This window comes from Pseudomonas sp. No.117 (genome assembly GCF_054558395.1).
The window spans coordinates 112,832-222,922 of sequence record NZ_BAAJNP010000001.1 but is presented as its reverse complement, the minus strand read 5'-3'; the positions used below and the strand labels follow the sequence as shown (position 1 = coordinate 222,922).

The 110,091-nt window shown below is 66.7% G+C and carries 106 protein-coding genes and 1 tRNA gene (2 of these 107 only partly in view); 45 read left to right on the top strand and 62 right to left on the bottom strand.

Features of this window, described 5'->3' with window-relative positions; all coding sequences use genetic code 11:
* From ACYJP6_RS01035 to ACYJP6_RS00965, 15 genes are all read right to left on the bottom strand, one after another.
* On the bottom strand, positions 1 to 1,070 hold the 5' portion of the coding sequence (locus tag ACYJP6_RS01035) for a PelD GGDEF domain-containing protein (protein WP_459472652.1). 304 nt of this gene lie to the left of the window's left edge; 1,070 of the gene's 1,374 nt are visible here — the first part of the coding sequence; its start codon is at positions 1,068 to 1,070; its stop codon lies beyond the left edge, outside the window.
* Positions 1,070 to 1,585 (bottom strand): penicillin-binding protein activator LpoB, encoded by a 516-nt coding sequence (locus ACYJP6_RS01030; protein ID WP_459472651.1) that lies wholly within the window; start codon positions 1,583 to 1,585, stop codon positions 1,070 to 1,072. Before ACYJP6_RS01030 ends, ACYJP6_RS01035 begins: the two co-directional genes overlap by 1 nt.
* Before the next feature lie 22 nt (positions 1,586 to 1,607).
* Positions 1,608 to 5,204, bottom strand: coding sequence for a tetratricopeptide repeat protein (locus ACYJP6_RS01025; RefSeq protein ID WP_459472649.1), 3,597 nt, complete (start codon positions 5,202 to 5,204; stop codon positions 1,608 to 1,610).
* Positions 5,185 to 7,908 carry an endo alpha-1,4 polygalactosaminidase gene (locus tag ACYJP6_RS01020; RefSeq protein ID WP_459472647.1) on the bottom strand — a complete coding sequence of 908 codons (2,724 nt, stop codon included), beginning with the start codon at positions 7,906 to 7,908 and terminating at the stop codon, positions 5,185 to 5,187. Before ACYJP6_RS01020 ends, ACYJP6_RS01025 begins: the two co-directional genes overlap by 20 nt.
* Positions 7,909 to 8,271: 363 nt before the next feature.
* Entirely contained in the window at positions 8,272 to 9,384 is a 1,113-nt protein-coding gene (locus ACYJP6_RS01015) for a polysaccharide biosynthesis/export family protein (RefSeq protein ID WP_241808247.1), read from the bottom strand.
* 285 nt (positions 9,385 to 9,669) lie between these two features.
* A complete protein-coding gene (locus ACYJP6_RS01010; RefSeq protein ID WP_459473397.1) occupies positions 9,670 to 10,704 on the bottom strand; it encodes a glycoside hydrolase family 5 protein in 1,035 nt (344 codons plus the stop codon).
* 30 nt (positions 10,705 to 10,734) lie between these two features.
* Complete coding sequence (locus tag ACYJP6_RS01005) at positions 10,735 to 12,006, bottom strand: flippase (RefSeq protein ID WP_459472645.1); 1,272 nt, start codon at positions 12,004 to 12,006, stop codon at positions 10,735 to 10,737.
* 63 nt (positions 12,007 to 12,069) lie between these two features.
* A complete protein-coding gene (locus ACYJP6_RS01000) occupies positions 12,070 to 13,347 on the bottom strand; it encodes a hypothetical protein (RefSeq protein WP_459472643.1) in 1,278 nt (425 codons plus the stop codon).
* 83 nt (positions 13,348 to 13,430) lie between these two features.
* Positions 13,431 to 14,171: a WecB/TagA/CpsF family glycosyltransferase gene (locus ACYJP6_RS00995; RefSeq protein WP_459472641.1), complete on the bottom strand. Its 741-nt coding sequence runs from the start codon at positions 14,169 to 14,171 to the stop codon at positions 13,431 to 13,433.
* A complete protein-coding gene (locus ACYJP6_RS00990; RefSeq protein WP_145008498.1) occupies positions 14,164 to 15,039 on the bottom strand; it encodes a glycosyltransferase family 2 protein in 876 nt (291 codons plus the stop codon). The genes ACYJP6_RS00995 and ACYJP6_RS00990 overlap by 8 nt, the downstream gene beginning before the upstream one ends.
* A gap of 204 nt (positions 15,040 to 15,243) precedes the next feature.
* Entirely contained in the window at positions 15,244 to 17,460 is a 2,217-nt protein-coding gene (locus ACYJP6_RS00985) for a polysaccharide biosynthesis tyrosine autokinase (RefSeq protein WP_459472639.1), read from the bottom strand.
* 15 nt (positions 17,461 to 17,475) lie between these two features.
* Positions 17,476 to 17,913, bottom strand: a complete 438-nt coding sequence (locus ACYJP6_RS00980; protein ID WP_459472637.1) for a low molecular weight protein-tyrosine-phosphatase — start codon at positions 17,911 to 17,913, stop codon at positions 17,476 to 17,478.
* 159 nt (positions 17,914 to 18,072) lie between these two features.
* A complete protein-coding gene (locus ACYJP6_RS00975) occupies positions 18,073 to 19,482 on the bottom strand; it encodes an undecaprenyl-phosphate glucose phosphotransferase (protein ID WP_459472635.1) in 1,410 nt (469 codons plus the stop codon).
* Between the two features lie 469 nt (positions 19,483 to 19,951).
* Positions 19,952 to 20,164: a hypothetical protein gene (locus ACYJP6_RS00970; protein WP_459472634.1), complete on the bottom strand. Its 213-nt coding sequence runs from the start codon at positions 20,162 to 20,164 to the stop codon at positions 19,952 to 19,954.
* A 132-nt stretch (positions 20,165 to 20,296) separates the two neighbouring features.
* Positions 20,297 to 21,505 carry a methyltransferase gene (locus tag ACYJP6_RS00965; RefSeq protein WP_459472633.1) on the bottom strand — a complete coding sequence of 403 codons (1,209 nt, stop codon included), beginning with the start codon at positions 21,503 to 21,505 and terminating at the stop codon, positions 20,297 to 20,299.
* Positions 21,506 to 21,794: 289 nt separating this feature from the next.
* On the opposite strand from ACYJP6_RS00965, the gene ACYJP6_RS00960 reads away from it, so the two are divergent.
* Positions 21,795 to 22,658: an isocitrate lyase/PEP mutase family protein gene (locus tag ACYJP6_RS00960; RefSeq protein ID WP_459472631.1), complete on the top strand. Its 864-nt coding sequence runs from the start codon at positions 21,795 to 21,797 to the stop codon at positions 22,656 to 22,658.
* 3 nt (positions 22,659 to 22,661) lie between these two features.
* Here the strand turns inward: ACYJP6_RS00960 and ACYJP6_RS00955 are convergent, their stop codons facing one another.
* The 16 genes from ACYJP6_RS00955 to lptM form a co-directional block, all read right to left on the bottom strand.
* Positions 22,662 to 23,861 carry a glycosyltransferase family 4 protein gene (locus tag ACYJP6_RS00955; protein ID WP_145008505.1) on the bottom strand — a complete coding sequence of 400 codons (1,200 nt, stop codon included), beginning with the start codon at positions 23,859 to 23,861 and terminating at the stop codon, positions 22,662 to 22,664.
* A gap of 426 nt (positions 23,862 to 24,287) precedes the next feature.
* Complete coding sequence (locus tag ACYJP6_RS00950; protein ID WP_459472628.1) at positions 24,288 to 25,376, bottom strand: glycosyltransferase family 4 protein; 1,089 nt, start codon at positions 25,374 to 25,376, stop codon at positions 24,288 to 24,290.
* A gap of 30 nt (positions 25,377 to 25,406) precedes the next feature.
* Positions 25,407 to 26,654 carry a glycosyltransferase family 4 protein gene (locus ACYJP6_RS00945; protein ID WP_459472626.1) on the bottom strand — a complete coding sequence of 416 codons (1,248 nt, stop codon included), beginning with the start codon at positions 26,652 to 26,654 and terminating at the stop codon, positions 25,407 to 25,409.
* Positions 26,651 to 27,649 (bottom strand): glycosyltransferase, encoded by a 999-nt coding sequence (locus ACYJP6_RS00940; protein WP_459472624.1) that lies wholly within the window; start codon positions 27,647 to 27,649, stop codon positions 26,651 to 26,653. Before ACYJP6_RS00940 ends, ACYJP6_RS00945 begins: the two co-directional genes overlap by 4 nt.
* A gap of 34 nt (positions 27,650 to 27,683) precedes the next feature.
* Positions 27,684 to 28,214, bottom strand: a complete 531-nt coding sequence (rfaH, locus tag ACYJP6_RS00935) for a transcription/translation regulatory transformer protein RfaH (RefSeq protein WP_459472622.1) — start codon at positions 28,212 to 28,214, stop codon at positions 27,684 to 27,686.
* 48 nt (positions 28,215 to 28,262) lie between these two features.
* The gene (locus ACYJP6_RS00930; RefSeq protein ID WP_459472620.1) at positions 28,263 to 30,476 is read right to left on the bottom strand and encodes a polysaccharide biosynthesis tyrosine autokinase; all 2,214 of its coding nucleotides are present in this window, start codon (positions 30,474 to 30,476) and stop codon (positions 28,263 to 28,265) included.
* A 58-nt stretch (positions 30,477 to 30,534) separates the two neighbouring features.
* Positions 30,535 to 31,470 (bottom strand): glycosyltransferase family 2 protein, encoded by a 936-nt coding sequence (locus tag ACYJP6_RS00925; protein WP_459472619.1) that lies wholly within the window; start codon positions 31,468 to 31,470, stop codon positions 30,535 to 30,537.
* Position 31,471: 1 nt separating this feature from the next.
* A complete protein-coding gene (locus ACYJP6_RS00920; RefSeq protein ID WP_459472617.1) occupies positions 31,472 to 33,007 on the bottom strand; it encodes a lipopolysaccharide biosynthesis protein in 1,536 nt (511 codons plus the stop codon).
* A 19-nt stretch (positions 33,008 to 33,026) separates the two neighbouring features.
* A complete protein-coding gene (locus tag ACYJP6_RS00915) occupies positions 33,027 to 34,199 on the bottom strand; it encodes a DegT/DnrJ/EryC1/StrS family aminotransferase (protein WP_459472615.1) in 1,173 nt (390 codons plus the stop codon).
* Positions 34,200 to 34,243: 44 nt separating this feature from the next.
* Complete coding sequence (locus tag ACYJP6_RS00910) at positions 34,244 to 35,623, bottom strand: pyridine nucleotide-disulfide oxidoreductase (RefSeq protein ID WP_459472613.1); 1,380 nt, start codon at positions 35,621 to 35,623, stop codon at positions 34,244 to 34,246.
* A gap of 984 nt (positions 35,624 to 36,607) precedes the next feature.
* The gene (locus ACYJP6_RS00905) at positions 36,608 to 37,318 is read right to left on the bottom strand and encodes an HAD family hydrolase (RefSeq protein WP_459472611.1); all 711 of its coding nucleotides are present in this window, start codon (positions 37,316 to 37,318) and stop codon (positions 36,608 to 36,610) included.
* Positions 37,315 to 38,208 (bottom strand): tyrosine recombinase XerC, encoded by an 894-nt coding sequence (xerC, locus tag ACYJP6_RS00900; protein ID WP_459472610.1) that lies wholly within the window; start codon positions 38,206 to 38,208, stop codon positions 37,315 to 37,317. Before xerC ends, ACYJP6_RS00905 begins: the two co-directional genes overlap by 4 nt.
* Positions 38,209 to 38,223: 15 nt before the next feature.
* A complete protein-coding gene (locus ACYJP6_RS00895) occupies positions 38,224 to 38,910 on the bottom strand; it encodes a DUF484 family protein (protein ID WP_459472608.1) in 687 nt (228 codons plus the stop codon).
* Positions 38,907 to 39,737, bottom strand: a complete 831-nt coding sequence (dapF, locus tag ACYJP6_RS00890) for a diaminopimelate epimerase (RefSeq protein WP_459472606.1) — start codon at positions 39,735 to 39,737, stop codon at positions 38,907 to 38,909. The genes ACYJP6_RS00895 and dapF overlap by 4 nt, the downstream gene beginning before the upstream one ends.
* 10 nt (positions 39,738 to 39,747) lie before the next feature.
* Entirely contained in the window at positions 39,748 to 40,995 is a 1,248-nt protein-coding gene (gene lysA / locus ACYJP6_RS00885; protein WP_459472605.1) for a diaminopimelate decarboxylase, read from the bottom strand.
* Positions 40,996 to 41,004: 9 nt separating this feature from the next.
* Complete coding sequence (lptM, locus tag ACYJP6_RS00880; protein WP_007161378.1) at positions 41,005 to 41,130, bottom strand: LPS translocon maturation chaperone LptM; 126 nt, start codon at positions 41,128 to 41,130, stop codon at positions 41,005 to 41,007.
* 171 nt (positions 41,131 to 41,301) lie between these two features.
* Between lptM and cyaY the strand changes: the two genes are divergently transcribed.
* Together cyaY and rnk are read left to right on the top strand one after the other, a co-directional pair.
* Positions 41,302 to 41,631 carry an iron donor protein CyaY gene (gene cyaY / locus ACYJP6_RS00875; protein ID WP_459472601.1) on the top strand — a complete coding sequence of 110 codons (330 nt, stop codon included), beginning with the start codon at positions 41,302 to 41,304 and terminating at the stop codon, positions 41,629 to 41,631.
* Positions 41,632 to 41,821: 190 nt separating this feature from the next.
* On the top strand, positions 41,822 to 42,205 hold the full coding sequence (gene rnk / locus ACYJP6_RS00870; RefSeq protein WP_459472599.1) for a nucleoside diphosphate kinase regulator: 384 nt from the start codon (positions 41,822 to 41,824) through the stop codon (positions 42,203 to 42,205).
* Here rnk and ACYJP6_RS00865 read toward each other — a convergent pair.
* On the bottom strand, positions 42,202 to 42,480 hold the full coding sequence (locus ACYJP6_RS00865) for a hypothetical protein (protein ID WP_459472596.1): 279 nt from the start codon (positions 42,478 to 42,480) through the stop codon (positions 42,202 to 42,204). The genes rnk and ACYJP6_RS00865 overlap by 4 nt on opposite strands.
* 55 nt (positions 42,481 to 42,535) lie before the next feature.
* Between ACYJP6_RS00865 and ACYJP6_RS00860 the strand changes: the two genes are divergently transcribed.
* Positions 42,536 to 43,522, top strand: coding sequence for a magnesium transporter CorA family protein (locus ACYJP6_RS00860; RefSeq protein WP_459472594.1), 987 nt, complete (start codon positions 42,536 to 42,538; stop codon positions 43,520 to 43,522).
* A gap of 36 nt (positions 43,523 to 43,558) precedes the next feature.
* Positions 43,559 to 44,434: an NAD(P)-dependent oxidoreductase gene (locus ACYJP6_RS00855; protein ID WP_459472592.1), complete on the top strand. Its 876-nt coding sequence runs from the start codon at positions 43,559 to 43,561 to the stop codon at positions 44,432 to 44,434.
* Positions 44,435 to 44,625: 191 nt separating this feature from the next.
* Here the strand turns inward: ACYJP6_RS00855 and ACYJP6_RS00850 are convergent, their stop codons facing one another.
* From ACYJP6_RS00850 to argH, 3 genes are all read right to left on the bottom strand, one after another.
* Positions 44,626 to 45,390: an endo alpha-1,4 polygalactosaminidase gene (locus ACYJP6_RS00850; RefSeq protein WP_459472590.1), complete on the bottom strand. Its 765-nt coding sequence runs from the start codon at positions 45,388 to 45,390 to the stop codon at positions 44,626 to 44,628.
* Between the two features lie 101 nt (positions 45,391 to 45,491).
* Entirely contained in the window at positions 45,492 to 46,043 is a 552-nt protein-coding gene (locus ACYJP6_RS00845; RefSeq protein ID WP_459472588.1) for a P-loop NTPase family protein, read from the bottom strand.
* Between the two features lies 1 nt (position 46,044).
* Positions 46,045 to 47,439 carry an argininosuccinate lyase gene (gene argH / locus ACYJP6_RS00840; RefSeq protein ID WP_459472586.1) on the bottom strand — a complete coding sequence of 465 codons (1,395 nt, stop codon included), beginning with the start codon at positions 47,437 to 47,439 and terminating at the stop codon, positions 46,045 to 46,047.
* Positions 47,440 to 47,567: 128 nt separating this feature from the next.
* Between argH and ACYJP6_RS00835 the strand changes: the two genes are divergently transcribed.
* The 8 genes from ACYJP6_RS00835 to rsd all read left to right on the top strand — a co-directional run bounded on the left by ACYJP6_RS00835 (position 47,568) and on the right by rsd (position 54,729).
* Positions 47,568 to 48,644, top strand: coding sequence for a sensor histidine kinase (locus ACYJP6_RS00835; protein ID WP_459472584.1), 1,077 nt, complete (start codon positions 47,568 to 47,570; stop codon positions 48,642 to 48,644).
* 4 nt (positions 48,645 to 48,648) lie between these two features.
* Positions 48,649 to 49,395 (top strand): LytR/AlgR family response regulator transcription factor, encoded by a 747-nt coding sequence (locus tag ACYJP6_RS00830; RefSeq protein WP_007161369.1) that lies wholly within the window; start codon positions 48,649 to 48,651, stop codon positions 49,393 to 49,395.
* 93 nt (positions 49,396 to 49,488) lie between these two features.
* Entirely contained in the window at positions 49,489 to 50,427 is a 939-nt protein-coding gene (hemC, locus tag ACYJP6_RS00825) for a hydroxymethylbilane synthase (protein ID WP_459472582.1), read from the top strand.
* Positions 50,424 to 51,182 carry a uroporphyrinogen-III synthase gene (locus tag ACYJP6_RS00820; protein WP_459472581.1) on the top strand — a complete coding sequence of 253 codons (759 nt, stop codon included), beginning with the start codon at positions 50,424 to 50,426 and terminating at the stop codon, positions 51,180 to 51,182. Before hemC ends, ACYJP6_RS00820 begins: the two co-directional genes overlap by 4 nt.
* Positions 51,183 to 51,200: 18 nt before the next feature.
* Complete coding sequence (locus ACYJP6_RS00815) at positions 51,201 to 52,364, top strand: uroporphyrinogen-III C-methyltransferase (RefSeq protein ID WP_459472579.1); 1,164 nt, start codon at positions 51,201 to 51,203, stop codon at positions 52,362 to 52,364.
* Positions 52,361 to 53,569, top strand: a complete 1,209-nt coding sequence (locus ACYJP6_RS00810; RefSeq protein ID WP_459472578.1) for a heme biosynthesis HemY N-terminal domain-containing protein — start codon at positions 52,361 to 52,363, stop codon at positions 53,567 to 53,569. The genes ACYJP6_RS00815 and ACYJP6_RS00810 overlap by 4 nt, the downstream gene beginning before the upstream one ends.
* An 88-nt stretch (positions 53,570 to 53,657) precedes the next feature.
* Positions 53,658 to 54,143 (top strand): disulfide bond formation protein B, encoded by a 486-nt coding sequence (locus tag ACYJP6_RS00805; protein WP_459472576.1) that lies wholly within the window; start codon positions 53,658 to 53,660, stop codon positions 54,141 to 54,143.
* 109 nt (positions 54,144 to 54,252) lie between these two features.
* The gene (rsd, locus tag ACYJP6_RS00800; RefSeq protein ID WP_145008534.1) at positions 54,253 to 54,729 is read left to right on the top strand and encodes a sigma D regulator; all 477 of its coding nucleotides are present in this window, start codon (positions 54,253 to 54,255) and stop codon (positions 54,727 to 54,729) included.
* Here the strand turns inward: rsd and ACYJP6_RS00795 are convergent.
* Positions 54,726 to 55,190 carry a TIGR02444 family protein gene (locus ACYJP6_RS00795; RefSeq protein WP_459472574.1) on the bottom strand — a complete coding sequence of 155 codons (465 nt, stop codon included), beginning with the start codon at positions 55,188 to 55,190 and terminating at the stop codon, positions 54,726 to 54,728. The two genes, rsd and ACYJP6_RS00795, sit on opposite strands and share 4 nt — an antisense overlap.
* A 47-nt stretch (positions 55,191 to 55,237) precedes the next feature.
* On the opposite strand from ACYJP6_RS00795, the gene ACYJP6_RS00790 reads away from it, so the two are divergent.
* From ACYJP6_RS00790 to ACYJP6_RS00780, 3 genes are read left to right on the top strand one after another with little or no spacing between them, the layout of a single operon-like run.
* On the top strand, positions 55,238 to 57,151 hold the full coding sequence (locus ACYJP6_RS00790; protein ID WP_459472572.1) for an ATP-binding cassette domain-containing protein: 1,914 nt from the start codon (positions 55,238 to 55,240) through the stop codon (positions 57,149 to 57,151).
* Positions 57,151 to 57,729 (top strand): mechanosensitive ion channel domain-containing protein, encoded by a 579-nt coding sequence (locus ACYJP6_RS00785; protein WP_459472571.1) that lies wholly within the window; start codon positions 57,151 to 57,153, stop codon positions 57,727 to 57,729. The genes ACYJP6_RS00790 and ACYJP6_RS00785 overlap by 1 nt, the downstream gene beginning before the upstream one ends.
* Positions 57,730 to 57,733: 4 nt before the next feature.
* Positions 57,734 to 58,369, top strand: a complete 636-nt coding sequence (locus tag ACYJP6_RS00780) for a LysE family transporter (RefSeq protein ID WP_459472569.1) — start codon at positions 57,734 to 57,736, stop codon at positions 58,367 to 58,369.
* A 12-nt stretch (positions 58,370 to 58,381) separates the two neighbouring features.
* Here ACYJP6_RS00780 and ACYJP6_RS00775 read toward each other — a convergent pair whose 3' ends face one another.
* On the bottom strand, positions 58,382 to 59,146 hold the full coding sequence (locus tag ACYJP6_RS00775) for an SDR family NAD(P)-dependent oxidoreductase (protein WP_459472567.1): 765 nt from the start codon (positions 59,144 to 59,146) through the stop codon (positions 58,382 to 58,384).
* Between the two features lie 100 nt (positions 59,147 to 59,246).
* Here ACYJP6_RS00775 and ACYJP6_RS00770 point away from each other — a divergent pair, with 100 nt between their 5' ends.
* Positions 59,247 to 59,708 (top strand): YaiI/YqxD family protein, encoded by a 462-nt coding sequence (locus ACYJP6_RS00770; RefSeq protein ID WP_459472565.1) that lies wholly within the window; start codon positions 59,247 to 59,249, stop codon positions 59,706 to 59,708.
* Here ACYJP6_RS00770 and ACYJP6_RS00765 read toward each other — a convergent pair.
* Both ACYJP6_RS00765 and ACYJP6_RS00760 read right to left on the bottom strand, forming a co-directional pair.
* A complete protein-coding gene (locus ACYJP6_RS00765) occupies positions 59,705 to 61,831 on the bottom strand; it encodes a putative bifunctional diguanylate cyclase/phosphodiesterase (protein ID WP_459472563.1) in 2,127 nt (708 codons plus the stop codon). The two genes, ACYJP6_RS00770 and ACYJP6_RS00765, sit on opposite strands and share 4 nt — an antisense overlap.
* 105 nt (positions 61,832 to 61,936) lie before the next feature.
* Positions 61,937 to 62,491, bottom strand: a complete 555-nt coding sequence (locus tag ACYJP6_RS00760; protein ID WP_459472561.1) for a DedA family protein — start codon at positions 62,489 to 62,491, stop codon at positions 61,937 to 61,939.
* Positions 62,492 to 62,754: 263 nt separating this feature from the next.
* Here ACYJP6_RS00760 and hemB point away from each other — a divergent pair, with 263 nt between their 5' ends.
* Both hemB and ppk1 read left to right on the top strand, forming a co-directional pair.
* Positions 62,755 to 63,777: a porphobilinogen synthase gene (gene hemB, locus ACYJP6_RS00755; RefSeq protein WP_459472560.1), complete on the top strand. Its 1,023-nt coding sequence runs from the start codon at positions 62,755 to 62,757 to the stop codon at positions 63,775 to 63,777.
* Between the two features lie 9 nt (positions 63,778 to 63,786).
* Entirely contained in the window at positions 63,787 to 66,015 is a 2,229-nt protein-coding gene (gene ppk1, locus ACYJP6_RS00750) for a polyphosphate kinase 1 (protein WP_459472558.1), read from the top strand.
* Positions 66,016 to 66,870: 855 nt separating this feature from the next.
* Here the strand turns inward: ppk1 and ppx are convergent.
* The 5 genes from ppx to ACYJP6_RS00725 all read right to left on the bottom strand — a co-directional run bounded on the left by ppx (position 66,871) and on the right by ACYJP6_RS00725 (position 71,299).
* Positions 66,871 to 68,370, bottom strand: a complete 1,500-nt coding sequence (ppx, locus tag ACYJP6_RS00745) for an exopolyphosphatase (RefSeq protein ID WP_459472557.1) — start codon at positions 68,368 to 68,370, stop codon at positions 66,871 to 66,873.
* A 112-nt stretch (positions 68,371 to 68,482) separates the two neighbouring features.
* On the bottom strand, positions 68,483 to 69,214 hold the full coding sequence (locus ACYJP6_RS00740) for an amino acid ABC transporter ATP-binding protein (RefSeq protein ID WP_059230506.1): 732 nt from the start codon (positions 69,212 to 69,214) through the stop codon (positions 68,483 to 68,485).
* Complete coding sequence (locus ACYJP6_RS00735) at positions 69,201 to 69,851, bottom strand: amino acid ABC transporter permease (protein WP_186309242.1); 651 nt, start codon at positions 69,849 to 69,851, stop codon at positions 69,201 to 69,203. Before ACYJP6_RS00735 ends, ACYJP6_RS00740 begins: the two co-directional genes overlap by 14 nt.
* Positions 69,848 to 70,513 carry an amino acid ABC transporter permease gene (locus ACYJP6_RS00730; protein ID WP_459472555.1) on the bottom strand — a complete coding sequence of 222 codons (666 nt, stop codon included), beginning with the start codon at positions 70,511 to 70,513 and terminating at the stop codon, positions 69,848 to 69,850. The genes ACYJP6_RS00735 and ACYJP6_RS00730 overlap by 4 nt, the downstream gene beginning before the upstream one ends.
* A 3-nt stretch (positions 70,514 to 70,516) precedes the next feature.
* A complete protein-coding gene (locus ACYJP6_RS00725) occupies positions 70,517 to 71,299 on the bottom strand; it encodes a transporter substrate-binding domain-containing protein (RefSeq protein ID WP_459472554.1) in 783 nt (260 codons plus the stop codon).
* Positions 71,300 to 71,566: 267 nt separating this feature from the next.
* Between ACYJP6_RS00725 and ACYJP6_RS00720 the strand changes: the two genes are divergently transcribed.
* The 5 genes from ACYJP6_RS00720 to ACYJP6_RS00700 all read left to right on the top strand — a co-directional run bounded on the left by ACYJP6_RS00720 (position 71,567) and on the right by ACYJP6_RS00700 (position 76,751).
* A complete protein-coding gene (locus ACYJP6_RS00720; protein WP_459472552.1) occupies positions 71,567 to 72,262 on the top strand; it encodes a FadR/GntR family transcriptional regulator in 696 nt (231 codons plus the stop codon).
* Between the two features lie 107 nt (positions 72,263 to 72,369).
* On the top strand, positions 72,370 to 72,696 hold the full coding sequence (trxA, locus tag ACYJP6_RS00715; RefSeq protein ID WP_017639417.1) for a thioredoxin TrxA: 327 nt from the start codon (positions 72,370 to 72,372) through the stop codon (positions 72,694 to 72,696).
* 227 nt (positions 72,697 to 72,923) lie between these two features.
* A complete protein-coding gene (rho, locus tag ACYJP6_RS00710) occupies positions 72,924 to 74,186 on the top strand; it encodes a transcription termination factor Rho (protein ID WP_145008551.1) in 1,263 nt (420 codons plus the stop codon).
* Positions 74,187 to 74,304: 118 nt separating this feature from the next.
* A complete protein-coding gene (gene ubiD, locus ACYJP6_RS00705) occupies positions 74,305 to 75,771 on the top strand; it encodes a 4-hydroxy-3-polyprenylbenzoate decarboxylase (protein ID WP_459472550.1) in 1,467 nt (488 codons plus the stop codon).
* A gap of 11 nt (positions 75,772 to 75,782) precedes the next feature.
* On the top strand, positions 75,783 to 76,751 hold the full coding sequence (locus ACYJP6_RS00700; protein WP_459472548.1) for a CDP-6-deoxy-delta-3,4-glucoseen reductase: 969 nt from the start codon (positions 75,783 to 75,785) through the stop codon (positions 76,749 to 76,751).
* 777 nt (positions 76,752 to 77,528) lie between these two features.
* On the opposite strand, the gene ACYJP6_RS00695 is transcribed toward ACYJP6_RS00700, so the two are convergent.
* Positions 77,529 to 77,813, bottom strand: a complete 285-nt coding sequence (locus ACYJP6_RS00695; RefSeq protein ID WP_459472546.1) for a hypothetical protein — start codon at positions 77,811 to 77,813, stop codon at positions 77,529 to 77,531.
* A 298-nt stretch (positions 77,814 to 78,111) separates the two neighbouring features.
* Between ACYJP6_RS00695 and ACYJP6_RS00690 the strand changes: the two genes are divergently transcribed.
* The gene (locus ACYJP6_RS00690) at positions 78,112 to 79,431 is read left to right on the top strand and encodes a Na+/H+ antiporter family protein (RefSeq protein ID WP_459472544.1); all 1,320 of its coding nucleotides are present in this window, start codon (positions 78,112 to 78,114) and stop codon (positions 79,429 to 79,431) included.
* Positions 79,432 to 79,500: 69 nt separating this feature from the next.
* Positions 79,501 to 80,442 carry a GNAT family N-acetyltransferase gene (locus ACYJP6_RS00685; protein ID WP_459472542.1) on the top strand — a complete coding sequence of 314 codons (942 nt, stop codon included), beginning with the start codon at positions 79,501 to 79,503 and terminating at the stop codon, positions 80,440 to 80,442.
* On the opposite strand, the gene ACYJP6_RS00680 is transcribed toward ACYJP6_RS00685, so the two are convergent.
* The 5 genes from ACYJP6_RS00680 to ACYJP6_RS00660 form a co-directional block, all read right to left on the bottom strand.
* Positions 80,439 to 80,663: a DUF2934 domain-containing protein gene (locus tag ACYJP6_RS00680; RefSeq protein ID WP_145008557.1), complete on the bottom strand. Its 225-nt coding sequence runs from the start codon at positions 80,661 to 80,663 to the stop codon at positions 80,439 to 80,441. The genes ACYJP6_RS00685 and ACYJP6_RS00680 overlap by 4 nt on opposite strands.
* Positions 80,664 to 80,840: 177 nt before the next feature.
* Positions 80,841 to 81,668, bottom strand: a complete 828-nt coding sequence (locus ACYJP6_RS00675) for an AraC family transcriptional regulator (RefSeq protein WP_459472540.1) — start codon at positions 81,666 to 81,668, stop codon at positions 80,841 to 80,843.
* Positions 81,669 to 81,714: 46 nt separating this feature from the next.
* Positions 81,715 to 82,026 carry an AzlD domain-containing protein gene (locus tag ACYJP6_RS00670; protein ID WP_459472538.1) on the bottom strand — a complete coding sequence of 104 codons (312 nt, stop codon included), beginning with the start codon at positions 82,024 to 82,026 and terminating at the stop codon, positions 81,715 to 81,717.
* Positions 82,023 to 82,715 (bottom strand): AzlC family ABC transporter permease, encoded by a 693-nt coding sequence (locus ACYJP6_RS00665; RefSeq protein ID WP_459472536.1) that lies wholly within the window; start codon positions 82,713 to 82,715, stop codon positions 82,023 to 82,025. The genes ACYJP6_RS00670 and ACYJP6_RS00665 overlap by 4 nt, the downstream gene beginning before the upstream one ends.
* Before the next feature lie 76 nt (positions 82,716 to 82,791).
* On the bottom strand, positions 82,792 to 83,550 hold the full coding sequence (locus ACYJP6_RS00660; RefSeq protein WP_459473395.1) for a ParA family protein: 759 nt from the start codon (positions 83,548 to 83,550) through the stop codon (positions 82,792 to 82,794).
* A gap of 230 nt (positions 83,551 to 83,780) precedes the next feature.
* On the opposite strand from ACYJP6_RS00660, the gene ACYJP6_RS00655 reads away from it, so the two are divergent.
* Positions 83,781 to 84,575, top strand: coding sequence for an OBAP family protein (locus tag ACYJP6_RS00655; RefSeq protein WP_459472535.1), 795 nt, complete (start codon positions 83,781 to 83,783; stop codon positions 84,573 to 84,575).
* A gap of 15 nt (positions 84,576 to 84,590) precedes the next feature.
* Here ACYJP6_RS00655 and ACYJP6_RS00650 read toward each other — a convergent pair whose 3' ends face one another.
* On the bottom strand, positions 84,591 to 85,436 hold the full coding sequence (locus tag ACYJP6_RS00650; RefSeq protein WP_459472534.1) for an EamA family transporter: 846 nt from the start codon (positions 85,434 to 85,436) through the stop codon (positions 84,591 to 84,593).
* Between the two features lie 127 nt (positions 85,437 to 85,563).
* Here ACYJP6_RS00650 and ACYJP6_RS00645 point away from each other — a divergent pair, with 127 nt between their 5' ends.
* Positions 85,564 to 86,259, top strand: coding sequence for a YoaK family protein (locus ACYJP6_RS00645; RefSeq protein ID WP_459472532.1), 696 nt, complete (start codon positions 85,564 to 85,566; stop codon positions 86,257 to 86,259).
* Positions 86,256 to 87,887, top strand: a complete 1,632-nt coding sequence (locus tag ACYJP6_RS00640; protein ID WP_459472530.1) for an ATP-binding response regulator — start codon at positions 86,256 to 86,258, stop codon at positions 87,885 to 87,887. Before ACYJP6_RS00645 ends, ACYJP6_RS00640 begins: the two co-directional genes overlap by 4 nt.
* On the opposite strand, the gene ACYJP6_RS00635 is transcribed toward ACYJP6_RS00640, so the two are convergent.
* Together ACYJP6_RS00635 and ACYJP6_RS00630 are read right to left on the bottom strand one after the other, a co-directional pair.
* The gene (locus ACYJP6_RS00635; protein WP_459472528.1) at positions 87,880 to 88,521 is read right to left on the bottom strand and encodes a LuxR C-terminal-related transcriptional regulator; all 642 of its coding nucleotides are present in this window, start codon (positions 88,519 to 88,521) and stop codon (positions 87,880 to 87,882) included. The genes ACYJP6_RS00640 and ACYJP6_RS00635 overlap by 8 nt on opposite strands.
* A gap of 117 nt (positions 88,522 to 88,638) precedes the next feature.
* On the bottom strand, positions 88,639 to 90,042 hold the full coding sequence (locus tag ACYJP6_RS00630) for a NorM family multidrug efflux MATE transporter (protein ID WP_459472526.1): 1,404 nt from the start codon (positions 90,040 to 90,042) through the stop codon (positions 88,639 to 88,641).
* A gap of 103 nt (positions 90,043 to 90,145) precedes the next feature.
* Between ACYJP6_RS00630 and ACYJP6_RS00625 the strand changes: the two genes are divergently transcribed.
* From ACYJP6_RS00625 to ACYJP6_RS00615, 3 genes are all read left to right on the top strand, one after another.
* Positions 90,146 to 91,075, top strand: coding sequence for a LysR substrate-binding domain-containing protein (locus ACYJP6_RS00625; RefSeq protein ID WP_459472524.1), 930 nt, complete (start codon positions 90,146 to 90,148; stop codon positions 91,073 to 91,075).
* Positions 91,076 to 91,218: 143 nt separating this feature from the next.
* Positions 91,219 to 93,189, top strand: coding sequence for a methyl-accepting chemotaxis protein (locus ACYJP6_RS00620; protein ID WP_459472522.1), 1,971 nt, complete (start codon positions 91,219 to 91,221; stop codon positions 93,187 to 93,189).
* A 127-nt stretch (positions 93,190 to 93,316) separates the two neighbouring features.
* Positions 93,317 to 93,508 carry a hypothetical protein gene (locus ACYJP6_RS00615; protein WP_459472520.1) on the top strand — a complete coding sequence of 64 codons (192 nt, stop codon included), beginning with the start codon at positions 93,317 to 93,319 and terminating at the stop codon, positions 93,506 to 93,508.
* On the opposite strand, the gene ACYJP6_RS00610 is transcribed toward ACYJP6_RS00615, so the two are convergent.
* Together ACYJP6_RS00610 and ACYJP6_RS00605 are read right to left on the bottom strand one after the other, a co-directional pair.
* Positions 93,505 to 94,995 (bottom strand): YifB family Mg chelatase-like AAA ATPase, encoded by a 1,491-nt coding sequence (locus ACYJP6_RS00610; protein ID WP_459472518.1) that lies wholly within the window; start codon positions 94,993 to 94,995, stop codon positions 93,505 to 93,507. The genes ACYJP6_RS00615 and ACYJP6_RS00610 overlap by 4 nt on opposite strands.
* Before the next feature lie 65 nt (positions 94,996 to 95,060).
* Positions 95,061 to 95,360 (bottom strand): accessory factor UbiK family protein, encoded by a 300-nt coding sequence (locus tag ACYJP6_RS00605; protein ID WP_459472516.1) that lies wholly within the window; start codon positions 95,358 to 95,360, stop codon positions 95,061 to 95,063.
* Positions 95,361 to 95,751: 391 nt separating this feature from the next.
* Here ACYJP6_RS00605 and glnK point away from each other — a divergent pair, with 391 nt between their 5' ends.
* From glnK to sutA, 4 genes are all read left to right on the top strand, one after another.
* Positions 95,752 to 96,090 (top strand): P-II family nitrogen regulator, encoded by a 339-nt coding sequence (gene glnK, locus ACYJP6_RS00600; RefSeq protein ID WP_003096476.1) that lies wholly within the window; start codon positions 95,752 to 95,754, stop codon positions 96,088 to 96,090.
* Between the two features lie 48 nt (positions 96,091 to 96,138).
* Entirely contained in the window at positions 96,139 to 97,479 is a 1,341-nt protein-coding gene (locus ACYJP6_RS00595) for an ammonium transporter (RefSeq protein WP_459472455.1), read from the top strand.
* A 172-nt stretch (positions 97,480 to 97,651) separates the two neighbouring features.
* Positions 97,652 to 98,071, top strand: a complete 420-nt coding sequence (locus ACYJP6_RS00590) for a secondary thiamine-phosphate synthase enzyme YjbQ (protein WP_459472454.1) — start codon at positions 97,652 to 97,654, stop codon at positions 98,069 to 98,071.
* 71 nt (positions 98,072 to 98,142) lie between these two features.
* Positions 98,143 to 98,475, top strand: a complete 333-nt coding sequence (sutA, locus tag ACYJP6_RS00585; protein WP_459472452.1) for a transcriptional regulator SutA — start codon at positions 98,143 to 98,145, stop codon at positions 98,473 to 98,475.
* 264 nt (positions 98,476 to 98,739) lie between these two features.
* Here sutA and ACYJP6_RS00580 read toward each other — a convergent pair whose 3' ends face one another.
* On the bottom strand, positions 98,740 to 99,081 hold the full coding sequence (locus ACYJP6_RS00580) for a hypothetical protein (RefSeq protein ID WP_459472450.1): 342 nt from the start codon (positions 99,079 to 99,081) through the stop codon (positions 98,740 to 98,742).
* A 206-nt stretch (positions 99,082 to 99,287) separates the two neighbouring features.
* Positions 99,288 to 99,497 carry a hypothetical protein gene (locus ACYJP6_RS00575; protein ID WP_459472449.1) on the bottom strand — a complete coding sequence of 70 codons (210 nt, stop codon included), beginning with the start codon at positions 99,495 to 99,497 and terminating at the stop codon, positions 99,288 to 99,290.
* Positions 99,498 to 99,512: 15 nt separating this feature from the next.
* Here ACYJP6_RS00575 and ACYJP6_RS00570 point away from each other — a divergent pair, with 15 nt between their 5' ends.
* Positions 99,513 to 99,650 (top strand): hypothetical protein, encoded by a 138-nt coding sequence (locus ACYJP6_RS00570; protein WP_459472447.1) that lies wholly within the window; start codon positions 99,513 to 99,515, stop codon positions 99,648 to 99,650.
* Between the two features lie 167 nt (positions 99,651 to 99,817).
* Positions 99,818 to 100,162, top strand: a complete 345-nt coding sequence (locus tag ACYJP6_RS00565) for a cupin domain-containing protein (protein ID WP_459472445.1) — start codon at positions 99,818 to 99,820, stop codon at positions 100,160 to 100,162.
* Positions 100,163 to 100,217: 55 nt separating this feature from the next.
* Here the strand turns inward: ACYJP6_RS00565 and ACYJP6_RS00560 are convergent, their stop codons facing one another.
* The 5 genes from ACYJP6_RS00560 to ACYJP6_RS00540 form a co-directional block, all read right to left on the bottom strand.
* Complete coding sequence (locus tag ACYJP6_RS00560) at positions 100,218 to 100,571, bottom strand: hypothetical protein (protein WP_459472443.1); 354 nt, start codon at positions 100,569 to 100,571, stop codon at positions 100,218 to 100,220.
* Between the two features lie 289 nt (positions 100,572 to 100,860).
* A tRNA-Phe gene (locus ACYJP6_RS00555) sits at positions 100,861 to 100,936 on the bottom strand.
* An 86-nt stretch (positions 100,937 to 101,022) separates the two neighbouring features.
* A complete protein-coding gene (locus ACYJP6_RS00550; RefSeq protein ID WP_058768518.1) occupies positions 101,023 to 101,295 on the bottom strand; it encodes an oxidative damage protection protein in 273 nt (90 codons plus the stop codon).
* Positions 101,292 to 102,356: an A/G-specific adenine glycosylase gene (gene mutY / locus ACYJP6_RS00545; RefSeq protein WP_459472441.1), complete on the bottom strand. Its 1,065-nt coding sequence runs from the start codon at positions 102,354 to 102,356 to the stop codon at positions 101,292 to 101,294. The genes ACYJP6_RS00550 and mutY overlap by 4 nt, the downstream gene beginning before the upstream one ends.
* Entirely contained in the window at positions 102,353 to 104,575 is a 2,223-nt protein-coding gene (locus ACYJP6_RS00540; RefSeq protein ID WP_459472439.1) for an AsmA family protein, read from the bottom strand. The genes mutY and ACYJP6_RS00540 overlap by 4 nt, the downstream gene beginning before the upstream one ends.
* A 297-nt stretch (positions 104,576 to 104,872) precedes the next feature.
* Here ACYJP6_RS00540 and ACYJP6_RS00535 point away from each other — a divergent pair, with 297 nt between their 5' ends.
* The 7 genes from ACYJP6_RS00535 to ACYJP6_RS00505 form a co-directional block, all read left to right on the top strand.
* Positions 104,873 to 106,537, top strand: coding sequence for an OFA family MFS transporter (locus tag ACYJP6_RS00535; RefSeq protein WP_459472437.1), 1,665 nt, complete (start codon positions 104,873 to 104,875; stop codon positions 106,535 to 106,537).
* 144 nt (positions 106,538 to 106,681) lie between these two features.
* Positions 106,682 to 107,275: an imidazoleglycerol-phosphate dehydratase HisB gene (gene hisB / locus ACYJP6_RS00530; protein WP_459472435.1), complete on the top strand. Its 594-nt coding sequence runs from the start codon at positions 106,682 to 106,684 to the stop codon at positions 107,273 to 107,275.
* Positions 107,275 to 107,913, top strand: a complete 639-nt coding sequence (gene hisH / locus ACYJP6_RS00525; protein ID WP_459472433.1) for an imidazole glycerol phosphate synthase subunit HisH — start codon at positions 107,275 to 107,277, stop codon at positions 107,911 to 107,913. The genes hisB and hisH overlap by 1 nt, the downstream gene beginning before the upstream one ends.
* On the top strand, positions 107,913 to 108,170 hold the full coding sequence (locus ACYJP6_RS00520) for a DUF2164 domain-containing protein (protein WP_058768512.1): 258 nt from the start codon (positions 107,913 to 107,915) through the stop codon (positions 108,168 to 108,170). Before hisH ends, ACYJP6_RS00520 begins: the two co-directional genes overlap by 1 nt.
* Before the next feature lie 32 nt (positions 108,171 to 108,202).
* Positions 108,203 to 108,940: a 1-(5-phosphoribosyl)-5-[(5-phosphoribosylamino)methylideneamino]imidazole-4-carboxamide isomerase gene (hisA, locus tag ACYJP6_RS00515; RefSeq protein WP_058768511.1), complete on the top strand. Its 738-nt coding sequence runs from the start codon at positions 108,203 to 108,205 to the stop codon at positions 108,938 to 108,940.
* 10 nt (positions 108,941 to 108,950) lie between these two features.
* Entirely contained in the window at positions 108,951 to 109,733 is a 783-nt protein-coding gene (hisF, locus tag ACYJP6_RS00510; protein WP_183632603.1) for an imidazole glycerol phosphate synthase subunit HisF, read from the top strand.
* Between the two features lie 30 nt (positions 109,734 to 109,763).
* Positions 109,764 to 110,091: the start of a substrate-binding periplasmic protein gene (locus tag ACYJP6_RS00505; RefSeq protein WP_459472430.1), read on the top strand. Its footprint extends 431 nt past the window's final position; 328 of the gene's 759 nt are visible here — the first part of the coding sequence; it begins with the start codon at positions 109,764 to 109,766; the stop codon falls past the right edge of the window.

Below are 110,091 nucleotides of genomic sequence, written 5' to 3'. Positions count from 1 at the left end.
GCGCCCGCGGCCTCGGTCATCTCGAAGCAGAACAGGCAGGCGGGCAGGGCATGTTGCTGGGCGTCGCGCAGGGAACGCTTGAGGTGCTGGGAGAATTGCTGGGCGTCGTCGTCGGCCAGGGTCAGGGCCTGGGGATCGCTGCCCAGCAGGTCGGCGATGTGGCCGGCGAGGATGGTCAGCAGGTTGAGGGTGCGCTCGTTGAAGGAGAAGAAGGGCATCTGCTCGACGGCCAGCACCGCCAGCAGCCGCTCCTCGGTATCCAGCAGCGGTACGCAGGCCTGCAGCGCCGAGTGCTGGGTCTCGCCGCGTTCCAGCAGCGCCTGGCGGATGCTCAGGGTCTCGCCACGCTCCAGGGTCAGGCGCACCAGCAGGTCGTCCGGATCTATGCCGGGCATCTCCCCCTGGCTGGCCAGGGCACGGCGGTCCACCCGGCTATTGGCGTCGACGCGGTACAATCCCGCTACCCGCAGCGAACCGTACTGGGTCAGCAGGCCGACGATGGGCTCGGCCAGGGCCTGCAGCGCATCCTGCTCGCGGGGTACCTCGCGCAGTTGGCGACGCAGGTCCAGCAGGGAGCTGCGCAGGCTGAGGTCGTTGCCGGCGACGCGCTGCTCCAGGCGGTCGTGGGAGATGCGCAGCAGATGGTGCGCGCGGGTGAATTCGTCCAGGCGCAGCTGGCGATAGTCGTTGGCCAGGTCCAGGCGCTCCAGGCGCCGGTCCCAGATATCGCGGAATTCGCCCACCAGCATGGCGCTGAGCAGCACGCCGACGATGAAGGAGGGCGGGATCTCCTCATAGGCCGGATAGCCCTGGCGATGCAGATAGAGCAGGGCCGCCACCAGCAGGGCGGCACTCACCAGCCCGCGCATGAAGCCATAGCGCACCCCCATGAGGATGGGCGCGAAGACCACCCAGGGAAAGGCCAGGCCGACCATCAGCGGGTCTTCCGGCACCAGCCAGAAGCCCAGGCCCAGGGCGGCCGCCGTGACCAGCAGGGTTTCCAGCCAGGACAGGCGGCCACTGGCGCGCGGCGCCAGGGTGAAGTCCTTGTGGACGGATTGCAGGGCCATCAGCGCAACTGCAGCTCTTGCGCGGTGCCGCGCAGGACCTTCTGCGCGGTGGCCGCCAGGCTCTCGCGCGACCAGCCGGACCGGGCGCCGCTGTTGCTCCAGATGACCTTGCCGCTGGCGGGGTCGATCACCTGGAGGGTCACGCCCACCGCCGGTTCGCCGTCCAGGCCGTTCTTGTACTGCCACTCGTCGACGCTGCCGGTGAGCACGTATTGCAGATTCTGCTGGCGGGCCCAGTCCAGGGCCGCGCGCTGGCGGGCCTTCTCGTCGTCGGTGGGATTGCCGCCCTGGCTGTCGTCGTAGACCTGCGGACGGATGCCGCGCTCACCGAGCACGCTGACCAGGATCTGCGCCGCGCGATCACCGGCCATGGGCGCCTGGGCGTAGTTGGCCAGGGGCACCAGGCCCCAGCGGGCATCCTTGGGCAGGGCCTCGCCACTGGGCCGGGTAAAGCTCGAGCAGCCGGCCAGGAGCACGGTGGCGACACTGGCGACGAGCAGACGCGTGATGTTCATGAGGTCTCTCCCTTGAAGCGGCCTAGCGGCCGATTCGATTGCTGTATTGAATGCCCAGGGTGCTGCCGGCCTGCCCGCCGCTGCCCTGGGGCGCGGACTGGTAGCCGGCGATGAACGCCAGTTCGTCGTCGCCGAGCACTGCCATGCCCAGGCCGACATTCAAACCGTAGTTGAATTCGCGCTCGGTCCACTGCCAGCCGACCAGGGCGTCCACCAGCCAGGTGTACTGGGGACGGGTGCGGTTGAGCGAACCGGGGATACCGCGCCGCCAGCTGCTGCCGACATAGAGCTGACCGTAGCGATCCTGCAGCAGCTGGGTACCGCCCAGCGCCTCGAGGTCGCTGGCGGTGATCTCGCCGTTCTCGCCGCTGCCGACAATGGGCTGCAGGTAGCGGGTGACGCTGTCGGGCAGGGTGCTGCGCGCCTTGTTCTGCTGGTAGGTCACCCCGCTGCGCACCTGCCAGGTGGGGCCCTCGAAGAAGATCAGGTGGCTCAGCTCCAGGTTGAAGGCGAAGCCGCTGCCCAGGTCATCGCCATCGCGGCTGGAATAGCGGTTATGCGCCGCCCGCCAGCTCAGTTGGTCGCGCGGGGTCAGGTTATGGCGTCCGGCCAGGCTGACGCTGTCACGCCGGCCCAGGGCGCGCAGGTAGCCGCTCTCGTCCGGTTGCCGATGCCAGTCCAGCGCTGCCTCGATCTCGGTGTTGCCGTCCAGTCGCCAGGTGCGGGCGATGCCCAGGCCGACGCGATTGCTGTCCGCGCGCTGGCTGGCGTCCACGGTGGTCTCCAGGCCGCCATCGGAGAGGTCCTTGAGCACCTTGAGCAGCATCTGGTGTTCGTTGCCCAGGGCGTCGGATTTCAAGCCGTTGCCCTCCAGGCGGTTCTGCTTGAGCTGGACATCGGCATAGATGTCGTCGGCGAGGCGCCGCGCGGCGCGGACCTCGGCGCCCTGTTCGACCAGGCCGCCATAGTCGCGGCGCTCCCAGCCGGCGTGGACGCCGTTGGGGGTGCGCTCGGCCTGCTCGGTGGCCTGGCGCAGCAACTGGCGCTGGATCACCTCCGGCGGCTCGTCGCCGACCGCGGTCAGCGCCGCCGCCTGGGCGTCGCCGGCGTGGCCGAGGCGCTGCAACACCTCGACACGCTGCGCCGGATCCAGGTCGCCGGCCGCCAGCAGTTTCTCCAGCTCGCCGCGATTCTGTTTGCGCAGGACCTCCTGCAACTGCTCGTACTGGCGGATCTTCAGCCCGCGGCTCTTGGCCCAGGCCAGCCACTCGCCCTTGAGGCCGTCGTCGTTGTTCTGGCTGAGGGCCTCCAGCCACTGGTCGAACCACAGCTGCAGCATGCTCGGCGAGCCATCCTGCCAGGCGCGTGCCTGGGCCAGGGCCGCCTGGGGCCCGCGCAGGCTGGCGAGCAGCCGCAGGTAGGTGGCATAGCGCTCGGGGGTGGCCGGCACCTCGTCGTTGGCCAGGTGCGGCGTCACCAGCTTGCGCAGGCGCAGGGCGGCATCCTGGTGGCCGGCGGCGTCCAGGGCGTCGGCATAGGCGGCCTGGATCAGCCAGTCCTGGGGATGGGCGTCCAGGTAGCGGCGATACCAGCCGAGGGCTTCCTCGGCCTGGCCCAGCAGCACCAGGCCACCGCCGAAGGGCAGCCAGAGCACGTCGCTGTCCCGCGCGCGGCCCTTCCAGTCGCGCAGCAGGGCGGCCAGCTCGACCTGGCGATTCTGGTCGATGAGCAGCCACAGCAGCCGCTCACGGAAGCGGTCGTCGTCCGGGAAGCGTTCCAGGGCCTGCCGATAGCCGGCTTCGGCCTGGGCGATGCGCCCGCGCTGGAAGTCGAGACCCGCCCGGGCCAGCCAGACCGCGGCATTGCCAGCCGAGGCCGGTTGCCGGTCGGCACTGGCCAGCAGGCGCTCCAGGGCCGCGCTGTCCTTGAGTTGCTCGGCCCATTGCAGGGCCTGGGTCAGGCGATTCTGGTCCTTGCCCTTCTCCCAGCTCTTTTCCAGCAGGGCCAGCGCCTTGCGTGGCGCGGTGCGCTGGTAGAGCTCCAGCAGCCGGTCCTCGTCGCTGGCGGAGAGCCCCTTGTCGCTCGCCGCCAGGCGTTCGAGCGCCTGCTGCGAATCGGCGTCGCGCTCCAGCTCCCAGGCCAGCTCGGCGCGCAGCCGCCAGTAGTCGTCGCCCTGGCGCTGCTTGGCCGGCATGCGTTCGAGCACGCTCCAGGCCTCTTCCGGCTTGAACAGCGTCCACAGGGCACCGGCCCAGGCCAGGTATTCCTCGGTGGTGAGGGGAAAGCGCTGGCCGAAGGCGTCCCAGCCGTCGGCTTGGGCTTGTCCTTGTTCGGTGCGGGCCAGCAGTTGCTGCAGGCGCTCCCAGGCCAGGCGCTGTTTCGGCTGGCGCTTGAGATAGCCGCGCAACCAGAGTTCCTCGGCCGCGGGGTCGCCGAGGGACTCATAGGCGAAGATCAGCGCGTCCAGTTCGGTCTTGTCCAGCTGGCGCCCCTGGGCGGCGCCACCCAGCAGCTCCACCACCGCATCGAAGCGAAAGGCGCGGGCCGCCAGCTTCCAGGCGTGGTCGCGGCGGGCGGGATCGTCCTGCCGGGCGAGCAGGCGCAACCAGAGCTCGAGGGCCTCGTCCACGTGGTCGGTCCATTCGCCCAGCTGGGCCAGCTGGGCCAGTAGCTCTTCGTCATCTGGACGCAGGGCCAGCAGTTGCTGGCCGTCCGTCCAGGCGGTCTGGGTATCGCCGCTGGCCAGGGCCAGGCGGAAGGCGGCCTCCAGGGCGGCGGGATTGTCCGGCTGCCATTGCCGCCAGCGGTCGATGAGGCGCTGGGCCAAGTCCAGCCGGCCACTGCCCTGGGCGGCGGCGACGCCGGCCTGCAGCCAGGCCAGGCCGCCCTCGTCGGCTTGCAGGCGCGGCAGTTCCTCCTCCAGCAGGGCGGCGGCGGCGGCACCCTGGCCGGCGGCCAGCCAGGCGTCGAAGGCCTGGTGCCGGTAGCCCTGGCGCTGCTCGGCCGAGTCGGCGAGATCGGCCAGGCGCAGGTAGAGGCGGGCGGCTTCCTGCTGGCGGCCGCCGGCCAGGCTCCAGCGCGCCGCCTGTTCGAGCCACTGCTGGCGGCGTGGCGGATCCCGCCGTGCCAGCTCGACGTAGCGCTGCGCCGCGGTGGCCGGATCGGCCAGCTGCAGGGCCCGCTCGGCCACGCGCTGCAACTGGGGCGTGCTGAGGCTGGCCACGTCCAGGGCGCTCAGCCGCTGCGCCAGGCGCTCGCGCTCGGCGTCGGCCAGGCCCTCCGGCTTGGCTTCCGCCTGCAGGATGTCCATTTCCAGGGCATAGAAGGGCGTCGAGGCCAGCGGCTGCGGCAGCAGTTGCAGCTGGCGCCGCGCCTCGTCGATCCGGCCCAGGGCGATCAACTGGTCGATCAGCTTCATGCGCAGCCCGGTATCCTCCGGGGTGGCCTTGAGCAGCACCTGGGCATAGCTGATGGAGACCTGGTCCGCCGGTTCTTCGCCGGGCTGGAACACCTGCTTGCCGTGGAAGGTCAGCACCAGCACCAGGGCGGTGACGAGCGCGATCCCCAGCAGTGTCCAGGCACTCAGGAGCCGGGTTTTCTTAGCCGCAGACGATCTCACCGTCACTCACCCGTGTCAGCGGAAGTTTGAACGTCCAGAGTCCGCCGGTGCCCGGCTGGCCCTGGTAACGCTCGCGCCCAACCCGAACCTCGCAGGCCGCGGCCGCGCGCAGGGTCATCTCCAGGGGAAACTGTCCGGCGAAGGCGAAGCGGATGCGCGTCGGCGACAGGTATTCCCACCGTTGCAGCGGGATGTTGGCCTCTTCGAGGGCGGGACTGCCGTCGCGACTGTCGCGCAGCACCAGCCGCGCCTGGGCGCCGGCCAGGTGGACGTAGCGCCCCTGTGGCAGGTCGCGTACCCCGGCGATGCCCGCCGAGCGCTGCAGGTCCGGCCAGCCCAGGCGCGGATCCAGGCGCAGGGTGCGCAGGCCGTCGAGGGCTTTGATCGACCAGCTGCCGTCCTCCTGGCGGGCGAGACTGGCGGCGTAGAAGCCATGCAGCCGCGCCACGTAGTCGCTCATCCACAGCGACAGCGGCCGTTCGGCAGCCATGCCCTGGTAGATCTCCTGCATCGTCTTGAGCGAGGCCTGCTTGGTGGCGGAGTAGAAGTGGTAGTAGAGATTCAGGCCACGCAGGCGCCGCGGATGCTCGGTCCGCTCGAAGGTATAGAGCAGGTCGCGAAAGCCGTAGTAGGGGCCGCGCCAGAGATTGGTGTAGACATTCTCGTTGATGATCGGCGCGTAGTACTGCAGCCCGCCGGGCGTCGGGCGGATGAAGGGATAGAGGCCGCTCACCGAGGGCTGCGCCCGGGTGATGTGGGAGTTGCCGCCGTTCACGTTGAGCAGACTGGCGTCGTAGGCGAGCTTGAGGGTGGCGGCGTCCGGCTGGGCGTCACCGGACCAGAAGATCAGCTTCACCGGCTTTTGCGGGGTGGTCAGGCGCTCGTTGATGTAGCGCGTCGAGCCGACCACTTCCCGGGTGAAATCCACCTTGTCGTAGCCGGGGATCTGCATCATGTAGCCGTACTGGGCCTCGAAGTTCTCACTCTGTTCGGCCACCGCGGGTTGCCAGAAGAACGGGTGGCTGAAGGTGTGGGTGGCCACCTCCACCTTGGGATCGGCGAACAGCCGGCGGGCGATGGGCTCCAGCTGGGCGGTCAGCTCCGGATAGCGTCCCTTGGCGCCGACCTCGCCCTCGATGATCGACGCCGAGGTGAGGAAGGGATGCGGCCGAATGAACTGGTCCAGCACCACCTGGCCGGAAAAGGGCGCGCCGGGCAGCTCCGCCTTGGAGGCGAAGGCGTCACCGTCGATGTGCACCGTGGCGATCCGGCGACCGTTCTCGGTGGTCGGATCCGGAACCGGTAGCGGCGGCAGCTGCAGGGCCTTGGCGGTGAAGGCGAAGGGATCGATGATCCAGCGACTGGCTTCGGGGCCGTCTTCCATCAGGTAGGGGCTGAAGGCGAAGCCGCCCCAGGGGGCCACCCCCATGGGCACGAAGCTCTCGCCCTGGCCGGCCAGGCTGACCACCGGCGTCGGCCCGCCGGGTAGTGTCTGCACGGCGGGCAGGCCACGGGTCCGCAGCTTGACCGGCGCCTCGAAGTTGCCGGCCAGGGCCGGGTCCGCCACCTTGAGGGTGAGGTTGTCGGGCAGCGGCTTGCGACTGACGCCAAGCCCCAGGCGCCTGAGCAGGGCTTCGTTGTCCAGCGGCAGGCCGCCGAGGATCAGCAGGGGTGTCTTTTCCGTCAGGCGCTGGCCGATCCAGGTGCTGAATTCCCGCGCGTTGGGTGGCGGCCCGCTGGTCATCCAGACCACCACACCGGCGTAGAGGGCGCCGGGCCAGGCGGTGGGCAGCGGCTTGGCGGCATCGAAGTAGTCCAGGCGGTAACCCTGGTACTCCAGCACGCTACCCAGGAAGCGGTGCACCATGGACTGCCGCAGCGCGCCCTCGCGCCCGTCGTAGAGCAGCGCCAGCCGGCGCGGCTGCAGGGTCACCGAGCTGATGCCCAGGGTATTGAGATCGGGCGTGGTGATGTAGGGCACGTAGCCTTCATCGCGCAGCCGCTTGGCCAGCCGCTGGGCCTCCTCGCGCTGCTCCGGCGGCAGGTATTCGATGGCGATGACCGGGATGCCGGCACTGCGCGCCGCCGCGATCCGCGGCTGCAGCCACTCGCGGTCCTGGGCACTGACCGGCCGATAGGTTTTCTTGCTGGCATCCCAGCCCGCGTAGATCGACTCCACCGCCATGGCCGCGGCGACGCCCGGCAACTCCGGTTGCACCTCGAAGCCGCGGTTGAAGAACAGCTTGAGCGAAGGCTGGCGGCGGTGCAGTTCAGCCAGCAGGCTCTTCAGCGCCAGGCGCTGCGCCTCCCGCTGGTCTTCGGCCACCAGCTGGAAGCTGTCGAGGGTATCGAGGAACAGCCCCGTGTATCCGGCCTTGGCCAGCTGGGCGGCGCGTTCGAGCAGATGGGCGCGCCAGACCGGCGCGGCCAGATTCATCACCTGGCTGCCCCAGGCCTGGTTGGCCACCGGGCTGGCCCCCGCGCTGAGGCCGGCCTTCTCCAGCGCCGCCGCGTCGCCGGCGAATTCGCCGATGGACAGGTAGGCGAAGGGCTGGGCCCCGCCTTCGCGCAGGGTGTGGACATCGGCAGCGGTGGCATGGCCGGGTTCGAGCACCACCCAGTCGAACTGGGCGAGCTCGGCCACCGGTGGCTTTTCCGCGTACCAGAACGCGACGCTGGCGGGTGCGGCCAGGGCCGTTCCCATGAACGACACATAGCCCAGTAGCCAGACGGTCAGTTTGCGCCACCAACCGAAACGGGATCCTGCCCTTGTTGCCTTGCCTGCCGCCACACCCGGTCCTTACTGCTGCCTGACTTCGGTATCAGGGTAGCTACATTATGCAAAAGCGTGACGAAAAACTGCCCGCGTCAAGCCGAGCGGCAGTGATAAAGGGATCAATAGGTATCGGGATAACTAATGACTTGCCTGAGAAAACGTCTAGTTGGCGGGTTTCAGGATTTCAGGCGGGGAGGGGTCGAGCGGGGAGGGCGGAGCAGGAACGCAGAAAAAAGTCAGAGGAATTGCCGTCATGCGCGGCGGAAACCGGCATGACGGCAAGCACCGGCCTTACTTGAAGCTGCTGTTCAGGTTGGCGCTGGTGGAGAGGATGTTGGTGGAACCCAGCAGTTGGCTGACGAAGCGGTTCCAGCGGGTGATACCGGCCGGGCCGACGAACACCACGTCCTGCGGCTGCAGATGGAAGTTCTGCGCCAGCACATAGGCGGTGGGGTTCTTGGCCGCCAGGTGGAAGACCTGGGCGGTGGCACCCGGGGCCTTCAGGTCTTCCGGACCGCGGATGACGTAGACAGCATCGGCGTTGGCGGTTTCCTGCTGGATGCCACCGGCCTGGCTCAGGGCCTCCATCAGGTTCAGGTTGGTGATCTTGTAGCTGACCGCTGCCGGGGCGCGGACTTCACCGACCACGTAGACCTTGCGGGCATCGTTGTAGGGCAGGTGGAGGCTGTCGCCGTCCTTCAGGTAGATGCCGTACAGCTTGGAATCCTTGCGGTTCAGGCTGTCGGTATCCAGGCGATATTCCTTGCCGTCGCGCACCAGGGTCACGCCGGTCAGGTCGGCACCGCCGGTGTTGGCCACGCCGGCCTGGCCCAGGGCTTCCACCAGGGTGATGGGCTTGGTGGTCAGCGGGATGGCGTCGCCCTTGTTCACGGCGCCGGAGATGGTGACCTTCTGGCTACCGAACTTGAGCACGCTGACATCGACCTGGGGATTGTCGATGAAGGTGGCCAGGCGACGGGAGATGTCGGTACGGATCTCTTCCAGGGTCTTGCCGGCGGCGCGTACGGTGCCGACGTAGGGGTAGAACAGGGTGCCATCCGGGCGCACCAGGCGACCGTTGGCTTCCAGCTGCTGCTGGGCGCCGGACGGGGCGGTCAGCTCGGGGTGATCCCAGACGGTGATGTAGAGCAGGTCGCTCGCGCCGACGCGGTAGGCCTGCGGCTTGTAGTCCAACAGGGGCTTGAGGTCGGGTGCCTTGGACAGGGCCGCGGAATCCTGGCTCATCAGCAGCGAGCTGGTGATCGGGATCAGCTGGACCTTGGTGCCCTGGATGCTCGGGTCGCTCTTGAGGTCGTCCTGGTCCAGGTACTGACCCGGGGAGTAGGCACAACCCTGGAGGACGATGCCAGACAGCAAGGCCAGCGCGGTAAATTTGGTTTTCATGTCATTCGTCCTTGATTGCTGATTGAGTGTAAGCAAGAGGAATAAATCGGAGGGCAGATGCAACGAGCCGGTTATTCATGGTGTTCCTTCGCAAGACGTAGCGGCCCGTGGCAGTGGGCCGGGTTCCAAGCGGCTAGCCTGTCCGGTACGCGAGTGAACTCGAGGCCTCATCGTGGAGCGGTACGGGCACTTGAGTCTGCTGGTCTGAGACTGGCCTTTAGCCATCGAGTTCAGCGCGCCGGCAGGCGAAAAAGGTGACGCCGTTCGAAATCTGTCGTATCTCCGCTAGCGCGGTCCTATGACCGTGCAGTCATGTTTTTGCAGGTGCTTTTCCAGCAAGGCTACCTGGGGCTTTTCACCACCGCCCTTCGGCTCGATGGCTAGCGGATAGTCTCCCCAGCCCGGCCCGGCGGCCCAGTAGGCGCTCGGCACGCACTGCTCGCCCAGATAGCTGAGCAGATTGTCCATGGCTTCCAGCCATTCCGGGTGTGCAGGTATCCCATATTCGCCAATGAATCCGCGCAAATCGTGCTTTTTCAGCCACTCGATGAAGGGCTTGGTGCGTTCCACACCGATCATGGGATGGACGCCCTTCATGCCGGTGGCGTAGTTGCCGCTGGAGTCCGCGTCGAAGTAGATGTGGGCCTCGTAGATCAGGTTGTTCGCCGGATCCTTGATCAGCAGGTCGCCGTTCACCTGGGGCCAGCGCTGGGCACTGGCCCAGCTGTCGCCTTCGATGAAGATCGGCGTGCGCATGTCGACGGTACGGATGCTGTCCACCGCCGTCTGCGCCGCCTTGGGCCAGAGCCCCTGGGTGTCATGGGGTTCGTTCATGACATCGTAGCCGTACAGCGCCGGATGGTTCTGGAAGGTCGTCGCCAGGCGCTTCCAGACGTCGGCGTAGCTGGCGTAGGACACCTGGTACGAGCCGATCAACTGGCCGCGGTAGCGCGCGTAGTTGTGCAGGTCCAGGATCACCTTCATCCCGTACTGGTCGGCGAAATCCAGGGTGCGCTTGAGCAGGGCGACCTGCGCCGCGTCCAGTTCGCCACCGAGTTGCGGCTGTACCCGCTCCCAGAGGAAGGGGAAACGGATGAAGCGGATGCCCTTGGCGCTGTAGCGGCGGAAGTAGTCCTCGGTGGGATAGAAGTAGTTGGTGCCTTCCACCCCCGGCAGTACCTGGCCGGCGAAACCGGCGGCCGACAGGTTGATGCCGATGAGGTCCACCTTGGCTGCCGCAGGCTCTGCCTGAGCCTTGCCGAAAAGCGCCGCGGACAGTAATGCGGTGGCCAGCAGGCCACGACCGATACGACGTTTCACTGATGACACGGGCAGCACCTCGGGTTCCATTCAGGAGCTCTGTTGATAAACGGGGGCAGGTTGCAGCGGCGGGGTGCGCCGCGCGAAGAATTCCAGGGCCAGGTAATCCACGGTCACCCGGATCGTCCAGGCGATGGCGGCGCCCATGATGGAGAAATGCTGGATGCAGACCACCAGCAGGCCCAGGTAGGGCAGCAGCTCGGCCAGGTGGATCATCGCCGTGGTGCGCGAATGCCCCCGGGCCTGGATCTTGGCGAAGGGGATCTGCGCCAGGGCGTTGAAGATGAAGCCGACCACCAGGATGCGCAGGATCTGCGCCGCGTCGCCACCGTACTCGGGGCCCATCCACACGGTCATGATCCAGGGCGCGAGGATCAGGATCGGCAACACCATCGCCAGGCTGATCAGCAGCAGGCCCCAGAAGGCCTTGTTGGCCTGGCGCGCAGCGTCCTCGCCGCTCTTGCTCAGCAGCGGGAAGACCACCCGGGCCACGGCATTGGGGATGATCAGCATCCGCGACACGGCTTCGGCGGGCGCGGTGTAGAAGGACACGCGGCTGGCGCCGACCATGTGCGAGAGGACGAAGCGGTCGAAGTACACCATCAGCGGACTGATGATGTTGCTCACGGTCATCCAGCTGCCGAACTTCAGCAGCTCCTTGAACACCTCGACCTTGAAGGTACGGATGCCTTCCGGAAAGTCCTTGTGCAGCGGCCAGTAGGCCAGCGCCATGGAGACGATCCGCGCCAGCACCAGGCCGATCACCGTGGCGGAGAAGCTGGGCTCGATCAGCACCGCGATCAGCGGGGCGATGGCCAGCAGGCTGTTGGAGAAGGTACGCAGGATATTGAATTCACCGAAGCGCTCATTGCCTTCGAGGTAGGCGAACCAGACCGTCGCCAGCAGGAAGGGCGGCACGCACAGGCTCAGCCAGCGGAAGCCGGCCACGGCATTGTCGAAATGCTCGGGCGAGACGTGCAGCAGGCTTACCACCTTGCCCGCGCCGAACCACAGCAGCAGGGTCGCCACCAGGCTCAGGCCGATCACCGCGCCGGTGGCGGTGCCCATGACCAGCCGGTTGAGGCCCTTGTCACCATGGTGCATGGCGACGGCGCGGATCACTGCCCGCGAGAGACCGGCATCGAACAGCGTCGCATAGCCGACGATGGCGAAGGCCAGGGTGAAGAGGCCGAACTGCTCGACCCCCAGCAGGCGCGACAGCACGCCCATGGTGGGCAGGGCGATGGCGCTTGGAATGACGACACCCAGGATGTTCCAGGTGCTGTTTTTGATCATCGACATCGTAGGGGTGAACACTCCATGGGGCTCCCGCGCCCGTCAGGACGAGCGCGGGAGCACGAGGGATCAGGCCGGGCGAGCCAGCGGGCTGCTCGGGCGCGGATAGGGGCTGCTGACGTAGGTCTCCTTGGCCGGCGCGGACCGATAGTCATGCAGCGCGCGCAGGGCCTGGATGACCATCAGATAGCAGATGGTGGCCTGGAGATACTCGAAGAACCCGGCCAGCGGCCAGATCACCAGCTGGGCCAGGGTCGCGGTCACCACGAAACCGGTATCGGGGTGCAGCATCTTCGCCCAGCGATAGTAGAGGAACAGCGAGACCGGGATGATGATGAAGGACAGGAAGCCGAAGCGGAACAGGGTGCCGAACACGCCCACGTCGGAGAGGAAGAAGTACTCGCCGAAATAGGGGATGAAGCCGTTGTTCCACATCAGCGACAGCGAGCCGCTGGGCAGCCAGTGGTTCTGGCTGAGGTGGGAGAAGATGTAGCCGAGGGTCTGCTCGCGCACGCCGTCGGTGGGACCGTCCTGCACCGACTGGGCGTAGAAGTCCACGTTCAGCCCGAGCACCTTCATCAGGTCGGGGAAGATGAAGAAGGGCGACACCAGCAGTCCGGCCACGCAGATCCAGACGATCGACTTGCTCTTCAGGCAGAACACGGTGAAGCACAGCGCCAGCACGATCAGCTGCCGGGTCTGGGTACCGAACACCAGGGTCAGCAGGAAGAACATGGCCAGCACGATGTGGATGGTCTTGTTGCGCGCCGAGCCATCGATCGGCGAGATGCCCTTGTTCCAGGTCTGGATGCAGTAGAAGTAGGCCAGGCACAGCGCCGGTGCCCCGATGGAGGAGCGGTCGGGGCGGTCGAAGGAGGACTGCTTGTCGCGCAGGTCGGGCAGGACGCCGAACTTGAACATCCAGGCCATGACCGCCGCCAGCAGGGCGGTGATCAGCAGGGCCTTCTCGAATTGCGAGGCGCTCATGTTGCGACCGAGGAACATCAGGGTGGCGAAGCCGAAGCTGAACAGGATCCGCCGCTCCTCGATCAGGCCATAGACCAGCGGCTGACCGTAGAAGAGGAAGGAGAAGATCGCCGGCAAGCCGATGAAGACCACCGACGAATAGACGGCGTAGGTCATCAGGATCTTGAATTCGCGCTGCTGGGTACCGATGCTGGTCAGCAGGTAGAAAAAGGTGAAGGCCATGCAGATGGCCAGGTACAGCTCGTTCAGGTAGAGGATGCCGACCGGGTTGTGCGGGCTTTCGCCGAACACGTCCAGATGCAGGATCAGCAACGGGATCAGGAGAACGAAGGAAACGGTGCTTTTACGAAGAATACTCATAGACCTACCCATCCAGACGGGAGCACCGGACGCGCGGTCCGGTGGTCATCTTCCTTGCGGCCGAGACGCTGCGGGGCAGCCTCTCAGGTGCGTCGACTGCTGCGTTCCTTGAGGTAGATGGGCAGGATGCTCAGGGCATCGTGCACGTACCGCTTGGCCAGGCGCTTGGGCTCCGAACACATCCGGTGCAGCCATTCCAGCTTGGCCTTCTGCATCCAGCGCGGAGCGCGCTTGACGGTGCCGACGGCGAACAGGATGGAGGCGCCGATGCACAGGCCCACGCCGGTGCGCTGGCTGCTGTCGATCTGGCGCGCCAGCTTTTCCTGCCGCGGAGCGCCCACCGCGTAGAGGATGAACTCCGACGGATGCTGCATCACGAAGTCGACGCACTTCTGCGTCTCCAGCGGATCGTTGATGAAGCCCATCGGCGGATTGTAGTGCTCCAGCTGCATGTGCGGGTACATCCGCCGCAGCTTGCCCACGTCGGTCTCGCTCGACCCGATCAACACCACCTTCAGCCGCTCGTCGTTGGCCTTGCGCAGGATGCTCAGGGTGAGGTCGCTGCCGGTGATGACCTCGGGTACAGCGACGCCCAGCGACTTGAGGATCGGCAGCAGGATGCGGCTGTCGCAGATGCGCTTGCCGGCCCGCTGGTAGGACTCGCGCATGTCGGGGTTGCTCTGCAGCTGCACCACGTGGTCGATGTTCGGCGTGACGATATAGCTGTAGGGCCGGTGGATGTCCTGGGCGATTTCGCTCAGCAGCTGGTCCTTGGTACCGGTGAAGAAGTCGATACCGAAGGCCTGGGTGCGTAGGTTAGACATGCATCGTCGCTCCCTTGAAGGCACCCTTGACGCCGGACCAGGCCAGTTTCGGATTCTTGAATTCCTTGAGCACGGTGATGCCGGACAGCAGCACCGCGGAAACCAGGGCGAACGGGGTACCGTGGAATTTGCGGTTGAAACGGGTCGCCGCGCGATTGCGGAAGTAGTGATAGAAGGCGCTGCGCCCACCCGAGCTCATCGAGCCGTAGTGGTAGAGCTGGCTCTCGCGGCAGACCTTGAGGGCGACGCCCTTGCGCTTGGCCTGATGCTGCCAGTCCACCTCTTCGGAGTACATGAAATAGGCTTCGTCCATGAATCCGACGTCGCTCAGCAGGCTGGCGCAGAACGCCATGCTGCAGCCCATGATGTAGTCCGGCTCGCGCTCCAACTTGGCGATGTCGGCGACGGTGATGTCCTTGCCGAGCAGCTTGGACTTGCCCAGCAGCGGATAGAGGATGCCGCCGCCGTAGCATTCCAGACGCCCGGTTTGGGAGCTGAGGATTACCGAGCCGACGATGGTCTTGGGCGCGCGTTGCAGTTCGGCCAGCAACGGCGCGAAGGCATCGTCCTTGACGTAGGCGTCGTTGTTGACGACCCAGAAATGCTGGACCGGCAGGTTGTCCAGCGCCCAGCGCATGCCGTAGTTGTTGCCACCGGCATAGCCGTCGTTGCGCGGACTGGCGAGCACGGTGACCTGGCTCAGGCCGTTGTCGGCCTGCCAGCGCTGCAGGACGTCGATGGAGCCGTCCTGGGAATCATTGTCCACCACCACCGCGTGGTCGATGGAGGGGCAGTGCTTGAGAATGCTCTCCACACAACTGATGGTTTCGTTGGGGGCCTTGTAGTTGAGCACCATGACTACGTTCATTGGCGTGTTCCTGTTCTTCAGAATCATCAATCCGGTACAGCGTCGAGATCCAAGGCTGCCAAGCGTGGCCGGGCTCTAGGTCGAACCCTTCGAAATCGCTGTGTGAGGTAGTTTCTTGTCGTTCGATGCGCCTGTACGAATACTGCCGCGATCCCTGAAGGGATGGGCTGGACGGCCTTCAGGCCGTCCAGCCGGGGTGTTGCCTCAGCTCTTGCCACCCTGCTCGTAGGAGTAGTGGTAGTTGCCGTAGGAGCCGTAGTTGCTGGCTTTGCGTTCCACGGCGTTGAAGATCACACCCTTGAGCGGAATGCCATTGAGGTCGAAGCGGCGCTTGGTCGCCTCCAGCTCCTTGACACTGTTCATGCCGAAACGTGCGACGATCAGGCTGGTACCGGCGTGGCTGCCGATGATGCCGGCCTCGGTCACCGCCAGGATCGGCGGGGTATCGATGATCACGATGTCGTACAGCTCGCTGAATTTCTTCAGCACGGTGGTGAATCTCAGGCTCATCAGCAGTTCCGACGGATTCGGCGGGAACTGGCCGCAGGAGACGAAATCCAGGCTGCCGACTTCGGTCTTCTTGATGGCGTCGTTCAGCGCGATGCGGCCGCTCAGCAGGTCGGACAGGCCGTCCTGTTGCTTGGCGTTCATCAGCTTGTGCAGGTAGCCCTTGCGCATGTCACCGTCGATCAGCAGTACCCGCTGGCCGGACTCGGCGATCACCGCCGCCAGGTTCGAGGACACGAAGGACTTGCCGACGCCCGGGCTCGGACCGGAGATCATCAGGATGTTGTTCTTCGCCTCGATCATGGCGAAGTGCAGGCTGGTACGCAGGCTGCGCAGCGCCTCGGTGCTCAGGTCGGTGGGGTGGGTGATGGCGGTCAGCGAGGACGTGCCCGGCTGCTTGGTGCCCAGCACCTTTGTGGTGTCCGCCTGGTTCTTGCTGTAGGGGATCGAGGCGTATACCGGCAGACCGATCTGCTCGATGGCTTCCGGGGTCTCGACACCACGACGCAGGGTGTGGCGGGTGTAGACGATGGCCAGGCCGACGATGGCGCCGAGGATGATGGCGACGGCGATGATCAGCGGCTTGTTGGGCGCGGAAGGATCGTCGACGTTGGCGTTGGCGTTGTCGATGATACGGACGCTACCCACGGTACCGGCGCGGATGACTTCCAGCTCCTGCGCCTTGTTCAGCATCAGCGCGTAGGTCTGGCCGGTCACCTCGATGTCGCGGTTCAGGCGCAGCAGTTCCTGCTGGGTTTCCGGCAGCACTTCGACACGCTTCTGCAGCTTGGCGCGCTCGGCCTGCAGTTGGCCCAGCTGGCTCATCAGCGCCTGGTAGGCTGGGTGCTGGCGAGTGAACTTGCGGTCCATCTCGGTGCGCTTGAGGTTCAGCTCGGAGATCTGGTTGTCCAGCGCAACGGTCTGCTCCAGGACGCCCTTGGTCTCGCTGTCGATGTCGACCGACTTCTTGTTGGTCTGGTAGTAGTTCAGCGCGGACTGGGCTTTCTCCAGGTCGGACTTGACTACCGGGATCTGGGCGCGCAGGAACTCCAGGCTCTGGGTGGATTCGGCCGCGTTGCGATCGATGTTCTGCTGAACGTAGATGTCCGCGACTTCCTGCACGATGGCCTGGGCCTTCAGCGGATCCGGATCCTGCAGGCCGATCCCGATGATGCCCGACATCTTGCCGCGCTCACCGGCGACCAGGCGACCCTGGTACTCCTGGATGGTCTTGGAGAAGCGCTTCTTCATGATGGTGAATTCGGTGCCCGGGCGAGCCTGCAGGGTGGCGACCTTGATCTGGTAGCCCGCATTGCTCACCGGCTGGCCGAGGCCACCGTGCAGCACCACTTCGTCATCGGCGTTGAAGACGGTGAAGTTCTGGTTGTCCTCGACCTTCAGCTTCATCGGCTTGTCGAGGTTGTTGTCCGGCACTTCCAGCTGGTCGATGACCAGTTTCTCGCCGCCCCAGGCGAAGCTGTTCAGGCCGAGCAGGGGAGAGGCGACGTCGGTGTCGTTCTGCGGCTCGAAGCGGCGGGCGACGAAGTTGCCGATCAGGGGGAAGTAGCGCGGCTTGACCTCGATATCCAGCTTGAGGTTCTCGATCGCCTTGCCGATCACCGAGCGCGACTTGAGCAGCTCGATCTCGGTCACCGCCTCGGGCATGGGCGGGGGCATGCCGGTAGTCTGGTCGGTCAGTCGGGTAACGCCCTTCTTCTCCATTTCGATCTGGATCATGGCGTTGGACGAGTACATCGGCGTGGCCAGGATGGCGTAGCCGATGCCGAGCGCGGCGAAAATACCGATTACCGACAGCAGCTGCCATTTGTAATCGATCAACATGCCGAAGAGTGCGGAGAAGTTGATATCCGACTCGTTCTTAAGTTCGGGAGTAAAGCGAGGCATCGTGGTCATGAAATTCCTTCTTCCCTATTTGATGTATGGAAGCCAACTGTTTACACAGCGCGTCAAAAGTATGTGGACATTTTGAAACATCTCTTTGGAAAGGCGATAAGGGTCTGGTACTTCTTGATTGCTCAACCATTTCCCGATCAGAAAAACCTTACCCCTGACTTCAGGAGCAATACTTTCGACGGAGCGTGAGTGAAACTCTTCCATGGTCAAAATCAAGTCCGCCTTGCGCAGCATCTCTGCGTCCGCCTGGCGAGCTTTGTGGGTAGAGAAATCGATACCGTTTTCTCCCAATACCTCCTGTGCGGTCTTCTCGATGCCATGACCGACCAGCGCCCGGATACCCGCGGAGCCGACCTCGACGTCACGGCCTTCCAGTGCCTTGGCCAGTAGTGCTTCTGCGACCGGGCTGCGGCATATGTTCCCTTCGCATACCACCAATATCGACTTGATCATTCTTCAAACCTTTTCCTGTTGTCCGGACAACAGGTATCGACGGCAGATAGCCCAGCAATGCCTGTCCACAGGTATCGCTTGCTGCCGATGTAAATAAAGTCAGGAGTCCAGGCTCCAGATCGTCGTGCTGAGGAGCGGGACGCGAGGTCCCGGCCGGTCTCAGTATGCGTTCTTATTGATGAAGCCTTTGAACAGCGTGAGGAAGATGATCTTGACGTCCCACCAGAAGGACCAGTGGTGGATATAGTCCAGATCGAACTCGACCCGCTTCTGCATCTTGTCCAGCGTATCGGTCTCGCCGCGCCAGCCATTTACCTGAGCCCAGCCGGTGATGCCGGGCTTCATCTTGTGGCGGAGCATGTAGCCCTGCACCAGCTTGCGGTATTGCTCGTTGTGAGCGACGGCGTGGGGACGCGGACCGACGATGGACATCTCGCCGCGGAGTACATTAATGAATTGAGGCAATTCATCGAGAGAAGTACGTCGTAAAAACGCACCGAACGGGGTGATGCGGGAGTCATTCTTGGTCGCCTGGGTGACCTTGGCGCCATTTTCCATGACCTTCATGCTGCGGAATTTCCACACCTCGATCGGCTTGCCGTCCATGCCATAGCGCTTCTGCTTGAAGAAGATCGGGCCGGGGGAGGTGATCTTGATGCCGATGGCGATGGCCAGCATCGGCAGCGAGATCATCGCCAGGATGATGGAGGACAGCACGATGTCTTCGATGCGCTTGACGATGTGGCTGGCGCCATCCATCGGGGTGTCGAAGATGCTGATGCTGGGCAGGCCGTCCAGGCTCTCACTGCGGGCATGCAGCAGGTGGAACATGAAGATGTCCGGGATGATGTAGACCGAGGCGGTGGTATCGCTCAGCTCCTGCACCAGCCAGTTGATCTTGGTCTGGTCGGCCATGCCCAGGGTGATGTAGACCTTGTCGACCTGGCCGGCGCGGACGTCCTGCATCAGGCGCTCGAGGTCGCCATTCAGGGCCGGGCTGGGCACGCCTTCTTCACCGGTATCGAGGTTGTCGCTGTAGAAACCGGCGATGTGCAGGCCCATCCAGGGCGCGGTGCTGATGGTGTGCGCCAGGCGCTGCGCGACCATGCCGTTGCCGGCGATGGCGACGTTGCGGGTGTTGATACCGGCCTTGCGCAGGGAATGCATGATGGAGCGCAGCAGCACCCGATAGCCACACAGGGTGCCCAGGGTGAGGCCGAGCCAGCCCTGCATCACGCCAGGCGTGAGGTAGGACTGGTCGAAGAAGAAGTAGTCGACCATGAACACGGTCGCGAAGGTCAGCACCCAGTAGGTGGCGATCTTCAGCAATTCGTCGGTGATGCGCTCGCCGCGCCAGGACCCATAGACATGGTTCAGCTCGGTGAGGAAGTGGAAGATCAGCAAGGACAGGAAGATGACGACCCAGTGCTCGGGACGCATGCCGGTTTCCGACGCCCAGGTGCCAGCCACGTAGGCGCTCAATGTGATCACGGCGAGGTCGAGCAAGCGGTGCGCGAGCGAGATTGCCGAGGAGTTCGTATGCAAAATGCCGCGTTCTTTCAAATTCATGGTTCCATCCTTGTGCGTTACCGATGCACGAACTTTCAACTGGGCGAGCAGCTACCAGCGACTGAAATGTTCACTATGGCGCTCTAGGACCGGTGACTGACCACCGATCGCTAAATGCCATGATGGCTGTAGCGACGTTAGGACTCGGCACTGATTAAGAGGTTCACACGGTAGAAAGGCGGGAAGCCGCTGTCGAGCTGACCCAAATCAGGGCAAATAGCACGCCAGTCGCGGTTCGGCGGGGGGGAGGGATGGAAGAAGGGGGGAGTGCGTCACAAAGCGGGCGGGCGGCGGGCACACTTCTCCGGCGCATGGGTGCGACGAGTGGCCGATCCGGGCAGCAGTCTTAAGGAAAACGTTCCGTCGGACTTGAATGCGGGATGCAGAAATTGTGAACGGGTTCACCCAACAATGAGTCAGCGCACCGAACGGGCGTCGGCGTAGGCCAGTCCCTGGCCCGCAGAACCACTCAATGCCGATGGTGGGACGGATAACTCAAACGGGAATTGACGGGGAGGGTGGTGATCTTGGAGTGCCAGGCCGAGTTTCTCGAGTTGTCATGGGAGAACAACAGGAAAGACCAGCTGACGAGGAGCGAGGCCACCGCAAGCCAGGGCAGCTGGGCTTGGGCGAAGACGAGGCAACCGGCGACGCCGGTCCAAACGGGCAGGTAGTAGCGCATTTTTGTTATTCCTGCTTGTTTTGCGAGATTGCAACCTAACTATTGTGCAGACTTTGTGAGAAGTCCATCACCAAAAGGTATTTTTTACCTTCCGTCGCGCAAAATCCGACAAACGTGCCGGCTAGAGCGGCTCTAGGCCTGGCCAGGCTTCTCCGCCGTCAGCAGCAGATTCCTGGGGGTCAGGCCGCTGGGGCAGAAGGTCCCGAGCGTCACCCTGTAACCTTGCTCCTGTAGGAACAGCGCCTGGTCCAGTACCAGCCAGAGCTCCAGCGGCCGGCGGAACAGGCCGCGCAACAGCTCCAGGTTACGAACCTGTGCCAGGCGCTGGAAGCCCCGCTGTTCCCAGAGCGGCCAATCGATACCCGTGGGCAGCGTCAGCGCCTTGCGCCGGGCCAGTTCCGCGCCGAAGGCGGAGAAGGGCTGGCGCAGCCAGTGGACGGGCAGTGGCGGGGTGTTGAGATAGACATCCCGGCCGCTGAGCTCGCGCTGCAGCAGATCGAACCCCAGCCGCCGAGCCATCGACAGGTCGCGATCGCGGCGAATCCGCTGCCCGCCGGTGACGGTTTCGCACAGCGCCAGGCGCAGGTCCTCGCGCTCCAGGCGCAAGGCCGAGGCCTGGGCGGCGACCGAGAGGGGAGCATAGACCGGCGCGGTGCTGCGGTCGTAGCAACAGGGCGCCAGGGCCAGTTGCCGACAGCCGCGTTCCGCACCCAACCGCAACAGCTGCCGGTGCAAATCGCCACAGGCATGCAGGGCGACCGGGGTGTCCGCCGCGCCGAGCTGGTCCGCGGCCAGGGACAGCAGCACGTCGGCCCGCTCATGGTGCACCGGGGCGCGCGCCCTGCGGCTGAGCTGCTCGCCGACCTCGACCAGGGCGGCGTCCCACTCCAGGCACAGGGCCGGAGCACCCTCTTGGGTCAGGTACCTGGCCAGATGCCCCTTCCCGGCACACCAGTCGACCCAGCGCCGTACGGGCTCCTGGAAATCCAGGCTGCGTGCGAAGGCTTCGAGCTGCTGCCATTTGCGTCCGGGGACGTCGACGTCCTGCTGCGCCGACCACGCGGCGCGCCGGCCCGGTGCCCGTTCGCCGACCTGGGTGAGCGCCAGGGAACGCTCTGCCAGGGAGCGGAACGGCTCCGGCGCCGCGAGAAGCTGCGGCGTATTATGCGCGGCCTCGGCCTCTGCCAGACTGCGCACCCTCAGCCAGGTGGCCAGCTCCGGACAGCTCGCTTCCCAGGCCAATTCGCGCTCGACGAAGGGCCGCGGTCGCCACAGGTGCTGGTGCTCGGTCAGGAACAGATCCAGGGCGGCGAAGCGTTCGGCGAAGTCAGAGGCGAGCATGGCAGGGCGGCAGTCGGTGATGGACGTGACAGGAGAGGCGGAGCCTTGCCACTATTGTCACTGCGCCCGAGGATCCTGGGTATCGAAATTTCCGACACTCGTCGGTCGCTCCTGAAGCACCCGCCGTACGTACCTGGGCTGGTCTTGCCGCCCTGGCTACCGGCGGGCATGAGGCTGAACCCCGGCCCGCTAGATGAATCGATTTATCTCAAAGCCAGACATCCGGTCGTGTGACCACTACTTGTCGCGCTAACATTGCCGGTCCGGTATCTCCCAGAAGGAAAATCTCATGAAGCCCACTTCACCGCACAAGCTGCGTCTAGCGTTCAGAGCCCTGCTGAAATCGGACAGCTGCTACCACACGGCGTCCGTCTTCGATCCCATGTCGGCGCGCATCGCCAACGATCTGGGCTTCGAGATGGGCATCCTGGGCGGGTCGGTGGCTTCCCTGCAGGTCCTGGCGGCACCGGACTTCGCCCTGATCACCCTGAGCGAATTCGTCGAACAGGCCACCCGCATCGGGCGCGTCGCGCGTCTACCTATCATCGCCGACGCCGACCATGGCTACGGCAATGCGCTGAACGTCATGCGCACCATCACCGAGCTGGAGCGCGCCGGGGTGGCGGCCCTGACCATCGAGGACACGGTGCTGCCGGCCGGTTATGGCCGCAAATCCACCGACCTGGTGAGCGTCGAGGAAGGCATCGGCAAGATCAAGGGCGCGTTGGAAGCCCGCATCGACGAGGCCCTGAGCATCTTCGCCCGGACCAATGCCACCGAGCTGAGCACCGCGGAAGTCATCTCGCGGACCAAGGCCTACGAGGCGGCGGGGGCGGACGGCATCTGCATGGTCGGCATCCGCGACTTCGACCATCTGGAGGAAATTACCCAGCACCTGAGCGTACCGGTGATGCTGGTGACCTACGGCAATCCCCAGCTGCGCGACAACGCACGCCTGGCCAAGGCCGGGGTCCGGGTGGTGGTGAACGGTCATGCCGCCTACTTCGCCGCGATCAAGGCGACCTACGACTGCCTGCGAGAGCAGCGCCACATCACGGCGTCCGACCTGTCCGCCTCCGAGCTGTCCACCAAGTACTCGACACTGCAGGAATATCGAGTCTGGGCGCGGGAATTCATGGATGTGAAGGAATAATCCTCAGGCCGTGTTCAACGAACTCGGCTGCAGGCCCTTGCTGGGAAAGGGCGTCACGGTATCCAGATCCAGGTCGGCGGGCAGGTGCAGCGCCGCGACCCGGGCTTCGACGAAGGTACGCATTTCCTGACGGAAGCGCTTGGTCGCGAAGCGCTCGGCGTTCTGTCGGCAGGCCTGCTGGCTGATCGGCGTTTCCAGGGCTTCGAACTGGCGCACCGCGGCGCAGAGCGAGGCGACGCTCTGCTCGGGATAGAAGACGCCGGTCGGATGGGCGGCATCCAGGCCCCGCACGGTTTCCAGCACGCCACCCCGGCCAAAGGCGATGACCGGCGTACCGCAGGCCTGGGCTTCGATGGGGGTGATGCCGAAGTCTTCCTCGGCGGCGAAGACGAAGGCCCGCGCCCGGCGCATGTGATCGAGCAGGCAGTCGAAATCCTGGTAGCCCAGCAGGGTGACGTTGGGCCCGGCGACTTCCTTGGCCTTCTCGAACTCGGGACCGGCGCCGATGACCACCAGCTTCTTGTCCGGCATCGAGCTGAAGGCCTCGACGATCATCGGCATCCGCTTGTAGGGCACCATGCGCGAGGCGGTCAGGTAGAAGTCGTCCTTGCCGCCGCTGGGGGTGAAGCGGCTGATGTCGACCGGCGGATAGATGACCTTGGCTTCGCGGCGGTAGGCCTTGCTGATGCGGCGGGCGATGAAGTGGGAGTTGGCGACGAAGGCGTCCACCCCGGCGGCGGTGCGCTGATCCCAGATCCGCACGTAGTGCAGGATGACCCGTGCCAGCTTGCCCTTGAGGCCGCGATTCAGGCCGGCCTCCTTGAGGTACTGGTGCTGCAGGTCCCAGGCATAGCGGATCGGCGAATGGACGTAGCTGATGTGCAGCTGGTCCGGACCGGTCAGCACGCCCTTGGCCACCGCATGGCTGCTGGAGATGATCAGGTCGTAGCCGGACAGGTCGAGTTGCTCGATGGCGTGCGGCATCAGCGGCAGGTAGGTCTGGTAGCGCTTCTTGGCCTGTGGCAGGCGCTGGATGAAGGTGGTGGTCGCCTGCTTGCCCTGGAGTTGCGCCCGATCCTCGTCCGAGAGGAAGTCGATGACGCTGAACAGGTCGGCTTCCGGCCAGATATCGAGCAGTTCAGCAAGCACGCGTTCGGCGCCAGCAAAGGTTACCAACCAATCGTGAACGATGGCGATTTTCATGTCGTCTTCCTTAAGCGTGAGATGAAATCAACTGCTGGCGCTGATTCATGGACTTTTGGTTGTTATGGTCACGGCGTAGCCCCAGGGCAGCCGGGTGATCTCGACACCGTCTGACCCGGCGTCGAGGGCGTGCGGGGTACCGGGTGGCGACTGGGTAACGCACGTGCGCCCGGCGCCGGCTTGGCCAGCGGGAGCTGCGTGCAACGGTGGGGCGGCCTCGGCCGGGGAATCGTCCGGCTCCCTGCCCGGGCCTGGGCCAACCGCCAGCGTGGTGGTGGGCACGAATTCGCTCGAGGAGGACAGGTGGAGCAGCGGCGCGAAGGTACGACTCGGGCCTTCCGTGGCAGTGCTGGTCTCGTCCATGAGGTCTCCGGGTTGCTGTTGTTTGGGTTATGAAAATCTCGGCGCTGGTCGGCGCCGTAGGGTTCAGGCGGCTCGGGCCGCGGTCTTGGGGGCACTGGCCAGGGCCCTGTCCAGCAGGTCGGAGACGGTCCGGGCGGAGGTCCGCCAGCTGAATCTCCGGGTGTTGGCCAGCCCCTTGGCGCGCAGGTCGTCGCGGAGTGCCCGATCCTCGAGGATGGTCCACATCGCCGTGGTGATGCTGGCGGTCTCGTAGGGATCGAAATAGAGGGCGCTGTCCTGCAGCACCTCCGGCATGGAGGCGGTGTTGGCGGAGATCACCGGGCAGCCGCAGGCCTGGGCTTCGAGGGGCGGAATGCCGAAGCCCTCATAGAGCGACGGGAAGACGAAGGCGGTGGCCTGGCGATACTGGCGGGCCAGTTCGGCGTCATCGATGCGGCCGAGCAGCTTCACGCGGGCATCCCTGGCCGCCAGGGTCGCCAGGTCGTTCTGGCCGAACACGGCGTGGCTGTCGCCGACGATGTGTAATTCCACGTTCAGGTCCTGCGGCAGCGCGGCGAAGGCCTCCAGCATCCGTGAGAAGTTCTTGTGGTAGCTGGGTGAGGACACGGCCAGCAGATAGGGGGTGGCGGCGCGTTCGACCTGCTGTTCCAAGGTGAAGGCCTCGGCCACGGCATTGGGTACCACGGTGATCGAGCTGCTTGGGTAGCGGTAGTGGCGCGAGATCTCGTCGCGGGAGAATTCGCTCACGGTGATCAGCGCATTGGTCCGCTTGAGCAGCATGGGGATCAGGCAGCGGTAGGAGGTGCGGAATTTCCACGAATAGCTTTCGGGAAAGCGCACGTAGTTGATGTCGTGGTGGGTGGCGATCTGGTTGGCGTAGAGCAGCGGCGCCGTGCTGCACAGCGACAGCAGCAGGGGGCTGCCCTGGCTTTTCAGCCAATTGGGCAGGTCCCATTGCTCCCAGCGCTGGCCCTGGCGGGTACCGATGATTTCGATGTTCAGCCGCTTGGCCACCTCGGGCCGGACGACGCCGGGCGGCGCCACGAAGCGCAGGTCGGATCGCAGCGTCGCCAGCTCCAGCGAGATGCATTCGGCGAAGCGCTGGACGCCGCGCAGATCCTGGGTGATGAAGCGGGAATTGACGATGATCATGAGTCTGCCCGTTGCCGTGACCTGGGTGGATCAGTTGGAAAGTTGCGTGTGCGGGACGAGGGCCGGGGCCGTGGGGCCCTGCCTGGTCTCGCCCAGCACGCGCTCGAAGAGGCCCTGGTAGGCGTCGAGCATGGTGTCCATGCTCAGCAGGTCGGCCACCGCGGTCCGGCTGAGCAGGCTCAGGCGCTGCCGTAGTTCGGCATCGTCATGCAGGCGCTGCAGGGCGCGGCCCAGCGAGTCGCGGTCTTCGGCGTTGCAGAGCAGGCCGTTGACGCCGTCCCTGACGATCTCCGGCAGGCCGCCCATGCGGGTGGCGATGACCGGCTTCTGGAAGGCGCAGGCCTCGACGGCGACCATGCCGAAGGGCTCGGCCCACAGCGAGGGCGCGACGAAGACGTCGATGTCGCGATAGAAGTCCTCGGGCTTCTGGTAGCCGACGAAGCGCACCTTCTGTGGATCGGCCATGGCTTTGAGCTGGGCTTCGTACTCCAATTGGCCCTTGCCGGCGATGGTCAGGGTGGCGTTGAGCGACAGCCGCTGGAATTGCTCGATCAGCCAGCCCACGCCCTTGTTCTCCGACAGGGTCCCCATGTAGCCGAAGCGGACGACGCCCGCCGATGGGGACGGCGCAACCTCGGCAGGGGCGCCGGCGATCAGGCTGGCGTTATGGATGACCTGGCGCGGAACGCCAGTGAAGTAGCCCTTGTTCACCAGGGTATCCAACAGGTAGCGACTGACGCCGACGACCGCCGCGACCTTGGTGGACAACGCCTCATGGGGACGGCGCAGGGCCGCGCAACTGCCACAGAGCTGCTGGCAGCTGCGGCCCTGCTTGAACAGGGTGTTCTTCGGGCATAGCAGGTACATGTCGTGCAGCACCTGGACGCAAGGCACGCCGCTGGCGCGGATCTCGTCCCAGGCTGAGACCGACCAGCCGGACAGGTTGTGGCACACCACCAGGTCCGGTTGTTCCCGCTGCAGCACCTCGCGCAGGGGCGCGCGCATGGCGCTGTTGTACTGGTCGCGGAAGTGCCAGCCGAAGCGCGCCAGCGGCCCGGGGCGCTGCTGGGTCAGCGGCCAGTAGAAGTTCTTCAGCCCGGCGCGATAGACCCGCACGCCATTCACCTGCTCCGGCGTGAGGCCCGCCTGCGGGCCGGTGACCAGCACGGCGACCTCGTGGCCGCGCTGCTGGAAACCTTCCACGCTGCGCTGCAGGATGAGCTCCGCGCCACCCCCTACATGGGGCGGATAGAAGCTGTTGAGAAAGAGCAGTTTCATAGCGGATAGCTGCGGTTTATACCCAGGGCGCCGGTCTCGCCGTCCTGCACCGCCTGCCGGATCAGCGCCAGGCGCTGGCGGCTCTTGTCGTCGCGGGCGAACAGCTTGAGCAGGGTGTGGAAGACGTAGCGGTTGAGGCTGTACATCGGCTGCGAGCGGGCCCAGACGTTCTTGTCGAACCAGGCCTGGTTGCGCGCGGCGTAGTAGGCGCGGAAGTCCGAGCCGGCCTGCAGGTAGTTCTGGTAGACGTTGCTGGTGCCTTCCTTGATGTTCCAGGAATGCTCCAGCTCTTCCAGCTCGGCCTCGGTGACCATGAACAGCTTTCCACCGGCCTGGGTGATGCGGTAGGTGTACTCGGTGTCGTCGGAATAGAGCACCAGCTCGCGCAGCGGCAGGCCGATGCGCTCATAGAGGCTGCGGTGGGCCAGCATGCCGCCATAGGGCGCGAAGGGCAGTTCGACCAGGGCGGCCGGCGTGCCGCCGCGCGGACGGCCCCAGGGCAGGCGGCGCCAGATCTTGTAGGGGATGCGCGCCACGTGGAAGCCGAAGTAGCTCGAGCGTGGCTGGGTGATCATCCGGGTGGGAATGCACTGGGCTATGTCGGCCTGCTGGGTCGGCCGGTAGCCGAGCACCGCGACCTTGTCCTGCCCGTGCTGGCTGCCGAGTTCCGCCAGGCGACGGTGCAGCACGTCGAGGGCGTCGCCCAGGGGGGCGTTGTCGTCGTCCATCATCCAGATATGAGTGGTGTCGCTGGCCAGGGCGGCCTCTAGCGCCACGGCGTAGCCATTGGCCGAGCCGGTGTTCTCGCTCAGGGCGATCACCTTGACCTGGCCGGGCCAGCGGGTCTCCAGGCTGTCCAGGGACACCGTCGCCGCATTGCTCACGACGATGACCTGGTGGATGGTCGGCTCGGCCAGGGCGCGGGCGACCAGCTGCTCCAGATAGCCGAGGCGATTGCCGTAGGTGACGGTAACGACCGTGGTTTTGCATTGCATGAAGAAATCCTCCAAAGGGCCTTACAGGTCTTGGTCAGGCGCGCAGCCGCTGGGTGACGGGGGCCGCTGCCGACAATTGATCAAGAGAAACGCTGACCCGTTGTTCGCGCTGCAGGATGCGGAGCAGGATGATGGCCCGCTCGTCGCCATCGGCGCTCAGGAACACCGCATCCATCTCCAGGTCCTGGCTGTAGTGCACCCGCACGCTGGCGCCGGGCTGGTGCCCGGGCGCGAGTTCCGGCGGGGCGGCGAGGCGCTGGCGGATGTCGGCGATGATCTCTTCGCCGACGGCGGTCGGCTGGCTGCCGAAGCTGACGATCCGGTTGACGCCACGCGTCGAGCGGATCGGGTACCAGTTGTCGTTCACCTCATTGAGCTGGATGAACAGATAGCCCGGAAACAGCGACTCCTGGGTGACCGCCCGCGCCCGGCCCGCCGCCTTGCGCGCGCGCTGGGGGCGGAAGCAGACGTAGCCCTGGCGGTTCAGGTTCTCTTCGGCGCGGATTTCCTGGTTGGGCTTGGTCTGTACCAGGTACCAGCGACCGGTGGGGTGGGCGAGCGTCATGGCTGAGTTCCTTCTCTGGGGGGCGGTCAGTCGCGGTGGCGCGGTCGATCAGGTCCGCGGGCCGTACTCGTAGTAGCCATAGGCGCCATCGTCCTCGATGGCCATCGAGGCCTTGCGCTGCACGCCGTTGAGGATGGCCCCCTTGATGGTGATGCCGTTCTGGGCGAAGCGGCGGCGGGAGTTCTCCACGGCCTTGAGGGTGCTCTGGCCGAAGCGGGTGACCAGCAGCGTGGTGCCGGCGAGGCGACCCACCAGGGCGGCATCGGTCACCGCCAGGATCGGCGGGGTATCGATGATCACCAGGTCATAGAGGCTGCCGACTTCTTCCAGCAGGCGGGAGAAGTTGGCGTGCATCAGCAGCTCCGAGGGATTCGGCGCGGCCTGGCCACAGCCGATGACGTCCAATTGGGCGACCCCGCTCGGAACGATGCTGTCGCGCAGCTTGCTGCGACCGGTCAGGACTTCCGACAGGCCCGCCTGCGGCTGCAGGCCGAATACCCGGTGCAGATAGCCCTTGCGCATGTCGGCATCGATCAGCAGCACGCGCTGGCCCGACTGGGCGACCACCACGGCGAGGTTGCTGGAGACGAAGGACTTGCCCACGCCCGGGGTCGGGCTGGAGATCATGATCACCCGGTTCTTGGCTTCCAGCATGGCGAAGTGCAGGCTGGATCTTAGGCTGCGCAGGGATTCCACCGCCAGGTTGGCCGGTTGCACCACGCTCAGCAGGGTGGGCTCGCCGGTGCGGGTCTTCTTCTTCAGGCGACGATTCAGCCGCTCCTGGTCCTTGGTGAAGGGCAGGGTGGAATAGACCGGCAGGCCGATCTGCTCGACGGTGTCGGGATTCTCGATGCCCTTCTGGAAGGCCTGGCGGACGAAGACCACCACCACCGAGGTGACCAGGCCCAGCAGCAGCGACAGGATCAGCGCGATCTTGCGGTTGGTGGCCGGTTCGTCGAGGTTGACGTCGGCGTTGTCGACCAGGCGCACGTTGCCGATGGTGCCGGCGCGGATGATGTCCTGTTCCTGGGCCTGGTTGAGCAGCAGCTGGTAGGTCTGATTGGTGACCTTCATGTCACGGTTCAGGCGCAGCAGCTCCTGCTGGGTGCTGGGCAGGGCTTCTACCTTGCGCTGCAGGCTGCGTTTCTCCACTTCCAGCTGTTCCAGCTGGTTCAGCAGGGTCTTGTAGCTGGGGTGATCGCGGGTATAGAGGCGATCGTATTCGGCCTGCTTGAGCTTGAGCTGGGAGATGGAGGTGTCGAGGGCGACGATCTTGTCCAGGACCGCCTTGGTCTCCAGGCTGATGTCCACGGAGCGGCTATTGGTCTGGTAGTTGTTCAGCGCGGCTTCGGCGCTTTCCAGGTCCTTGCGCACCCCCGGCAGTTGGCCGCGGAGGAAATCCAGGCGCTGCGCCGCTTCCGCCGAGCTGCGCTCGACGTTCTGCAGCACGTACAGGCGGCTGATCTCGGACAGCACGCCCTTGGCCAGGTCGGGATTCTCGTCGGCCAGGGACAGGTAGATGATCCCTGACTCCTTGCCCGCCTCGCTGGTCTTGATGCGGTTCTGGTAGAGCTGCGCGGTGGTGATGACGCGGTTGCGGGTCACCTTGAATTCGGTACCGGGACGCGCGGTCAGCGTCTTGATCTGCATGCGGTAGCCGTTGCCGCTGGCCAACTGGCCGACCTGGCCATCCAGCAGCGGCTGCTTGTCCTTGTCCAGCAGGCGATAGCGGCCATTGCTGCCGGCCACCACGGTCAGGGTTTCGCCATACATCTCGTCCGGGACATCGAACTGGAAGACGTCGATCTTCTCGCCGCCCCAGGCGAAGCCGCGCAGTTGCGGCCAGCTGTCGGCCAACTGACCCGGGTGGTCGGCGTCATAGGTGCGCCAGAGGTAGTGGCCGATCAGCGGGAAGAAGCGCGGCTTGGCCTCGATGTCCAGGCGCAGGTTCTCCACGGTCTTGGCGAGCACCGCGCGGGACTTCAGCAGCTCGATCTCGGCCACCGCCGGGGACGCCGAATTGGGGCGTACCACGGTCTCGGCGACTGCCGTGAGGGCGTTCTTCTTGGGTTCGATCTGGATCATTGCCCCGGCGACGTACTGCGGGGTGGACAACACGGCATAGGCGATGCCCACGGCCAGAAAGCCCGCGGTGATGCCCGCGATCAGCTTCTTGTGATCGAGAAGCGTGAGGGCCATCGTCTTGAGGTCCAGATGTTGTTCTTCGTGTTGCTCGAACGAAGAGCGCTGCATGGCGGTCATTGGGGGTCCCTTCCTTTTAGCTGGATACATCGCAGCAGGAGAACTGCTCTGTGTAAGTTCAGTAGGTGACGCGTTTGGGGGCGAAGCGTCGGCCGATGTTGACGGAGATGTTGCACACCGCTCGAAGCAGCGCCTTCACCTTCTGGGTGGGCGGAATCGAGGACAGCGACAGGCTCAGGACCTGGCGCAGGAAGAACACGTGCAGGTCCCTGTCACCGAGCCGGTAGTAGTAGTTGGCGAGGCAGTACTGGGTGTGCAGGTCCATCTGCAGGCGCTTCTGGCTGGCGCGCATGGAGAAGATGCCGCCCTCGTGCACGCGGTAGGCGGCCGGACGGATCTCGGCCATGAACTTGCCCTTGCCATGGGCGCCCAGCAGTGACCACCAGACGATGTCCATGAGCGCGGCAGTTTCCAGCTCCGGCGGCAACTCGCGCAGCACGTTGCGGAAGCAGGCGGTCAGGGTGGACAGCGGCAGGGCCTGCTTGAGCTCGGTTTCGCTGCGGTCGTAGTGATCTTTGCCATCGAAGCGCTGCGGATTGACGATGCCCTTGCTGTTGAAGGCATAGGAGGCATGGAAGGTCAGGGCGTAGTCCCGGTTGTTGTCCAGGAAATCCACCTGCAGCTGCAGCTTGCGCGGATCGTTCCAGTAGTCGTCGCCCTCGCAGTAGGCGATGTAGTCGCCGCGGGCGTGCTGGAACACCGGCATGCCGTAGGGCTTGCCCTGGCTGTACTGGTTCTGCTCCTGCAGGATCAGGCGGATCAGCCGCGGGTAGCGGCGCTGGTAATCCTGGAGGATGTCCCGGGTGCCATCGGTCGAGGCGTCGTCGTTGACGATGATCTCGAAGGGGAAGTCGGTCTGCTGGCGCAGGAAGCCGTCGATGGCCTGGCCGATGTAGTCGCGGTGGTTGAAGGTCAGGCAGACGATGCTGACGACCGGCCGGGCGGAATCCGCCGGCCAGTGCTTCATGATCTCTGCTTCGGTCCGAGCGTCCATGTCAGATACCTGCTTTGTAGAGGTGGGAAAACAGGCGCGTACGGGTCTGTTTCGGGGAACAGAGCACGTAGCCCAGCGCCATCAGCATCAGGGTCAGGCCACCGCCCAGGGCGAGGGTCGCCAGGATGGAAAACCGCTCCTGCGGTTGAATCTCTTGGTACAGCAGCTTGCTCAGCGCCACGCCGAGCGCGGTGACCACCACCGCCACCAGCAGATCCTGGTTCCAGTAGCGCTGCAGGTTCGGCGCGAAGCGGCCGTGGATGATGGCCGGCCAGATCACGAAAGGGATCAGGCGCATGAAGAACCAGGCCAAGGCCGCGCCATAGGCCCCGTAGTGCAGCACCACCAGGATCACGATGGGCACCGAGATGACCGCGGAGACCAGGCTGTACCAGACGTGCAGGCGCAACTTGCCGTAGGCGTACTGCAGGTAGAACTGGAACTGGCTGAGGGCCAGCAGGGCGGAACCCAGGGCGTACCAGAACAGGATCGGCTCGCTCCAGTGGGCGGAGGCCTTGTCGCCGGTCCAGGCGAACACCAGCGCCTCGCCGTGGAAGGCCACCATGGCCGCCAGCGGCAGCAGGATGGCGAAGGCGAAGCGCGCCGCGTTGCGATAGAGCTTTTCCAGGTCGAGCGTCTTCTCCTGGGACACCAGTACCGTCATGCGCGGCAGCAGGGCCTGCACCAGCGGGTTGGTCAGGGTGACGATCCCGGTGGAGATCAGCGCCACCAGGCTGAAGTAGCCGTATTCGGCGAGGGGCAGGGCCTTGGACAGCACCAGCTTGTCGAGCTGGGTCAGGGCGATCCACAGGATCGAGGTGAAGGACATGCTCGCCGCGAAGGGCACCATGGGCTTCACCCGTTGCCAGTCGAAGCCGCTCCACCAGGTGGGGTTGGGCAGCAGGCGATAGGCCTTGAGCGCATAGACCAGCATCTCGAAGACGGCGACGCCGGCCTGGAACACGAAGAAGTCCAGCGGCTCCTGGGAGATCCACATCACCAGGACCAGGCCGCCGAAGTAGCGCACCGTGGCGACCAGCACGTTGACCAGGTTCAGCCAGCCGTGCAGCTCGACGCCCTGGACACCGCTCTTGTACAGCGTCGACAGCAGGCGGAAGGCGATCATCAGGCCCATCAGGCCGATGCAGTGGGCCACCGTCTCCTCGGGCAGGCCCTGGACGTTCAGCCAATGCGTCGCCATCCAGTTGGAGTTGAGCTCGATGGCGACGAAAGCCAGGGTCGCCAGCGGGATGAAGATGAACTCCAGCGACCGGAGCAACTGGCCGCGATTGCGTCCCGCGCCGGTCTGGCCGCGGCCATGGGCGACATCCCGCACCAGCGAGGCGGAAATGCCGACGTCGAGCAGTTGCAGCCAGGTCTGCAGCACGGCGAAGAAGCCGATCAGACCATAGGTTTCGGCACCCAGATGACCGAGATACATCGGCTGGATCAAGATGCCGATCAGCAGCGCATAGGCTTGGCCGGCATAGTTGATCAGGGTGTTGCGCAACACCGACACTTTCGCGGGACTGGTCATGGGAGATAGCGGGCCAGGGTCAGGTTAGAGCAGGGGTGGATTCGCCGGGAAAATCCCAGCTCGGCAGCAGCTGGGCGGGCGTGATGAGCGCCCGCAGGGATTCCAGGCTGGTTTTCTTCTGGTGCACCGATTGCAGCGTCTCGATCAGCAGGTCCTGGGTCGTCTGGGGCAGGTCCGGATAGATGGGCACGCAGAGGATGCGCTGGCTCAACTTGCGCGAGATCGGCTTGATCGCCTGGGGCTGCAGGTAGTCGAGGGTTTCCAGCGAGGGGTAGAAATAGCGCCGCGGATTGATGCCGACCGCGTTCAGCGCCTTCTTCGCCTCCAGCAGGTTCGACTCGTCGCGCAGGGCCACCGGGAAGTAGCTGTAGTTGAGCTGGCTGCCGTAGGTGGGGCGCTGCAGGTCGAACTGGTCCCGCAGGCGTCTTTCGTACTGCTGGCCGATGATCGCCCGGCGCGCCAGGATGTCTTCCAGCTCGTCGAGGATGCACAGCCCCATAGCCGCGGAGATCTCGTTGAGCTTGGCGTTGATGCCGACGCCCTCGATGCGCTCGGCGTCGACGATGCCGAAATTGATCATCCGGCGGACGCGCTCGGCGAGTTCGTCGTCCTCGGTGATGATGGCCCCGCCTTCGATGGTGTGGAACAGCTTGGTAGCGTGGAAGCTGACGGTGGTGATGTCGCCCCATTGCAGCACCGAGCGGCCTTCGTAGAGGGTGCCGAAGGCATGGGCGCCGTCATAGACCACCTTCAGGCCGTGACGCTGGGCGACCTGCTGCAGGCCCTGGACATCGCAGGGATTGCCGAACACATGGGTAGCGACGATGGCCGAGGTGTCGGGCTCGATGACCGCCTCGACGTTCGCCGGGTCCAGGTTCCAGGTCTCCGGGTGGATGTCGGCGAAGATCGGCCGGATCCTTTCCCAGTGCAGGGTGCTGGTGGTGGCGACGAAGCTGAAGGGCGTGGTGATGGCGCTGCCGGTCAGGCCGAGCGCGCGATAGGCGACCTGCAGGGCCAGGGTACCGTTGTTGACCAGGATGATGTTTCTGACCCCCAGATAATCGCGCAGGCGCTCTTCGAGCTGGGCATGCAGAGGGCCTTGGTTGGTTATCCAGTTGTTGGCGTAGATCTTGTCGATATACGCCTTGAAGCGTTCCTTATTGCCAAGGTAGGGCTTGGTCACATTGATCATGATCCGGTACCTGCTTATCGAGTCCTTGATACGTGTCGGTTCGGTCAAGCGTGTTCGACGACCGCGTCGGCCGGTTGCCGGAAGGCGGCGCCGGGCTGGTCCAGGCGTTCGAGCACCGAGTCGAGGGCCTCGCGACTGGCATCGTTGTGGAACTGCCAGACCCCGTAGATGCGCCCGGAAAAGGACGCTTCGCTGCCCAGCCGGGGATCCACCGCCAGGCCCGAACCCAGGCCGAAGAGGTGCAGCCCCTTGAGGCGCTGGCCGTGCTGGTCCAGCGGACAACCGGCCGCGTCGGAATCCAGGCCGCCACGCAGGGTGCGCAGCGTCAGCGGCCGGCCCTCCTGGCAACGCAGCTCGGGGACTATGGGTTGATAGCCCAGGCCCTGCACCAGCAGGGCGGCGCTGTCGAACAGCTGCTGGGCACTGGCGAGTCGCTCGGCGCTGCCATCCAGCTGCAGGGTCCTGACCTTGACCGGCGTACCGCCGATGCCTTGCCCGGCGAGCACCTGGCGCCCGATCTCGTGGGCCCGGTAGCGCAGGCCGCCCGAGCGGTTGACCCGCTTGGAGATCGGGCAGATGTCCTGCAGCGGATCGAAGTCGTAGCCGGCGGCCAGGGCCTCGGCGGCGGTCTCGTAGAACAGCCGGATCGGCGAGCGATGGACCAGGGTCAGCTCGCGCAGGCCGTCGTGATGCAGGGCGCTGGCGAGGTTGTCCAGCGCCGAGAAGGCGCTGTGGGAACCGCCGACCACGCAGATCGGGCCGCCGTTCTTGAGACGGCTGCGATAGCGCTGGCGCAGGGCCTCGGGTTGCAGGCGCAGCAGGTTGTCGGAGCTGTCGATCGAAGCGCTCTGCGGCAGCTGTAGGCCCAGGGCCGCGGTGCTTTCCTCGAAGCTGTGGCGCGTCTGCTTGCCGCCCAGGTTGAGCACCAGGCTGGAGGTGCGCACCCGGCGGATGGCGCCGGCCTGTTCTAGCCAGACCACATAGCTTGAGCCTTCGCAGGTCACCTCGGTGATGCGGGTCTGACGCCAGGTGGGAATGCCGTACTGGCGTTCGAGCCAGGGCAGCACCAGGCCGGCGGCCTGCTGGAAGAGCTGCCCGACGATGGGCAGCGCGGGCGCTTCCTGGGCATTCAGCTTCAGGTGGCGAAAGGTCGGCGAGGCCTGCAGCGGGGCCAGGATCGGGGCCAGCAGCGGGTCGCGCAGACAGTCGAGGAAGACGTCACTCACCGAGTTGGCGATGATCTGGTAGTCACCGAGCTTGCCGGCGCCCAGCTCGGTTCCGGCATCGACGATGATGGTGCCGGCCTGGGCGAGTTGCTCCACTGCGCCACGCTTGATGGCATTGAAGAGAAATCCCAGGCCTGCCGGACCTGCGCCGCCAATTAGACATCCTAATGTCGATTCCGATAGATCGTTCCGTGCCATCGGGCCATCCTCCCTTTGCGCTATCGAAGCGCGATTGACGTTGTTGAAGCTGGATTTCGCAGCGCCCGGCAGTAATCGAAGATGCAAGCTGAGGTTGTAATCTTTATGGCTTGAGTGACCGCCTGATGAAGGGCGGTCAGTACCGGCGAAAGTTCTGGTTGCCGAGGGGTCGAGTGTTATTGCCAACACTTCGCCGTGAAGAGGCGAACAGTCGCTCAGTTGTTTCCGATCGTTCTGAAGAGCACCCGCCTGAAACGCGAGTGTTATTGGTCTTGCACAATCACGACGGAGCCAGACGGGCCATCCGTTGCGGGCACAGGGGCCTGCCTGCCGGATTCCGGCAGGACTGGAGAGAAGTAGGCGAAGCGTCTCGATCCCATTCAGATGACATCCCTGTAGTCCTGCGAGAGTGCGCTGGCACGGCCATCGCCACTTCGTTCAGTGCCAGGCATGGCTACCGCACAGGTTGCCGTGTCTGGTCAGGCAGCCGGTCTTTTTCAGACATGGCTACCGCACGGGCTTGCACCTGGACTAAATGAACGAAGGGCTTGTATTACCGATATCAAGACCTGACAACACGCAAACAGGAACTTGAGAAGCCATCGGCGAGACGCAAAGGAGGGAGGTAAAGACTGTCTTCCCTGACCTGTACGGCAGCAGACTCAGCGCGCAATCCCAGCGCTACTTCGAGTCAGGAACCATGATTGTCAAAAGGATTTGGACTGTCAACGCGAGGGCCGGCGCAGGAATTCGCCGAGTGAGACGGCCCGCGACCGACTGGTTCAGCATTAATCTCCAGGTAAATGAGGTGTGCTTGGCAAAAAACCGCGCAGGCCGATTTCATTTAGTGAAGAGCATCGCAAAGAGCCCAGGCTTAATTGCGACAAATGTGACGGGTTATTTGGCGATTGGTTAACGGAATTGCCGGGCCGGGAAGACGACTGGAGCGTCCATGAGTTCCGGCTTTAGACGTTATAGTGTTACTTATTGCGACGTCTTAGCCGACCAGGAGGCGAGCAAGTCTGGCAGTTCGCTCAGGGCACGGATGTCCGCATCCGGCTGGCCCGGGCCCGGCCAGGGTTGCTGCAGGGGGTTGTACCAGACGGCGCGGATACCGGCCCGCTGGGCGCCCTGGACGTCATCCACGGGGTTGTCGCCCACGTGCACGGTGGCCGAGGCGGGAATCCCGCTGAGCCGCAGGGCTTCGCGGAAGGGGGTGGGGTCGGGCTTGCCGATGCCCAGCTGCTCGGCATTCAGCGCGAAGCGGAAGTAATCGGCTAGGCCAATGGTCTGGACATCCGCATTGCCATTGGTCAGCACGCCCAGGGTGTAGCGGTCGGCAAGCCTTTCCAGGGTGGGATGGACGTCCTCGAACAGGGTGACCTGCTGGCGCGCCGCCAGGTAGACGGCGAAGCCAGCCTCGGCCAGCTGGGCGGCCTCGGGCTCCACATAGCCGGCATCCAGCAGCGCCTGGTGGATGACCCGCCGGCGCAATTCGCTGACCCTGTGCTTCAACCCGGCATCCTGCTGCAGCAGCCGGTCGCGAATCGCCCAGAGGTGTTCGACCGGTACGCTGCCCAGCCGCGGCGCGGAGGCGGCGAACCAGTCGCGCAGCAGGGCTTCGGCGGAATGGATGACGGGCGCGATTTCCCAGAGGGTGTCGTCGAGATCGAAGGTAACGAGGCGAATCGTCATCGGCTGGCCTTGCGCTTGGCACGGGGATGGGCTTTGTCGTAGACCTCGGCGAGCTGGCCGAAATCCAGATGGGTATAGATCTGGGTGGTGGCGATGTCCGCGTGACCGAGCAGCTCCTGCACGGCGCGCAGATCGCCGGAGGCGCTGAGCATGTGGCTGGCGAAGCTGTGCCTGAGCATGTGTGGATGCAGGTGCTGGCCCAGTTCGCGGACGCCGGCCTCGCGAACCCGTAGCTGTACTGCACGGGGGGTCAGCCGCAGACCGCGCTGGCCGATGAACAGGGCATCGTCACGGGGTGCCGCCTGGTGCCTGATCTTCAGCCAGGTCTCCAGGGCGTCACGGGCCTTGCTGCCGATGGGCAGCACCCGCTCCTTGTTGCCCTTGCCGCGCACCTGCACCAGGCCCTGGGCCAGATCCACATCGCCCAAATCCAGCCCTACCAGCTCGGACAGCCGCAGCCCCGAACTGTAGAAGAGCTCCAGCAGGGCCTGGTCGCGCAGGGCCAGGAAGTCGTCTTCCACGGCGCCATCGAGCAACTGCATGGATCTGTCGACGTCGAGCACCTTGGGCAGCGGCTTCTGCGCCTTGGGCGGCGTCAGCCCGTGGGCCGGGTCCTGGCTGCAATGACCCTCGCGGATCAGGTAGAGGTAGAAGCCACGACAGGCGGACAGTAGCCGCGCCAGGCTGCGACTGGACGCGCCGGCCCGGTGCAGCTGGGCGATCAGGGCACGCAGCCGACGACCATCGAGGGTGCCCCAGTCGCTCAGGCCTTCGGCTTCGACGAAGGCCAGCAGCTTGCGCAGGTCGCGACGGTAGCCGTCGAGGGTATGGGGCGACACCTGGCGCTCCAGGCGCAGGTGATCGAGATAGGCGTCGAGCTGGACCTGCATGCTCCGCTCCTCGGCTCAGCGCACCGTACGCAGGGGGACGGGAAAGCGCGGCAGGACGCGCGCCAGGACTTCCGCCACGTGACTGAGGAACAGGGTGCCCAGGCTGCTGCGGTAGTGCTGGGGATCGGGGCTGCCGATCGCCAGTACGCCATGCAGGCCCTGGTGGGAGAGGGCGGCGACGGCGGCGGAGCCGACTTCTTCCTTGGCCGAATCGCCGAACAGGAAGGCCAGTTCATGGGCGCGCAAGACGCCGCTGGTGGTCTTCTCGCCGCCCAGCAGACCACCGATGACCTTTTGCGCCTCGGCGGGCGTGACGCTGCGGCCGACCGGCAGGGGGTGCTCGTGGAACAGGATGAGGCCGACGTAGGGCACCTTGAATTCGTGGCGCAGGCTGTCTTCCACCGTGCCTATCACCTCTTCGAGGCTGTTGGCATCCAGCAGGCCGATGATCAGCCGGCGGGTCTTATCGAACAGCCGATCGTTGTCCCGCGCCACGTCCATCAGGTGGGTCAGGCGATGGCGCATCTCGCCGTTGCGGTCACGCAGCAGGCCGAGCTGGCGCTCGACCAGGGAAATGGCGGTACCCCGCTGGTGGGGCACGCGCATTTCCGCCAGCAGCTCCTCGCGGTCGGCAAAGAAGTGCGGATGATCCAGCAGCCAGTCGGCCACCTGGTCCGCGGTCAGTTCGGGGCTGTCGCTCATACTCGTACCTGGCCTTCGTAGACCCGGGTGGCCGGGCCGGTCATGAGCACCGGCTGGCCGACGCCGTCCCACTCGATGTTGAGCAGGCCGCCGGGCAATTCGATGCTGACTGGCGATTTCAGCCAGCCCTGGCGGATACCGGCCACCGCGGCGGCGCAGGCACCGGTACCGCAGGCGCGGGTCTCGCCCACGCCACGCTCCCAGACCCGCAGGCGGGCGCGCTGGGCGTCGATGATCTGCAGGAAGCCGATGTTGGCCTTTTGTGGAAAGCGCGGGTGGCATTCCAGCTTGGGTCCCAGGGTGAGCACCGGGGCCTGGTCGACGTCGGCCACCCGTAGCACCCCGTGGGGATTGCCCATGGAGACCACTGACAGCTCCACGGTGTGGTCATCGACCTGCACCGGATGACTGAGGGCTTCGGTGTCGGCGACGAAGGGGATCTCGCTTGCCTGCAGGCGCGGTGCGCCCATGTCGACGCGGACCTGGCCATCGCCCTTGAGCAGCAGCTCGATGATGCCGCCCTTGGTCTCGACGCGGATCTGCTTCTTGACCGTCAGGCGCTTGTCGAAGACGAAGCGGGCGAAGCAACGGGCGCCATTGCCGCACTGCTCGACCTCGGAACCGTCGGCATTGAAGATCCGGTAGCGAAAGTCCACGTCCGGGGTGCCGGGGGTCTCGACGATCAGCAGCTGGTCGAAGCCGATGCCGGTGTTCCTGTCTCCCCATTGGCGGACGTGCTTGGGCTGGATGTGCGCGTGCTGGCTGATCAGGTCGAGGACCATGAAATCGTTGCCCAGCCCGTGCATCTTGGTGAAGCGCAGTTGCATGGAACTCCCCTCAGGCCGGCAGCCGGCTCTCGCCCGCGAAGAGTTCTTCCAGCGTCTCGCGCCGACGCACCAGGTGGGCCTGGTCGCCATCCACCATCACCTCGGCCGCGCGGCCACGGGTGTTGTAGTTGGAACTCATGGTGAAGCCATAGGCGCCGGCGGAGCGGATAGCCAGCAGGTCGCCCTCGGCCAGCACCAGCTCGCGATCCTTGGCGAGGAAGTCGCCGGTCTCGCAGATGGGGCCGACCAGGTCGTAGCGGCGGGCCTCGCCCTGGCGCGCGGCGACCGGTTCCACCGCCATCCAGGCCTGGTACAGCGCCGGACGGATGAGGTCGTTCATGGCCGCGTCGACGATGGCGAAGTCCTTGTGCGCGGTGTGCTTGAGGTATTCCACGCGGGTCAGCAGCACGCCGGCATTGGCCACGATGAAGCGGCCGGGTTCGAACACCAGGGTCAGTTGGCGACCTTCGATACGCTCGCGGATGGCCTGGATGTAGTCACCGGCCAGCGGCGGCTGCTCGTCGCGATAGCGCACGCCCAGGCCGCCACCGAGATCCAGGTGGCGCAGCACGATGCCGCGTTCGGCGAGGCGGTCGATCAGCGCCAGCAGGCGGTCGAGGGCATCGAGGAAGGGCGGCAGGCTGGTGAGCTGGGAGCCGATGTGGCAGTCCACCCCGAGGATCTCCAGGTTGGGCAACTCGGCGGCGCGGGCGTAGACCGCCTCGGCGTCGGCGATGTCGATGCCGAACTTGTTTTCCTTGAGACCGGTGGAGATGTAGGGATGGGTACCGGCGTCGACGTCGGGATTGACCCGCAGCGAGATCGGCGCGACCACGCCCAGTTCGGCGGCCACCTGCTGCAGCCGCTCCAGTTCGTCGGTGGATTCGACGTTGAAGCAGTGCACGCCCACTTCCAGGGCACGGCGCATGTCGTCGCGGGTCTTGCCGACCCCGGAGAACACCACCTTGTGCGGATCGCCACCGGCGGCCAGCACCCGCTCCAGCTCGCCACGGGAGACGATGTCGAAGCCGGCGCCCAGGCGCGCCAGGGCGTTGAGCACGCCGAGGTTGGAGTTGGCCTTGACGGCGAAGCAGACCAGGTGCGGCAGGCCGGCCAGCGCATCGGTATAGGCGCGGTACTGACCCTCGATGTGAGCCCGGGAATAGACATAGGTGGGGGTGCCGAACTGCTGCGCCACGGCGCTCAGGGACACCCCTTCCGCGTGCAGTTCACCTGCACGGACAGCGAAGACTTCCATGGGGGCTCCTTAGAACACGTCGTGGCGATGTTCTTTGGCGGCCTTCTGGTCGTCGGGCAGGTACAGCGGGCCTTTCTGACCGCAACCAGCCAGCAGGCAGGCACAGGCGATGAAGAGGAGGGACAGGCGCTTCATGACGCTAAACCTATACGAAAAGATGATATTGCCCCGAGTATAACGGGGTTGAGCGACTCTTTGACACGCCCGGTTGGGCTGCCGCGCATGCGCCGGCAGAAGCCGCGACTGGACGCCATCTGGGCGGCCCGCTACCGTGCGCCGATTGTTTCCCTTCTTTCGAGGATCCTCATGAGCCGGCTCAGCGAAGCGCAATTCCATCACCTCGTCGACCAGACCCAGCGCCAGGTGGAGGACGCCTACGACGACAGTGGCCTGGACCTCGACCTGGAAAACGCCGGGGGCGTGCTGACGGTCAAGTTCGACAACGGCAGCCAGGTCATCCTCAGTCGCCAGCCGCCGCTGGTACAGCTCTGGGTGGCGGCGCGCTCGGGTGGCTACCACTTCGACTGGGACGGCCAGAGCTGGGTCTGCGACAGCTCGCCGGAGACCCTCGGCGCCCTGCTGGTGCGGGTGACCCTGGAGCAGGCCGGCGAGAGCGTGGCCTTTCCCGGGCTGTAGCGACCTGTGGTCGGCGCGGCTTGACCCCGGCCGAGAGCCCTGTGCTAGCGTGACCCGACGGCGCCTTTCGAGCGCCGTTTTCTTTTGCCGCGCTGTTGCGGCTTCCCACTGGGCGTTCGCCGCCCGTCATCCCGGTGGTCCGCCGCGTTCAGCGGCCGGGGCCGCATCCTCTCGTTCGCAGGAGTCCGCCATGCGCCATGCATTGCCCATCACCGTTTCCGCTGCCGATCTGCCGCGCCTCGAACGGCTGCTCGACGACCTGCCCGAATTCGGCCCCGTGGCCGAGGCGCTCGACCAGGAGCTGGCCCGGGCGCGGGTGGTGGCGCCCGAGGAGATCGGCGCGGTTGTGACCATGAATTCGCGCGTACGCTGCCGCGAGACCGATACCGGCAAGGAGTACCAGGTGGTGCTGGTCTATCCGGAGGACGCCGGTGGCGAGGGACGGGTTTCGGTGCTGGCGCCGGCCGGCAGCGCGCTGCTCGGAGCCACGCCCGGCGAGCACCTGAGCTGGCCGGTGCCGGGTGGCAAGGAGCAGCAGGTGGAGCTGCTGGCGCTGGAGCCGGCCGAGGCCTAGTCGTCCGCGACCTCGGGCAGGTCCGGCAGGGCTCGCAACAGGCGCTCGTAGTGGGCGCCGTCGAAGGGCCTATCGGCATCGAGCATGGCGGCGATCTCGTAGGACAGCGCCTGGGCCATCAACAGCACCGCTTCCTCGCGGTCATAGCCGACCAGGGTCAACTTGTTGAGTACCGCCTGCACATAGCTCGGCTCGCCGGCGGCGAGCTGATTCTCCACCGCTTCGATTAGATGCGAGGAGACAAAGGATTCTTCGTCATCGGCGTGGTCAATCATGTCTGGATACCTTTTGTTACAGTGCGACCCCTGATGCCGGCCTGGAGTCTTCTCGATGATCACCTGCTATCGCCTGTCCGCCGACGAGCTGGTCGCCCAGCCCCTGTCGCCGGGAGACCCGCTGCCCGCGGATCTGCTCTGGGTCGATCTGCTCGACCCCAGCGAGGCAGAGGAACGCTATCTCGAACAGGCGCTGGCGATGGACATCCCCACCCGGGAAGAAATCGCCGAGATCGAGGAATCCTCGCGACTCTATCAGACCGACCAGGCCCTGCACCTGACCACCACGGTGGTCAGCGGCTTCAGTGAGCATCAGCCGCAGGCCTCGGTGGTCAATTTCGTGCTGACCCCCGACTGGCTGGTGACGGTGCGCTACGCCGAGCTGGCCGCCTTCAAGGCCTTTCTGGGCAAGGCCCAGCAGCAGGCACGGCAGCACTGTCGCAGCGACGTCATCTTCGCTTCGCTGCTGGACAGCCTGGTGGACCGGGTGGCGGACATCCTCGAGTCGGTACAGGCGCACCTCAACCGGCTGGCCAAGGCGGTGTTCCGCGAGCCCCTCGATCCGCAGCAGGCCAAGCAGCAGCCGAAGACCGACCTGCAGTCCATCGTCAAGCAGCTGGGGCGCAGCAACCAGCTGCTGGCCCAGCTCAGCGAGAGCCTGTTGGGCATCAACCGTATCGTTTCCTACCTACGTCGGGCCGGGGCCACCTGGATTTCCGGCACGGCCAAGACCTGGTTCAAGACCCTGGAACGCGACGTGCGCTCGCTCAGCGACTACCAGGCGAAGATGAACGGCGAGATCGGCTTCCTGCTGGATGCCACCCTTGGCCTGATCAGCGTCGAGCAGAACAACATCGTCAAGGTGTTCACCATCGCCTCGGTGCTGTTCCTGCCGCCGACCCTGGTGGGCACCATCTACGGCATGAACTTCAAGGTCATGCCCGAGCTGGACTGGCATTTCGGCTATCCCCTGGCGCTGGGCGCCATGGTGGTGTCGGCGCTGATTCCCTATGCCTGGTTCAAGTTTCGCCGCTGGCTATAGCCGGCAGCATCCATCGCACCTCGAGGAGGCAAAGCTATGCGTATCGGATTCATCGGCCTGGGCGGCATGGGCCAAGGCATGGCCGCCAATCTGCTCAAGGCCGGTCATGAGGTGGTGGTCTGGAATCGCTCCCAGGAGCCGGTCCAGGCCCTGGTCGCGCAGGGCGCCCAGGCGGCAGCGACGCCAGCGGAGGCCTTCGCCGTGGAGGTGGTCTTCAGCATCCTGGCCAATGACGCCGCCACCCGCGAGGTGATCCTCGACAGCGGCGCCCTGCAGGGGGCACGCGCCGGACTGGTGCATGTCAGCATGGCCACCCTGTCGGTGGCCCTGGTCGACGAACTGGTCGCCCGCCATGTCGAGGCGGGCGTGGGCTATGTGGCCGCCCCGGTGTTCGGGCGCACCGACGTGGCCGCCAGTGGCCAGCTCAATATCGTGGTGGCGGGCGATCCTGAGGCGATCGCGCGGGTCCAGCCACTGCTCGATGTGCTGGGTCGCAAGACCTGGCCGGTGGGCGCGGAGCCGCGCCAGGCCAACGTGGTGAAGATCGCTGGCAACTTCATGATCGCCAGCGCCATCGAGACCATGGGCGAGAGTACCGCCCTGGCGCGCAGCTACGGGGTGGAGCCCGCCGCCTTGCTGGACATCCTCACCAGCACCCTGTTCGCCGCGCCGGTCTACCAGAACTACGGTCGCCTGCTGACCGAGCGGCAATTCTCGCCCGCCGCCTTCAAGCTCAGCCTGGGTCTCAAGGACGTGGGCCTGGCCCTGGCGGCCGGGCAGGAGAAGGCGGTACCGCTACCCTTCGCCAGCGTCCTGAGGGACAACCTGCTGGAGGCCGTCGCCCAGGGCGAAGGCGAGCTGGACTGGGTGGCGCTGGGGCAGAGGTCGCACAAGAAGGCCGGCCTCGACTGAGAGCCCGCTCGAAGTCTGCTGCGCGTCGGCCAAACTACGTTGAAAAGGCCCTGGGTCGCCAGCCCGGTCCGCTTCCTCAGGCCTTTGATTCGCTGACGCTCACCCTTCGGGCCAGCCGTTGGCTGTTATTCCCGTTGGTCGTTGCGCTTTGTTTGGCTCTAGCTCGCGAGCCTTTGAATAGGCTCTCGCGGCTACTTGCAGGCGGTGCCCAGCGCCGCCAGCGACAGCGGATAGAACTGCAGGTTGTAGCCGGAGGTCTTGGCCTGGCTGCAGCGCTTGGTGTTGTAGAGACCGTAGTCGATGATCATCACCGGCTTTTTCTGGGTGCGGAAGTAGCTGTAGGCGTTGCACTCGGCGTAGTCGTAGCAGCTTTCGTTGATCGCGAAGTCGAACTTGGGGTAGAGGCTGGGTACCAGGTCCACGGCGTTCTTCAGGCCCACCAGCAGGTTGCGCTTGTGCGCCTCGCCGGACAGCCAGTTGAGGAAGTCCAGTTGCTGGGCCTTGGTCAGCTTGAGGCCGTTGGGGTTGGAATAGCCATCGACGTTGTCCGGGTCGACGCCCTGGCAGCCCTTCTGCACCGCCAGGTCCAGGCGCTTGGCCAGCAGGGTGCGGACGTCGGTGCGGCGGATGTCCAGCCAGCGCTCGCCCGGCCAGGCGTCCAGCGCCTTGCCCAGGGCGGCCTTGGGATAGAGGGCGGCATCGGGTCGCCAGTCTTCCCAGGTGCCGGCACTGAAGTAGCAGATCACCGTCTTCCCGTTGCCCTTCAGGTTGGCGATCACCGCCTTGCTGTTGTCGTAGAGATCGATGTCGTAGAGGGTGCGATTGGGTTTCTGCAGCACGCCGTTCAGCTGGACATGCCAGGTGAGGGTCTGGGGCAGCGGCGCGGGTAGGGCCGCCTGGCTGGAGGCGGCGGCGAACATCCCGCAAAGCAGGAGGGAACAGGCTGGAAGACGCATGAGACTTGACTCGGACGGCTGGTCAAGCCCTCAGTATCGGCTGACTTGCCCAGGGCATGAGTGCCGGTCGTCGTACCTATCGGCGCCCGGTCGGCGGCCGTTCAGGGCGCCTCCAGGGTGCTCAGCCAGAGATCCTTGTCGTAGAGCGATCGCAGCCGGACATAGCGCCGTTCGGGCGGCGCGGCCTGCATTTCCGCCAGGTAGCGCTGCCGATGGACGGCATGGCGCGTCCAGGCCCAGGCGATCACGGATTTTTCCGGTTTGAAGCTCAGCAGGTTGCTCCAGCGTTCGCGGTTACCGTTCCAGAGCGTCTGGCGGGTCAGGCGGCGCCGCAGGGTGCGCAGGACCAGCTGGCGCATGACCAGGGGCTTGGGCAGGTCCAGCCAGATCACCAGGTCGGCGCGCGCCAGGACGATGGGGCGCACCACCGAATAGTTGCCGTCGACGATCCAGTCGTCCCCGCGCAGGGCCGCCGTGACCGCCTGGCGAAACTCGTCCTCGGGCCGGGGTTGCCAGTCCGGCTGGTGGTAGAGGCCGTCCAGCTCGATGTGCCGGTAGCCCAGGCGACGGGCGATTTCCCGCGCCAGGGTGGTCTTGCCCGCTCCCGCGCAGCCGATCACGGAGAGTCGGCGACCGCGGGGAGCGGGAGGCATCCTAGCGCTGGGCCAGCAGGTCACGGCCTCGGGCCACGGCGGCGCGGACCTGGGCCGGCGCGGTGCCGCCGATATGGTCGCGGGCGTTGACCGAGCCTTCCAGGGTCAGGACAGCGAAGACGTCCTGCTCGATCTGGTCGCTGAAGCGCCGCAGTTCGTCCAGGCTCATCTCGGCCAGGTCCTTGCCGCTGTCCACGCCGTACTTCACCGCATGGCCGACGATCTCGTGGCAATCGCGGAAGGGCAGGCCCTTGCGCACCAGGTAGTCGGCGAGGTCGGTAGCGGTGGAGAAGCCGCGGCGGGCCGCTTCGCGCATGATCTCGCGCTTGGGCTTGATGGCCGGCACCATGTCGGCGAAGGCGCGCAGGGAGTCACGCAGGGTGTCGGCGGCGTCGAACAGCGGCTCCTTGTCTTCCTGGTTGTCCTTGTTGTAGGCCAGCGGCTGGCCCTTCATCAGGGTCAGCAGGCCGGTGAGGGCGCCGAACACCCGGCCGGTCTTGCCGCGCACCAGTTCGGGCACGTCGGGATTCTTCTTCTGCGGCATGATCGAGGAGCCGGTGCAGAAGCGATCGGGCAGGTCAATGAACTGGAACTGGGCGCTGGTCCAGAGCACCAGCTCTTCGGAGAAGCGCGACAGGTGCATCATCGCCAGGGAGGCCGCGGCGCAGAATTCGATGGCGAAGTCGCGATCCGAGACGCCGTCCAGGGAGTTGCCGCCGATGGCCTCGAAGCCCAGCAGCTCGCAGGTGACCTGGCGCTGGATGGGGTAGGTGGTGCCGGCCAGCGCGGCGCTGCCCAGGGGCATGCGATTGACGCGCTTGCGGCAGTCGACCAGGCGCTCGTGGTCGCGGGAAAGCATCTCGAACCAGGCCAGCAGGTGGTGGCCGAAGGTCACCGGCTGGGCGGTCTGCAGGTGGGTGAAGCCGGGCATGATGGTGTCCGCTTCGGACTCCGCCAGTTGCAGCAGGCCTTCTTGCAGGCGATTCAGCTCGGCGAGGATGGCGTCGATCTCGTCGCGCAGCCAGAGGCGGATGTCGGTGGCCACCTGGTCGTTGCGGCTGCGGCCGGTGTGCAGCTTCTTGCCGACCACGCCCAGGCGCTCGGTCAGGCGCGCCTCGATGTTCATATGCACGTCTTCCAGGTCGACGCGCCACTCGAAGGTGCCGGCCTCGATCTCGCCGCGGATCTCGTCCAGCCCGGCGACGATGGCATCGCGCTCGGCTTCGCTGAGCACTCCGGCCTGGGTCAGCATGCGGGCATGGGCCTGGCTGCCGAGGATGTCATGGCGGTAGAGGCGCTTGTCGAAATCCACCGAGGCGGTGAAACGGGCGACGAAGGCGTCGACGGGCTCGCTGAAGCGTCCGCCCCAGGACTGGTTGGTTTTTTCGCTGCTCATGGATCGGCCTGCTGCTGGGCTTGTCGGTAAGGGTGAGAGAGGGCCGATGATAGCAGTCCTGAGCGGGTCCCGGCCCGATTCAACGGAGCCGACTTGCCGACGAGTGGTATCTGACCCACACTGCCTCCATGATACTCGAACGCCGCAAAACCCCCCGACCGGTCAAGGTCGACGACTTCTTCGTCCCGGCGCTCTGCGAGCCGGAGGCCCTGCTCGTGCTGGTGGTCCTGGCCGAGCTGCTGGTCTTGGTGCTGGTGCTGGCCGAACCCTTCACCCTGCAGTTCAACTGGATCCGCCTGGCGCTGGTGTCCTTGTTCGTGCAGTGGATCGTGCTGCTGTCGGCGGCGCTGCTCTGTCGCCTGCGGCCCTGGCTGGCACGGCATCGCCCGGTGGTGGCCGGCGGCTTCTGCTGCGCCATCGTGGTGGCGCTGACCCTGGGCTGCACCCTGGTGGCCGACTGGCTGCAGCTGGCCGGACCGCTGCAGCGGGTGGGCGAGGTGCGGCTGTACATGAGGCATGCGCTGATCGCCCTGATCATGTCCATGCTGCTGCTGCGCTACTTCTGGCTGCAGAGCCAGTGGCGCCGCCAGCAGCAGGCCGAGTTGCAGGCGCGCATCGAGTCGCTGCAGGCGCGTATCCGTCCGCATTTCCTGTTCAACAGCCTGAACAGCATCGCCAGCCTGGTCGCCCTGGACGCCGACAAGGCCGAGCGCGCGGTGCTGGACCTGTCGGCGTTGTTCCGCGCCAGCCTCGCCCAGCCCGGCACCAAGGTGCGCTGGTCCGAGGAGCTGGAGCTGTCCCGCCGTTACCTGGAGATCGAGCGCCTGCGCCTGGGCGATCGCCTGCAGCTGCAGTGGGACGTCGACGGCGTGCCGGCCGACCTGCCGATTCCCCAGCTGACCCTGCAGCCACTGCTGGAAAATGCCCTGATCTATGGCGTCGCGCCGCGCATCGAAGGTGGCCTGGTGACCATCTACGCGACCTACCACGACGGGGTGTTCGAGCTGGTCATCAGCAACCCCTACGACCCGGAGGTAGAGCAGCAGCCGCGCCCGCCCAAGGGCACTCGTCAAGCTTTGAGCAATATCGAGGCGCGATTAACGGCACTTTTCGGACCAGCTGCGAGTCTCAAAATCGAACGCCGCGACCAGCGGCATACAACGTCTCTTCGCTATCCATGCGAGCGACTCATGCGGGAAGCCTGAGCTTATGAATGTCCTGATCGTCGATGACGAACCCTTGGCGCGCGAGCGTCTGGCCCGTCTGGTGGGGCAACTGGACGGTTATACCGCCCTGGAGCCAACAGCCACCAACGGTGAGGAAGCCCTCGCTTTGGTTGAAAACCTCAAGCCCGATATCGTCCTGCTCGACATCCGCATGCCGGGTCTGGACGGTCTGCAGGTGGCGGCGCGGCTCTGCGAGCGGGAATCGCCGCCGGCCGTGATCTTCGTCACCGCCCACGACGAGTACGCGCTCGACGCCTTCCAGGTCAGCGCCGTGGGCTATCTGGTCAAGCCGGTGCGCCAGGAAGACCTGGCCGCGGCCCTGAGCAAGGCGCAGCGGCCCAATCGCATGCAACTGGCGGCGCTGACCAAGCCGCCGGCCAGCGGTGGCCCGGGTCCGCGCAGCCACATCAGCGCCCGCACCCGCAAGGGCATCGAGCTGATCCCGCTGGACGACGTGGTCTACTTCATCGCCGACCACAAGTACGTGACCCTGAGACACTCCGGTGGCGAGGTGCTGCTGGACGAGCCGCTCAAGGCGCTGGAAGACGAATTCGGCGAGCGCTTCGTGCGGATCCACCGCAACGCGCTGGTCTCCCGCGAGCGTATCGAGCGGTTGCAGCGTACGCCGCTGGGCCACTTCCAGCTGTTCCTCAAGGGCATGAACGGCGACGCCCTGACCGTCAGCCGCCGCCACGTGGCCGGCGTGCGCCGCCTGATGCACAGCATCTGACGGCGTTTCCAGGTCGACGACTGGCGCGCAGCGGGGGAGGGGCGCCGGTCGACCTGCTATCATGGTCGGCAATCTGACGTGCCGGTAATGTCCATGCTCCGCGAAATTCGTATCGCTACGCGCCAGAGTGCCCTGGCGCTGTGGCAAGCCGACTATGTGAAAGCCCGCCTCGAAGCGGCGCATCCGGGATTGCGGGTGAGCCTGCTGCCCATGACCAGTCGTGGCGACAAGCTGCTCGACGCGCCGCTGGCCAAGATCGGCGGCAAGGGCCTGTTCGTCAAGGAACTGGAAAACGCCCTGCTCGACGGCAGTGCCGACATCGCCGTGCACTCCATGAAGGACGTGCCCATGGAGTTTCCAGCCGGCCTCGGGCTCTACGCCATCTGCGAGCGGGAAGACCCGCGCGATGCCTTCGTCTCCAATCGCTATTCCTGTCTTGCTGAATTGCCCCAGGGCAGTGTGGTAGGCACCTCCAGCCTGAGGCGCCAGGCCCAGTTGCTGGCCCTGCGCCCGGATCTCGAGATCCGCTTCCTGCGCGGCAACGTCAATACCCGCCTGGCCAAGCTCGATGCCGACGACTACGACGCCATCATCCTGGCCGCCGCCGGGTTGATCCGCCTGGGGTTCGCCGAGCGCATCCGTGAGCACCTGACGGTCGAAGACAGCCTGCCGGCCGGTGGCCAGGGCGCCGTCGGCATCGAATGCCGGACCGACGATGCCGAGGTCCATGCGCTGCTCGAACCCCTGCACCATTTCGACACCGAGCGCCGGGTTGCCGCGGAGCGCGCCCTGAATCGACGTCTCAATGGCGGCTGCCAGGTACCCATCGCTTGCTATGCAGTGCAGGAAGGCGAACTGCTCTGGCTGCGCGGCCTGGTCGGCCAGCCCGACGGTGGCCTGCTGCTGCGCGCCGAGGCTCGCGGTCCGCTGAACGACCCGGCCGGGCTGGGCGTGGCGGTGGCCGAAGACCTGCTAGCCCAGGGCGCCCAGGGCATTCTCGATGCCGTCTACGGGATCTCCGGCGAATCATGAGCGGCTGGCGGCTGCTGCTGACCCGCCCGGCGGAGGAAAATCCACCGCTCGCCACCGACCTGGCCGCGGCGGGCGTCGCCACCGCCAGCCTGCCGCTGCTGGCGATCCAGCCTGTGGAAGAGTCGCCCCAGCAGCGCAGCCTCTGGCTCGATCTCGACCGCTACGCCGCCGTCGTGGTGGTCAGCAAGCCCGCTGCCCGCCTGGGCCTGGCGGCCCTTGATCGCTACTGGCCACAGCCGCCGCTGCAGGCGTGGTTCGCCGTCGGTGCGGCCACCGCCGCCGTGCTCGAAGACTATGGCCTGGCGGTGCACCATCCGCAGCGTGAAGACAGCGAGGGCCTGTTGGCCCTGCCGGCCCTGGACGAAGCCCTGCAACGCCCCGACCCTCAGGTGCTGCTGTTGCGGGGCGAGGGCGGTCGCGACCTGCTGGTCGAGACCTTCACCGCCCGGGGTGCCCGGGTCGAGGTGCTCGAACTCTATCGCCGCCAGTGCCCGGAGTACCCGGCAGGGCTGGTCCTAGAGACCCTGGCAGCGGAACGCCTGAATGCCATCATGGTCAGCAGTGGGCAGGGTTTCGCGCATCTGCAGGCTTGTGCGGGTGCGGATTGGCCCGAGTTGAGTCGTTATCCCCTGCTGGTACCCAGCGCCCGGGTGGCCGAGCTGGCCCGCGCCAGCGGTTGTCACCGCGTGATCGAGTGCCAGGGCGCCAGCGCCGGTGCCTTGACCGCCGCGCTAGCCCATCACCATCCGGATTGACCCTTACAAGGAATTCCCGTGAGCGAAACCCAAGCCCCCCGCGCCGACGACGTCTCCCCCGATCCTGTCGTGACTCCCGCCTCGCCACCGCCGCCACCACCTCCGGCCAGTGTGCGCAGCAAGGGCGCGGGCAAGGCGTCTGGCCTGGCGCTGCTGGCCCTGCTGGTGGCCGCCGGTGGCCTGGGTGTGGGCGGCTGGAGTGTCTGGCAGCTGCAGCAGGTACACCAGACCGAGCAGGCGCAATCCGCCCAGTCCGAGGACCTGCGTAGCCAGCTGCGTCAGCTGGAAATGCGCAACCAGGCCCTGAGTGCCGACCTGGGCCGGCTGCCCTCGGCCAACGAACTGGAAGAGCGGCGCCGGCAGCTGGCGGCGCTGCAGGGCGACCAGCAGCACCTGGCCGAACAGTTCAAGGAAGTGGTCGGCCAGAGTCGCCAGGCCTGGCGCCTGACCGAAGCCGAGCACCTGCTGCGCATGGCGACGCTGCGCATGGTCGCCCTGCAGGACGTGCCCAGCGCGCAGAACCTGCTGCAGGGCGTCGATGACATCCTCAAGGCGCAGAACGATCCGGCCGCCTTCGCCGCCCGCCAGCAACTCGCCAATGCCCAGCAGACGCTGCGGCAGCTGCCCGACCTGGACCGTACCGGCCAGTTCGTCCAGCTGGCTTCGTTGCGCAACCAGGTGCAGAGCCTGGAACCCCTGCCGCCACGCTTCTCCACCACGGTGGCCGACCAGCCCGGCGTCGAGAAGGCCGCGGTTCCGCCGAGCAACGCCCTACAGCAGTGGTGGCAGGACTTCCGCCAGCGCATCTCCAGCTATTTCCGCATCGACTTCTCCGCCGACCAGCCGATCCGCCCGCTGCTGGCCGAGGAATCCCTGGCCCAGGTCCGCCTGGCCATGAGCCTGGCGCTGGAGCAGGCGCAGTGGGCCGTGCTCAACGGCAACCAGGAGGTCTATCGCCTCTCCATCGAGCAGGCCGAAGACGTCCTCGCCGCCCACTTCAACAACCAGAATCCGGAAAGCCGCGCGGTCAAGCTGCGCCTCCAGGAGCTGGCCGAACGCCCGGTCACCTTCGAGGCGCCGGACCTGACGCCGGCCCTGACCGCGCTGCAGGCCTACATCGCGCAACGTCAGCAAATCCAGCCGAACAATGCCGCCGGCGCGGCTCAGGAGAATCGCCCATGAAGCGCCTGTACCTGCTGTTCCTGTTCGCCCTGCTCGTCGGCCTGGGCGTTGCCGTGGTGCTGGCCAAGGAGCCGGGCTACGTGCTGCTGTCCTATAGCAACTTCCGCTACGAATCGAGCCTCTGGGCCTTCCTGGCGTTGCTGGTGGCCGTCTGGCTGGCGCTCTACATCCTCAAGCTGGTACTCGGCGCCCTGGGCCTGACCGGCAAGGTGCTCAACCCCTGGTCGCGGCACAATCGCCAGCGGCGCTTGGACCAGGCGCGGCACAAGGGCCAGCTGGAACTGGCCGAAGGCAACTGGAGCGGTGCCCTCAAGCATCTCAAGAGCGCCGCCGAACACGCCGACCAGCCGCTGTTCGTGCTGCTCGGCGCGGCCCGTGCCGCCAACGAGCTGGGTGACCTGGAAGAACGCGACCGCCTGCTGCGCCAGGCTCGCGAACGCGAGCCCCAGGCCGAATTGGCCATCGGCCTGCAGCAGGCCCGCTTGCAGATCGATCGCGGCCAGTACCTGGAAGCCCGCGACAGCCTGGCGCCGCTGCAGGCCAAGTACCCGAAGAATGGCGAGGTGCTGCTGCAGCTGCAGCGCCTGCAGGTGACCCTGCGTGACTGGCCGGCGCTGATCGCCCTGTTGCCGCAGCTGCGCAAGCAGCAGGTCCTGCGTCCCCAGGAGCAGGACGACTTGGAGCGCAAGGTGTGGATCGCCACCCTCGACGAGGTCCCGCCCCAGGGCGCGGAGTCGGCCCTGGACGCCCAGTGGCAGCAGGTGCCCACGGCGCTCAAGGGCGATGCCTCGGTGGTGCTGGCCTATGCCCGCCAGCTGCGCGCCATCGGCCGCGACGATCTCGCTGAGGAAGTCCTGCACATCACCCTCAATCGGCAGTGGGACGAGCGTCTGGTCGAACTCTATGGCCAGCTGCGGCCCCGCGATGCCAGTCGCCCGCTGCAGCATGCTGAGGGCTGGCTCAAGGACCGGCCCCAGGATCCGGTGCTGCTGCTGGCCCTGGGTCGGCTGTGCATGAACAACCAGTTGTGGGGCAAGGCACGCGAATACCTGGAGCGCAGCCTGGCGCAGCGTCCCTCCGCGGTGACCGCCGGCGAGCTGGCCCGGGTGGCCATCCAGCTCGGTGATGTGAGCCGTAGCCAGCAGCTGCTGCAGAGCCAGTGGCGCGAGCCGGCGGCGGATCCGCTGCCGACGCCGAGGGTCTGAGCAGAGCCCTCGCCCGCCCGGGTCCTTGAAAGGTGCCCGGGCTTTCACTACCGTAACGTCCCAATTCCCTGTTGGAGACGGCGCGTCCGTGACTAGTCCCCGCTTCATCTTCTTGTTCATGGCCGCCACCTGTGCGGTGCTCATGGGCGTCGGTCTCTATCTCGAACACGTGGTTGGTCTCGAGCCTTGTCCGCTGTGCGTCGTGCAGCGGATCTTCTTCATCCTGGTGGGGGTGGTCGCGCTGATCGCCGGCATCCAGGCGCCCGGGCTGCGCGGGCGTCGCATCTACGGCGTGGTCCTGCTGCTGCTGGCCGCCGCTGGCGCCGCCACCGCCGGGCGCCAGGTCTATCTGCAGACGGTGCCGGCGGAAGAGCTGGCGGCCTGCCTGCCCAGCCTCGACTACATGATGCAGGCACTGCCGTTCCAGGAAATCATCCGCCTGGTGCTGCACGGCACCGCCGACTGCGCCGAGGTCAACTGGACCCTGTTCGGCCTGAGCATCCCGGAGTGGAGCCTGCTGGCCTTCGTCCTGCTCATGGCCTTGAGCCTGGTCAAGATCTTTCGCCGCCGCTGAAGCGTTCTCCGAGCAACGGCACTCGCCTGGCGAGACGATGTCGGTATAGTTCCTGATAAACCCGGGTGCGCGCGCCCGGACCGTCTCGCCCGTATAGAGAGCTGCCGTCATGCTAGAAACCTGCCGCAATGCCCAGGAACGCTGGGGTGGGGTCCACCAGCTGATCGACCGCTGGCTGATCGCCCGCCGTGAGCTGGTGACCGCTTACGAAACCCTGGACCTGGAACCGCTGCTGGCCCCGGTGCGGGAACTGAGCGAACTGGAGCGACTGTGCGACATGCTGGTCGACTACATGTCCACCGCGCACTTCGAGATCTACGAGCAACTGGTGGCGGAAGCCCGGGAATTCCAGGACGAGCGCGCCATCGAGTTCGCCGACAGCGTCTACCCGCGCCTGCAGGCGCTCACCGACGCCGCCCTGAACTTCAACGACAGATTCGAACGCGGGGCCTATCGCGACCCGGGTCTGCTGACCATCGAGCTCAAGCTACTGGGGGAAACCCTGCGCGAACGCTTCGAGCTGGAGGATTGCCTCATCGAGGTGCTCCACACCGCCCACCAGCAACCCCGTCTGGCCTCGGTCTAGAACCCGCTCGTCCGCGTCGCCTCGGCGAGCAGGACGAGATCGGCCGCTGCGGCCTGGGGCGGCGCCACGGCGCGCAGCCAGGCGCCGGCCTCGGCGGCGTCGCGGCACGGCCAGTGCGCAGCCAGGCGCGCCAGGCGCGCCAGCTGTTCGCGCTCCGCGGCCAGCTCCAGTCCCTTGAGTTGCTCACGCAGCGCGGCCAGGTCTTCATCCGCGCCGGCTGGGACCTTCCAGGCCTGCCGCAACTGGCGCAGGGGCCGCACCACGGTCTCCTGCCAGTGCGCGGCAGCGGCTTGCAGCCGCTCCAGGCCCCTGGCCGCCAGGGCGCAGCCACGCTGATCGAGCCAGAGCGCCGTCAACACCAGGCAGACATCGGCGCCGGCCTCCTGCAGGCGTAAACAGGCGCCTTCCACGCCGGGCCGGGCGTATACTGCCAGGGCGAATTCCCACAGGTCCTCTTGCATGTCCGTCTCCCCGTTCGTGGGTGGCGGAGCTGCTACACTCCGCCGCCATGATCCGACTACAGAACCTTACTCTACAGCGCGGTCCGCAGCGCCTGCTCGAAAGCGCTGACCTGACCCTGCATCCCGGCCAGAAGGCCGGCCTGATCGGTGCCAATGGCGCCGGCAAGTCCAGTCTCTTCGCCCTGCTGCGCGGCCAACTCGGCGCCGATGCCGGCGACTGCCACATCCCGGCCGCCTGGCGCATCGCCCACATGCGCCAGGAAGTGGACACCCTGGAGCGCCTGGCGGTGGACTACGTGCTGGACGGCGACGTCGAGTTGCGGCGCATCCAGCGCGAGCTGGCCGCCGCCGAGGCGGCCCAGGACGGCACCGCCCTGGGTCGGCTGCATGCCGACTTCGAGGCGGCCGACGGCTATACCGCCGATGCCCGAGCGCGCAAGCTGCTCGCAGGGTTGGGCTTCACCGCGGCGCAGATGGAGCGCCAGGTCGGCGACTTCTCCGGTGGCTGGCGGATGCGCCTGAACCTGGCCCAGGCGCTGATGTGTCCCTCGGACCTCTTGCTGCTGGACGAACCGACCAACCACCTGGATCTGGACGCCATCCTCTGGCTGGAGGACTGGCTCAAGGGCTACCCGGGAACCCTGATCCTCATCTCCCACGACCGCGACTTCCTCGATGCCGTGGTCGATCACGTGGTCCACCTGGACCAGCAGCGCCTCACCCTCTATCGCGGCGGCTATTCCAGCTTCGAGCGTACCCGCGCCGAGCGCCTGGCGCAGCAGCAGCAGGCCTACGACAAGCAGCAGGCCCAGCGCGCCCACATGGAAAAGTACATCGCCCGCTTCAAGGCCCAGGCGACCAAGGCCCGCCAGGCGCAGAGCCGGATCAAGGCCCTGGAACGCCTGGAGGAACTGGCGCCGGCCCATGTCGACTCGCCCTTCGAATTCGTCTTCCGCGAGGCGGACAAGCTGTCCAGCCCGCTGCTGGATCTCGCCGAGGGTCGCCTCGGCTATGGCGAGACCACCATCCTGCACCCGGTCAAGCTGCAGCTGGCGCCGGGCGCGCGCATCGGCCTGCTCGGCCCCAACGGCGCCGGCAAGTCGACCCTGATCAAGACCCTGGCCGCGGAGCTGGAGCCCCTTGGCGGCCGCCTGCAGCGTGGCGAGAACCTGGCGATCGGCTACTTCGCCCAGCACCAGCTCGACTCCCTGGACGCCAAGGCCAGTCCGTTGCTGCACCTGCAGCGTATCGCCCCCGGCGAGCGCGAGCAGGGCCTGCGCGATTTCCTCGGCGGCTTCGACTTCCGCGGTCCGCGCTGTGACGAGGCGGTGCTGAATTTCTCCGGTGGCGAGAAGGCGCGCCTGGCCCTGGCGCTGATCGCCTGGCAGAAGCCCAACCTGCTGTTGCTGGACGAACCCACCAACCACCTGGACCTGGACATGCGCCTGGCCCTGACCCTGGCCCTGCAGGAATTCGCCGGGGCGGTGCTGGTGGTCTCCCACGACCGCCACCTGCTCAAGAGCACCACCGACGAATTCCTGCTGGTGGCCGACGGCAAGGTGCAGGCCTTCGATGGCGACCTGGATGACTACAGCCGCTGGCTGGTGGACTTCCGCGCTCGCCAGGAGCCGAACGCCGCCCCTGGCGTCGGCACCCCGCTCGACAAGACCGATCGCAAGGCCCAGCGCCAGGCTGCTGCGGCGCTGCGCCAGCAACTGGCGCCGCTGAAGAAGGCCGCCGACAAGCTGGAGGCGGAACTGGGCAAGGTGCAGGAAAAACTCGCCGCCCTGGAGGCCCGGCTGGGCGACAGCGGCCTCTACGACGCCGGGCGCAAGGACGAGCTGCGCCAGGCGCTGGCCGACCAGGCGGCGGCCAAGACCCGTGAAGCCGAGCTGGAAGAGCAGTGGCTGGAGGCCCTGGAGCGCCTGGAAGAGCTGCAAGCCGAACTCGAGGGGGCCTGATGACGGAGTGGCTGCACACCTGGCTGCCCGGCTGGGGCGACTACCTGCTGGTGGCCGGCCAGGTCGCCCTGGTCCTGCTCATCGGCTACGTCCTGCAGCGCTTCGTGGCGCGGGCCGTCACCGGCCTCGGCGAGCGCTATCCGCTGCCGCCGCAGATCGTCCTGGGGCTGCGCGGCACCCTGCGCTGGCTGATCATGGGCAGCGCCATCCTCATGGCGCTGGAGCGCTTCGGGGTCTCTGCGGCAGTGCTCTGGACGGCCATTTCCGGCTTCGTCGCGGTGGCCGCGGTAGCCTTCTTCGCCATCTGGAGCGTACTCTCCAACCTGTTCTGCGCGGTGCTGATCTTCACCGTCGGCCCCTTCCGCCTGGGCGATCGCATCGAGGTGCTGGATGCCTCCGACAAGCCCGGCATCAAGGGTCGGGTGGTGGCCATCAACATGCTCTTCGTGACCCTGCAGGAACTCGACGAGCAGCAGGAGAGCGCCCTGGTGCAGATTCCCAATACCCAGTTCTTCCAGAAGTCGGTGCGGCGCTGGCGCGATGCCGACGGTTCCTTCGATTTCCATCTCGACAGGTGAGCTCATGAGTCTGCAGGTCTGGACCGGTTTCTTCATTGCCTGCTGGATGATCAGCCTGTCGCCGGGTGCCGGCGCCATCGCCTCCATGAGCGCCGGCGTGACCCTGGGCTTTCGCCGCGGCTACTGGACCGCCATCGGCCTGCAGCTGGGGCTGGCCCTGCAGATCGCCGTTGTCGCGGTCGGCGTCGGCGCCCTGCTGGCGACCTCCCAACTGGCCTTCACCCTCATCAAGTGGTTCGGCGTGGCCTATCTCGCCTACCTGGCCATCCGCCAGTGGCGCGCGGCGCCCATGGACCTGGGTGCCCAGGTGGCCGGTGAGCGGGCGCCGCCGCGGATCGGCGCCCTGGTGCTGCGCGGCTTCCTGGTCAACGTCAGCAACCCCAAGGCGCTGATCTTCATGCTCGCGGTGCTGCCCCAGTTCGTCGATCCCCAGGCGCCCCTGACCGCCCAGTACCTGATCATCGGGGTGACCATGGTCACCGTCGACCTGATCGTGATGGCGGGCTATACCGGCCTGGCTGCGCGGGTGCTGACCCTGCTGCGGACGCCGCGGCAGCAGCGGTTGACCAACCGGGTCTTCGCCAGCCTGTTCCTCGCCGCGGCGGCCTTGCTGTCCACGGTCAGGCGCGCGGCGCTCTGACCGCGGGTCTCGCTACCAGACCACTGGCTGGCCCTGCCAGTCCCAGAAACTGCCGGTGGCGGCCGGGCCCTGCGCGGCCAGTACCTCCAGCAGGCGCTCCGCCGCGTAGGCGGGCGTGAACAGTCGCTCGGCCGGCACCCGCGCCTGGAAGGGGCGTGACAGCGCGGTATCCGTGGTGCCGGGATGCAGCGCCAGCACACAGCTCTCGGGATTGAGCCGCTGGAGTTCGATGCTGGCGCAGCGCAGGCCCTGGTTGAGGGCGGCCTTGGCCATGCGGTAGCCGAACCAGCCGCCCAGGTGGTTGTCGCCGATGGAGCCAACCCGGGCCGACAGCGCCGCGATCTGGCAGGGGTGGCGGCCCTTGAGCAGCGGAGTCAGCTGCCTGATCAGCAGCACCGGCAAGACGGCATTGGCCAGATAGCTTTCTAGCAGGCCGGCCTGGTCCACCTGCGCCAGGCTCTTCTCGGCCCGCGCCTGCGCGCCCTGCAACCGCCCCGAGGCGCACAGCAGCAGGTCCAGGCGCGGGGTGGGCGCCGCCAGTCGGGAGACCAGCTCGGTCTCGTTCAGAACGTCGACATCGAGGCGGCGCAGGCGGTCGCCATGGCGCCGCTGCAGTGCGGTCAGGCCCTCGTGAGCTGCGACCTGGCGGGCGCAGGCCCAGACCAGGGCGACGTCCTCACGCGCCAGCAGGTGTTCGCACAGGGCCAGCCCGAGGCCGCCGGTGGCGCCGTACACCAGGGCCTGGGCGGGCTGCTCCAGGCGTTGCCAGAAGGTCATGGGCGGGCTCCTGTCGATTGGTCATCCCTGTCCGACCACGCCGCTGCGCTGGGGTGCGCCGCCAGGGCGCGGTATCCTGGGCTTTTGCCGGAGAACGCCCGTGATCCTGTGGATCGATGCCGATGCCTGTCCACGCGCCGCCAAGGAGCTGGTCTGCAAGTTCGCCCTCAAGCGCAAGCTGGAGGTGGTGCTGGTGGCCGGCCAGCCGCAGGTCAAGCCGCCTTTCGCCTGCGTCCGCCTGGTGGTGGTACCCAGTGGCCCGGACGCCGCCGACGACCATCTGGTCGAACAGGCGCAGCCCGGCGACCTGGTGATCTGCAGTGACATCCCGCTGGCCGATCGGCTGGTCAAGAAGGGCGTGGCGGCGCTCGATCCGCGCGGCCAGGAATTCGACGAGCGCAACATGGGCCAGCGCCTGGCGATGCGCAACCTCATGGCCGATCTGCGCGACCAGGGGCAGATGGGCGGTGGCCAGGCCGGCTACGGCGAGCGGGATCGGCAGGCCTTCGCCAATGCGCTGGACCGGCTGCTCACCCGACTCCAGCGCCGCGCGGCGGACTAGGCCGGAATGGCCGTCACGCTCGACGGCTGCTGCTCCAGCCAGGCGCGCAGCTGCGGCAGGGGCATCGGCCGGCCGAACAGATAGCCCTGCATGAAGTTGCAGCCATTGGCCTGCAGGAATTGCCGCTGCTCGACGGTCTCCACCCCTTCGGCGACCACGTTGAGGCCCAGCTTGTGCGCCATGGCGATGATCGCCCCGGCGATCGCCATGTCCCTGTCCTGGTTGGGGATGGTACGGACGAAACTGCGATCCACCTTGAGCGAGTCCACCGGCAGCCGGCTCAGGTAGGCCAGCGAGGAGTAGCCGCTGCCGAAGTCGTCGATGGATACCCGCACGCCCAGGCTGCGGATATCGGCGATCACCGCGATGGCCACGTTGAGGCTGTGCATCAGGGCGTTCTCGGTCACCTCGAGGATCAGCGCCGAGGCGGGCAGGTCCTCGGCCTGCAGTGCCCGGGCGATGGCCTGGGGCAACAGGCGATCGCTCAGGTTCAGGGCCGAACAGTTCACCGATACCCTCAGCCGCGAGTGCCCTTCGCGATGCAACTGGGCGAGATCGGCGCAGGCCTGGCGCAGCACCCAGCCATCCAGCTCGGCGATCAGCCCGGTCTCTTCGGCGACGCGCACGAAGCGCTCGGGACTCAGCGGACCGAGCACCGGATGCTGCCAGCGGACCAGGGCTTCCAGGCCCACGGGGTCGCCCCCGATGTCGACGATGGGCTGATAGGCCACGTGCAGCCCACCCTGGGCCAGGGCATGGCGCAGGTCCATCTCCAGGCTGAGCAGGTCGTCGGCCTCGCGCTGGAGCTCGGTGGTGAATCTCTGGCTGCGGTTGCGACCGCTGCGCTTGCAGTGGCCGACCGCCAGGCCGGCGCTGCGCAGCAGCTGGCCGGCGTTGGCGCCATCCTGGGGATAGTGGGCGATGCCCAGGCTGAAGGTCATGGCGAGGCGCTGGCCGGCCAGCTCGAAGGGCGGGCGCAGTTGCTCGAGCAGGCGCACGGCCAGGGGCTGGCTGTCACCGCGGGTGCCCAGCGGCAGCAGCAGGCTGAATTCGTCGCCGGCATAGCGGGCCAGGGGCAGGTCGTTCTCCAGCACCGCGCGAATCCGCTGCGCCATCTGGATCAGCAGTTCGTCGCCGAGGGCATGCCCCAGGCTGTCGTTGACGCGCTTGAAGTGGTCGATGTCCAGCATCAGCAGGGCGAACTGCTCGCCGGTCCGCGCCTGGCCGATGGCCCGGTCGACGGTCTGGATGAAGCTGGCCCCGTTGAGCAGGTGGGTCAGGGGATCGTGCAGGGTGATCTGGTCGAGAGTGGTGGAGACCCGCTCCAGGCGCAGACGCTGGGCATGGAAGCGTTCGCCGGCCCAGGCGGCGAGCAGGCCGACCATGATGATGAATAGCGTGCCCAGGGCGATGCCCATGCCCAGCTCCAGGTGCTGGCTCATTTCCGCCAGGTCTTCCGGCTGGAAGCCGATGGGGACCGCCAGGGTCAGGGCGGCCATGCCGGTGAAATGCATGGAGACGATGGCGAAACCCAAGCTCAGACTGCCCAGCAGGCGCAGCCAGACGGTCCTGAGGCCGGTCCTGCCGCGCAGGCGGAAGGCCAGCAGCAGGGCGCCCAGCGAGGCGAGGCTGGCGATCATTACCGAGACCACGACCAAGGCCGGATCATAGAGCTGCACGGCCACCGAATGCATGGCCAGCATGCCGGTGTAGTGCATGGCGGCGATGCCCAGTCCCGCCGCCAGGGCGGCGAGCAGGTATTGCAGGGTGGTCAGGCGTTCGCGACCGATCAGGTGCATGACCGTGTAGGACACGGCGATGGCGATCAGCAGCGAAGCCAGGGTGTCGAGAGGCGCGTAATGCACATGGATGCCGATCTTGAACGACAGCATGGCGAGGAAGTGCATGGACCAGATACCGCCACCGAGGGCGATGGCACCGATCAGCTTGGCCAGTTCGCTACCGCGCCGCGAGCGACTGCTGGTCACCCAGTCGGCCATGGCCAGGGCGGTATAGCCGGCGGCGCTGGCGATCAGGTAGGAGAGCACCACGAGCACGCCTTCGTAGCCGTTGGCGTCCATGACCTGATAGCCAGGGGGAAGCAAGGTGGAGAAATTCAGCATGCTCAATCGCCAGCTTGCCGCAGGGGCGCTAAGAGAGGTTGATGCTCAGGACATCGGCAGGGACGGCCGACGCTTTAATCCGCTCGACGGGCGTAGCGGTCGGACTCAGGTCTTGGGCGCGCGGCTGCGTCGCCACAGCCAGAGCAGCAGGCCGATCACCACCAGGCCACCCAGCACCATCAATTCGTAACGCTTGAGGTTGCCCAACACGCCCTCGAGGACGGCGCCGAAGTGATAGGCGGCGTAGCCGAGAACCGCGGCCCAGACGATGGCGCCGATGCCATTGAGCACAAGATAGCGCACCGGCGGATAGCCCGATAGGCCGATCGCCACCGGCATTACCGTGCGCAGGCCATAGACGAAGCGAAAGCTCAGCACCCAGAGATCCGGATGGCGACGGATGTGCGCCAGCGCCTTTTCCCCGGCAGCCTCCCACTTGGGCTTGCGCGCCAGCAGCTTGCGGCCATGCCGGCGACCGAGGAAATACCAGAGCTGATCGCCGGCGTAGCTGCCACAAAAGGCCACCAGGATGACGGTCTGGATGTTCATGTAGTCGCGAAAGGCGAGAAAGCCGGCCAGCACCAGAATGGTTTCGCCTTCGAAAAAAGTCCCTAGAAAGAGGGCGAAATAGCCGAAATCGTGGAGGAATTGCTGGAGCATTCGGCACTACACGAGGTGAACGGAGATGGCGCAGCCTACCCCGGTTGGCGTCTGGAAAGAAAGTGTGACGGACTTCCGTCCGCCGGATGCCAGACGGTCAGCGCCCGATTTCGCTGCGACCCTGTGTCACGCCGCCCCCGGCCGGCGTCTGCCTTGGATAGGACCTATAGGCACACCATATTGTCATCTGCTGTTACCAATCGGTCATGATTGTGGCCTATAACCCATCACACTGACCCGTGGTCCGGGTCTGGGAGTCGATCGTGAGTTTTACCCCCATCAGCCGTAGCTACCCCGCCACTCGCATGCGCCGTCAGCGCCGCGACGACTTTTCCCGTCGTCTGATGCGCGAGCATGTGCTGACGGTGGATGACCTCATCCTGCCGGTCTTCGTGCTGGACGGCGAAGGCCGCCGCGAAGCCATTCCCTCCATGCCCGGGGTCGAGCGGCTGTCCATCGACCTGCTGCTGGAAGAGGCCGCCGAGCTGGTGGCGCTGGGGATTCCGGCCGTCGCCCTGTTCCCGGTCACCCCGACCGAGCGCAAGTCGCTGGACGGCGCCGAGGCCTACAACCCCGAGGGCATCGCCCAGCGTGCCACCCGCGCCCTGCGCGAGCACTTCCCCGAACTGGGGGTGATCACCGACGTCGCCCTGGATCCCTTCACCACCCATGGCCAGGACGGCATCCTCGACGAGCGCGGCTATGTGCTCAACGACATCTCGGTCGAGGTGCTGGTCAAGCAGGCGCTGTCCCACGCGGCCGCCGGCGCCCAGGTGATCGCCCCGTCGGACATGATGGACGGGCGCATCGGTGCTATCCGCACCGCCCTGGAAGACGCCGGCTATCACAACGTGCAGATCATGGCCTACTCGGCCAAGTACGCCAGCGCCTACTATGGGCCTTTCCGCGACGCCGTCGGCTCGGCCGCCAACCTGGGCAAGGGCAACAAGGCCACCTACCAGATGGATCCGGGCAACAGCGACGAGGCCCTGCACGAGATCGCCGGGGACCTGGCCGAGGGGGCCGACTCGGTGATGGTCAAGCCGGGCATGCCCTATCTGGACATCGTCCGTCGGGTCCGCGAGGAATTCCGCGTGCCGACCTTCGTGTACCAGGTGAGCGGCGAGTACGCCATGCACATGGCCGCGATCCAGAACGGCTGGCTGGCCGACGCCGTCATCCTCGAATCGCTCTTGGCCTTCAAGCGCGCCGGGGCCAACGGCATCCTCACCTATTTCGCCAAGCGCGCCGCCCAACAACTTCGCCAGGGGCCATCGCGTTCCTAAGGAGCTTCAATGAGTAGCCAAGGTTTCGTCGAAACCGATCTGCAGCAAGCGGCCACCGCCGAAACCCTGGGCGAGGCCCAGGAGGCGGTCGCGCTGGACGTCGAGGTGGCGCAGCCCGTCGCCGTGGCGGAGGTCCCCGCGGTGCCTGCCGCCCCGGCGGCCAACGTGGATGACAGCAGCCTCTACATCCATCGCGAGCTGTCGCAGCTGCAGTTCAACATCCGGGTGCTGGAACAGGCCCTCGACGAATCCTATCCGCTGCTCGAGCGGCTCAAGTTCCTGCTGATCTTCTCCAGCAACCTGGACGAGTTCTTCGAGATCCGCGTGGCGGGCCTGAAGAAGCAGATCGCCTTCGCCCGTGAGCAGGCCGGCGCCGACGGCCTGCTGCCGCACCAGGCGCTGGCGCGCATCAGCGACATCGTCCACGGCCAGGTGGAGCGGCAGTACGCCATCCTCAACGACGTCCTGCTGCCGGCCCTGGCCGAGCAGCAGATCCGCTTCATCCGCCGGCGCTACTGGGACGCCAAGATCAAGGCCTGGGTGCGCAAGTTCTTTCGCGACGAGATCGCGCCGATCATCACCCCCATCGGCCTGGATCCGACCCACCCCTTCCCGCTGCTGGTGAACAAGAGCCTCAACTTCATCGTCGAGCTGGAGGGCATGGACGCCTTCGGCCGCGACTCGGGCCTCGCCATCATCCCGGCGCCGCGCCTGCTGCCGCGCATCATCCGGGTCCCGGAGGAGGTCGCCGGGCCGGGCGACAACTATGTATTCCTGTCGTCGATGATCCATGCCCATGCCGACGATCTGTTCCCTGGCATGAAGGTCAAGGGCTGCTTCCAGTTCCGCCTGACCCGTAACGCCGACCTCTCGGTGGACACCGAGGACGTCGAGGACCTGGCGCGCGCCCTGCGCGGCGAGCTGTTCTCGCGCCGCTACGGCGATGCCGTGCGGGTTGAGGTGGTGGACATCTGCCCGAAGCACCTCACCGACTACCTGCTCAAGCAATTCGGCCTGGGTGAAAGCGAGCTGTACAAGGTCAACGGTCCGGTCAACCTGACCCGGTTGTTCTCCATCACCGGACTGGCCAGCCATCCGGAGCTGCAGAACGCCCCCTTCACCCCGACCATTCCCAAGCTGCTGCAGAAGAAGGACAACCTCTTCAACGTGCTGGGCAAGCTCGATGTGCTGCTGCTGCACCCCTTCGAGTCCTTCACCCCGGTGATCGACCTGATGCGTCAGGCCGCCAAGGATCCCAACGTCCTGGCGATCAAGCAGACGCTCTACCGCAGCGGCGCCAACTCCGAGATCGTCGACGCCCTGGTGGATGCGGCACGCAGTGGCAAGGAGGTGACCGCGGTCATCGAACTGCGCGCGCGCTTCGACGAAGAATCCAACCTGCAGCTGGCCAGCCGCCTGCAGCAGGCCGGCGCCGTGGTCATCTACGGCGTGGTGGGGTTCAAGACCCACGCCAAGATGATGCTCATCCTGCGCCGCGAGAACGGCGAGCTGCGCCGTTACGCCCACCTGGGCACCGGCAACTACCACGCCGGCAACGCCAAGCTGTACACCGACTACAGCCTGCTGACCGCCGACGTGGCCCTCACCGAGGACGTGCACAAGCTGTTCAACCAGCTGATCGGCATGGGCAAGACCCTGCGCATGAAGAAGCTGCTGCACGCGCCCTTCACCCTGAAGAAGAACCTGCTGGAAATGATCAACCGCGAGGCGGTGGCGGCCAGCGAAGGGCGTCCGGCGCAGATCATGGCCAAGATCAACGGCCTGACCGATCCCAAGGTGATTCGCGCCCTCTACAAGGCCAGCCAGGCCGGGGTGAAGATCGACCTGGTGGTGCGCGGCATGTGCTGCCTGCGGCCGGGCGTGCCGGGCGTGTCCCACAACATCCAGGTGCGCTCCATCATCGGCCGCTTCCTGGAGCACAGCCGCATCTACTACTTCCTCAATGGTGGCGACGAGAAGCTCTATCTCTCCAGCGCCGACTGGATGGAGCGCAACCTCGACATGCGCGTCGAGACCTGCTTCCCGGTGGAGGGCAAGAAGCTCATCAGCCGGGTCAAGAAGGAGCTGGAAGGCTATCTCACCGACAACACCCAGGCCTGGGTGCTGCAGGAAGACGGCAGCTACGTGCGCCAGTCGCCCACCGGCAACCAGAACGCCCGCAGCGTGCAGGCGACGCTGCTGGAGCGGCTGGCCAGTCCGGTGGTGAATACGCGCTGAGGGGTAAGGTCTAGGCCGCCCTAGGTTGACTATCGTAGGTTGGGCTGAGCGTTAGCGAAGCCCAACAATGTGGAGTCGTTACTAGGTGCCGGCTTATGGGTGCATTCGCTGATTATCGAGTGTTTTGATGGTTTTGTTTCACCCACCCGGGCGAGTCACTTTTTGCAGTCGCGCAAAAAGTAACCAAAAACGCTTGCCCCGACCATCCGGCCCTCCGCTGCGCTCCGGGTCCGCTCACACCAGCGCCGTTCCGGGGTCGGTCCAGATGGGCCGTCCCTGGCCCACTGGACCTCTCGCCGCATCCCTGCGGCTCGACCCACTCCACGACACTGGCGCTCGCCCTCCTGAACGGGACGATTCGCCAGCCTGAAAGTATTGGTTGAATAACCCATAGCGTGGACAACGGCTAAGTCTTGTCCACTGATGGCTTAGGTGCCTCCTGTGGAAAACGCTGCGCGGTTTTCCACGCTACGAATCTCTATGGGTTCTCCCTGAAAACACAAATTCCCAGGCTTGCGTCCGTCCCCGTCAGTGAGGCCGAGTGTAGGTGTCGCGAAGGGGGATGCGAGGCAGGACGCCGAGCAAGGCGCGAGGGGCAGGAGGCCCCTTCGTGCCGTGCCCCCGGAGCGGCACCGGAGCGAGGGGACCCGGAGCGGAGCGGAGGGCCGAAACGTGGGGACAGCGTTTTTGGTTACTTTTGTCGCGACTGGCAAAAGTGACTCGCCCGAGGGGGCGAAACAAGAACCATCAAAGCACTCGATAAACAGCTAGGGGCACCCATACACCCAAGGTGCAAATTTGAAGTCTCGTACCGTTGGGCTTCGCTCCGCTCAACCCAACCTACGAAAAATCCCCTCAGCGCACGCTCAACCTGTATCCCACTCGCTCCAGCCACTGGGCTTCCAGCTCGAAGTCGGCCTGGGTGAGGGGGTTCTCCGCCAGCCAGCCATCGGGGAATTGCACGTCCAGGCTGCGCTCGCCGGCGCTGAGCTGGACGTCCGGGATGCTCTTGTGGCGGATGTGGTGGAAGAGGATGGCGAAGCGCAGCAGCAAGGTCAGGCGTAGCAGCGGCTCGCCTTCCGGGCCCAGCTCCTGCAGGCGCTCCTGGGGGATGTTGCGGCGGTGGCCGCGCACTAGCAGCGCCAGGGCCTGCTGGTCGCGGCGGGAGAAGCCGGGCAGGTCCGAGTGCTCGATGAGGTAGGCACCGTGCTTGTGGTACTGGTAGTGGGCGATGTCCAGGCCGACGCCGTGCAGCCGGGCCGCCCAGCGCAGCAGTTCGGCGTGGTTCTCGTCGGTCAGGCCCCAGGCGGTGGCGACCTGTGCCAGGGACTTGAGGGCGCGCTTTTCCACGCGCTCGGCGTGACGCTGATCGACGTGGTAGCGCTCGGCCAGGCCCTTGAGGGTGCGCTCGCGCACGTCCTCGTGGCTGTGCCGGCCGATCATGTCGTAGAGCACCCCTTCGCGCAGGGCGCCTTCGGAGAGGTGGATCTCCTGCAGCTCCAGCGCCTTGAACAGGGCCTCGAGGATGGCCAGGCCACCGGGCAGGATGGCGCGGCGATCCGGTTTCACGCCATCGATGTTGAGCAGGTTGATGTCGCCCTGCTTGAGCAGCTTGCGCTTGAGCCACTCGATGCCGTCCGGGGTGATCTCGCCATTGCCACGGCCGGCCGCCTGGATCGCCAGGGCCACCGCGCGGATGGTGCCGGAGGCGCCCAGGGCCTGGTGCCAGCCCATCTCGCGCAGGCCCTGGTCGATGTTCATCAGTTCCAGGCGCGCGGCGGTGTAGGCACGGGCGTATTGGGCCGCGTTGATCTTGCCGTCGGCGAAGAACCTCTTGGTGAAGCTGACGCAACCCATCTGCAGGCTCTCGCGCTGCAGGGTCTCGAAACGTTGGCCGATGATGAATTCGGTGCTGCCGCCGCCGATGTCGGTCACCAGGCGGCGTCCGGGCACGTCGGGCATGGAGTGGGAGACGCCCAGGTAGATGAGGCGCGCCTCCTCGCGACCGGAGATGACCTCCACCGCATGGCCGAGCACGGCTTCGGCGCGCTGGATGAATTCGGCGCGATTGCGCGCCTCGCGCAGGGCGTTGGTGCCCACCACCCGCACGGTACCGCGCGGCATGCCGGCGATCAGCTGGGCGAAGCGGCGCAGGCAGTCGAGGCCGCGCTGGATGGCTTCTTCGCTGAGCAGGCGCGACTCGTCGAGGCCGGCGGCCAGCTGGATCTTTTCGCCCAGCCGCTCAAGGATGCGGATCTCCCCGTGGAAGTTGCGCGCCCGGACGATATGGAAGCTGTTCGACCCCAGGTCAATGGCGGCGATCAGTTCATGGGGTTCGGCTGGCGAAGGCTGCATCTGGAGGCTCTCGGCGATAAACCGCGCCATCGTGCCAGCTAGCCGGTGACAGCTTCAAGCGCACAGCGGTTACGGTTGCGCAAAGTGGCAGAACAAATAGGGTTTTTCCGCCTCAGGAGGCCACCTGGCCAATGAACTGGGCCAGTTCCGGCGTCTGCGGGCGGGCGAACAGCTCCTGGGGGTGACCGCTCTCGTGGACCTTGCCCTGGTGCATGAACACCAGCTTGTCGCCCACCTCGCGGGCGAATCTCATCTCGTGGGTGACCATGATCAGCGTCATGCCCTCGCTGGCCAGCTGCTTGACCACGGCGAGCACCTCGTTGACCAGCTCCGGGTCCAGCGCCGAGGTGATCTCGTCGCACAGCAGCACCTTGGGTGACATGGCCAGGGCGCGGGCGATGGCCACCCGCTGCTGCTGGCCGCCGGACAGCCGATCCGGATAGCTGTCGAACTTTTCCCCCAGGCCGACCCGCTCGAGCATCTGCCGGGCCAGGGCGCGGGCTTCGTCCTTGCTGGTCTTCTTCACCACCTGGGGTGCCAGCATCACGTTCTCGCCCACGGTGAGATGGGGGAAGAGATTGAACTGCTGGAAGACCATGCCGACCTTCTGCCGCAGCGACCTCAGGTTGACCCGGGCGGCGTCCAGGTATTCGCCATCCACCTCGATGACGCCGTCGTTGATCGATTCCAGGCCGTTCAGGGTACGCAGCAGGGTGCTCTTGCCCGAGCCGCTCTTGCCGATGATGGCCACCACCTGGCCTTCCTCGACGGTCAGGTCGATGCCCTTGAGCACATGATGATTGCCATAGTGTTTGTGCAGGGCGGTCACTCTAAGCAGCGGCATGCAGTCTCCTTTCCAGCCAGCGTGCGGCCAGCGACAGCGGGTAGCAGAGGATGAAGTAGCCCAGGGCGGCGAGGCCATAGACGGTGAAGGGCTGGTAGGTGGCATTGGCGAGCATGCCGCCGATCTTGGTCAGCTCGGTGAAGCCGATGATGGAGGTCACCGCCGTGCCCTTGACCACCTGCACCGAGAAGCCCACGGTGGGGGCCACGGCGATGCGCAGCGCCTGCGGCAGGATGACGTGGCGCAGCTGTTCGAAGCGGGTCAGCGCCAGGCTTTCCGAGGCTTCCCACTGGCCATGGGGAATGGCCTCGACGCAGCCGCGCCAGATCTCGGCGAGGTAGGCGCTGGTGAACAGCGTCAGGGCCACGCCGGCCGCCAGCCAGGCGGGGATTTCCAGGCCCAGCAGCGAGATGCCGAAGAACACCAGGAACAGCTGCATCAGCAGCGGCGTGCCCTGGAACAGCTCGATGTGCAGCTTGGCCAGCAGCCGGGGCGCCTGCAGCGGCGACAGGCGCGCCCAGAGCACCAGCAGGCCGGCCAGGCCGCCGCCGGCAAAGGCCGCCAGCGACAGGATGAGGGTCCAGTACAGCCCGGTGCCCAGGTTGCGGACGATGTCCCAGAGGGTGAAGTCCATCAGCGGCCTCCCTGGATGAAGCGCCGACCGATCCAATGCAGCAACTGGCGCACGCCGATGGCCATGACCAGGTAGAGCAGGGTGGTCAGCAGATAGGTTTCGAAGGCGCGGAAGTTGCGCGACTGGATGAAGTTGGCGGCGAAGGTCAGTTCCTCGGTGGAGATCTGCGAACAGACCGCCGAGCCGAGCATCACGATCACCACCTGGCTCGACAGCGCCGGCCAGACCTTGGCCAGGGCGGGCCTGAGGATCACGTGGCGGAAGGTCTCGGCGCGGGTCATGGCCAGCGCCGCGGCGGCTTCCAGCTGACCGCGGGGCACCGCCTGGATGCCGGCGCGGATGATTTCAGTGGAATAGGCGCCCAGGTTGATCACCATGGCCAGCACCGCCGCCTGCCATTCGCTGATGTGCACGCCCAGCGAAGGCAGGCCGAAGAAGATGAAGAACAGCTGGATCAGGAAGGGGGTGTTGCGGATCAGTTCGACATAGACCCCGAACACCCGGTCGAAGGGCTTGAGCCGCCAGGCGCGGCAGACCGCGCCCAGAATGCCCAGCGCGATCCCCAGCACCGCGCCGATGGCGGTCAGCTCCAGGGTGAACAGGGCGCCCTTGAGCAGCAGGTCACCCTGCTGCAGTACCGGCTGGAAGTCGAACTGATAGGCCATGCCTTACATGTCCTTGGGCAGCGGCTGGCCCAGCCACTTCTCGGCCTGGCGATCCAGGCTGCCATCGGCGCGGGCGGCGTCGATGATGCTGTCCAGCTTGGCCTTCAGCGCCGGCTCGTTCTTGGCCAGGCCGATGTAGTTGGGCGAATTCTTCAGGGTGATCTTCATCTCCGGGGCGCGCTCGGGCTTCTTCTCGGCGATGGCGGCCATCACCGAGCTGCCGCTGGCGATGAATTCGGTCTGGCCGGCGAGGTAGGCGGCGATGGTGGCGTTGTTGTCCTCGAAACGCTTGATCACCGCATCCTTGGGCGCCACCTTGCTCAGCTCCATGTCCTCGATGCCGCCGCGGGTCACGGCGATGGTCTTGCCGGCCAGTTCCTCGGGCTTGCTCAGGGTGCTGCCCTTGGCGCCGAAGACGCCGAGGAAGAAGGGCGCATAGGGCTTGCTGAAGTCGATGACCTGCTCGCGCTCGGGATTCTTGCCTAGGCTGGAGATGACCATGTCCACCTTGCCGGTGGTCAGGAAGGGAATGCGGTTGGTGCTGGTGACCGGCGTCAGCGCCAGCTTGACCCCCAGCTTGTCGGCCACCAGTTGGGCGGTGTCGATGTCCAGGCCGCGCGGCTTGAGGTCCGGGCCCACGGTACCGAAGGGCGGGAAGTCCTGGGGCACGGCGATGCGTACCGTGCCGCGCTGCTGGATATCGGCCAGCTGATCGGCCTGGGCGGGAGCGTGCAGGGCGGTCAGGCCCAGGGCGAACAAGGAAAGGGCGGTCCAGCGCTTGAGCATGACGAGACTCCGGAAGCAGGATGGGATGGCTCTGCCCAGTGCATTTCATGTGCCAGCATCCCCGCGGCTGCCCACGGAAGGCGTCAGGCCTGGAGATTGGTCTTACTGGTCTGAACAGTTGGCGAGCGGGCGCGGGCTTCTGTCCAGGCGGCGTGAGCCGCTTTGGTGCGCGGCTCCCGCCCCGTGCTCCGGGATGGGGCCGCGCTTGAACTGTGCGGAAAATCGGCATAAAAGGCGAACTTCCGGACTGACTGGCCTGACCACGCCATGCCCCTCGCTGCCACCCGCGCCGTACCCCAATATGCCGTCGATGCCATTCGCCGGCTGATCGAGACCGAAGGCTATGCGCCCGGTGCGGCCCTGCCGGCGCAACGCGAGCTGGCCGAACGCCTGGGCGTCAGTCGTGCCTCCCTGCGCGAGGCGCTGTCCACCCTCAGTGCCCTGGGCCTGGTCAGCGTCCAGCCCGGGCGTGGCGTCTATGTGCAGGAGGCGAGCGGCGCGGCGGACGGGCAATGGCCCTTCGCCGACGAGGTGACGGCGGCCCACGTCTTCCAGTTGCGCTTCGCCCTGGAAGGCTTCGCCGCGGGACTGGCCGCCGTGACCCTGAGCCCGGCCGACCTGGACCGGCTGGACGACAACCTCGGCGCCCTGCACCGGGCATTGCGGGCGAACGAGCTGGAACAGGCGGCCGTGCTGGATTTCGATTTCCATCGCCAGTTGCTGCTGGCCGCGGACAATCCGACCATGCTCGCGGTCATCACCACCAGCCCCGAGCGCTTCCACGAGAGTCAGAAACTGCCCTTCGTCCGCCCCGAGCGGGCGCTGGAGACCTGGCAGGAGCATCGGCGCATCCTGCGGGCGCTGACCCGGCGCTCGCCGGCGGCCGCGCAGAAGGCCATGCGCGAACATATCCGCAATGCGGCGCTGCGCAGCGGAACCCCCTTCCCGGTGCCCGCTGTCTAATATCAATACCCGTCATAGCCACCATCAATGTTCGAATGCTTTCGAAGTGGCGGCAGCAGGGCTATCATGGCGGTACTTCAAGTCGCACCCGAATTCGGAGAGAGTCAATGAGCGAATACATCACCAACGTCAGCGACGCCAGCTTCGAGCAGGACGTGCTCAAGTCTGACAGCCCCGTGCTGGTCGACTACTGGGCCGAATGGTGCGGTCCGTGCAAGATGATTGCCCCCGTGCTGGACGAGATCGCCAAGGACTACCAAGGCAAACTCAAGGTCTGCAAGCTGAACATCGACGAAAACCAGGACACCCCGCCCAAGTACGGCGTGCGTGGTATCCCGACCCTGATGCTGTTCAAGAACGGCGCGGTCGAGGCCACCAAGGTCGGTGCCCTGTCCAAGTCGCAACTGGCCGCCTTCCTCGACGCCAACGTCTAAGCGTCCAGCCGAAAGCCCCGCCCCGCGGGGCTTTTTTCTGCCTGGACGGCTGGACGCGCACCGGGGTAGGTGCTAGATTCCAGCCCACGACCCCAGCTAGCGGGTCGTCTTCTCATCTGCTGTAGCCGTCTGTTCTCCTCTTCAGAACACATCCCGCGACGCTAATCTCGCATCCGGCCGCTCAGCTCGAATCCCTCCTTCGCCTCTTCTCACGTCAACATACGTCTATGAATCTGACCGAACTCAAGCAAAAGCCCATCACGGAACTGTTGGAAATGGCGGATGCCGCGGGCTTGGAAAACATGGCCCGGTCCCGCAAGCAGGACATCATCTTCGCGCTGCTCAAGAAGCATGCGAAAGGTGGCGACGAGATTTCCGGAGATGGCGTGCTGGAGATACTGCAGGACGGCTTCGGCTTCCTGCGTAGCGCCGACTCCTCCTACCTGGCCGGCCCCGACGACATCTATGTCTCGCCCAGCCAGATTCGCCGCTTCAACCTGCGTACCGGCGACACCATCATCGGCAAGATTCGTCCGCCGAAAGAAGGCGAGCGCTACTTCGCGCTGCTCAAGGTCGACACCATCAACTTCGACCGTCCGGAAAACGCCAAGAACAAGGTGCTGTTCGAGAACCTCACGCCCCTGTTCCCCAACAAGCGCCTGACCATGGAGGCCGGCAACGGCTCCACCGAAGACCTCACCGGTCGGGTCATCGACCTCTGCGCCCCCATCGGCAAGGGTCAGCGCGGCCTGATCGTCGCGCCGCCCAAGGCCGGCAAGACCATCATGCTGCAGAACATCGCGGCCAACATCACCCGCAACAATCCCGAGTGCTACCTCATCGTGCTGCTCATCGACGAGCGTCCCGAGGAAGTGACCGAGATGCAGCGCACCGTGCGCGGCGAAGTGGTGGCCTCCACCTTCGACGAACCGCCGACCCGCCACGTGCAGGTCGCCGACATGGTGATCGAGAAGGCCAAGCGCCTGGTCGAGCACAAGAAGGACGTGGTCATCCTGCTGGACTCCATCACCCGCCTGGCGCGTGCCTACAACACCGTGATCCCCAGCTCCGGCAAGGTGCTCACCGGTGGTGTCGACGCCCACGCCCTGGAGAAGCCCAAGCGCTTCTTCGGTGCCGCCCGTAACATCGAGGAAGGTGGCAGCCTGACCATCATCGCCACCGCGCTGGTGGAAACCGGCTCGAAGATGGACGAGGTGATCTACGAGGAATTCAAGGGTACCGGCAACATGGAATTGCCCTTGGAGCGCCGCATCGCCGAGAAGCGCGTCTTCCCGGCCATCAACATCAACAAGTCCGGCACGCGCCGCGAAGAGCTGCTCACCGATGAGGAAGAGCTGTCGCGGATGTGGATTCTGCGCAAGATCCTGCATCCGATGGATGAGATCGCCGCCATCGAATTCATGCTCGACAAGTTGCGCCAGACCAAGACCAACAACGAGTTCTTCGACTCGATGAAGCGCAGCAAGTAAGGCGCTTGACAAGCAAAGGCCGGGTTATCCCGGCCTTTCGCGTTTCTGGTCGGCGGCTTTCTCGTCCGCCGGGCAAACCGGTAGACTGCTGGACTTTCCCGAGCGTCGAAGAGGCCGCATGCAATACCGAGATCTGCGTGACTTCATCCGCAGCCTGGAGCAGCGTGGTGAATTGAAGCGCGTGACCGCCCCGGTCTCGCCGATCCTCGAAATGACCGAAATCTGCGACCGCACCCTGCGCAAGCAGGGCCCGGCGCTGCTGTTCGAGAATCCCGTGGGCTTTTCCATGCCCGTGCTGGGCAACCTGTTCGGCACGCCGCAGCGCGTGGCCCTGGGCATGGGCGCCGAGGACGTCGGCGCCCTGCGCGAGATCGGCAAGCTGCTGGCCTTCCTCAAGGAGCCCGAGCCGCCCAAGGGGCTGAAGGATGCCTGGTCCAAGCTGCCGATCTACAAGAAGGTCATCAGTATGGCACCCAAGGTGCTCAAGGATGCGCCCTGCCAGGAGGTGATCGAGGAGGGCGAGGCGGTCGACCTGGGCAAGCTGCCGATCCAGCATTGCTGGCCGGGCGACGTGGCACCACTGATCACCTGGGGCCTGACCGTCACCCGTGGTCCCAACAAGGAACGCCAGAACCTCGGTATCTATCGCCAGCAGGTCATCGGCCGCAACAAGCTGATCATGCGCTGGCTGAGCCATCGCGGGGGCGCCCTGGATTTTCGCGAATGGTGCCAGAAGCACCCTGGCCAACCCTATCCGGTGGCCGTGGCCCTGGGCGCCGATCCGGCCACCATCCTCGGCGCGGTCACGCCGGTGCCCGACACTCTCTCCGAGTACGCCTTCGCAGGTCTCTTGCGCGGCAGTCGCAGCGAGCTGGTCAAGTGCGTGGGCAATGACCTGCAGGTACCGGCCAGTGCGGAGATCGTGCTGGAAGGGGTCATCCATCCGGGCGAGACGGCGCCGGAGGGCCCCTATGGCGACCATACCGGCTACTACAACGAGGTCGATACCTTCCCGGTGTTCACCGTGGAGCGCATCACGCGCCGCCGCGACCCCATCTACCACAGCACCTACACCGGGCGGCCGCCGGACGAGCCGGCCATCCTCGGCGTGGCGCTCAACGAAGTCTTCGTGCCCATCCTGCAGAAGCAGTTTCCCGAGATCGTCGACTTCTACCTGCCGCCGGAAGGCTGCTCCTACCGCATGGCGGTGGTGACCATCAAGAAGCAGTACCCCGGCCACGCCAAGCGGGTGATGCTGGGGGTCTGGTCGTTCCTGCGACAATTCATGTACACCAAGTTCGTTATCGTCACCGACGACGACATCAATGCGCGCGACTGGAACGACGTCATCTGGGCGGTCACTACGCGCATGGATCCCAAGCGCGATACCGTGATGATCGACAACACCCCCATCGACTACCTGGACTTCGCCTCGCCGATCTCCGGGCTGGGCTCGAAGATGGGCCTGGATGCCACCCACAAGTGGCCAGGCGAGACCACGCGGGAGTGGGGGCGGGCGATCGTCAAGGACGACGCCGTGGTCAAACGGGTGGACGAGATGTGGTCCAGTCTCGGGATCGATTAACGGAGACGACGATGAAGGTCACCCTGCAGCCCTCGGGGGCGGTACTGCACACCCAGCCCGGGGAGGCGATCCTGGCGGCGGCGCAGCGCCTTGGCTACAGCGGTCCGCACAGCTGTCGCAACGGCAATTGCCAGCTCTGCGCGGCGTTGTTGGTGGAAGGCCAGGTCGACCAGCGCGGCCAGGTCGCCGACCATGGCGAGATCTATGTCTGCGTGGCCGTGCCCCTGACCGATTGCCAGCTGCAGTGGGACGGCGTGCTGGCCCCCGGCGAGTTGCCGGTGCGCAAGCTGGCCTGCCAGGTGGTGGCGCTGGACGACGTCGGTGGCGACGTGCGCCGCGTGCGACTGCGCGCTCCCGCTGGACGTCCGCCGCGCTATCACGCCGGCCAGTATCTGATGATCGCCCGCGACGACGGCAAGCAGTCGGCCTTTTCCCTGGCATCGGCGCCGCACCAGGGGCGCGAGCTGGAGTTGCACGTACTGGCCCGCGAGGCCAGCAGCCAGGCGCTGCTGGCGCAACTCGAGTGCCAGGGCATGGCCCAGGTCGAGCTGCCCTATGGTGATGCGCACCTGGCCGAATTGCCCGACGGCCCCCTGGTCCTGATCGCCGCCGGCACCGGCATGGCGCAGATGCACAGCCTGATCGAAGACGCCCGCACCCGCGGCTTCGCGCATCCGGTGCACCTCTATTGGGGCGCGCGGACACCGGAAGACTTCTATACCGTCGAGGCCTGGGACGAGTGGGCGCAGCTGCCCGACCTCACCCTCAACCGGGTGGTGAGCGATGCCTGTGGCTGGGAGGGTCGCTGCGGCCTGCTGCACGAAGCGGTACGCGCCGACTTCACCGACCTGAGCGGCCTGTATGTCTATGCCAGCGGCTCGCCGGCCATGGTCTACGCCACCCTGGATGCCCTGGTGGATGCGGGCATGGACGCGCACCAGATGCGCGCCGACGTCTTCGCCTACGCGCCGCGCAGCTGAAGCCTGTCGCGGCCTTGGCGTGGTGGCGATAGGGCTAGTATGGAAAGCGGTCTTCTTTAGCTGGGGATTCGTTGCCTGGTCAGCCCCTCACTCCAACCCTCTCCCGTGGGGAGAGGAGGCTGTTCGAGCAGGGGGTCGTTATCGTTAGCTCAACGGGGACGCTTGTTCGAGTCTGAGGTGCCATCCGTGCAGTCGGCTTTCACAGCGGTGAGCACGGTAGGGCGGAAAACGGCGAAGCCTTTTCCGCCTGAAACTCTTCGCCGGCATTGCCCTCACCCCAACCCTCTCCCGTGGGGAGAGGGTGTTGTTCGAGCAGGGGGGGCGTTGTCGTTAGCTCAACGGGAACGCTGATTCGAGTCTGAGGTGCCATCCGCGCAGTCGGCTTTCACAGCGGTGAGAACGGTAGGGTGGAAAACGGCGGAGCCTTTTCCGCCTGAAACTCTTCGCCTGCATCCCCCTCACCCCAACCTTCCCCAAGGGAGAGGGGGCTGTTTGGACAAGTGCTAAGCCTAAGCCATCGCTCAGGTCCGACTCGGCGTTTTACCAGAAGGAGGGCGACGCCACCCAAGGTGGCACCGTACCGTCCCCTCTCCTCAAGGGAGAGGAGGCTGTTTGGACAAGTGCCTGAACCTAAGCCCTCGCCCAGATCCGACTCGGCGTTTGACCAGAAGGAGGGCGACGCCACCCAAGGTGGCGCCGTACCGCCCCCTCTCCCGCTGGGAGAGGGCTGGGGTGAGGGTAGGCCGTGGAGCCTGGCCACCCGGTCGCTACAACATCTCAGCTTTCGAATCGCTGCACCCGGGGGCCGCGTTGGCGCAGGTCGGCGAGGCTTTCCGCGCTCAGCGTCCCCACCGCCCGATCCAGATCGCGCTGCAGGTCCTTGATCACGGTGGCCAGCGTGGCCTGGCATTCCAGGTTGCAGAGGGGGATCGCCTTGGTGACGGTGACCGCACGTGCTGTGTCGGTGACGGTGAACAGCAGGGTGCGGTCGGCGCGGCGGGGGACGGCCAGGCAGGAGTGCGGACTGAAGGCGGTGATCAGCGTATCTATGGCGTTTTGCATGGGCAGGTCGTCCTTGGCATGACCGTGAAAGCGTCCGAGTCAGACGGTCCGCCGCTGCCAAAGGTTCAGTCGCAGAGGGATCGGCGCCACCCTTTCGGCCTGGGTCGAGTGGCGCTCCTTGTTCCTGGGGCCCGCTGAACCGAGAGTCGCCCGGAAAATCCGGTCTCCGCACTTTTTCCACCCGATCGCCGTACCTTCCGCTGTGGATAAGCCCGGCAGGGTGCCACCCATCCCCGGCCTTTGACGTCCGCGCCCCGCTGCGGCAGAGTGCGCGCCCTTTCGTGGTGCGGAGTCGGCAATGAATGCGGTGGTGGTAGCGGTAGGGCTCATGCTGGTCCTGAGCCTGGCCCGGGTACACGTGGTGGTGGCGATGATCGCTGGCGCGGTGGCGGGTGGCCTGGTCGGTGGCCTGGGGCTGGAGGGCACCCTGCTGGCCTTCAATGCCGGCTTGGGCAATGGCGCCAAGGTGGCACTCTCCTATGCGCTGCTGGGCGCCTTCGCCGTGGCCATCAGCCAATCCGGCCTGGCGCACATGCTGGCCGATCGGGCGCTGGCCTTGATGGAGCGCCAGGCCGCCCAGGGCGGGCGCTCGCTGCGCTGGGCGCTGCTCGGGTTGCTGCTGGCGGTATCCATCGCCTCGCAGAACATCCTGCCCATCCACATCGCCTTCATCCCGTTGCTGGTGCCGCCACTGCTCTATGTGCTGACGCGCCTGGAGCTGGATCGCCGGCGGCTGTCCTGCGTCATGACCTTCGGCCTGATCGCCCCCTACATGTTCCTGCCGGTGGGCTTCGGCAGTCTCTACCTGCACGACATTCTGCTGGCCAGCGTCTCGCGTGCCGGGGTGGACGTGAGCGGCGTGGATCCCAGCCGCGCCATGTTCCTGCCCGCCCTGGGCATGGTGGTCGGGCTGCTGCTGGCGGTGTTCGTCAGCTATCGCCGGCCGCGCCGCTACGACCTCAGCCTGGTGGCGCGCACCGAGCGCGCCGACCGCCCCTACAACGGCCGTACCCTGGCGGTGGCGCTGATCGCCGTGGTCGCGGCCTTCGGCGTGCAGCTCTGGCTGGATTCCATGATCCTCGGTGCCCTGGTCGGCTTCGTGGTCTTCACTGCCACTGGGGTGGTGCGCTGGCGTGAGGCGGACGACCTGTTCAGTGAGGGCGCGAAGATGATGGCGGTGATCGGCTTCATCATGCTCACCGCTGGCGGCTTCGCCGAGGTGCTCACCGCCACCGGCCAGATCAAGGACCTGGCGGCCACCGCGGCGGGCCTGATCGGCGACAACCGCGCCCTGGGCGCCCTGTTGCTGCTCCTGCTGGGCATGTTGGTGACCCTGGGCATCGGTTCGTCCTTTTCCAGCGTGCCCATCCTCGCCGCCATCCTTGGCCCGCTGTGCCTGCACCTGGGTTTCTCGCCGCTGGCCATCGTCTGCCTGATCGGCACTGCCGGCGCCCTGGGTGATTCCGGCTCGCCGGCCTCGGACTCGACCCTGGGGCCCACCTCCGGACTCAACGTGGACGGCCAGCACAGCCATATCTGGGATACCGTGGTGCCGTCCTTCCTGCACTTCAGCCTGCCGATGCTGGTGTTCGGCTGGGCAGCGGTGATGCTGCTGTAACCGGCGATTGCCGCCCGGGCGCAAAGCCTCGTCCGGGCCGGTCCAAGGCGTACTGCCCAGGAGTCGCCCATGCCTACCTCTGTCTTCCGTATCGAACCCCTGCTCGCCACCGACCTGCCCACCGCCACCGAGGTGGTCCGCCTGGCCTTCGCCACCTGGATGGGCGCCGCCGAGCCGGGGGAGTTCTGGAACGATCGCGACTATGTGCGCAGCCGCTTCGCCGCGCCCCATACCGCCTGGTTCAAGGCGCTGGATGACGGGCGGCTGGTTGGGGTGGTCTGCGTCACCCGCTGGGGTCGGCATGGCATCCTCGGTCCGCTGGCGGTGCACCCGGACTACTGGGACGCCAAGGTGGCCAAGGCGCTGATGGGCGCCGCGGTGGAACAGCTCGATGCCTGGCGACTGGTCCATGCCGGGCTCTTCACCTTTCCCGACAGCCCGCGTCACCTGGGCCTTTACCAGGGGTTCGGCTTCTGGCCGCGGACCCTGACCGCGGTGATGGCGCGTCCGCTGCAACGGCAAGCGGCGCCGGCCGCACTGCGACTGTCCCAGGCTGAAGACCCTGGCGCGCTACTGGCGGCCTGTGCCGAGTTGGGCGCGGCCAATGCGCGCGGGCTCGACGTCTCCGCCGAGATGGCGGCGGTACGCGATCAGCAGCTGGGCGAAAGTCTCGTCGTGCTGGATGACGAGGGGCGGGCGGAGGGCTTCGCCGTCTGCCATTTCGGCCCGCGCAGCGAAGCGGGGAGCGGGGTGTGCTACCTGAAGTGCGGGGCCGTTCGACCGGGTAACTCGGCCGCAGCCCGCTTCGCCCGGCTGATCGCCGCCTGTGACGAGCTGGCGCGGGAGCGGGGACAGCAGCGCCTGCTGGCGGGGGTCAACACCGCGCGGCGCGGCGCCTACCAGTGGCTGCTGGCGGCCGGTTTCCGCAGCGAGATCCTCGGCATCACCCTGCACCGTGGCGAGGCGCATTACGATCATCCCGAGGTCTGGCTGCTGGACGACTGGCGCTAGGCGTTGTCGGCGGCGGCTTTCTTGCGCGAGCGGCTGCGTGGCTTGGGTGCCGGCGGGGCGACGCTGCTCTGGATGCCGCCGACCTGGGTCAGGTTGTCGTCGGGCTGGTCTTCCAGTTCACGGTTGGCACGAAACCAGTGTTCGAAATCCTGGCCGTGCGGACGGCCTTCGCGCTCCCAGATTTCATAGGCGCGTTGGCGGATACGGTCTTCGAGACTCATGGGGCTGACTCCAGGAAGAGGGGCAGGGGGAGCAGAGGGTAGTTCCGCTCCTTACCCAGACTAGGCTGGCGGCGATCAGGAAAGTTTCTGCCCGAGCGCGACGCTCCCGCACGGCGCCGCCGCTTGCGCCGCTCTGGCAAGGCCTTCTCTGCCAGGCGACCGTTCGTCGGTGTTCGCCTAGCCGAGCCATGCCCGCCGATAGGCGCCCGGCGCCACGCCGTAGGCCTGCTTGAATTGCCGGGTGAGGTGGCTCTGGTCGGCGAAGCCCAGCTGGAGGGCCACCTCCAGCGGCGCCCAGCCGGCACGCAGCAGGCCCTGGGCGCGGGTCAGGCGCTGCTGCTTGAGCCAGGCATGGGGCGGCAGGCCGGTCGCGCGGCGGAACACCCGCAGGAAATGAAAGGGCGACAGCCCCACCGCCTGGGCCAGCTCTTCGAGGCTGGGCGGTTGCTGCAACTGCTGGCCGAGCAATTCTCGGGCGCGTTGCACCGCCAGGGGTTCGCGGCCCGGTTCTGCCAGGGCACTGAGGCGGGCATGGCGACCGAACAACAAGAGCAGTGCCTCGCGCCAGGCGGTCTGCTGCTCCAGCGCCTCGGCGCCGTTATCGGCCAGCCGATGCAGCTGGCTGAAGGCCGCGCTCACCAGGGGATCCTGCAAGACGCTGGTGGCGAAGGCCGGGGTCGCATCCAAGGGGCGTCCCAGTTCGGCGAAGACCGGCGCCAGTTGCGCCAGCGTCGGATAGAAACCGCGGTACTGCCAGCCTTCCGCGACTGCCGTCGCCCCGGTGTGCAACTCGTCCGGGTTGATCAGCACCATGCTGCCGGCGGCCGCCAGGTGCTCGGCGCCACGATGGCGAAAGCGCTGGGCGCCGCGCTCGATCACGGTGAATACATAGCCCTCGTGCACATGGGGCGCGAAGCGCTGGCGCCGATACTGGGCGTGCAGCAGCTCGACGCCGCCCAGCCCGCGAGCGGACCAGAGGCGGGCGTTTTCTTGTCGTTCTTTCATCACTTTCCCGTGGCACCAGACGCGGGCCTGGTGCCACCTTAGCGCGCTAGAGCAACCCGCGCAGCAGGTAGAAAATCCCCATGCTCAAGACCACCGTGGTCAGTACCCGCCGGGTCCAGAGCATCAGCCCCACGGCCGCCAGGCCGGCCAGCAGGTAGGGGCTGAGCAGGGTTGTGGCGAGGGAGGCGTCGCCTGGGATCAGGATGGGCCCACAGATGGCCGTGAGCATCCCCGGCACGGCGAATTCCAGGAAGGTGCGCAGATGGCGTCCCAGGCGCAGCGGCAGGCGCGGTTCGAGGAAGACATAGCGATTGAAGAACACCAGGGCGGCCATGCCGAGCAGGGTGGCGATGATCATGCCCAGGACTCCCGCAGCCGGCGCACGACGAAGCCCACGCTCATCCCCGCCAGGCCGCCCAGCACCAGGGCACCCTGCCACTGCAGCTGATGCAGCCAGACCGAGACCAGCAGCGCGGTGAGCACGCAGGCGACGTTGGCCAGGTCGCGCACCAGCGGCACCACCAGGGCGATGAAGGTGGCGGCGATGGAGAAGTCCAGGCCCAGGGCGCCCAGGTTCGGCAGCACCCGCCCCAGCAGCAGGCCGGCGAGGGTGAACAGATTCCACAGCAGGTAGAAGCTCAGGCCCATGCCCAGGGCGCGCCAGCGATCGAAGCTGGCCGGTTGCTCGGCATGGTTCAGGGCGAAGAATTCATCGGTGAGCAGGAAGCCGAAGCCCAGCCGCCAGGGCAGTGGCTGAGGCGCCAGCACCCGGCGCATATGCAGGCCATAGAGCAGGTGCTGGGAGGTCAGCAGCAGGGTGGTCAGCAGGATGGCGGCGAGGCCCGCACCGGCCTTGAGCATGCCCAGGGCCACCAGCTGGGCCGCGCCGGCGAACACCAGCAGGGAAAAGGCCTGGCCTTCCAGCACGCTGAGCCCGGTCTCGATGGCCAGAGCGCCGACCAGCAGGCCCCAGGGCGCGCAGGCCAGCGACAGCGGCAGGATCTGCCAGGCGCCCTGAGCGAAGGCGCGGCGGCGGGAAGGGGGCATTGGCAGGGCTCCAGCGGGCAAGGGATGCCCAGGATGCCGCGCCTAGCCCTGGCTCGTCTTGAACGTTCTTGCGCCCTCAGCCCTCCAGCAGCGCGAACAGCTCCAGATACTGCCGGGTCAACTTGTGGCTCGGGTCCAGATGGATCAGCGGACGATGTTGCTGGTGCGATTCGCGCATCTTCACCGAGGCCATCAGCGGCGCCGCCAGCACCGGCAGGTCGCGCGCCTGGAGTTCTTCGATCAGCTGGCGCGGGGTGCTGGCCTGGGCGTGGTACTGGTTGATGACGATGCCCTCGACCGTGAGGTGCTCGTTGTAGTCCTCGCGGATCTCCTCCAACTCCTCGATCAGGTCGTACAGCGCCTGCTGGGCGAAGACATCGCAGTCGAAGGGGATCAGGCAGCGGTCGGCGGCGATCAGCGCCGAGATGCTGTAGAAGTTCAGCGCCGGTGGGGTGTCCAGGTAGATGCGGTCGTAGTCTTCGCCGAGCTTTTCCAGGTACTTGGCCAGCTTCTGGATCTTGTACTTGGCTTCCAGCTTGAACTGCAGCTCGGTCAGCTCGCCGGAGGCGGCGATCAGGTCGAGATTCGGCCAGGCGGTGGCGTGGATATTGGCCTGGGCCTTCTTGCCGCCACTCAGGGTCTGCTTGAAGAAGTCGGCGATACCGTGGGGCAGGTCGTCGCCCACCTGGCCGGTGAGGTACTGGCTGGAATTGGCTTGGGGATCCAGATCCACCAGCAGGGTGCGGTAGCCCTCGTGGGCGCTGATGGCCGCCAGGTTGCAGGCGATGCTGGACTTGCCGACGCCGCCCTTCTTGTTGAAGACCACGCGGCGCAGGGCATGACCGGACGGAGAGCTGTGTGCGTTCATTGAGTCGTCCCGACAGAAATGGAAAGCCAGAGGCGCAAGGCCTGATCGACCGTTTCGCTTATACCGAAATGCCACGGTCGGACGATGACGAATTTATGGCCATTGCATGACAGCCGTATGACGAGCCTAGCGCAGCGGTGGAACCTTGGCGTCTGCCGCGCCTTCGAACTCGGCAAGCCCCCTGCCGAGAATCCACCATGACCGCCCTCCGGCTCCCCGCCCTGTTGCTGCTCGCCTGCGCCCCGCTGGTCCAGGCCGCCAATGACACCCGTTCCCCGGTGCCGACCCCAGGCGCCCCCGCCCAGACCGATACCCGCGTCCTCGAAGCCGGTGCCGATCTGCTGCAGCGCAAGCCGCCCATCGCCGCCCTCAACACCTACCTGGACGGCTTCCACTTCTATAACGGCCATCCCAAGAGCCAGATGGAAGCCCATCACTATTGCAGCGTGCTGGGTGAAGAAATGTTCCAGTGCGTGATCTACGACGGCAACGTCGCCGAGGCCAAGCTGATGGGCGTCGAGTACATCATCAGCGAGCGGCTGTTCAAGACCCTGCCCGAAGCCGAGAAGGCGCTGTGGCACAGCCATGTGCACGAGGTGAAATCCGGCCAGCTGATCGCCCCCGGCGTGCCCCAGGTGGCCGAGCACCGGCTGATGGACAAGCTGGTGCACACCTATGGCAAGACCTGGCACACCTGGCACACCGACCAGGACCTGGAACTGCCCCTCGGCGTCCCCCAGCTGATGATGGGCTTCACCGCCGACGGCCAGCTCGATCCCACGTTGCTCGCCGAGCGCGACCGCCGCCTGGGCGTTTCCTCCGCCGAGACCAAGGCCGCCCGCGCCGATCTGCCGACCCCCTCGGTCGCCCCTGGCGCCGACGCCTGGCAGCAGGGCAAGGTGATCCAGTTGCAGGACCCCACCGGGCAGTTGCACAACCACGACAGCGCGCACCGGGAGCAGGGCGTCAACGCCAGTTCCAACCAGCCGTGAGGGTAGGCTGGCCGCTCATGCCAGCTTGATCGCCACCACGCCGGCGACGATGGCCAGGCCGGCGCAGATCCTTCCCAGGGGCAGGCTCTCGTTCAGCCAGAGCACCCCGATCAGCAGGGCGAACAGCACGCTGGTCTCGCGCAGGGCCGAGACCAGGCCGATGGGCGCCTGGGTGGTGGCGACGATCACCAGGGTATAGGCCAGCATCGACATCACCCCGCCGGCCAGGCCGGCGCGCCAGTGCGGGCCGAGGCCGGCGAAGGCCGTGGTGCCCCGGGTCAGGCGCAACACCAGCGCCGCGACCAGGCCATTCACCGCGAACAGCCAGAGCGCATAGGCCACGGCATCGCCGCTGGCGCGGGCGCCGACGGCATCGGCCAGGGTGTAGCTGGCGATGAAGGCGCCGGTGGTGAAGGCGCAGACCAGCAGCGCGAGACTCAGGGGCGCGCCGCGGCGCGCCCCGAGCAAGGCCATCAGCGCAAGGCCGGTGACCAGCAGGCCCAGGCCGAGCAGGGCGGGTGGCGAGAGCGTCTCGCCCAGGGCGAGGAAGGCCACCCCGCTGACCAGCAGCGGCGCGCTGCCGCGGGAGAGCGGATAGACCTGGCCCAGGTCGCCGTAGCGATAGGCGCGGGCGAGGAAGGCGTTGTAGCCGATGTGCAGCAGGGCGGAGAGGGCGATCCAGGGCCAGGCGGCGGCCGGGGGCAGGGCGACGAAGGGCAGCGCCAGCAGCGCGGCGATGCCGGCGCCGATCTGGATCAGGCTGGCGGTGAGGAAGCGGTCGAGGCCGATCTTGAGCAGGGCGTTCCAACCGGCGTGCAACAGGGCGGCGAGCAGTACCAGGACGAACAGGGGCGTAGTCACTTGGCCTCCGGCCAGGCGGGTCCATCAGTCTAGCCCAGGGCGCCTTCCGGGTCGCTGCCTGTGGCGCCGAGGCGCTGTACGCCGCACACTGGCGGCTGAATTCCGCTGCCTAGCCAGGATGGCTGTCATGAATCTCCCGTCTTCCGCTTCGCCGGGACCTCTGCCTGCGCCCACGGCGCCCCGTCATGGTGCGGTCGGCCTCGCCCTGGTCGCCGGGCTATCACTGCTGGCCGGCATGACCGACGCCATCGGCTTCCTCGCCACCGGCGATTTCGTCTCCTTCATGAGCGGCAACACCACCCGCCTGGCCGCCGATGTGGCCGCCGGCCGCTGGAGCGCCGCGGCGCACCTGGCGCTGGCGATCGCCACCTTCGTGCTGGGCAATGCCGGCGGTGTGCTGTTGCAGCGGCTGACTCGCCAGCGTGCCTGCCTGCTGCTCGGGCTGCTGGCCCTGCTGCTGGCGCTGGCCGCCAGCCTGCCCGGCGGGCGCTTGGCGCTGCTGCTCGGGGTGTTCGCCATGGGCATGGTCAACGCGGTGGTGGAGCAGGTCTATGGCCTGCCCATCGGCCTCACCTACGTCACCGGTGCCCTCTCGCGCTTCGGTCGCGGCCTGGGACACTGGCTGCTGGGGGTGCGGCGTCCCGGCTGGGGGATCCAGCTGGTGCCCTGGCTGGGCATGCTGCTCGGCGGGGTGCTCGGCGCCGTCCTGGAGGCCGGACTGGGCCAGGCGGCCTGGTATGCCAGTGCCGTCCTGGCGGCCGCGCTGGCGGTGGTCTTCCGCTTGATCCCGCGGGCCTGGCAGCTGGGGTATCTGGCGTCATGAGGGCTTCGGTACAGGCCCTGGGTGTCGGTGCTCGCGATCCCGAACTGGGCCAGGCCAAGGTGCGCCTGGCCTTCATCCTGCCCGCCGCGGCCTATGTCGTCGGTGCCTGGGCCTGGGGGCTGCTCGATACCGCGGTCCTGCTGGCCAACCTTACGTGCTACGCGCTGTTCACCCTGATCGCCCTGGCGCTCTTCTTCACGGTGCGCCGGCGCCCGGGGGTGAAGCCCTGGCGGCGCCTGCTGGCCATGAGCCTGGACTTCAGCGCCATCACCTTCTCCTCCATCACCAGCGGCGAGGCCCTGCTGCCGCTGTTCGGCGTGCTGCTCTGGGTCACGGTGGGCAACGGCCTGCGCTACGGCCGCGGCTACCTGCTGCTGGCCACCGCGCTGTCGCTGACCGCCCTGGGCGCCACCATCGCCGGCATGCCCTTCCTGCAGCGCTACCCCACGGTGGCCCTGATGATGCTGGTCACCGCCATCCTGGTGCCCGGCTACGTCTATTTCCTGCTGACCCGCATCCAGGACTCCCTGCGCGAGACCCAGGCGGCCAATCTGGCCAAGGCGCGCTTCCTGGCCCAGGCCAGCCATGACCTGCGCCAGCCGATCCATTCCATAGGGCTGTTCACCGCCTGCCTGCGCGATGGCCAGCTGAGCGCGGACCAGGGGCGGCTGGTCGACAACATCGACCGCTCCCTGCTCGGCGTCGAACAGCTGTTCCGTTCGTTGCTGGACATCTACACCCTCGATCAGAAACAGGTCAGTCCCCGGCGCACGGTGGTCGACCTGGATACCCTGTTCGAGGACCTGGTCCGGCAGAACGCCGAGGCGGCGCGCTGGGCCGGCGTGGACATCCGCTGGCGCGCCGGCGGCCTGCAGGTCTACAGCGATCCGGCGCTGCTGCTCACCTCGCTGCAGAATCTGCTGTCCAACGCCCTCAAGTACGCGCCGGGACGGCCGTTGCTGCTGGCGGTCCGGCGGCGACAGGGCCGGCTGGCGCTGGTGCTCTACGACCAGGGTCCCGGCATCGCCGCCGAGCACCTGCCGCACCTGTGCGAGGAGTTCTATCGGGTGCGCGAGGCGCGGGATCGCGACATCGAGGGGGTCGGCCTGGGGCTGTCCATCGTCGAGCGCATCGCCCGGCTGCTCGACCTGCAACTGATCATCCGCTCGCGGCCCGGACGGGGTACCGCCGTCACGCTCCAGGGCCTGCCCCTGGCCGCCGTGCCGCTGGCGCCGCAGCGGCGGCCCGCGCAAGGCCCGCAGCCACTGCTCGCCGGCTGGCACGTGCTGCTCATCGAGGACGATGCCAATGTGTTGCAGGCCACGGCGACCCTGCTGCGCAGCTGGGGGTGCGAGGTCACCACCGCCACCGGCATCCCCCGGGGCGCCGTGGCCTGCGACCTGGTGATCACCGATTTCGACCTCGACCGCAGCGCCTCGGGCGCCGACTGCATCGCCTATCTCAACCGGCTGCAGGGGCGACGCATTCCGGCCATCGTGGTGACCGGGCACGATATTCCCCGCGTGCAGCAGGCGTTGGGCGATGGCGAGATCCCGGTGCTGGCCAAGCCGGTACGGCCGGCGGAATTGCGTGCGCTGTTGCTGGCCTTTCGCGTCGCCGCTAGTTGAGCGAGCGACGGGCGCCGAGGCCGGCCTTGGCGCCGAAGGCGGCGGCAGCAGCACGGGTGCCGACCCCCAGGGTGCGCAGTAGCGCGGAGACATGGATGCGCACGGTGAAGGGTGAGATCGCCAGGATCCGCGCGATCTCCTTGTTGCTCAGGCCCTCGGTGATCAGGCCGAGGACTTCCAGCTGGCGGGGCGTCAGCGCCTCCAGGCGATGGCCCGGCGCCGCGGGTGCCGATGCCAGGGGCGCCGGCGTATAGCGCACCACCGGTTGCCCGGCGAGGCAGTCGGCGATGGCCTCGGCCATGGCCACCGGCGGCAGGGCCTTGCCGATGAAGCCGTCCACCCCGGACGCCAGGATGTGCTCGATCACCGTGGCGTCCTCGAGCATCGAGATCACGATCAAAGTGCTGCGCTTGAACTCCTGGCGCAGGGCGCGCAGGGAGAAGCTGAGATCCTGGCCAGGGTAGAGCAGATCCAGCAGCAGGGCGGTGGGCGGCTCGTCCTGGCGGGCCAGTTCCAGTACCCGCTGCAGGCTGTCGGCCTGGTCCACGCGGGCTTGCGGCCGCAGCTGGCGCAGGATACCGGCCAGGCCTTCGCGGAACAGGGGGTGGTCGTCGGCGACGATGAAGCGTTCCATCTATGGCTATCCTGGGGCCGCAGGATCCGGTCGCAACGGCGGGGCGGCCCAAAGCCTCTAGTTTAACGCAGCGGCTGGGGGTGGACCATTGGTAATACTCTTTGCCTGGGTTGGGGATCACCCGTTGTGTGACATCCCCGCGGTGGGGGGCAGCGGGTCGTGCGCGGGTTGCACGGCACCTGCGCCGAGCTGGCGGCGCATCAGCCATTCGAAGGCGCCGGTCAGCAGCACTGCCGCACAGGCCAGGCCCAATGCCAGGCCCCACCAGACGCCGTGCGGGCCGAAGCCTCCCTGCACGCCCAGCAGCCAGGCACTGCTGGCACCGATCAGGCAGTAGCAGAGCAGGCCGCCATAGAAGCCGAGGCGTGCCTGGTGAATCCCACGCAAGGCGCCCTGGGCGATGCTCTGGGTGCCGTCGAAGATGACGAACAGCGCGGCGATCAGCACCAGCTGGCGCGCCAGGGTCGAGACCGGACTGCTGGCGTCCGGCAGGAACAGCCCCACCAGCCAGCCGGGAAAGCTCCAGAACAGCACGGCGATCCCCAGCATCACCGCGGCGCCACCGCCGATGGCCAGGCGCCCGACCAGCAGCGCCTCCCGAGGCCGCCCGGCGCCCTGGTGCTGGCCGATGCGGATGCTGGTGGCATAGGACAGCCCGGCCGGCAGCATGAACACCAGGTACACCAGCTGGTTGGCGATCTGGTTGGCCGCCAGGGCGGTGGCCCCCAGCGCCCCCATGCACAGGGCCGCCGAGAGGAACAGGCAGGCCTCCACTGCATAGGTGCCACTGATGGCCAGGCCCTGGCCAAGGGTATCGATCACCGCCCGGCGATCCGGGCGGCGCAGATAGGTAGCGAGGGGATAGGCGGCATAGGCCGGATGGCGGGCGATGTACAGCGCCAGGCACAGCGCCGCGCCGTTCATCACCACTGCGGTGACCAGGCCGATGCCTGGCAGCCCCGGGCGCGGCAGGCCGCCCCAGCCATGCAGCAGCGCCAGGTTGAGCAGGGCGTTGAGCGCCGCCGCCCCCAGCACTATGGTCAGTACCGGACCGGGGCGCTCCAGGGCGCTGGTGAAACCACGCAGGGTCATGAACAGCAGGTGGCCGGGCAGGGCGAAGGCCAGGCAGCGCAGGAAGGTCCCCGCGGCCTGGCGACTGTCTTCCGGCTGGCCCGCCAGGGCCAGCAGCGGCTCCATGTGCCAGAGCAGGCTGCCGGCCAGCAGCGCCAGGACCAGGGCGATCCAGATGCCCGCCGCCGTCACCGCCGCCACGCCACGGGTATCCCCCGCGCCGCGCCGCTGGGCCGCCAGGTTGGCCACGGCGGTGATCACGCCCACGCAAATCACCGAGACGAAGGAGTACACCGCCGCCCCGAGGCCACCGCCGGCCAGCGCCGCCGGTCCCAGGCGACCCATCATCAGGGTATCGGTGAAGACCATGGCCACATAGGCCAGCTGGGCACCGATCAGTGGCAGGGCGAGGCGCAGCAGGGCGAGGAGTTCGTGACGCGGCGAAGACATGGGCGCTCTCGCTGGCAGGGGCGGTTTTGACAAGAACTCATTGTTGGATCCCGTCGCCCCGCCCACAATCGGAAAATAGCCATGTCATCCATGAGTCTGAGTCATGACCGAGACCTCCTCGCGATTGCCGCCCCTCTATGCCTTGCGGGCGTTCGAGGCGGCGGCCCGCCAGGGCTCCTTCACCCGTGCCGCCCGGGAGCTGTCGCTGACCCAGAGTGCGGTCAGCCGCCATGTGCGGACGCTGGAGGAGGCCTTCGGCTGTCGCCTGTTCGAGCGCGCCGGTCGCCAGTTGGTGCTGACCGAGGCCGGCAAGCTGCTGCTGCCGGGTCTCAGTGAGGGGTTCGAGGCGCTGGCGCGGGCCTGTGGCAATCTCGCCGTGGAAGAGGGGACCCTGCGCCTGAAGGCGCCCACCTCCCTGTCGCTGCGCTGGCTGCTGGCCCGCCTGGCGCGCTTCCGCCAGGTCAGTCCGCAGCTGGATATCCAGCTCACCAGCGTGTGGATGGCCAGCGATCGCGTCGACTTCTTCCACGAACCCTTCGATTGCGCCGTGCTCCTTGGGGATGGACGCTTTCCGGCGGAGTGGGAAGTGGTGCCGCTGTTCGAGGAATGGCTGGTGCCGGTCTGCTCGCCAGCCGCGGCGCGCACCGGTGCCTGGGACGTGGCGCGGCTGCAGCGCGAGGAGCTGCTGCACCCGACCTTCGATCGCCGCGACTGGCGGCGCTGGCTGCAGGCCATGGGACTGGCCCAGGCGGTACCGCTCGGTGGCGGCCAGGTGTTCGACACCCTGGAGCTGGGCATGGCCGCGGCCGCGCGCGGCTACGGCGTCTCCATCGGCGATCTGGTGATGCTGGCGGAGGACGTGGCGGCCGGCCTCATCGCCCTGCCATGGCCCGATGCGGTGGCCAGCGGCGACGGCTACTACCTGGTCTGGCCGCGCAATCGCCGTGGCCAGGGACGCTTCCAGCGGCTGGCGGATTTCCTGCGCCAGGAGCTGCAGCAACTGTCCCTGCCAGAGGTTCGTCGTCACACGTGATACCAATTATGGCAATGGACTGAAGTTCCGCCCGAAGGCGCCGATAATGGCAAAGAACCTTTCTGGCAAGCAGCCTCCAGAGCTGTCCCTTTCGCCTTGTCATGCCACGCGTCGACCGGACAGTCGCACGCGAAGGAGCCGTCATGTCCAACCCACCTCGTAAAAGTATCGCGCGACAACTTGCCTTGGCCCTCAGCCTGGTGCTGGTGGTCGTCATCGCCGGGAGCTGCCTGTTCGCTCTGCACGCCCTGAGCGTGTCGATCGAAGGTACCCAGCGCAAGCACCTGGGGAGCGAGGCTCAGCTGCTCGCCGATCAGCAGCAGACCTTCCTCGGTACCCTCAAGGTCAGTACGCAGCGCCTGGCCAACCTGTTCGAGCGGCGCTTCGATGGCGGCCTGAGCCTCTCCGGCGAGCGCCTGCCGTTGGGCAGCAACACCGCGCCCGGCCTGCAGTTCGCCGACAAGGCGCTGAACAACGACTTCACCCAGGTCGACGACTTCACCCGCCTCACCGGCGGCGTCGCCACCATCTTCGTGCGCGATGGCGATGACTTCACCCGCATCACCACCTCGCTGAAGAAGCAGGACGGCAGCCGTGCCCTGGGCACCCAGCTCGATCGCAAGCACCCGGCCTATGCCGGCCTGCTGCAGGGTCAGGCCTACGTCGGCCGCGCCCAGCTGTTCGGGCGCTCCTATATGACCCAGTACACCCCGGTGCGGGACAGCGCCGGCAAGGTCATCGCCGTGCTCTTCGTCGGCTTCGACTACACCGACGCCCAGGCCCAGCAACTGGCCCAGCTCGCCCAGCTGCGCATCGGCGAGACCGGTTCCCTGGCGCTGCTCGACGAGCAGGGCAAGTGGCTGGTCGCGCCGGCCAACGCCAAGCAGGCCGATGAGCTGCTCGCCGCGCTCAAGAGCGATCCCAAGCGTCGCGAGCACAGCTGGCAGGACGGCAACCAGGACTTCCTCAGCGTCAGCGCACCGGTGGCCGGCGAAGGCTGGACGGTGGTCGCCACCCTGCCCAAGGCCGAGCTGGACGCTCCCGTGCATGCCGTCGGCCTGCGCCTGGCCATCGGCAGCCTGATCGCCCTGTTGCTGGCGGTGGCCGCCTCGGTACTGCTGCTGCGCCGCAAGCTCAGCCCGCTGGCCCAATTGGTGGAACGTGCCCAGGCCCTTGGTCGTGGCCAGCTCAGCGTCCGCGTCGAGGCCCGTAGTCACGACGAGATCGGCGAACTCGCCCTGAGCTTCAACCAGATGGCCGATGCCCTAGCGTCCACCGTCGAACAGGTGCGTGGCTCCTCGCGCTCGGTCACCGATCGCTCCCAGCAGCTGAGCCACCTCTCCGACCAGACCCTGCGCCGCTCCGCCGAGCAGTCGACCCAGATCGACAGCATGGCCAGCGCCGTGGAGGAATTCAGCGCCACCGCCCAGAACATCGCCGACGGCGTGCAGCGCACCGAGCGCCTGGTCCAGGAGAATGCCCAGCAGACCCGCACCGGCACCCAGGCCATGCAGGGCGCCTCGGGCGCGCTGGAGCAGATCGCCGACTCCCTGGCCAGCACCGCCGAACTCATCAAGGGCCTGGATGACCGTTCCCAGCAGATTGGCGGCATCATCGGCGTCATCAGCGGGATCGCCGAGCAGACCAACCTGCTGGCGCTCAACGCGGCCATCGAAGCCGCCCGCGCCGGCGAGCAGGGCCGTGGCTTCGCCGTGGTCGCCGACGAGGTCCGGCAACTGGCCGGTCGCACCAGCGAGGCCACCCGCGAGATCTCGCAGATGATCGGCGCCGTGCAGGGCGAGACCCAGCGTGCCATGGGCGCCATCGACGAGGGCAATCGGCTGATGGAACAGGGTCTGGCGCGCAACGCCGACGTGGCCCAGGCGCTGCGCAGCATCGATCGGCAGGTCGCCGAGGCGGTCGAGCAATTCTCCGGCATCGCCCAGGCCACTGCCGAGCAGAGCACCACCGCCACGGCCCTCAGCCGCAACATCCAGGCGATCGCCGTGGATAACGCCGCCCAGCGCGATGCCGCCGAGGTGCTCTCCGGCACCGCCGGCGAGTTGCGCCACCTGGCCGAAGACCTGAGCGCCGAGGTGGGTCGCTTCAGCTAGACATCCCGGAAAAGCTCACGCAAGGGAGGCTCAGGCCTCCCTTTTTCATTCCCGTTCGCCTTGGCGCTTGCCTGGCTGCAATACTCTGACTACTGTATGCAAATACAGTATCGAAGGAGGGGATGACATGGGTGTATCGAACGAGACGGTGCAGGCCGTCGAGCGCATGCTGACCACGCTGCGTGGAGAGCGCGACGACTATCGGGAGCTCGCCCACCAGTGGCGGGCGATGTGCTTCGAGCTGGTGCAGGAGAACCAGGTCCTGCGCGACCGGCTGCAGGAGCCGCCTCGCCCCGTCGGGCCCGCAGCGCGGACCTAGACCGTCGCCCGGTACTGCAACGCCTCGGCCAACTGCGCCCGCTGGATGTCGGCCTGGCCGGCCAGATCGGCCAGGGTGCGGGCCACCTTGATCACCCGGTGCAGGGCGCGCAGGGACAGATTCAGGCGTTCGCCGGCGCCTTCCAGCCAGCGCTGATCGGCGTCCTGCAGGGCACAGACCTGATGCAGCTGGTCGAGGCCGAGCAGGGCGTTCGGTCGGCCCTGGCGCGCCAGCTGGACGGCGCGCGCCTCCGCCACCTGCCGGGCCGCTTCGGCGGTCGTGAGTTCGGCCGCTGGTGGGGCGCCGAGGCGCAGATGCTCGCGGGCCACGGTCAGGTGCAGATCTATCCGGTCCAGCAGCGGGCCGGACAGCTTGGCGCGATAGCGCTGGATCTGGTCCGGGCTGCAGCGACAGCGCCCGCTGGGATCGCCGAGATAGCCACAGGGGCAGGGATTCATCGCCGCCACCAGTTGGAAGCGTGCCGGAAAACGCACCCGTTCCCGCGCCCGGGCGATGACGATCTCGCCGCTTTCCAGGGGCTCGCGCAGGACCTCCAGGACCTTGCGGTCGAACTCCGGCAACTCGTCGAGGAACAGTACCCCACGATGGGCGAGGGTGATCTCGCCCGGGCCCGGCCGGCTGCCGCCACCCACCAGCGCCGGGCCGGACGCCGAATGGTGCGGCTGGCGAAACGGCCGCTGCGGCCAATGCTGCAGCGGCTCGGGCCCGGCCACCGAATGGATGGCGGCCACCTGCAGCGCCTCCTCTTCGTCCAAGGGTGGCAGCAGACCCGGCAGGCGGCTGGCGAGCAGCGTCTTGCCGGTTCCCGGGGGACCGGCCAGCAGCAGGTTGTGGGCTCCGGCCGCGGCCACCACCAGGGCGCGCTTGGCCGCCTGCTGGCCCTGGACCTCGGCCAGGTCCGGATAGGGCAGTGGAGTCCGCAGCAGCCCGCTGGGCTGGTAAAGACCCAGGGGCGCCTGGCCGCTCAGGTGCCCGGCGAATTCCAGCAGGTGATCCACTGCCAGCACCGCCAGGCCACTGGCCAGGCAGGCTTCCTCGGCATTGGCGCGCGGGACCACCAGCACGCGTCCGGCCGCGCGGGCGGCGAGCGCCGCCGGCAGCACGCCGCGGATCGGCCGCACCGCCCCGGACAACGCCAGCTCCCCGAGGCATTCGTAGCCCTCCAGGCCCTGCGCCGGCAGCTGGCCACTGGCGGCCAGGATGCCGATGGCCAGGGCGAGGTCGAAGCGACCACCGTCCTTGGGCAAGTCGGCCGGGGCGAGGTTGAGGGTGATGCGGCGGCTGGGAAACTCGAAGCCGGCATTGAGGATGGCGCTGCGCACCCGGTCCTTGGCTTCGCGGACGGCCGTTTCCGGCAGGCCCACCAGGGTGAGCGCCGGCAGACCATTGGCCAGGTGAGCCTCGACGACCACGCTGGGCGCTTCGACGCCCACCTGGGCACGGGTATGAACGAGGGCAAGCGACATGATCTCTCCCTGATCGCGATTCGCTGGACGAAAGAGGCTGCACCATCCTGGCGCGCCGGTACGGCTCAGTCGGCGGGCGCGACGTCCGTGGCCGGGGTGACCGGCGGAGTGGCCGCCTGGGGCTTGGCGCTCTCCAGCTCGGTCAACCGCGCTTCGAGCGCTTCCAGGCGTGCCCGGGTCCGGGCCAGCACGGCCATCTGGGCGTCGAACTCCTCACGGCTGACGACGTCCAGCTTGCTCAGCGCACCCTGCAGCAGCGCCTTGAACTGACTCTCGATTTCCGCCTTGGGCAGCGGCGAGTCCTGACCGAACAGCCGGCTGGCCTGCTGAGTCAGGGAATCGAACAGCGAACGGGTCGTGGACATGGTTATCCCCTGCGAAAGCAAAGCCCGAGTATAGCACAGCGGGTTTTCCTCCTCGGCCACGGCTCTTGCACCGCTTTGGTGCCAAGCCCAGCCCAGAGCTGTTCGCTGTTGGTGCAAAGAGTTGCCCTTCGGCGCGTCCGCTGCCCCTTCAGGAGGCGCGCCAGGCGTGCTACCCCCTGATAATCCGTACGCCTTCACAAACCTGGCAAGCTTTCTGCTACTGCCGATTGCAGAGACGGGCGTCAGAAGGCGCCTGGGGTAGGGGCGCCTCCGGCAGCTTCTACCGTGACCACGGTGTTCGACATGCCGACGGTTAAACAGACGGTCACTGCGCTAGACTTGGGCCGGGGTTTGTTTTCCTGGGGCCAGTCCACTCAATCGGGAGAAGTTCATGAAACTAGTCACCGCCATCATCAAGCCGTTCAAGCTCGACGACGTGCGTGAGTCGCTGTCCGAGATCGGTGTGCAAGGCATCACCGTCACCGAGGTCAAGGGCTTCGGGCGCCAGAAGGGCCATACCGAGCTCTATCGCGGCGCCGAATACGTCGTCGACTTCCTGCCCAAGGTCAAGATCGACGTCGCCATCGCCGACGACCAGCTCGACCGCGTCATCGAGGCCATCACCAAGGCCGCCAACACCGGCAAGATCGGCGACGGCAAGATCTTCGTGGTGAACCTCGAGCAGGCCATCCGCATCCGTACTGGCGAAACCGACACAGACGCCATCTGACGATCTAACCGACCGCCCAACCCCACACGAGCCCCAGGAGAAACAACGATGACTCTGCGCACCTACGCAGGGCTAGGAGCCCTCATGTCTTTCGTAGCGCTGCCGGGCCTGGCCATGGCCCAGGAAGCGGCTGCGGCACCTGCCATCAACAGTGGCGATACCGCCTGGATGCTGGTCTCGACGGCACTCGTGCTGTTCATGACCATCCCGGGTCTCGCCCTGTTCTACGGCGGTATGGTGCGTGCCAAGAACGTCCTCTCGGTGATGATGCAGTGCTTCGCCATCACCGGTCTCATCAGCATCCTGTGGATGGTCTATGGCTACAGCCTGGCCTTCGACACCACCGGCATGGAAAAGGGCGTCACCAACTTCAACTCCTTCATCGGCGGCTTCGGCAAGGCCTTCCTGTCCAGCCTGCTGCATGACGCCGTGACCTCGGCCACCGCGCTGTTCCCGGAAAGCGTCTTCGTCACCTTCCAGATGACCTTCGCCATCATCACTCCGGCGCTGATCGTCGGTGCCTTCGCCGAGCGCATGAAGTTCTCCGCCATGCTGGTCTTCACCGGCCTGTGGTTCACCTTCGTCTACGCCCCCATCGCCCACATGGTCTGGAGCGGCGACGGCGGCCTGCTGTGGGACTGGGGCGTGCTGGACTTCGCCGGTGGTACCGTGGTGCACATCAACGCCGGTGTCGCCGGTCTGGTGGCTGCCCTGGTCCTGGGCAAGCGCAAGGGTTACCCGACCACCCCGATGGCCCCGCACAACCTGGGCTACACCCTGGTCGGCGCCGCCATGCTGTGGGTCGGCTGGTTCGGCTTCAACGCCGGTTCCGCCGCCGCTGCCAATGGCACCGCCGGCATGGCCATGCTGACCACCCAGATCGCCACCGCCGCCGCCGCCCTGGGCTGGATGTTCGCCGAGTGGATCACCCACGGTAAGCCGAGCGCCCTGGGCATCGCTTCCGGCGTGGTCGCCGGTCTGGTCGCCATCACCCCGGCCGCCGGTACCGCCGGCCCCATGGGCTCGCTGATCATCGGCCTGGCCGCTGGCGTCCTGTGCTTCTTCTGCGCCACCAGCCTCAAACGCAAGCTGGGCTACGACGACTCCCTGGACGCCTTCGGCGTGCACGGCATCGGCGGCATCGTCGGCGCCCTGCTGACCGGTGTCTTCGCCGCCCCGTCCCTGGGTGGCTTCGGCACCGTGACCGACATCGGCGCGCAGTTCTTCATCCAGTTCAAGGGCGTCGCCTTCACCATCGTCTACACCGGCATCGTCACCTTCGTGATCCTCAAGGTGCTGGACATGATCATGGGCCTGCGGGTCAACGAGGAAGAAGAGACCGTGGGTCTGGACCTCACCCTGCACAACGAGCGTGGCTACAACCTGTAAGCCGACGCTGTCGAAAAAGGCGCCGCGAGGCGCCTTTTTTGCGTCCGCCCGCTGGCTGGAACAACCGCCGTCCTGCTGTGTCTAGACTGCACGCCGGCGGTGAGCAATCACCGCTTTGCTTTTCCGATCGTCGCGCTAGAATGCGCGCCCAGTCAGTCGGCGGGGGTTGTTCATGTGGCTGCAGCGGACCTTTTCCCTGCGCGCGCGCGCGCGTGGCTTTCATCTGGTCACCGATGAGGTGCTGGAGCGGTTGCCCGAGTTGGCCGAGTGCCAGGTCGGCCTGCTGCATCTCTGGCTGCAGCACACCTCGGCGTCCCTGACCATCAACGAGAATGCCGATGGGGCGGTACGGCGCGACTTCGAGCGGTTCTTCAATCGGCTCATCCCCCAGGGGCAGGCGGGTTACGAACACGACTACGAGGGCCCGGACGACCTGCCCGCGCATTTCAAGAGCAGCCTGCTGGGTTGCAGCCTGAGCCTGCCGATCCAGGCCGGGCGCCTGGCGCTGGGCACCTGGCAGGGCATCTACCTGGGCGAGCATCGTGACCAAGGTGGCGCGCGTCGCCTGATCGCGACGCTGCAAGGCGAGTAGCCAGGAATTTTTTTTCGGAGACCGCGTCAAAACGCGCGGTCCGATTTTGCCAAAATGTTTGGAGGCGGTTTATGAGCGACGAAGATCTGGAACAGGACGACCTGGAGGCAGGCGCGGAAGAGGAAGGCGACAACGAAGACTTCGCGGCGGCGACCGAAGACGCCGAGTCCGAGGACAGTGGCGACAGCGAAGCTCCGGCGACCGCCAGCAAGGCGAAGAAGAAGCGCGAAGCCGAACCCGAGGAATTGCCCTCGGTGGAAGCCAAGCAGCGCGAGCGGGATGCCCTGGAAAAGGCCATGCAGGACTTCCTCGCCCGCGGTGGCAAGGTGCAGGAAATCGACGCCAATGTCGTCGCCGATCCGCCCAAGAAGCCCGACAGGAAATATGGCAGCCGTCCCATCTAGGACCGCGCCATACCGCCTCCGAAACCCCGCCACGGCGGGGTTTCGTCTATCTGGCGATCACAGCAGCGCCATCACCATGATGAAGCCGGTGAAAGCCGCGGCCATGGTCGCCAGGCAGGCCATGCAGATTACGTCATCTCTCTCATACATGTTGGCAGTGCCCTAACAGCCCAGTGGGTGATGGCATTCTGCTCCCATGGCAAACATTCCCCTGTGCGACTCATCGCAAAAGGCCATCATCTCGCCCTGGCGATGCCAAGCAGTTCACCAATGGCGAGGGGGTCCGTAGTACGGGCGCGGTTCGTAGGCCGGCTGGTAGGGGTAGTAGCCCGGCGGTACGGGTCGCCAGTGCGGGGCGGCATAGCCTGGCTGCGGATAGGGCTGGTAATAGCTGTAGGGGTAGCGATCCCGACGGTAATAGGGATGGTGCCGGTGATGCCGGCGGTATTCGCCGACCGGTACCACGCCGCCCTCTCCGAAGGCCGCCGCGCCACCGCCCACCCAGGGCTGCGCCCGCTCCGGTTCCGGGCCTCCATGGGCAGCGGCCAGGCCGCTGGCGGTCAGGGTGGCGGTCAACAGCAGAATCAAGGACGCTCGCGATGCCATGGTGTTCTCCTCGCGGCGCTCGATAGGCCGCGTCACCATGAAACACCTTTGGCTGTCAGCCGACGTCAGGCTGGGTAAAGGTCGGGTAAGGCTGCCGGCTCAGCCCCAGTCCAGGCCCTGCATGGCCACCACGACGATGAGTGCCAGGACCAGCAGGCAGATGCCGCACATCAGGATGGTCAGCTCCAGTTGATCCAGCCGCCGCTTCATCCCTGCCACCAGTGCCAGAGGGTGAAGCCGACCAGCGCCAGCACCAGGCCGAGGAACAGCCGGTTTAGCCATAGGCTGACGCCGCTCAGCAGGGCGAGCCAGAAGGGTATGGCCGGCTCGGCGGCGGCGCCGGGCGGTTCGATGGCGTCCTGCTGCAGGACCGGGGGCAGGGGAGGAGCGATGAGGGGAATCGAGCGAATGGGCATCCAGCGAGCGCCTCCGTGCGCCTTGTGCAGGGTATGGCCGACCGGGCGCCTGAGCGCCGTGGCAAGCCAGGGCTGAGCGGCGGCGTGGTCCGGCCGCCGGTCGTGTCGCGGATCATCGCCGATATCCAGGACGGTCGGTTGCCCGGCCGCTGAAAAGGTCGGGCGGTTCCCACTCCTGGCGGCAAATAGCGGCGGGCGTGGGGTCATGGTGGCGACTCTCCGAGGCAGGGGCGCGGCGGTGGGCTTGAGCTAGCGGCAGCTCCGGGTGCAGCCTGCAGGATCCTAGCGCGATCGGGCGCTCCACCCTGGAGGAAAACGTCATGCTCAATCTGCTTCGCGACCTGCCCGATGCCACCGCCGCCGAGGTGTTCACACCGCTGCTGGAGCGGCCCGGCTGTCGCATCGAGCGTATCGTCTCCCACGGCCAGACTACGCCGGCGCACTCGCCCTATCGGCAGGCCCACGCCGAGTGGGTGCTGCTCCTCCAGGGCGCCGCCCGGATCCGCCTGGAAGGGCGGGAGGTCAGTCTCGCGCCAGGCGATACGCTGTTCATCCCGGCGCAGGCCGAGCATTGGGTGACCTTCACCGATCCCGCGGTCGCCAGCGTCTGGCTGGCGATCCATCTTGGCGAGGCCGACGGGCCGGCCCGCCAGGCGCCGGCGTGACGAAGGCGGGCGCCAGCGCCGGGAAAGGCCCGCCAAGGTGCCCAGCCGCGGCCAGCTAGCGGACCAGGGTCACCGGGCCGTGATCGTCGCAGTGGCCGTCGTGGACGTGGTGCAGGCGACCGTCCACCAGGTAGTCGACATGATCACCATGGGGTACGGCCTCGTGACCGCAATCGGGGCCATGGACATGCTCGGCGGCATGGCCGGTGCTGTGGCCGTGGGTGCAGTGAGCGGGATTGGTGGCCGTGACCTCGAGCACGTGCTCGTCCACGTGATCGCCATGCATGTGGTGCAGGTGGCCGTCGTGGAGATAGTCGACGTGGCCGTCATGCTCGATGGCGGTGTGGCCACACTGGGGGCCGTGCTGGTGGCTGTGATTCGCGTGGTGCTTATCGCTGCAGGTGGTCATGGAGCCGACTCCGGAAGGATGGGTGTGGGTGACACCGCGCCATTACAGAGTCTGAAGTGGGTAGAGAGTCAAGGGCGCCAATCCGACTTTTTTGAGTTCGTAGGCTCTGGAACGCACCTTTCGGCTCCGACCGGGAGCTGAGGCAGGACAGGGTGGCCGGTAGAGGGGCGCCTTGGCCCAAGGATCCGGTGGCTGCCAGTCCCGCACGCAAAACCTGCAGGCACAAAAAAACCGGCACTGGGCCGGTTTCTCTGGTCTCCGTCGCCTCGCAGGGCAACGGATGTCTGTATGGTGCCCAGGGACGGAATCGAACCGCCGACACGGGGATTTTCAATCCCCTGCTCTACCAACTGAGCTACCTGGGCAACGGGGCGCATTAAAAGCGTTTCTCGAGGCCCTGTCAACAGCGAGCCGAAAAAAATTTAGATTTTTCGGGCGCTTAGCGGTTGGGTCAGGCGCTGGGGGGCACGTAGCCCTCGGCCTGGGCGTAGTCTTCGCCGGAGAGGAACTTGTCCATCTCGGCCTGCAGGAACTTGCGATCCTCAGCGTTCATCATGTTCAGCCGGCGCTCGTTGATGAGCATGGTCTGGTGCTTCTGCCACTCTTCCCAGGCCTGCTTGGAGACGTGCTGGTAGATGTCTTCGCCCTTGGCGCCGGGGTAGGGCGGGCGATCCAGGCCGGGCAGCTCCTGCTTGTGCTTGCGGCACATCACGGTGCGGGTCATGCGGGTTCTCCTTTGAGCGCCTGCTCGGCGCGCTTGAGCAGTTTCTGCACCGGGGCGGCGAGGCCCAGGCGCGGCGGGGAGGCGAGGTTATACCAAAGCCAGTCGCCCTCGGCCACGGCGTGGCGGCGATGGTCCACCTGCACCAGCCAGGGCTCGATGGCCAGCTGGAAGTGACTGAAGGTGTGCACCAGGCCGGGCAGCGCCTGGCGTTCGTCGATGGTCAGCCCCTGGCGTTCGGCCAGGGCCTCGAGTGCGGCGACGTCGGCCACTTCCGGTGGCCCCCACAGGCCGCCCCAGAGGCCGGTGGAAGGGCGGCGCTGCAGCAGCACGGCGTTGGCGTCGTTGACGAACAGCGGCATCAGGGTATGCCGCTGCGGCAGCGTCTTGCGTGGCTTGGCTGCGGGGAATTCGGTTTCCTGGCCCAGCAGGTGGGCGCGGCAACCGGGTTTCACCGGGCACAGCAGGCAGCTGGGCTTGCTGCGGGTGCAGAGGGTGGCGCCCAGGTCCATCATCGCCTGGGTGTAGTGGCCGACGCGCTCCCGGGGCATCAGCCGCTCGGCCACGTCCCACAGGCGCCGCGCCACGGCCGGCTCGCCGGGATAGCCGGCGGTGGCGGTATAGCGCGCCAGTACCCGCTTGACGTTGCCATCGAGGATCGGCGCCCGGATGTTCATGCTCAGGCTGGCGATGGCGCCGGCGGTGGAGCGGCCGATGCCAGGCAATTCGGCGAGCGCCTCGACGCTGCGCGGGAATTCGCCGCCGTGGCGCTCGACCACGGTCTTGGCGGCCTTGTGCAGGTTGCGCGCACGGCTGTAGTAACCGAGCCCGGTCCAGAGGTGCAGGACCTCGTCCTCGGGCGCGGCGGCCAGGGCTTCCACGGTGGGCAGCGCCCGCATGAAGCGGTCGAAGTAGCCCAGCACGGTGGCGACCTGGGTCTGCTGGAGCATGATCTCCGAGACCCAGACGCGATAGGGGTTCACGGCCTGCTGCCAGGGCAGGTCCTTGCGCCCGTGCAGGTCGTACCAGGCCAGTACGGCGGTACCAAAGGCGTCGTCAGTCATCGGCGTTGCAGCAGTCCCCGGATGGCGTTCTGGATGTCGGGGCTGATCTTATCACCGAGCTTCTCTTCGATTTTTTCGTTCAGACGATCGCCAGCGGCCCGGGCGACGATCTGGCCCATGGCTTCGCGATCCAGGCGGCAGGCCTTGGCGCCCAGCTCCATGGGGCCGCGGCAATGCAGCGGCCAGGCGATGTCGGCATAGCGCTCGCCGACCTGGCAGCCGGGGTCGGCGGCGGCATTGGTATCGCCCTGGACGGTGATGCCCAGGCGATAGTCGAGGCCGAGGGTGCGCAGGTCGATGTCGCCGTCGCCCTTCACCGCCAGGCCCGGCACGCTGACGCTGAGGTCCTGGTTGCGCGCCACGCCGTTGACGATGGTGAGGCTGCCGCTCAGTTGGCGGAACGGGGTGTTCTGGCCGCCATGGGGCAACTCCAGCGGCTTGCGGTTGAGCAAGGCGATGCCCTGGCATAGCTGGCTTTCGACGTTGGCGTCGATCAACTGGCCGTTGCGCAGGGCGAAGCGGGCGGTGCCGTCGAGGTTGTCGATCAGGGCGCGCTGGCTGGCGCCGCTGCTGCGCAGGTCGGCGTCCAGGTCGAGCTGGCCTTCCACCGGCGGCTTCTGCCCCTGGGCCTGGAGGATGCGCTCAACCGGCACGCCCTTGATGCGTTCGCGGGCGGTGAGTTGCGGCTGGGCGCCGCGCACATCGAGGGTGCCGGTTGCCTGGAACTGGCCGCCGAACAATTCGCCTTCCAGGGCGCTGAGCTGCAGCTGACCGTCGCCGGCCTTGGCCTTGAGGCTGGCGCCTTCGAAGGGCAGGCGGTTGAGCGTCAGGTGTTGCAGGCTGAGGTCGAGGTCGGCGTCCAGGCTGCGCAGGCGCTCCACCGGCAGCAGGGTTTCCTGGCTCCAGGCGTGCTGGGTCGGGGCCTCCGGCAGCGGCGAATTGCCCTGGGTGGCGATGGCATCGACCTGGGCGACCTCTTCCTGGCGCGCACCATTGGCCTGGCGCGCGGCGGCGGCCTTGGCCGGCAGATAGCGATCCAGGTCCAGGGTGTCGCCGCTGAGCTGGACGCGCAGCGCGCGGCGAGCGATGTCGGCCAGGGCGACCCGGCCCTTGAGGGTGCTGTCGTCCAGCTGGAAGTTGAAATCGTCCAGGGTCAGGGCATTGCGGCTGGCCTGCACCTGGGCGTTCATCTCGAAGCGCTGCAGGGTCTTGGCGTCGGCCATCGCCGGCAGCTCGACGCCGAGGCTGTCGAGGAAGGCGCGCAGGTCCAGGCGGGCGACGGAGACCCGCCCGGCCAGCTGGGGATCGCTCTCGAGGCCGGTGAGCTGGAGATCGCCCAGGGCCTTGAGGTCATTGGCGGTGAGCTTGAGGTTGGTCCACTCGGCGGTTTGGGCGCGGCGGTCGACGGCGAGCTGGCCGCTGGCGGAGTAGTTGACCACCTTGCCGTTGAAGGGCTCGCCGCTGGCGTCGCCGGTCAGCTGGAGGTTGTCCAGGGCGTATTGCTGGCTCAGCGTATCGAAGCGGAAGTCGCCGTTGAGCAGCACCGTGGCGTTCACCGGCGGCTGGGTGGTGCTGGCGGTGCCGGCCAGCTTGAGCGGAATGGGGGTGCCGGCATAGATGGCGCCGGTCTGCAGGTCGATGCCGTCGAAGGCGTAGTGGGCGCCCGTGCGGGCGTCGCTGTACTCGATCCGCGAGTTACGGATGGTCAGGCTTTCGACGTTGAGCTTGAGCGGCTGGTGCTGGCTGGCTGGCGCCGTGGCCGCGCCGTCCGCCGGCGCCTGGGCGGGTGCTGCGGGCTCGCCGGCGCGCGGCGCGGGCCGGCCGATCTCCGCCCAGTTGCTGCGACCCTGGTCGTCGCGGCTGGCGGTGAGGTCCAGGCCGTCGATCTTGACGTCGCTCATCTCCAGGTCGCGGCGCAGCAGCAGGGGCAGCAGGCGCACCGAAAGGATCAGCCGTTGCACCTGGGCCAACTGGCGGTCGGGGCTGGCGGCGCTGGCCAGGGTGGCGTCGTGCAGCTCGACGCCCAGCCAGGGGAACAGGCTCCAGCCGATGTCGCCCTTGAGCTGCAGGTCGACGTTGGCCTTGTCGCGCGCCAGCTGGCGGATCTCGTCCTTGTAGTCGTTGGGATCGACCAGGTGGGTGAGGGCGAAGCCGACGGCGACCAGGAGCAGCAGCAGGCCGACGAGAACGATACCCAGCACTTTGGCGAAAGCTTTCATGGCGAGGAAATTCCTGTTCCAACGGGCGATGGCGCGACTGGCCAGTATAAGGGCATGGGCCAGGCCGGATGACATCGGGGTGTCGGGCCTGTGACAGCGGTGGTGATCGCCCGTTTCGTCGGGCGTCTGCCACCGCCCGTAGCCTGGCAAATGAGAAAGGCTGGCAGTTGGCCAGGGGTGCGATTTAATGTCGCGCACCTCTGGTCGGTTGACGCCGTTTCTTTGACTCGTTTACGGGGAAGCGTGCAGGGAATGTCCACCGACCTGGACGCTTCATACTAGAAAAGGGCTGAACCCATGAGCACAACTCTCACCGCTGGCGGCGCCGTTTCGGCCCGTCCGGCTTTCCTGTCCAAGGAGCGCATCATCGCGCGCCCTGGCTTCAACCGCTGGCTGGTACCGCCGGCCGCGCTCGCCATCCACCTGTGCATCGGCATGGCCTACGGCTTCTCGGTGTTCTGGCTGCCGCTGTCCAAGGCGATCGGCGTCACCGCGGCGGTCGCCTGCCCGGTGGAGATGGGCTTCTTCGAGCAGATCTTCAGCGCCACCTGTGACTGGAAGATCTCCCAGCTCGGCTGGATCTACACCCTGTTCTTCATCTTCCTCGGCTGCTCGGCCGCGCTGTTCGGCGGCTGGCTGGAACATGCCGGCCCGCGCAAGGCCGGCGTCGTCTCGGCGCTGTGCTGGTGCGGTGGCCTGCTGATTTCCGCCATGGGCATCTATACCCACCAGATCTGGATGCTGTGGCTGGGCTCCGGCGTGATCGGCGGTATCGGTCTGGGCCTGGGCTACATCTCGCCGGTATCGACCCTGATCAAGTGGTTCCCGGACAAGCGCGGCATGGCCACCGGCATGGCCATCATGGGCTTCGGTGGCGGCGCCATGGTCGGTGCCCCCCTGGCCGACCTGCTGATGCGCCACTTCGCCTCGGCTACCGAGGTCGGGGTCTGGCAGGCCTTCCTGGTCATGGCGGTCATCTACTTCGTGTTCATGATGAGCGGCGCTCTGGGCTACCGCGTGCCGCCGACCGGCTGGAAGCCCGCCGGCTGGACGCCTTCGACCAAGAAGGCGCAGAACGCCATGATCACCAATCGCCACGTGCACGTGAGCAAGATCTGGGGCATCCCGCAGTTCTGGCTGGTCTGGGCGGTCCTCTGCCTGAACGTCTCCGCCGGCATCGGCATCCTCGGCATGGCCTCGCCGCTGCTGCAGGAAGTCTTCGGTGGTCGTCTGCTGGGCAATGGCCTGGCCTACGGTGAACTCAGCGCCGACCAGCTCAAGCAGATCGCCGCCATCGCCGCCGGCTTCACCGGCCTGCTGAGCCTGTTCAACATCGGCGGTCGTTTCTTCTGGGCGTCCTTCTCCGACTACATCGGCCGCAAGATGACCTACTTCGTCTTCTTCGCGCTGGGCTTCGTGCTCTATGCCATCGTGCCCTGGACCGGTCACCTGGGCAGCGTCGCGCTGTTCGTCTTCGCCTTCTGCCTGATCCTGTCCATGTACGGCGGCGGCTTCGCCACCGTGCCGGCCTACCTGGCCGACCTGTTCGGTACCCAGATGGTCGGTGCCATCCACGGTCGCCTGCTCACCGCCTGGGCCGCCGCCGGCGTCTTCGGTCCGGTGCTGGTCAACTACCTGCGTGAGTACCAACTGAGCATGGGCATGCCCCGTGCCCAGGTGTACGACACCACCCTGTACATCCTGGCCGGCCTGCTGGTGCTGGGCTTCATCTGCAACCTGCTGGTGCGCCCGGTGGCCGACAAGCACTTCATGACCGAGGCCGAGCTGGCCGTCGAGCGGGCCAAGGGCCACGACAGCACCGCCGGCAGCGCCCAGGTACTGGAGTGGAGCGCCGATCCCAAGACCAAGCCGCTGGCCATCGCCGCCTGGCTGGCCGTGGGTATCCCGCTGGCCTGGGGTATCTGGATCACCCTGCAGAAGACTGCCGCCCTGTTCAGCTGAGTCCCAGCCGAACCAGGCGGTAATAGGGTGTCCCCACGCGGGCGCCCCGCGCGGTGGGACGCCTCGTCCCGCCGCGCTTTCGATCCAGCCCCCGCGCCCCTATAATATCGGCCCTTTCGCCCACCGATTTTCGCGGAGCAGGCTATGGCCGAACGCAAGGCAACCGTCGAGCGCAATACCCTGGAAACCCAGGTCAAGGTATCCCTGGATCTGGAGGGTACGGGCGCCGCGCGCTTCGATACCGGGGTTCCCTTCCTCGAGCACATGCTCGACCAGATCGCCCGTCACGGGCTGATCGACCTCGATATCCACTGCCGCGGCGACCTGCACATCGACGACCACCACACGGTGGAAGACATCGGCATCACCCTCGGCCAGGCCTTCGCCAAGGCCGTCGGCGACAAGAAGGGCATCCAGCGCTACGGCCATGCCTATGTGCCGCTGGACGAAGCCCTGTCACGGGTGGTCATCGACTTCTCCGGGCGGCCCGGGCTGCACTGGAACGTGCCCTTCACCCGCGCCACCGTGGGCCGCATGGACGTCGACCTGTTCCTCGAATTCTTCCAGGGCTTCACCAATCACGCCCAGGTGACCCTGCACGTCGACAACCTGCGTGGGGTCAACAGCCACCACCAGATCGAGACGGTGTTCAAGGCCTTCGGTCGCGCCCTGCGCATGGCCCTCAGCGAAGATCCGCGCATGGCCGGCGTCATGCCTTCCACCAAGGGGTGCCTGTGATGCAGACGGTAGCCGTCATCGACTATGGCATGGGCAACCTGCACTCCGTGGCCAAGGCCCTGGAGCACGCCGGTAGCCACCAGGTGCTGGTGACCGGCGATCCCGCGGTGATCCGCGAGGCGGACCGCATCGTGCTGCCCGGTGTCGGCGCCATCCGCGATTGCATGGCCGAGATCCGTCGCCAGGGCATCGACGACCTGGTGCGCGAGGTCAGCCAGGACCGGCCGTTCCTCGGCGTCTGCGTCGGCATGCAGGCGCTGATGCAGCGCAGCGAGGAGAACGGCGGCGTGGATTGCATCGGCCTGTTCCCCGGCGCCGTGCGCCGTTTCCCGGGCGGCATGCAGGAGGAGGGCGAGGCCCTCAAGGTGCCGCACATGGGCTGGAACGAGGTCAGCCACGTGCTCGACCATCCGCTCTGGCACGGCATCCCCGACCGCGCCCGCTTCTACTTCGTGCACAGCTTCTACGTCGAGGCCGGCAATCCGCGCCAGGTGGTCGGTCGCGGCCACTACGGCCTGGACTTCGCCGCCGCCCTGGCCGACGGCTCGCGCTTCGCCACCCAGTTCCACCCCGAGAAGAGCGCCGACTGCGGTCTGCAGCTCTATGCCAACTTCCTCGCCTGGGACGGCCGCTGGTAATGGCGCGCAAGCCGCCCGCGCCGCTGGTGACGCTCGAGCCCGAGCAGACCCAGCGCCTGGTCACGGCCTTGCAGACCCTGCTGGACGATAGCTTCGAGGTCCGCCTGGGGCGGTTCGAAGTCGAGGAGCTGCTGGATTTCTTCGCCCGCGAGTGCGGGCCGCTGTACTACAACAAGGCGGTTGCCGACGTGCAGGCCCTGCTCAGGGAGCGTGTCGACAGCCTGGAAAGCGACATCTGGGCGCTGGAAAAGCCCTAGATCGCCCTCACCCCGAGAGCCAAGGTATTGCCATGCTGATCATCCCCGCCATCGACCTCAAGGACGGTGCCTGCGTCCGCCTGCGCCAGGGGCGCATGGAAGACTCCACCGTATTCTCCGACGATCCCGTGGCCATGGCCGCCCAGTGGGTCGACGGCGGTTGCCGCCGACTGCACCTGGTCGACCTCAACGGCGCCTTCGAGGGCCAGCCGGTCAACGGCGAGGTGGTCACCGCCATCGCCAAGCGCTATCCCGGCCTGCCGATCCAGATCGGCGGCGGCATCCGTTCGCTGGAGACCATCGAGCACTATGTTCGCGCCGGCGTCAGCTACGTGATCATCGGCACCAAGGCGGTCAAGCAGCCGGAATTCGTCGGTGAAGCCTGCCGCGCCTTCCCCGGCAAGGTCATCGTCGGCCTGGACGCCAAGGACGGTTTCGTCGCCACCGACGGCTGGGCCGAGGTCAGCGAACTGCAGGTCACCGACCTGGCCCGCCGCTTCGAAGCCGACGGCGTCAGCGCCATCGTCTACACCGACATCGCCCGCGACGGCATGATGCAGGGCTGCAACGTGCCCGCCACCCGCGCCCTGGCCGAAGCCACCAGCATCCCGGTGATCGCCTCCGGCGGCATCCACAACCTGGGTGACATCCAGAACCTGCTCGACGCCCGCAGCCCGGGCATCATCGGCGCCATCACCGGCCGCGCGATCTACGAGGGCACCCTCGACGTCGCCGAGGCCCAGGCGTTGTGCGATAACTTCAAGGTCTGAGGACTCAGTCATGGCGCTGGCCAAACGCATCATCCCCTGCCTGGACGTGGACAACGGCCGCGTGGTCAAGGGCGTCAAGTTCGAGAACATCCGCGACGCCGGTGACCCGGTCGAGATCGCCCGCCGCTACAACGAGCAGGGCGCCGACGAGATCACCTTCCTCGACATCACCGCCAGCCACCAGGGCCGTGACACCACCCTGCACACCGTGGAGCGCATGGCCAGCCAGGTGTTCATCCCGCTGACCGTGGGCGGCGGCGTGCGCACCGTGCAGGACATCCGCAACCTGCTCAATGCCGGGGCCGACAAGGTCTCGATCAACACCGCGGCGGTCTTCACCCCGGAATTCGTCGGCGAGGCCGCGGCGCGCTTCGGCGCCCAGTGCATCGTGGTCGCCATCGACGCCAAGCGCGTCAGCGGCCCGGGCGAGACGCCGCGCTGGGAGATCTTCACCCACGGCGGGCGCAAGCCCACCGGGCTGGATGCCGTGGCCTGGGCGCAGAAGATGGAAGGCCTGGGCGCCGGCGAGATCCTGCTCACCAGCATGGACCAGGACGGCATGAAGAACGGCTTCGACCTGGGCGTGACCCGCGCCGTCAGCGAGGCGGTGGGCATCCCGGTGATCGCCTCTGGCGGCGTCGGCAACCTGCAGCACCTGGCCGATGGCATCCTCGAGGGCAAGGCCTCGGCGGTGCTCGCCGCCAGCATCTTCCATTTCGGCGAATGCACCATTCCCGAGGCTAAACGGTACCTGGCCGAAAAAGGGATTGTGATACGCTCCACAAAATCTTAAGCACCGGCGGTGCCGGCAGGGAGTGGGGGCGTGCGCAAGGGATTCTGGGCCTGCTTGGCTGGTTTGCTGCTGGTATCGACGGCGGTCCGGGCGGAGATCCCGGCGGACTATCAGCTGACGCTGTTGACGGAGAACTTTCCGCCCTACAACTTCGCCGCCGACGGCAAGAACTTCGCCCGTGACAGCGACCTCAAGGGCATCGCCGTCGAGATGGTCCGCGAGATGTGCCAGCGCGCCGCCATCCCCTACAACCTCACCCTGAGATTCCCCTGGGAGCGGATCTACGGTATGGCCCTGGATCAGCCCGATCACGGCGTCTTCGTCACCGCCCGGCTGCCCGAGCGCGAGGCCCTGTTCA

Excerpts from the sequence above, each read along its gene's own strand:
- ACYJP6_RS01030 (WP_459472651.1), bottom strand. The coding sequence starts at position 1,585 with ATGAACATCACGCGTCTGCTCGTCGCCAGTGTCGCCACCGTGCTCCTG.
- ACYJP6_RS01020 (WP_459472647.1), bottom strand. The coding sequence starts at position 7,908 with ATGGGAACGGCCCTGGCCGCACCCGCCAGCGTCGCGTTCTGGTACGCG.
- ACYJP6_RS01015 (WP_241808247.1), bottom strand. The coding sequence starts at position 9,384 with ATGAAAACCAAATTTACCGCGCTGGCCTTGCTGTCTGGCATCGTCCTC.
- ACYJP6_RS01005 (WP_459472645.1), bottom strand. The coding sequence starts at position 12,006 with ATGTCGATGATCAAAAACAGCACCTGGAACATCCTGGGTGTCGTCATT.
- ACYJP6_RS01000 (WP_459472643.1), bottom strand. The coding sequence starts at position 13,347 with ATGAGTATTCTTCGTAAAAGCACCGTTTCCTTCGTTCTCCTGATCCCG.
- ACYJP6_RS00995 (WP_459472641.1), bottom strand. The coding sequence starts at position 14,171 with ATGTCTAACCTACGCACCCAGGCCTTCGGTATCGACTTCTTCACCGGT.
- ACYJP6_RS00990 (WP_145008498.1), bottom strand. The coding sequence starts at position 15,039 with ATGAACGTAGTCATGGTGCTCAACTACAAGGCCCCCAACGAAACCATC.
- ACYJP6_RS00985 (WP_459472639.1), bottom strand. The coding sequence starts at position 17,460 with ATGACCACGATGCCTCGCTTTACTCCCGAACTTAAGAACGAGTCGGAT.
- ACYJP6_RS00980 (WP_459472637.1), bottom strand. The coding sequence starts at position 17,913 with ATGATCAAGTCGATATTGGTGGTATGCGAAGGGAACATATGCCGCAGC.
- ACYJP6_RS00975 (WP_459472635.1), bottom strand. The coding sequence starts at position 19,482 with ATGAATTTGAAAGAACGCGGCATTTTGCATACGAACTCCTCGGCAATC.
- ACYJP6_RS00970 (WP_459472634.1), bottom strand. The coding sequence starts at position 20,164 with ATGCGCTACTACCTGCCCGTTTGGACCGGCGTCGCCGGTTGCCTCGTC.
- ACYJP6_RS00965 (WP_459472633.1), bottom strand. The coding sequence starts at position 21,505 with ATGCTCGCCTCTGACTTCGCCGAACGCTTCGCCGCCCTGGATCTGTTC.
- ACYJP6_RS00960 (WP_459472631.1), top strand. The coding sequence starts at position 21,795 with ATGAAGCCCACTTCACCGCACAAGCTGCGTCTAGCGTTCAGAGCCCTG.
- ACYJP6_RS00955 (WP_145008505.1), bottom strand. The coding sequence starts at position 23,861 with ATGAAAATCGCCATCGTTCACGATTGGTTGGTAACCTTTGCTGGCGCC.
- ACYJP6_RS00950 (WP_459472628.1), bottom strand. The coding sequence starts at position 25,376 with ATGATCATCGTCAATTCCCGCTTCATCACCCAGGATCTGCGCGGCGTC.
- ACYJP6_RS00945 (WP_459472626.1), bottom strand. The coding sequence starts at position 26,654 with ATGAAACTGCTCTTTCTCAACAGCTTCTATCCGCCCCATGTAGGGGGT.
- ACYJP6_RS00940 (WP_459472624.1), bottom strand. The coding sequence starts at position 27,649 with ATGCAATGCAAAACCACGGTCGTTACCGTCACCTACGGCAATCGCCTC.
- rfaH (WP_459472622.1), bottom strand. The coding sequence starts at position 28,214 with ATGACGCTCGCCCACCCCACCGGTCGCTGGTACCTGGTACAGACCAAG.
- ACYJP6_RS00930 (WP_459472620.1), bottom strand. The coding sequence starts at position 30,476 with ATGACCGCCATGCAGCGCTCTTCGTTCGAGCAACACGAAGAACAACAT.
- ACYJP6_RS00925 (WP_459472619.1), bottom strand. The coding sequence starts at position 31,470 with ATGGACGCTCGGACCGAAGCAGAGATCATGAAGCACTGGCCGGCGGAT.
- ACYJP6_RS00920 (WP_459472617.1), bottom strand. The coding sequence starts at position 33,007 with ATGACCAGTCCCGCGAAAGTGTCGGTGTTGCGCAACACCCTGATCAAC.
- ACYJP6_RS00915 (WP_459472615.1), bottom strand. The coding sequence starts at position 34,199 with ATGATCAATGTGACCAAGCCCTACCTTGGCAATAAGGAACGCTTCAAG.
- ACYJP6_RS00910 (WP_459472613.1), bottom strand. The coding sequence starts at position 35,623 with ATGGCACGGAACGATCTATCGGAATCGACATTAGGATGTCTAATTGGC.
- ACYJP6_RS00905 (WP_459472611.1), bottom strand. The coding sequence starts at position 37,318 with ATGACGATTCGCCTCGTTACCTTCGATCTCGACGACACCCTCTGGGAA.
- xerC (WP_459472610.1), bottom strand. The coding sequence starts at position 38,208 with ATGCAGGTCCAGCTCGACGCCTATCTCGATCACCTGCGCCTGGAGCGC.
- ACYJP6_RS00895 (WP_459472608.1), bottom strand. The coding sequence starts at position 38,910 with ATGAGCGACAGCCCCGAACTGACCGCGGACCAGGTGGCCGACTGGCTG.
- dapF (WP_459472606.1), bottom strand. The coding sequence starts at position 39,737 with ATGCAACTGCGCTTCACCAAGATGCACGGGCTGGGCAACGATTTCATG.
- lysA (WP_459472605.1), bottom strand. The coding sequence starts at position 40,995 with ATGGAAGTCTTCGCTGTCCGTGCAGGTGAACTGCACGCGGAAGGGGTG.
- lptM (WP_007161378.1), bottom strand. The coding sequence starts at position 41,130 with ATGAAGCGCCTGTCCCTCCTCTTCATCGCCTGTGCCTGCCTGCTGGCT.
- cyaY (WP_459472601.1), top strand. The coding sequence starts at position 41,302 with ATGAGCCGGCTCAGCGAAGCGCAATTCCATCACCTCGTCGACCAGACC.
- rnk (WP_459472599.1), top strand. The coding sequence starts at position 41,822 with ATGCGCCATGCATTGCCCATCACCGTTTCCGCTGCCGATCTGCCGCGC.
- ACYJP6_RS00865 (WP_459472596.1), bottom strand. The coding sequence starts at position 42,480 with ATGATTGACCACGCCGATGACGAAGAATCCTTTGTCTCCTCGCATCTA.
- ACYJP6_RS00860 (WP_459472594.1), top strand. The coding sequence starts at position 42,536 with ATGATCACCTGCTATCGCCTGTCCGCCGACGAGCTGGTCGCCCAGCCC.
- ACYJP6_RS00855 (WP_459472592.1), top strand. The coding sequence starts at position 43,559 with ATGCGTATCGGATTCATCGGCCTGGGCGGCATGGGCCAAGGCATGGCC.
- ACYJP6_RS00850 (WP_459472590.1), bottom strand. The coding sequence starts at position 45,390 with ATGCGTCTTCCAGCCTGTTCCCTCCTGCTTTGCGGGATGTTCGCCGCC.
- ACYJP6_RS00845 (WP_459472588.1), bottom strand. The coding sequence starts at position 46,043 with ATGCCTCCCGCTCCCCGCGGTCGCCGACTCTCCGTGATCGGCTGCGCG.
- argH (WP_459472586.1), bottom strand. The coding sequence starts at position 47,439 with ATGAGCAGCGAAAAAACCAACCAGTCCTGGGGCGGACGCTTCAGCGAG.
- ACYJP6_RS00835 (WP_459472584.1), top strand. The coding sequence starts at position 47,568 with ATGATACTCGAACGCCGCAAAACCCCCCGACCGGTCAAGGTCGACGAC.
- ACYJP6_RS00830 (WP_007161369.1), top strand. The coding sequence starts at position 48,649 with ATGAATGTCCTGATCGTCGATGACGAACCCTTGGCGCGCGAGCGTCTG.
- hemC (WP_459472582.1), top strand. The coding sequence starts at position 49,489 with ATGCTCCGCGAAATTCGTATCGCTACGCGCCAGAGTGCCCTGGCGCTG.
- ACYJP6_RS00820 (WP_459472581.1), top strand. The coding sequence starts at position 50,424 with ATGAGCGGCTGGCGGCTGCTGCTGACCCGCCCGGCGGAGGAAAATCCA.
- ACYJP6_RS00810 (WP_459472578.1), top strand. The coding sequence starts at position 52,361 with ATGAAGCGCCTGTACCTGCTGTTCCTGTTCGCCCTGCTCGTCGGCCTG.
- rsd (WP_145008534.1), top strand. The coding sequence starts at position 54,253 with ATGCTAGAAACCTGCCGCAATGCCCAGGAACGCTGGGGTGGGGTCCAC.
- ACYJP6_RS00795 (WP_459472574.1), bottom strand. The coding sequence starts at position 55,190 with ATGCAAGAGGACCTGTGGGAATTCGCCCTGGCAGTATACGCCCGGCCC.
- ACYJP6_RS00790 (WP_459472572.1), top strand. The coding sequence starts at position 55,238 with ATGATCCGACTACAGAACCTTACTCTACAGCGCGGTCCGCAGCGCCTG.
- ACYJP6_RS00785 (WP_459472571.1), top strand. The coding sequence starts at position 57,151 with ATGACGGAGTGGCTGCACACCTGGCTGCCCGGCTGGGGCGACTACCTG.
- ACYJP6_RS00780 (WP_459472569.1), top strand. The coding sequence starts at position 57,734 with ATGAGTCTGCAGGTCTGGACCGGTTTCTTCATTGCCTGCTGGATGATC.
- ACYJP6_RS00775 (WP_459472567.1), bottom strand. The coding sequence starts at position 59,146 with ATGACCTTCTGGCAACGCCTGGAGCAGCCCGCCCAGGCCCTGGTGTAC.
- ACYJP6_RS00765 (WP_459472563.1), bottom strand. The coding sequence starts at position 61,831 with ATGCTGAATTTCTCCACCTTGCTTCCCCCTGGCTATCAGGTCATGGAC.
- ACYJP6_RS00760 (WP_459472561.1), bottom strand. The coding sequence starts at position 62,491 with ATGCTCCAGCAATTCCTCCACGATTTCGGCTATTTCGCCCTCTTTCTA.
- ppk1 (WP_459472558.1), top strand. The coding sequence starts at position 63,787 with ATGAGTAGCCAAGGTTTCGTCGAAACCGATCTGCAGCAAGCGGCCACC.
- ppx (WP_459472557.1), bottom strand. The coding sequence starts at position 68,370 with ATGCAGCCTTCGCCAGCCGAACCCCATGAACTGATCGCCGCCATTGAC.
- ACYJP6_RS00740 (WP_059230506.1), bottom strand. The coding sequence starts at position 69,214 with ATGCCGCTGCTTAGAGTGACCGCCCTGCACAAACACTATGGCAATCAT.
- ACYJP6_RS00730 (WP_459472555.1), bottom strand. The coding sequence starts at position 70,513 with ATGGCCTATCAGTTCGACTTCCAGCCGGTACTGCAGCAGGGTGACCTG.
- ACYJP6_RS00725 (WP_459472554.1), bottom strand. The coding sequence starts at position 71,299 with ATGCTCAAGCGCTGGACCGCCCTTTCCTTGTTCGCCCTGGGCCTGACC.
- ACYJP6_RS00720 (WP_459472552.1), top strand. The coding sequence starts at position 71,567 with ATGCCCCTCGCTGCCACCCGCGCCGTACCCCAATATGCCGTCGATGCC.
- trxA (WP_017639417.1), top strand. The coding sequence starts at position 72,370 with ATGAGCGAATACATCACCAACGTCAGCGACGCCAGCTTCGAGCAGGAC.
- rho (WP_145008551.1), top strand. The coding sequence starts at position 72,924 with ATGAATCTGACCGAACTCAAGCAAAAGCCCATCACGGAACTGTTGGAA.
- ubiD (WP_459472550.1), top strand. The coding sequence starts at position 74,305 with ATGCAATACCGAGATCTGCGTGACTTCATCCGCAGCCTGGAGCAGCGT.
- ACYJP6_RS00700 (WP_459472548.1), top strand. The coding sequence starts at position 75,783 with ATGAAGGTCACCCTGCAGCCCTCGGGGGCGGTACTGCACACCCAGCCC.
- ACYJP6_RS00695 (WP_459472546.1), bottom strand. The coding sequence starts at position 77,813 with ATGCAAAACGCCATAGATACGCTGATCACCGCCTTCAGTCCGCACTCC.
- ACYJP6_RS00690 (WP_459472544.1), top strand. The coding sequence starts at position 78,112 with ATGAATGCGGTGGTGGTAGCGGTAGGGCTCATGCTGGTCCTGAGCCTG.
- ACYJP6_RS00685 (WP_459472542.1), top strand. The coding sequence starts at position 79,501 with ATGCCTACCTCTGTCTTCCGTATCGAACCCCTGCTCGCCACCGACCTG.
- ACYJP6_RS00680 (WP_145008557.1), bottom strand. The coding sequence starts at position 80,663 with ATGAGTCTCGAAGACCGTATCCGCCAACGCGCCTATGAAATCTGGGAG.
- ACYJP6_RS00675 (WP_459472540.1), bottom strand. The coding sequence starts at position 81,668 with ATGAAAGAACGACAAGAAAACGCCCGCCTCTGGTCCGCTCGCGGGCTG.
- ACYJP6_RS00670 (WP_459472538.1), bottom strand. The coding sequence starts at position 82,026 with ATGATCATCGCCACCCTGCTCGGCATGGCCGCCCTGGTGTTCTTCAAT.
- ACYJP6_RS00665 (WP_459472536.1), bottom strand. The coding sequence starts at position 82,715 with ATGCCCCCTTCCCGCCGCCGCGCCTTCGCTCAGGGCGCCTGGCAGATC.
- ACYJP6_RS00655 (WP_459472535.1), top strand. The coding sequence starts at position 83,781 with ATGACCGCCCTCCGGCTCCCCGCCCTGTTGCTGCTCGCCTGCGCCCCG.
- ACYJP6_RS00645 (WP_459472532.1), top strand. The coding sequence starts at position 85,564 with ATGAATCTCCCGTCTTCCGCTTCGCCGGGACCTCTGCCTGCGCCCACG.
- ACYJP6_RS00640 (WP_459472530.1), top strand. The coding sequence starts at position 86,256 with ATGAGGGCTTCGGTACAGGCCCTGGGTGTCGGTGCTCGCGATCCCGAA.
- ACYJP6_RS00635 (WP_459472528.1), bottom strand. The coding sequence starts at position 88,521 with ATGGAACGCTTCATCGTCGCCGACGACCACCCCCTGTTCCGCGAAGGC.
- ACYJP6_RS00630 (WP_459472526.1), bottom strand. The coding sequence starts at position 90,042 with ATGTCTTCGCCGCGTCACGAACTCCTCGCCCTGCTGCGCCTCGCCCTG.
- ACYJP6_RS00625 (WP_459472524.1), top strand. The coding sequence starts at position 90,146 with ATGACCGAGACCTCCTCGCGATTGCCGCCCCTCTATGCCTTGCGGGCG.
- ACYJP6_RS00620 (WP_459472522.1), top strand. The coding sequence starts at position 91,219 with ATGTCCAACCCACCTCGTAAAAGTATCGCGCGACAACTTGCCTTGGCC.
- ACYJP6_RS00615 (WP_459472520.1), top strand. The coding sequence starts at position 93,317 with ATGGGTGTATCGAACGAGACGGTGCAGGCCGTCGAGCGCATGCTGACC.
- ACYJP6_RS00610 (WP_459472518.1), bottom strand. The coding sequence starts at position 94,995 with ATGTCGCTTGCCCTCGTTCATACCCGTGCCCAGGTGGGCGTCGAAGCG.
- ACYJP6_RS00605 (WP_459472516.1), bottom strand. The coding sequence starts at position 95,360 with ATGTCCACGACCCGTTCGCTGTTCGATTCCCTGACTCAGCAGGCCAGC.
- glnK (WP_003096476.1), top strand. The coding sequence starts at position 95,752 with ATGAAACTAGTCACCGCCATCATCAAGCCGTTCAAGCTCGACGACGTG.
- ACYJP6_RS00595 (WP_459472455.1), top strand. The coding sequence starts at position 96,139 with ATGACTCTGCGCACCTACGCAGGGCTAGGAGCCCTCATGTCTTTCGTA.
- ACYJP6_RS00590 (WP_459472454.1), top strand. The coding sequence starts at position 97,652 with ATGTGGCTGCAGCGGACCTTTTCCCTGCGCGCGCGCGCGCGTGGCTTT.
- sutA (WP_459472452.1), top strand. The coding sequence starts at position 98,143 with ATGAGCGACGAAGATCTGGAACAGGACGACCTGGAGGCAGGCGCGGAA.
- ACYJP6_RS00580 (WP_459472450.1), bottom strand. The coding sequence starts at position 99,081 with ATGGCATCGCGAGCGTCCTTGATTCTGCTGTTGACCGCCACCCTGACC.
- ACYJP6_RS00575 (WP_459472449.1), bottom strand. The coding sequence starts at position 99,497 with ATGCCCATTCGCTCGATTCCCCTCATCGCTCCTCCCCTGCCCCCGGTC.
- ACYJP6_RS00565 (WP_459472445.1), top strand. The coding sequence starts at position 99,818 with ATGCTCAATCTGCTTCGCGACCTGCCCGATGCCACCGCCGCCGAGGTG.
- ACYJP6_RS00560 (WP_459472443.1), bottom strand. The coding sequence starts at position 100,571 with ATGACCACCTGCAGCGATAAGCACCACGCGAATCACAGCCACCAGCAC.
- ACYJP6_RS00550 (WP_058768518.1), bottom strand. The coding sequence starts at position 101,295 with ATGACCCGCACCGTGATGTGCCGCAAGCACAAGCAGGAGCTGCCCGGC.
- mutY (WP_459472441.1), bottom strand. The coding sequence starts at position 102,356 with ATGACTGACGACGCCTTTGGTACCGCCGTACTGGCCTGGTACGACCTG.
- ACYJP6_RS00540 (WP_459472439.1), bottom strand. The coding sequence starts at position 104,575 with ATGAAAGCTTTCGCCAAAGTGCTGGGTATCGTTCTCGTCGGCCTGCTG.
- ACYJP6_RS00535 (WP_459472437.1), top strand. The coding sequence starts at position 104,873 with ATGAGCACAACTCTCACCGCTGGCGGCGCCGTTTCGGCCCGTCCGGCT.
- hisB (WP_459472435.1), top strand. The coding sequence starts at position 106,682 with ATGGCCGAACGCAAGGCAACCGTCGAGCGCAATACCCTGGAAACCCAG.
- hisH (WP_459472433.1), top strand. The coding sequence starts at position 107,275 with ATGCAGACGGTAGCCGTCATCGACTATGGCATGGGCAACCTGCACTCC.
- ACYJP6_RS00520 (WP_058768512.1), top strand. The coding sequence starts at position 107,913 with ATGGCGCGCAAGCCGCCCGCGCCGCTGGTGACGCTCGAGCCCGAGCAG.
- hisA (WP_058768511.1), top strand. The coding sequence starts at position 108,203 with ATGCTGATCATCCCCGCCATCGACCTCAAGGACGGTGCCTGCGTCCGC.
- hisF (WP_183632603.1), top strand. The coding sequence starts at position 108,951 with ATGGCGCTGGCCAAACGCATCATCCCCTGCCTGGACGTGGACAACGGC.